The sequence below is a fragment of the Parabacteroides distasonis genome, from assembly GCF_004793765.1.
Taxonomy (GTDB): Bacteria; Bacteroidota; Bacteroidia; order Bacteroidales; family Tannerellaceae; genus Parabacteroides; species Parabacteroides distasonis_A.
This window is the reverse complement of the sequence record NZ_SRYM01000014.1, coordinates 1-82,975: the sequence shown is the minus strand read 5'-3', so window position 1 is coordinate 82,975 and position 82,975 is coordinate 1. Positions and strand designations below refer to the sequence as shown.

General features: G+C 44.0%; 84 protein-coding genes and 1 pseudogene. 72 read left to right on the top strand and 13 right to left on the bottom strand.

Translation table 11 applies throughout. From position 1 onward, the window contains the following. Positions 1 to 335, bottom strand: a 335-nt coding sequence (locus E5342_RS07175; RefSeq protein WP_210434964.1) for a DUF4372 domain-containing protein, incomplete at its 3' end; no start/stop codon positions are given. A gap of 349 nt (positions 336 to 684) precedes the next feature. On the opposite strand from E5342_RS07175, the gene E5342_RS07170 reads away from it, so the two are divergent. Further along, positions 685 to 2,235 (top strand): ATP-binding protein, encoded by a 1,551-nt coding sequence (locus tag E5342_RS07170; RefSeq protein ID WP_121735791.1) that lies wholly within the window; start codon positions 685 to 687, stop codon positions 2,233 to 2,235. 117 nt (positions 2,236 to 2,352) lie between these two features. Here E5342_RS07170 and E5342_RS07165 read toward each other — a convergent pair whose 3' ends face one another. Both E5342_RS07165 and E5342_RS07160 read right to left on the bottom strand, forming a co-directional pair. Beyond that, positions 2,353 to 3,849: an acetyl-CoA hydrolase/transferase family protein gene (locus tag E5342_RS07165; protein WP_135959108.1), complete on the bottom strand. Its 1,497-nt coding sequence runs from the start codon at positions 3,847 to 3,849 to the stop codon at positions 2,353 to 2,355. 101 nt (positions 3,850 to 3,950) lie between these two features. Further along, positions 3,951 to 4,406 carry a hypothetical protein gene (locus E5342_RS07160; RefSeq protein ID WP_121735793.1) on the bottom strand — a complete coding sequence of 152 codons (456 nt, stop codon included), beginning with the start codon at positions 4,404 to 4,406 and terminating at the stop codon, positions 3,951 to 3,953. Between the two features lie 260 nt (positions 4,407 to 4,666). Here E5342_RS07160 and miaB point away from each other — a divergent pair, with 260 nt between their 5' ends. Continuing rightward, a complete protein-coding gene (gene miaB, locus E5342_RS07155; RefSeq protein WP_121735794.1) occupies positions 4,667 to 6,040 on the top strand; it encodes a tRNA (N6-isopentenyl adenosine(37)-C2)-methylthiotransferase MiaB in 1,374 nt (457 codons plus the stop codon). A gap of 60 nt (positions 6,041 to 6,100) precedes the next feature. On the opposite strand, the gene E5342_RS07150 is transcribed toward miaB, so the two are convergent. Next, positions 6,101 to 7,744, bottom strand: a complete 1,644-nt coding sequence (locus tag E5342_RS07150) for a family 78 glycoside hydrolase catalytic domain (RefSeq protein WP_135959107.1) — start codon at positions 7,742 to 7,744, stop codon at positions 6,101 to 6,103. A 178-nt stretch (positions 7,745 to 7,922) separates the two neighbouring features. Here E5342_RS07150 and E5342_RS07145 point away from each other — a divergent pair, with 178 nt between their 5' ends. The 8 genes from E5342_RS07145 to metK all read left to right on the top strand — a co-directional run bounded on the left by E5342_RS07145 (position 7,923) and on the right by metK (position 13,862). Beyond that, positions 7,923 to 8,801: a cell division protein FtsX gene (locus E5342_RS07145; RefSeq protein WP_121735796.1), complete on the top strand. Its 879-nt coding sequence runs from the start codon at positions 7,923 to 7,925 to the stop codon at positions 8,799 to 8,801. A gap of 24 nt (positions 8,802 to 8,825) precedes the next feature. Then, a complete protein-coding gene (locus tag E5342_RS07140; RefSeq protein ID WP_121735797.1) occupies positions 8,826 to 9,065 on the top strand; it encodes a DUF3098 domain-containing protein in 240 nt (79 codons plus the stop codon). Then, a complete protein-coding gene (locus E5342_RS07135; protein WP_121735798.1) occupies positions 9,062 to 9,862 on the top strand; it encodes an undecaprenyl-diphosphate phosphatase in 801 nt (266 codons plus the stop codon). Before E5342_RS07140 ends, E5342_RS07135 begins: the two co-directional genes overlap by 4 nt. A 3-nt stretch (positions 9,863 to 9,865) precedes the next feature. Next, positions 9,866 to 10,573 carry a tRNA pseudouridine(55) synthase TruB gene (gene truB, locus E5342_RS07130; RefSeq protein WP_121735799.1) on the top strand — a complete coding sequence of 236 codons (708 nt, stop codon included), beginning with the start codon at positions 9,866 to 9,868 and terminating at the stop codon, positions 10,571 to 10,573. A gap of 12 nt (positions 10,574 to 10,585) precedes the next feature. Beyond that, the gene (queA, locus tag E5342_RS07125; protein ID WP_121735800.1) at positions 10,586 to 11,635 is read left to right on the top strand and encodes a tRNA preQ1(34) S-adenosylmethionine ribosyltransferase-isomerase QueA; all 1,050 of its coding nucleotides are present in this window, start codon (positions 10,586 to 10,588) and stop codon (positions 11,633 to 11,635) included. Between the two features lie 10 nt (positions 11,636 to 11,645). Further along, complete coding sequence (folK, locus tag E5342_RS07120; RefSeq protein WP_121735801.1) at positions 11,646 to 12,104, top strand: 2-amino-4-hydroxy-6-hydroxymethyldihydropteridine diphosphokinase; 459 nt, start codon at positions 11,646 to 11,648, stop codon at positions 12,102 to 12,104. A gap of 29 nt (positions 12,105 to 12,133) precedes the next feature. After that, entirely contained in the window at positions 12,134 to 12,328 is a 195-nt protein-coding gene (locus E5342_RS07115; protein ID WP_121735802.1) for a hypothetical protein, read from the top strand. Between the two features lie 247 nt (positions 12,329 to 12,575). Further along, the gene (metK, locus tag E5342_RS07110; protein WP_121735803.1) at positions 12,576 to 13,862 is read left to right on the top strand and encodes a methionine adenosyltransferase; all 1,287 of its coding nucleotides are present in this window, start codon (positions 12,576 to 12,578) and stop codon (positions 13,860 to 13,862) included. A gap of 107 nt (positions 13,863 to 13,969) precedes the next feature. Here the strand turns inward: metK and E5342_RS07105 are convergent, their stop codons facing one another. Both E5342_RS07105 and E5342_RS07100 read right to left on the bottom strand, forming a co-directional pair. Further along, the gene (locus E5342_RS07105; RefSeq protein WP_121735804.1) at positions 13,970 to 14,740 is read right to left on the bottom strand and encodes an ABC transporter ATP-binding protein; all 771 of its coding nucleotides are present in this window, start codon (positions 14,738 to 14,740) and stop codon (positions 13,970 to 13,972) included. Positions 14,741 to 14,743: 3 nt separating this feature from the next. Continuing rightward, on the bottom strand, positions 14,744 to 15,490 hold the full coding sequence (locus E5342_RS07100) for an MlaE family ABC transporter permease (protein WP_008773770.1): 747 nt from the start codon (positions 15,488 to 15,490) through the stop codon (positions 14,744 to 14,746). Between the two features lie 175 nt (positions 15,491 to 15,665). Between E5342_RS07100 and E5342_RS07095 the strand changes: the two genes are divergently transcribed. Both E5342_RS07095 and lptB read left to right on the top strand, forming a co-directional pair. Then, positions 15,666 to 16,781, top strand: a complete 1,116-nt coding sequence (locus E5342_RS07095) for a glycoside hydrolase family 43 protein (protein WP_121735805.1) — start codon at positions 15,666 to 15,668, stop codon at positions 16,779 to 16,781. A gap of 84 nt (positions 16,782 to 16,865) precedes the next feature. Beyond that, positions 16,866 to 17,618 carry an LPS export ABC transporter ATP-binding protein gene (gene lptB / locus E5342_RS07090; protein ID WP_005853924.1) on the top strand — a complete coding sequence of 251 codons (753 nt, stop codon included), beginning with the start codon at positions 16,866 to 16,868 and terminating at the stop codon, positions 17,616 to 17,618. Here the strand turns inward: lptB and E5342_RS07085 are convergent. Then, a complete protein-coding gene (locus tag E5342_RS07085; RefSeq protein WP_121735807.1) occupies positions 17,613 to 18,500 on the bottom strand; it encodes a CPBP family intramembrane glutamic endopeptidase in 888 nt (295 codons plus the stop codon). The two genes, lptB and E5342_RS07085, sit on opposite strands and share 6 nt — an antisense overlap. Before the next feature lie 143 nt (positions 18,501 to 18,643). Between E5342_RS07085 and tig the strand changes: the two genes are divergently transcribed. The 46 genes from tig (at position 18,644) to eno (ending at position 54,522) form a co-directional block, all read left to right on the top strand. Next, entirely contained in the window at positions 18,644 to 19,996 is a 1,353-nt protein-coding gene (gene tig / locus E5342_RS07080) for a trigger factor (RefSeq protein ID WP_135959106.1), read from the top strand. Positions 19,997 to 20,184: 188 nt separating this feature from the next. Then, positions 20,185 to 20,847, top strand: coding sequence for an ATP-dependent Clp endopeptidase proteolytic subunit ClpP (gene clpP, locus E5342_RS07075; RefSeq protein WP_121735809.1), 663 nt, complete (start codon positions 20,185 to 20,187; stop codon positions 20,845 to 20,847). 21 nt (positions 20,848 to 20,868) lie between these two features. Then, positions 20,869 to 22,101 (top strand): ATP-dependent Clp protease ATP-binding subunit ClpX, encoded by a 1,233-nt coding sequence (clpX, locus tag E5342_RS07070; RefSeq protein ID WP_121735810.1) that lies wholly within the window; start codon positions 20,869 to 20,871, stop codon positions 22,099 to 22,101. A 32-nt stretch (positions 22,102 to 22,133) separates the two neighbouring features. After that, the gene (recQ, locus tag E5342_RS07065) at positions 22,134 to 24,314 is read left to right on the top strand and encodes a DNA helicase RecQ (protein ID WP_121735811.1); all 2,181 of its coding nucleotides are present in this window, start codon (positions 22,134 to 22,136) and stop codon (positions 24,312 to 24,314) included. Positions 24,315 to 24,527: 213 nt separating this feature from the next. Continuing rightward, the gene (gene guaB / locus E5342_RS07060) at positions 24,528 to 26,003 is read left to right on the top strand and encodes an IMP dehydrogenase (protein WP_121735812.1); all 1,476 of its coding nucleotides are present in this window, start codon (positions 24,528 to 24,530) and stop codon (positions 26,001 to 26,003) included. 108 nt (positions 26,004 to 26,111) lie between these two features. Beyond that, entirely contained in the window at positions 26,112 to 27,698 is a 1,587-nt protein-coding gene (locus E5342_RS07055) for a peptidylprolyl isomerase (RefSeq protein WP_121735846.1), read from the top strand. Positions 27,699 to 27,713: 15 nt separating this feature from the next. Next, positions 27,714 to 28,568: a peptidyl-prolyl cis-trans isomerase gene (locus E5342_RS07050; RefSeq protein ID WP_121735813.1), complete on the top strand. Its 855-nt coding sequence runs from the start codon at positions 27,714 to 27,716 to the stop codon at positions 28,566 to 28,568. A gap of 25 nt (positions 28,569 to 28,593) precedes the next feature. Further along, positions 28,594 to 29,958 (top strand): peptidylprolyl isomerase, encoded by a 1,365-nt coding sequence (locus tag E5342_RS07045; RefSeq protein WP_121735814.1) that lies wholly within the window; start codon positions 28,594 to 28,596, stop codon positions 29,956 to 29,958. Then, positions 29,955 to 31,559, top strand: a complete 1,605-nt coding sequence (locus E5342_RS07040; RefSeq protein WP_135959105.1) for an OstA-like protein — start codon at positions 29,955 to 29,957, stop codon at positions 31,557 to 31,559. The genes E5342_RS07045 and E5342_RS07040 overlap by 4 nt, the downstream gene beginning before the upstream one ends. Positions 31,560 to 31,589: 30 nt before the next feature. Then, the gene (locus tag E5342_RS07035; RefSeq protein ID WP_005853948.1) at positions 31,590 to 31,892 is read left to right on the top strand and encodes a hypothetical protein; all 303 of its coding nucleotides are present in this window, start codon (positions 31,590 to 31,592) and stop codon (positions 31,890 to 31,892) included. Continuing rightward, positions 31,892 to 33,736 carry a DNA mismatch repair endonuclease MutL gene (gene mutL, locus E5342_RS07030; protein WP_135959104.1) on the top strand — a complete coding sequence of 615 codons (1,845 nt, stop codon included), beginning with the start codon at positions 31,892 to 31,894 and terminating at the stop codon, positions 33,734 to 33,736. The genes E5342_RS07035 and mutL overlap by 1 nt, the downstream gene beginning before the upstream one ends. A 217-nt stretch (positions 33,737 to 33,953) precedes the next feature. Then, positions 33,954 to 34,550, top strand: a complete 597-nt coding sequence (locus tag E5342_RS07025; protein WP_121735817.1) for an HU family DNA-binding protein — start codon at positions 33,954 to 33,956, stop codon at positions 34,548 to 34,550. Between the two features lie 218 nt (positions 34,551 to 34,768). Further along, positions 34,769 to 35,179: a 30S ribosomal protein S12 gene (gene rpsL, locus E5342_RS07020; protein ID WP_005853956.1), complete on the top strand. Its 411-nt coding sequence runs from the start codon at positions 34,769 to 34,771 to the stop codon at positions 35,177 to 35,179. 153 nt (positions 35,180 to 35,332) lie between these two features. Beyond that, the gene (gene rpsG / locus E5342_RS07015; protein WP_005853957.1) at positions 35,333 to 35,809 is read left to right on the top strand and encodes a 30S ribosomal protein S7; all 477 of its coding nucleotides are present in this window, start codon (positions 35,333 to 35,335) and stop codon (positions 35,807 to 35,809) included. Positions 35,810 to 35,832: 23 nt separating this feature from the next. Then, positions 35,833 to 37,959: an elongation factor G gene (gene fusA, locus E5342_RS07010; RefSeq protein ID WP_121735818.1), complete on the top strand. Its 2,127-nt coding sequence runs from the start codon at positions 35,833 to 35,835 to the stop codon at positions 37,957 to 37,959. Between the two features lie 22 nt (positions 37,960 to 37,981). Then, positions 37,982 to 38,287 (top strand): 30S ribosomal protein S10, encoded by a 306-nt coding sequence (gene rpsJ, locus E5342_RS07005; protein WP_005853961.1) that lies wholly within the window; start codon positions 37,982 to 37,984, stop codon positions 38,285 to 38,287. Positions 38,288 to 38,306: 19 nt separating this feature from the next. After that, complete coding sequence (rplC, locus tag E5342_RS07000) at positions 38,307 to 38,924, top strand: 50S ribosomal protein L3 (protein ID WP_005853963.1); 618 nt, start codon at positions 38,307 to 38,309, stop codon at positions 38,922 to 38,924. Then, complete coding sequence (rplD, locus tag E5342_RS06995) at positions 38,924 to 39,553, top strand: 50S ribosomal protein L4 (RefSeq protein WP_005853966.1); 630 nt, start codon at positions 38,924 to 38,926, stop codon at positions 39,551 to 39,553. The genes rplC and rplD overlap by 1 nt, the downstream gene beginning before the upstream one ends. 11 nt (positions 39,554 to 39,564) lie before the next feature. Then, positions 39,565 to 39,858: a 50S ribosomal protein L23 gene (gene rplW / locus E5342_RS06990; protein WP_005853968.1), complete on the top strand. Its 294-nt coding sequence runs from the start codon at positions 39,565 to 39,567 to the stop codon at positions 39,856 to 39,858. A gap of 8 nt (positions 39,859 to 39,866) precedes the next feature. Further along, positions 39,867 to 40,691 (top strand): 50S ribosomal protein L2, encoded by an 825-nt coding sequence (gene rplB, locus E5342_RS06985; RefSeq protein WP_121735819.1) that lies wholly within the window; start codon positions 39,867 to 39,869, stop codon positions 40,689 to 40,691. Positions 40,692 to 40,711: 20 nt separating this feature from the next. Then, entirely contained in the window at positions 40,712 to 40,981 is a 270-nt protein-coding gene (gene rpsS, locus E5342_RS06980; RefSeq protein WP_005634738.1) for a 30S ribosomal protein S19, read from the top strand. A gap of 52 nt (positions 40,982 to 41,033) precedes the next feature. Continuing rightward, the gene (gene rplV, locus E5342_RS06975) at positions 41,034 to 41,444 is read left to right on the top strand and encodes a 50S ribosomal protein L22 (RefSeq protein WP_005853972.1); all 411 of its coding nucleotides are present in this window, start codon (positions 41,034 to 41,036) and stop codon (positions 41,442 to 41,444) included. Between the two features lie 7 nt (positions 41,445 to 41,451). Continuing rightward, the gene (gene rpsC / locus E5342_RS06970) at positions 41,452 to 42,186 is read left to right on the top strand and encodes a 30S ribosomal protein S3 (protein ID WP_121735821.1); all 735 of its coding nucleotides are present in this window, start codon (positions 41,452 to 41,454) and stop codon (positions 42,184 to 42,186) included. A gap of 20 nt (positions 42,187 to 42,206) precedes the next feature. Continuing rightward, on the top strand, positions 42,207 to 42,641 hold the full coding sequence (gene rplP, locus E5342_RS06965; RefSeq protein ID WP_121735822.1) for a 50S ribosomal protein L16: 435 nt from the start codon (positions 42,207 to 42,209) through the stop codon (positions 42,639 to 42,641). A 5-nt stretch (positions 42,642 to 42,646) separates the two neighbouring features. After that, positions 42,647 to 42,844, top strand: coding sequence for a 50S ribosomal protein L29 (gene rpmC, locus E5342_RS06960; protein ID WP_005853979.1), 198 nt, complete (start codon positions 42,647 to 42,649; stop codon positions 42,842 to 42,844). 9 nt (positions 42,845 to 42,853) lie between these two features. Beyond that, positions 42,854 to 43,111 (top strand): 30S ribosomal protein S17, encoded by a 258-nt coding sequence (gene rpsQ, locus E5342_RS06955; RefSeq protein WP_008773759.1) that lies wholly within the window; start codon positions 42,854 to 42,856, stop codon positions 43,109 to 43,111. A 1-nt stretch (position 43,112) separates the two neighbouring features. After that, a complete protein-coding gene (gene rplN, locus E5342_RS06950) occupies positions 43,113 to 43,478 on the top strand; it encodes a 50S ribosomal protein L14 (protein WP_005853982.1) in 366 nt (121 codons plus the stop codon). Between the two features lie 19 nt (positions 43,479 to 43,497). Beyond that, the gene (gene rplX / locus E5342_RS06945; RefSeq protein ID WP_121735847.1) at positions 43,498 to 43,818 is read left to right on the top strand and encodes a 50S ribosomal protein L24; all 321 of its coding nucleotides are present in this window, start codon (positions 43,498 to 43,500) and stop codon (positions 43,816 to 43,818) included. Then, positions 43,818 to 44,375 (top strand): 50S ribosomal protein L5, encoded by a 558-nt coding sequence (gene rplE, locus E5342_RS06940; RefSeq protein ID WP_121735823.1) that lies wholly within the window; start codon positions 43,818 to 43,820, stop codon positions 44,373 to 44,375. The genes rplX and rplE overlap by 1 nt, the downstream gene beginning before the upstream one ends. A 6-nt stretch (positions 44,376 to 44,381) precedes the next feature. Further along, positions 44,382 to 44,651 carry a 30S ribosomal protein S14 gene (rpsN, locus tag E5342_RS06935; protein WP_005853988.1) on the top strand — a complete coding sequence of 90 codons (270 nt, stop codon included), beginning with the start codon at positions 44,382 to 44,384 and terminating at the stop codon, positions 44,649 to 44,651. Between the two features lie 58 nt (positions 44,652 to 44,709). Continuing rightward, positions 44,710 to 45,105 (top strand): 30S ribosomal protein S8, encoded by a 396-nt coding sequence (rpsH, locus tag E5342_RS06930; protein ID WP_005634758.1) that lies wholly within the window; start codon positions 44,710 to 44,712, stop codon positions 45,103 to 45,105. A gap of 16 nt (positions 45,106 to 45,121) precedes the next feature. Next, positions 45,122 to 45,673, top strand: coding sequence for a 50S ribosomal protein L6 (gene rplF, locus E5342_RS06925; RefSeq protein WP_121735824.1), 552 nt, complete (start codon positions 45,122 to 45,124; stop codon positions 45,671 to 45,673). A gap of 21 nt (positions 45,674 to 45,694) precedes the next feature. Further along, positions 45,695 to 46,039 carry a 50S ribosomal protein L18 gene (rplR, locus tag E5342_RS06920; RefSeq protein ID WP_121735825.1) on the top strand — a complete coding sequence of 115 codons (345 nt, stop codon included), beginning with the start codon at positions 45,695 to 45,697 and terminating at the stop codon, positions 46,037 to 46,039. Next, complete coding sequence (gene rpsE / locus E5342_RS06915; RefSeq protein ID WP_008773758.1) at positions 46,039 to 46,557, top strand: 30S ribosomal protein S5; 519 nt, start codon at positions 46,039 to 46,041, stop codon at positions 46,555 to 46,557. Before rplR ends, rpsE begins: the two co-directional genes overlap by 1 nt. A 16-nt stretch (positions 46,558 to 46,573) precedes the next feature. Beyond that, positions 46,574 to 46,750 (top strand): 50S ribosomal protein L30, encoded by a 177-nt coding sequence (gene rpmD / locus E5342_RS06910; RefSeq protein ID WP_121735826.1) that lies wholly within the window; start codon positions 46,574 to 46,576, stop codon positions 46,748 to 46,750. A gap of 29 nt (positions 46,751 to 46,779) precedes the next feature. Beyond that, positions 46,780 to 47,226, top strand: coding sequence for a 50S ribosomal protein L15 (gene rplO, locus E5342_RS06905; RefSeq protein ID WP_121735827.1), 447 nt, complete (start codon positions 46,780 to 46,782; stop codon positions 47,224 to 47,226). A 3-nt stretch (positions 47,227 to 47,229) separates the two neighbouring features. Next, a complete protein-coding gene (gene secY / locus E5342_RS06900; RefSeq protein ID WP_121735828.1) occupies positions 47,230 to 48,570 on the top strand; it encodes a preprotein translocase subunit SecY in 1,341 nt (446 codons plus the stop codon). Positions 48,571 to 48,574: 4 nt separating this feature from the next. Further along, the gene (gene map / locus E5342_RS06895; protein ID WP_121735829.1) at positions 48,575 to 49,360 is read left to right on the top strand and encodes a type I methionyl aminopeptidase; all 786 of its coding nucleotides are present in this window, start codon (positions 48,575 to 48,577) and stop codon (positions 49,358 to 49,360) included. Between the two features lie 10 nt (positions 49,361 to 49,370). Next, positions 49,371 to 49,589, top strand: coding sequence for a translation initiation factor IF-1 (infA, locus tag E5342_RS06890; protein ID WP_005854007.1), 219 nt, complete (start codon positions 49,371 to 49,373; stop codon positions 49,587 to 49,589). 13 nt (positions 49,590 to 49,602) lie between these two features. After that, a complete protein-coding gene (gene ykgO / locus E5342_RS06885) occupies positions 49,603 to 49,719 on the top strand; it encodes a type B 50S ribosomal protein L36 (RefSeq protein WP_005645768.1) in 117 nt (38 codons plus the stop codon). A 35-nt stretch (positions 49,720 to 49,754) separates the two neighbouring features. Then, positions 49,755 to 50,135 carry a 30S ribosomal protein S13 gene (gene rpsM, locus E5342_RS06880; protein WP_005854010.1) on the top strand — a complete coding sequence of 127 codons (381 nt, stop codon included), beginning with the start codon at positions 49,755 to 49,757 and terminating at the stop codon, positions 50,133 to 50,135. An 11-nt stretch (positions 50,136 to 50,146) separates the two neighbouring features. Continuing rightward, entirely contained in the window at positions 50,147 to 50,536 is a 390-nt protein-coding gene (rpsK, locus tag E5342_RS06875; RefSeq protein ID WP_005634781.1) for a 30S ribosomal protein S11, read from the top strand. 122 nt (positions 50,537 to 50,658) lie between these two features. Next, a complete protein-coding gene (gene rpsD / locus E5342_RS06870; RefSeq protein ID WP_121735830.1) occupies positions 50,659 to 51,264 on the top strand; it encodes a 30S ribosomal protein S4 in 606 nt (201 codons plus the stop codon). A 12-nt stretch (positions 51,265 to 51,276) separates the two neighbouring features. Continuing rightward, positions 51,277 to 52,269, top strand: coding sequence for a DNA-directed RNA polymerase subunit alpha (locus E5342_RS06865; protein WP_005854014.1), 993 nt, complete (start codon positions 51,277 to 51,279; stop codon positions 52,267 to 52,269). Between the two features lie 7 nt (positions 52,270 to 52,276). Further along, positions 52,277 to 52,762 carry a 50S ribosomal protein L17 gene (gene rplQ / locus E5342_RS06860; RefSeq protein WP_135959103.1) on the top strand — a complete coding sequence of 162 codons (486 nt, stop codon included), beginning with the start codon at positions 52,277 to 52,279 and terminating at the stop codon, positions 52,760 to 52,762. A gap of 476 nt (positions 52,763 to 53,238) precedes the next feature. Further along, complete coding sequence (eno, locus tag E5342_RS06855) at positions 53,239 to 54,522, top strand: phosphopyruvate hydratase (protein WP_121735832.1); 1,284 nt, start codon at positions 53,239 to 53,241, stop codon at positions 54,520 to 54,522. Positions 54,523 to 54,793: 271 nt separating this feature from the next. Here eno and E5342_RS19615 read toward each other — a convergent pair whose 3' ends face one another. Next, positions 54,794 to 55,090: a hypothetical protein gene (locus E5342_RS19615; RefSeq protein ID WP_202036763.1), complete on the bottom strand. Its 297-nt coding sequence runs from the start codon at positions 55,088 to 55,090 to the stop codon at positions 54,794 to 54,796. On the opposite strand from E5342_RS19615, the pseudogene E5342_RS20295 reads away from it, so the two are divergent. The 3 genes and pseudogenes from E5342_RS20295 to E5342_RS06835 all read left to right on the top strand — a co-directional run. Further along, a pseudogene (locus tag E5342_RS20295) lies at positions 54,971 to 55,296 on the top strand (DUF3990 domain-containing protein); the annotation flags it as partial. The gene E5342_RS19615 and the pseudogene E5342_RS20295 overlap by 120 nt on opposite strands. 817 nt (positions 55,297 to 56,113) lie before the next feature. Then, positions 56,114 to 59,926, top strand: coding sequence for a leucine-rich repeat protein (locus E5342_RS06840; protein WP_135959102.1), 3,813 nt, complete (start codon positions 56,114 to 56,116; stop codon positions 59,924 to 59,926). A gap of 5 nt (positions 59,927 to 59,931) precedes the next feature. Beyond that, entirely contained in the window at positions 59,932 to 61,536 is a 1,605-nt protein-coding gene (locus E5342_RS06835; protein ID WP_246867072.1) for an InlB B-repeat-containing protein, read from the top strand. Between the two features lie 185 nt (positions 61,537 to 61,721). Here E5342_RS06835 and rplS read toward each other — a convergent pair whose 3' ends face one another. Further along, complete coding sequence (gene rplS, locus E5342_RS06830; protein WP_121735835.1) at positions 61,722 to 62,069, bottom strand: 50S ribosomal protein L19; 348 nt, start codon at positions 62,067 to 62,069, stop codon at positions 61,722 to 61,724. Between the two features lie 220 nt (positions 62,070 to 62,289). On the opposite strand from rplS, the gene E5342_RS06825 reads away from it, so the two are divergent. Both E5342_RS06825 and E5342_RS06820 read left to right on the top strand, forming a co-directional pair. Further along, entirely contained in the window at positions 62,290 to 65,289 is a 3,000-nt protein-coding gene (locus tag E5342_RS06825) for a glycoside hydrolase family 3 N-terminal domain-containing protein (RefSeq protein WP_121735836.1), read from the top strand. Positions 65,290 to 65,336: 47 nt separating this feature from the next. Beyond that, entirely contained in the window at positions 65,337 to 66,365 is a 1,029-nt protein-coding gene (locus E5342_RS06820) for a pyridoxal phosphate-dependent aminotransferase (RefSeq protein WP_121735837.1), read from the top strand. Positions 66,366 to 66,399: 34 nt separating this feature from the next. On the opposite strand, the gene E5342_RS06815 is transcribed toward E5342_RS06820, so the two are convergent. Next, positions 66,400 to 66,984, bottom strand: a complete 585-nt coding sequence (locus tag E5342_RS06815) for an RNA polymerase sigma-70 factor (protein WP_008773734.1) — start codon at positions 66,982 to 66,984, stop codon at positions 66,400 to 66,402. Positions 66,985 to 67,091: 107 nt separating this feature from the next. Between E5342_RS06815 and E5342_RS06810 the strand changes: the two genes are divergently transcribed. From E5342_RS06810 to E5342_RS06795, 4 genes are all read left to right on the top strand, one after another. Then, a complete protein-coding gene (locus E5342_RS06810; RefSeq protein ID WP_121735838.1) occupies positions 67,092 to 68,036 on the top strand; it encodes a FecR family protein in 945 nt (314 codons plus the stop codon). A gap of 42 nt (positions 68,037 to 68,078) precedes the next feature. Next, complete coding sequence (locus tag E5342_RS06805) at positions 68,079 to 71,528, top strand: TonB-dependent receptor (RefSeq protein WP_135959100.1); 3,450 nt, start codon at positions 68,079 to 68,081, stop codon at positions 71,526 to 71,528. An 18-nt stretch (positions 71,529 to 71,546) separates the two neighbouring features. Continuing rightward, positions 71,547 to 73,181 carry a RagB/SusD family nutrient uptake outer membrane protein gene (locus E5342_RS06800; protein ID WP_121735840.1) on the top strand — a complete coding sequence of 545 codons (1,635 nt, stop codon included), beginning with the start codon at positions 71,547 to 71,549 and terminating at the stop codon, positions 73,179 to 73,181. Positions 73,182 to 73,252: 71 nt separating this feature from the next. Continuing rightward, positions 73,253 to 76,012 carry a GH92 family glycosyl hydrolase gene (locus tag E5342_RS06795; protein ID WP_135959099.1) on the top strand — a complete coding sequence of 920 codons (2,760 nt, stop codon included), beginning with the start codon at positions 73,253 to 73,255 and terminating at the stop codon, positions 76,010 to 76,012. A 105-nt stretch (positions 76,013 to 76,117) separates the two neighbouring features. Here the strand turns inward: E5342_RS06795 and E5342_RS19315 are convergent, their stop codons facing one another. Beyond that, positions 76,118 to 76,288 carry a hypothetical protein gene (locus E5342_RS19315; protein WP_168354462.1) on the bottom strand — a complete coding sequence of 57 codons (171 nt, stop codon included), beginning with the start codon at positions 76,286 to 76,288 and terminating at the stop codon, positions 76,118 to 76,120. Between the two features lie 137 nt (positions 76,289 to 76,425). Between E5342_RS19315 and E5342_RS06790 the strand changes: the two genes are divergently transcribed. Then, entirely contained in the window at positions 76,426 to 77,163 is a 738-nt protein-coding gene (locus E5342_RS06790; protein ID WP_135959098.1) for a lysophospholipid acyltransferase family protein, read from the top strand. Positions 77,164 to 77,172: 9 nt separating this feature from the next. Here E5342_RS06790 and E5342_RS06785 read toward each other — a convergent pair whose 3' ends face one another. Together E5342_RS06785 and E5342_RS06780 are read right to left on the bottom strand one after the other, a co-directional pair. Next, on the bottom strand, positions 77,173 to 78,660 hold the full coding sequence (locus tag E5342_RS06785; RefSeq protein WP_121735841.1) for a capsule assembly Wzi family protein: 1,488 nt from the start codon (positions 78,658 to 78,660) through the stop codon (positions 77,173 to 77,175). 59 nt (positions 78,661 to 78,719) lie between these two features. Then, positions 78,720 to 79,724: an alpha/beta hydrolase gene (locus E5342_RS06780; protein ID WP_135959097.1), complete on the bottom strand. Its 1,005-nt coding sequence runs from the start codon at positions 79,722 to 79,724 to the stop codon at positions 78,720 to 78,722. A gap of 176 nt (positions 79,725 to 79,900) precedes the next feature. On the opposite strand from E5342_RS06780, the gene E5342_RS06775 reads away from it, so the two are divergent. From E5342_RS06775 to E5342_RS06760, 4 genes are all read left to right on the top strand, one after another. Then, positions 79,901 to 80,545, top strand: a complete 645-nt coding sequence (locus E5342_RS06775; RefSeq protein WP_121735843.1) for an HD domain-containing protein — start codon at positions 79,901 to 79,903, stop codon at positions 80,543 to 80,545. Between the two features lie 9 nt (positions 80,546 to 80,554). Then, positions 80,555 to 81,148, top strand: a complete 594-nt coding sequence (locus tag E5342_RS06770) for an RNA polymerase sigma factor (RefSeq protein ID WP_121735844.1) — start codon at positions 80,555 to 80,557, stop codon at positions 81,146 to 81,148. A 35-nt stretch (positions 81,149 to 81,183) separates the two neighbouring features. Then, positions 81,184 to 82,173, top strand: coding sequence for a FecR family protein (locus E5342_RS06765; RefSeq protein ID WP_121735850.1), 990 nt, complete (start codon positions 81,184 to 81,186; stop codon positions 82,171 to 82,173). Positions 82,174 to 82,387: 214 nt separating this feature from the next. Beyond that, entirely contained in the window at positions 82,388 to 82,957 is a 570-nt protein-coding gene (locus tag E5342_RS06760) for an STN domain-containing protein (protein ID WP_246867071.1), read from the top strand. The last annotated feature ends 18 nt before the right edge of the window (positions 82,958 to 82,975 follow it).

Genomic DNA, 82,975 nt, shown 5'->3' with positions numbered 1-82,975 from the left:
TCGAACGCATAAACGTTTCCCTGTAGTTCAAAGATTTTCGTTTTTCGTTTATCCCGGGCTTCTGATACCATATAATATGCAAACTCCTCGAAGATTCGATAATCCCGATTCTGATTTGCATACGCAAGATTGGTCTTGGATACACTACGACCCAATCCCAGATGGTACCACTTGGAACTATGTGCATCAAGAATGGTGATGAGATCCCTCAGACTTGACCGGTTGCATAACTGACCATACATCATTGCCAAAAGTTGGTTCCAGCATGTGAAATCTTTCACATATCGGTTGCCATTATACTTTTCAACGATTCGGTTGAACTTGCTTCGGTTCATAAAGGCCACTAGTTGGGAGAAAACGTATTTGACATTGTACATGGTTCGTCAGATTGAAGAACCGTAATATACTAATCAAGTCCGTTCGCACCAAAATCTTTTCCAACAAACTAAATTTCAACAATTTCAAAGTACTCTTTCCGATTTTAATGGGACATCAATGTACTAAAGTAATAAATTAAAGTTCATCCGCCGTTACCTCCGTGAGGAAGGAGGGCGGAAAAGGAATAAGCCCCGGCCGGTTCGTCCAGTCGGGGCTTTACTGTTTACGTCACCGTATTTACCCGTGAAACGTTGCAGATCCTGTATAAAAGTGTATCTTTGTGCATAACAACAAACAGGCAAAGCTATGAGTGCGAGAATATTCCCTATCGGGGTGCAGGACTTCGAGAAGATCCGTAAGGACGGTTATCTTTATATTGACAAGACTGCCTTGGTTTATCAATTGGCCAAGACCGGCAGTTACTATTTCTTGAGCCGTCCTCGCCGTTTCGGCAAGAGCTTGTTGATCTCTACCTTGGAAACCTACTTCCGGGGGAAGAAGGAACTGTTCAAGGGCTTGGCGATCGAGAAGCTGGAGAAGGATTGGGAGGAATATCCCGTCTTGCATTTGGACTTGAATACGGGGTTGTATGATTCTGCGGAGCGCTTGCTTTTTGTCTTGGAAGATGCCTTGCATCGTTGGGAGAACTTGTATGGTACCTCAGTCTCCGAGAAAACACCGGAACTGCGTTTCATGGGTGTGATCCGCCGTGCGTATGAGCGAACGGGGCGTCGTGTGGTAATCTTGGTGGATGAGTACGACAAACCTTTGCTACAAGCGATTGGCAATCCGGAGTTGCAGGAGAAATACCGCTCGATCTTAAAGGCTTTCTACGGTGTCTTGAAGACGATGGATGGCAGTATCAAGTTCGCCCTCTTGACCGGTGTGACGAAGTTCGGCAAGGTGAGCGTCTTCAGCGACTTGAATAATCTGGACGATTTGACCATGCGTGCGCCTTATGCTTCCCTTTGCGGGATCACGGAGGAGGAGTTGCGTACCTGTTTTGATGAGGATATCCATACGCTCTCTTTGGCGCTTAAGCAGTCCTATGAGGAAACCTGCGCTACGTTGGCCCTGTATTACGATGGCTACCATTTTACGGAAGATAGCGTGGGGGTCTATAACCCTTTCAGCTTGTTGAATACCTTCAAGTATATGCGTCTGGGCGATTATTGGTTCGAGACAGGCACACCGAGCTACCTGGTGGAGTTGTTGAAACGTACGCATTACGATCTTTATGCGATGGCTCACACGGAGACGGATGCGGATGTGCTGAACAGTATCGATGCTGCCTCGTACAATCCGATCCCCGTAATCTACCAGAGCGGTTACTTGACGATCAAGGGGTATGACTCTCGTTTCGGTCTTTACCGTCTCGGTTTTCCTAATAAGGAGGTAGAGGAGGGGTTTATGAGGTACTTGCTTCCGTTTTATGCCAACGTGAGTGCCACTAGGAGCAGCTTTGAGGTTGTTCGGTTTGTCCGTGAGATAGAGGCGGGAGATCCGGACGCTTTCCTGGAGCGTTTGCGTGGTTTCTTTGCGGATACGCCCTATGAGTTGGTTCGCGATCAAGAGTTGCATTACCAAAACGTCCTATTCATCGTTTTCAAGTTGGTCGGCTTCTATGTGAGGGCGGAGTATCATACATCGAACGGTCGTGTGGATCTAGTGCTGCAAACGGATCGTTACATCTACGTGATGGAGTTCAAGCTGGACGGCACAGCAGAGGAGGCCTTGCGTCAGATCGAGGAGAAGGGCTATGCCCGTCCGTTCACCTTGGATAGCCGCAAGTTGTTCAAGATCGGCGTGAACTTCTCTTCTTTTACCCGTACGATCGATCGGTGGCTGGTGGAATGACCATTAGGATGTGTCATGTTGCGGTATTACTGCAAAAAATAAGAGACTGCGCCAAATTGAACTGACCCCAAAATTCCGCATTGGCACAGTCTCTTTCTATTTGTTTAGTATTCTTTTTTACTTATTATACTTGTTCCAATCCACATTGTGCATATCTCCGCTAGCTGCTAGTTCCTCATGGAAAGCGAAACAGCATTTCAAGTTTTGAGGCGTATGTCCCTTAATACCCATAGCGAGGTACTCTTCCAATAACGGTTTGTAATCCGGGTGAACGCAATTGTCGATGATGCAACGTGCACGTTCGATAGGAGATTTACCGCGTAAGTCCGCTACACCATATTCCGTGATAATGATCTTCACGGAGTGCTCGCTATGATCCAAGTGGGATACCATCGGTACGAATGCGCTGATCTTTCCATCCTTCGCCGTAGACGGAGTCGTGAAGATCGACAACATAGCCGAACGGGTAAAGTCGCCGGAACCACCGATACCATTCATCATACGAGTACCGGATACGTGCGTAGAGTTAATATTACCGAAGATATCAGCCTCCAAAGCCGTATTGATAGCGATCAAGCCTAAACGGCGGGCAACCTCCGGATTGTTAGAGATCTCTTGCGGACGAAGTAAAATCTTATCCTTGAAGAAATCAAGATTTGCGTAGATCTCACGGATTACCTCATTACTTACGGACAAAGAACAACCGCTGGCAAATTTAACACGACCTTGTTTCATCAACTCGATGACTGCGTCTTGAATAACCTCAGTATATACATTGAATGCGGGGATAGACTCATTAGCTCCCATGCAGCCCAAGACTGCGTTAGCCACGTTACCTACACCACTCTGCAATGGAACGAATTCTTTCGGAAGACGGTCTGCCTTGATCTCGTTAACCAAGAAGTCCGCAACGTTTTTACCAATCGCCATCGTAACATCATCCAGCGGAGAGAATTTTCCACCTTCATTCGGCTCATCGGTCCTTACCACACCAACAATTTTAGCTGGGTCTACTTTTACACAATCGTTACCGATCCGGTCAGAAGGAGTGTAGATAGGGATCTCACGGCGTAAAGGAGGATCAGCCGGCTCGTAGATATCGTGCATACCGCGTATTTCTTTCGGGTGACGGCAGTTCAACTCAACGATGATACGGTCTGCCATACGACAGATAGTAGGAAGGATACCAACACCTGAAGTCGGAACGATCTCACCGTCTTCGGTAACATCGGCAGCCTCTACGATCGCTACATCGATCTTACCCAAGAATCCGTAACGCAAGCTTTGTGCCAATTCAGACAAGTGCAAATCGAAATATTGTGCCTGATGAGCGTTTAATGCGGCACGTAAGTCTTTGTTAGATTGGTATGGTGTACGGAATTTGATAGCGTTAGCGCGAGCCAACTCTCCGTCTAGCTTATCACCGGTAGAAGCGCCGGTAAACATACCGATTTGGAAAGGGTTACCTTTAGCGTGTTCTTCCTCAGCTTTCCGGGCGATAGCTCCGGGAACAACCTTCGGGCATCCTGCGGGTGTAAAACCACTGAAACCTACATTATCATTATGATGTACATAAGATGCGGCTTCTTCAGCTGTAATGAATTTTAGTGCCATGATAATTAGTTTTTATGTTTTTAGGTAAATACTTACTGTTCAATATTTCGGGCGCAAACTTACATAAAATTACGCTGAATCGAATATAAGTGTGGCGTAAATTAATATTTCCGATTTAGAATCTCTGCGCAAATGATCGCTTTCTTCAAATCCTCGATATTCTTGAATGTATCTTCCGGCATAAGTCCCGGTTCTTCCTCGATAGCGCTTATCCTTGCGGATGGTTGGGACGCGATATGATTTGGGATATTCTTTTCTGCGGAAAGGAATGGAGAAGGGGCAGGCGATGAAGTTGCGACCTTGGGTTTCTCAACCTTTGGCTTTACCTGCTTTTGTCGGGGAGAGGGCTTAGGTTTTTGCGTTTCCTTTTGCATATCCTCTAGTATTTCCCAGAAGCCTTTTCCTTCCGTAGGCTGGTCATTAGGCACAATTTCCCTGTCGGGTTGCCCCAATATATCGGGGCGACTCTTCTTCTTTTTGTCTTTCGAACTGAATAAGCCACTGACGGCGGCGATAATCAGGAAAACAATATATAACCAATCTCCTACGTTATCCATAAACTTTGATTATTTTTGCACCTCCAAATGTAAGAAGAATAATTGAGAAGTGAAAAAGAGGGAGTATATAAAACATCAGATAGGTATAAAAGTAAATAAGGGTAACTTCACAGCCACCCTTATTCGATTTAACCAAAACCTTAACTATGAAAAAATTTACGTTTTTCGAATACAAAAATAACGGTGGGATTCGAACTATGCAAGCGTTTGCGTAATTCTTTTTAAGAATCTTGCTTATTTAAATTCTATTAACATACAGTATGGTAAATCAAGAAAACGGTGTGGACTTAAAATCCGCTACCCAAAGTGATGAACGAAAGTTGTTTATCGAGACCTACGGTTGTCAGATGAATGTGGCGGACAGCGAAGTTGTAGCTTCTATCATGAAGATGGATGGCTATAGTATGACGGAGAATATCGAGGAGGCTGATGCCATCTTCGTGAATACTTGCTCCGTACGCGACAACGCCGAACAGAAAATCTATGGGCGGCTACAGTATTTCCAGTCTTTAAAGCGGAAAAAGAAGTCATTAATTGTCGGCGTATTGGGATGTATGGCCGAGCGAGTGAAGGAAGACCTGATTCATGTGCATCATGCCGACTTGGTGGTAGGGCCGGATTCTTATCTGGACTTGCCGAACTTGGTGGGAGCGGTAGAGCATGGAGAGAAAGCGATCAACGTGGAGCTTTCTACTCAAGAGACCTATAAGGATGTTATTCCTTTGAAGTTACCGGGCGTGCATATCTCCGGTTTCGTGTCTATTATGCGCGGTTGTAATAATTTTTGTACGTATTGCATCGTACCTTATACAAGAGGACGCGAGCGTAGCCGGGATATCGAGAGTATCTTGAATGAGATACGGGATATGCACGAGAAAGGCTTTAAGGAAGTTACGTTGTTGGGACAAAATGTAAACTCCTATTCTTTCGAGAAAGAAGGTGAGGCCATAACCTTCCCAATCTTGTTGGATCGTGTGGCGAAAGAAGTTCCCGATATGCGGATTCGTTTTACTACCTCCCATCCGAAGGACATGAGTGATGATACTTTACGTGTGATTGCCGCAAACGACAATATTTGTAAGTTTATCCATCTGCCCGCTCAATCTGGAAGCAGTCGTATCTTGAAGGTCATGAATCGTAAATATACCCGTGAATGGTATTTGGATCGTATAGCGGCGATCCGTCGTATCGTACCAGACTGCGCTATCTCGACTGATTTATTCTGCGGTTTCCATTCCGAGACCGAGGAGGATTATCAAGAGACTTTATCCTTGATGCGTGAAGTGGGGTACGATAGCGCTTTCTTATTTAAATATTCCGAACGTCCGGGTACATATGCCGCTAGCCATTTGGAGGATAATGTGCCGGAAGAAGAGAAGGTTCGCCGTTTGCAAGGTATGATCGATTTGCAGAATAGGTTGTCCGAGGAAAGTAACTTGCGGGATATAGGCAAGACTTTCGAGGTTCTGATAGAAGGATTCTCGAAACGTTCCCGTGAGCAGTTATTCGGACGAACCAGCCAAAACAAGGTGGTTATCTTTGACAAGAAGAACTATCATGTAGGTCAATTCATAAAAGTCAAGATTCATAAGGCTTCCTCGGCAACCCTGTTCGGGGAACCTGTGGAAGAATAAGAAAAAGAAAACGCCAATACGTTCCATTTCGAGCGATATTGGCGTTTCTCTTATTATCTTCTATCTTTGGAATATCTCCGGGTATTTGTTGATGAAATAAACCGGCGTGCAACTCCATGCGTGGCAATAACTATTGATCGGGAAAAATCCGTAAGGTGATAATTCGTCATTGTTCGGATCATATACCTCCCAGAATGTATCGGCTCCTTTATTCACCATGCCGCCCCAATAACTGGTTAAGAGCGAACGGGCCTCTTGCCGCATTCCACATTTCAACAAGGCTTCCATTACATAATGATAAGCGTACGGACATCCCGGATAGCATGCGTCGGGCATCGATAGGACGGTGGCCATCGCTTTTGCTCCTTCCTTGGCGGTAAGCGTCTCCGATAGGATCATCCACACTTGTGATAGGTAAGACACCTGACGGTTAGGGCCGCTTACGATCACCCCGTTCTTTTGATCATAGAATGTTTTCAGGGCGGCTTTCTTTATCTGACCGGCGATACGAGGCCAATCTTTCGCCTCCTTCTCTTTTCCCAGCATTTTAGCCAACTCATAGCTTTTCTCTAATGAGAATGCCGTAAGTCCCTGCATGGATGCTTGGCGATCATAATTATCTTTCCAGTCGAATACCAACCAGTAAATCGGCTTCTTTTGCATATCGTAGATCCAATTGTCCGAGTATTGACGCAAGGCCATCTCTATTTGGCGGACTACTACCGGCCATAAGTCCAAGGCGACCTCCTTGTCTCCGGTCTCTTTCAGGTATTCCAGCAACGCTACGTTATACAGCAGGGAATAGTCCAAGCAATGCGTACCGTTTTGCGGATGAGGGGTCGGTGTCTCCAATACGGTGGCGTGCAGCAGTCCTTCATCATTGGCTAGAGCCGCTAATAAATAGAGACAACGTTTCGTCAAGTCGTGGTTTTTATACGACCATGCGTTCGCTAGTGCCTCCAGATACAAGTCTCCGATCCATAACCGGCGATCCCGTTTCGGGCCATCCTCATAGACGGTCTGCATACATTCTTTTAATGTAAGCAATCCTACCTCATTGATTTTACGGATCAAGGGATCGGTCGTGGAAGCCAGTGGCAATGGAGCCGTCTTAGCCGATGTCTGCGCACGAAACGTTAGCTTGTCGAAGGCGAAATCGAAACTGGAAGCGCCTAACAACTCTATCTTGAGATACCGGAAAGACACCCTTCTGGGAATGGAGGCCTCTATGGGCACGGTCATTAGCGTCATCACCTCATCTTGTAGCCAAGCCCTTGACAGACCGCCCGGATAAGGGTCGAAAGACGTGTTCAATTCCGAGGGAACTTCGGCGAACGTGAATTTGATACGTACCGGAGCGTCCGAAACTTGTTGACTAAGGAGCTTGAGCGAGAAATCCAAATAGCCCGTCAGATGCTCACCGAAGTCAACTATAACTGATGGATGTTTCTTCAGGGACTCATTGAATAACAGATCCGTGCTTCCTTCGTCCCGCATGCGCCAACCTTGATAGGCTGATGCGTCTTTCATGGAAGTGACCCGTTTGACCGGCTTATGTTCCGTATAGGTTAACACTGGCTTGCAGGCCTCGCTCTTTTGAAGCCATGAAGCGCTTTCTTTGAAATAACGGCTTTGTGCTGATAGGGTGAATGCACCGACACAGCATAATAAACTTAGTAGGATTCTCATACGTGTTCTTTTCATGATGCGAATGTAAGAATAACTTCGGTCGTACGAATAGCCTTTGTTCGAGTTGTAGAGGTTAAATATTCTAAAAACCTTTCGGCTTACTTATTTTATTCGTTCTTTTGCAAGAAAATTGGGAGGTGTGTTCTCTGTACGCATCTCCTTAATTTATTTAACGTTAATAAGTGAGAGTCTGATGGCTGAAAATAAAAAAGTTAGTTCTGTTTCTTTCTTTAACTCCCGGCTTACGTCTGTTATTAGTATCTCCTTGGTACTATTTTTGCTAGGACTCATTCTATTGATAGGGATGTTGGGTAATAGACTCTCCGTTTATGTGAAAGAGAACTTATCTTTCTCCATCGTACTGAAAGATAACCAAAAAGAAACTGAGATAAAGAAAATGCAGAAGAGCTTGGATGCTCTTCCTTTTATAAAATCAACCGAGTATATATCGAAAGAACAAGCTGCGAAAGAGTTGGAAGAAGAATTGGGCGAGAATCCGGAAACCTTCTTAGGCTTTAACCCTTTGCAGGCCTCGATCGAGGTGAAATTGCATTCGGAGTACGCCAACCCCGATAGCCTCCAAGTGATAGAGAAGAAGATTAGGAACTATACGTCCGTCTCGGAGCTGCTTTACCGAGAGGATATGATGGAGATGGTCCATAATAATATGAAGCGGCTGAGCTTGATCCTGTTTACCTTGGCGGCGGTACTGATGGTTATCTCGTTCGTGTTGATCAGTAATACGATTCGCCTGTTGATTTATTCCAAACGGTTCTTGATTCATACGATGAAGCTAGTGGGGGCTACTTCCGGCTTTATACGTCGGCCTTTTGTGAAATATAACATAGTAAGTGGTATTTTCGCCTCTATATTGGCAATATTGATGATAACCGGAGCGTTATATTATTTGCAAAATGAATTGAAAGGTTTTATCCAGATATTGGACATGCAAACATTACTATTGGTTTATGTGGGAGTGTTTGTTTTAGGTATTGTCTTGTCCGTGATTGCAACCATTTTTGCCGTGAATAAATATTTGCGGATGAAAGGCGATAAGTTGTATTATATTTAATCGAATAATAAAGAGTAGAGAAAGATGGCTAAAAGAGATTTTGCTTTCGGAAAAGAGAATTTTATACTGATCGCCGCTGCAGTTGCCTGTATCGTGCTTGGTTTCATATTGATGAGTGGTGGAGGTTCTGGGGATAACACGTTCAATCCTGATATATTCAGCACACGCCGTATCGTAGTGGCTCCAGTGGTTACGGTTATCGGTTTCGTGATGATGATTTTTGGAATCTTGAAGAATAGTAAAGATAAAGAAGTTACAGAATGAGTTGGTTTGAGGCCTTGATACTGGGTATCGTACAAGGATTGACCGAATATCTGCCGGTGAGCAGTAGCGGTCATTTAGCGATTGGTTCCGCTTTGTTTGGTATAGAGGGAGAGGAGAATCTCGCATTTACGATCGTCGTGCATGTGGCGACCGTATTCAGCACATTAGTGATTTTGTGGAAGGAAATCGATTGGATATTCCGCGGTTTGTTTAAATTTCAGATGAATGCGGAGACGAGGTATGTGATCAATATCTTGATTTCCATGATTCCGATCGGGATCGTTGGGGTATTCTTTAAAGATACGGTAGAACAAATCTTTGGATCGGGTTTATTGGTCGTTGGTTGTATGCTGCTATTGACGGCGGCTTTGCTGGCATTTTCGTATTATGCCAAACCACGCCAAAAAGAGTCGATCTCGATAAAAGACGCTTTTATTATCGGCTTGGCTCAGGCTTGCGCTGTGATGCCGGGTTTGTCACGTTCCGGATCAACGATCGCTACCGGTTTGTTATTGGGAAATAATAAGGCGAAACTGGCCCAGTTCTCTTTCTTGATGGTAATTCCTCCGATCTTAGGAGAGGCGTTGCTGGACGTAATGAAGATGGTGAAAGGGGAAGATGTGGCTGGGGACATTCCTGCGTTATCATTAGCGGTAGGTTTCGTGGCCGCTTTTGTTTCCGGCTGCGTGGCTTGTAAATGGATGATCAACATCGTGAAAAAGGGGAAACTGATTTATTTCGCTATCTATTGCGCGATCGCGGGATTGGTGACAATTGCTTGTACATTACTGAAATAAAGAATGGATTTTATAGCTGGAGAAATTTTATATTTTAATAAACCGCTAACGTGGACTTCTTTTGACCTAGTTAACAAATTTCGCTATAAGCTAAGTCGGAAACTGAAGGTAAAGAAGATTAAAGTTGGACATGCGGGGACACTGGATCCCTTAGCTACAGGTGTGATGATCGTTTGTACCGGGAGGGCTACGAAGCGGATCGATGAGTTTCAATATCAGACGAAGGAATATATCGCTACGTTAAAGTTGGGAGAGACTACCCCGTCTTTCGATTTGGAGAAAGAGATAGACGCCGTGTATCCCACGGAACATATAACCCGTGAGCTCGTGGAGGAGGTTTTAAAGACATTCGTAGGTACGATCCAACAGATTCCCCCGGTGTTCTCCGCTTGTAAGGTAGAAGGTAAACGTGCTTATGAGTTAGCCCGGAAAGGAGAGGAAGTTGAACTAAAATCCAAGACGTTGGTTATAGACGAGCTGGAGTTGCTGGAGTGCGATTTGCCTGTTATAAAGATACGGGTGGTATGTAGCAAAGGTACCTATATTCGTGCGTTGGCTCGTGATATCGGGAAGGCCTTGAATTCCGGCGCTCATTTGATTGGCTTGGAACGGACTCGTATCGGAGAGGTAACCTTGGATATGTGTATGTCTCCGGAGGAGATCGATGATTTCTTAGAGAAGAATGTGGTAAAAATAGAAGAAGAAAAATAAATAGAGTGCATTATGAAGCTTTCGAAATTCAAATTTAACTTATCGTCGGAATTAATCGCTTTACATCCGGCGAAGAACAGAGATGAGTCGAGGTTGATGGTCGTTCATCGTGATACGGGTGAGATCGAGCACCGCGAATTCAAGGATATTCTAGACTATTATGGAAAAGGTGACGTGTTTATCTTTAATAACACGAAAGTTTTCCCCGCTCGCTTGTACGGTAACAAGGAGAAAACAGGGGCGCGCATCGAGGTGTTCTTGTTACGTGAGCTGAACGAGGACTTACGTTTGTGGGACGTATTGGTAGATCCGGCCCGTAAGATCCGTATCGGTAATAAATTATACTTTGGCGAGGATGATTCCATGGTCGCAGAGGTAATCGATAATACGACTTCGCGGGGTCGTACGCTCCGTTTTTTATATGACGGGAACCACGACGAGTTTAAGAAGGCTTTGTATGCCTTGGGCGAAACTCCGCTGCCTAAGTATATCGAGCGTGAGGTAGAACCGGAAGACGAGGATCGTTATCAGAATATTTTCGCGGCGGAAGAAGGTGCGGTTGTGGCTCCTGCCGCGGGATTGCATTTTAGTCGTGAGCTAATGAAACGTTTGGAGATCAAGGATTGCCAGTTCGCTTTCTTGACATTGCATTCGGGCTTGGGTAATTTCCGTGAGATCGACGTGGAGGATTTGACAAAACATAAGATGGATTCCGAGCAAATGGTCGTAAATGCCGATGTCGTGGATATCGTGAACAAGGGAAAGGATGAGGGGCACAAGGTTTGTGCGGTCGGAACTTCCGTGATGCGTGCGATCGAGACGGCCGTAAGTACGGATGGTCATTTGAAAGAGTTCGAGGGCTGGACGAATAAGTTTATCTTCCCTCCGTATGATTTCAGCGTGGCTACCAGCATGGTGACAAATTTCCACATGCCGTTGTCTACTTTATTGATGATGACAGCTTCTTTCGGTGGTTATGAGTTGATCATGGACGCTTACGATATCGCTTTGAAAGAGAAATATCGTTTTGGCGCTTACGGCGACGCTATGTTAATCCTTTAATCCGGTTTCTATGGCGACTGCTTACCTTGGATTAGGTACGAATGTAGGTAATAAACGAGGAAATCTGGTGACAGCGGCGGCGCTGTTAGCTGAAAGGGTGGGAGATGTTCTCGCCCTTTCTGATATGTATGAGACGGAGCCTTGGGGGTTTGAATCGGACAACACGTTCTTGAACGCCGTGATCGTTATGACGACGGAACTTTCCCCTATGGATTTATTAGATGTTACCCGTTTGATCGAGATCGATATGGGGCGTATCGAGAAAAGTGACGGTGCGTATCATGACCGTATCATCGATATCGATCTGTTAATGGTGGATGAACAAATCCTGCATACGGAGCGGCTGACGCTACCGCACCCTCTGATGCACAAACGGTCGTTTGTTATGGAACCGTTGGCGGAAGTAGCTCCGTTGGTGAAACATCCTGTGTTTGGCAAGACGATGCGTGAACTTTTATCCGAATTATGAGTTTTAATTATGACTACGAGATTTGAGTTATGAATAAAGAAATTAATAAAGCGATGACGCAAGGGATCGTTTTCAAGAAAGCGAAAGGCGAGGCGACGGATCCGAGTGGTAGGAAAATCAAGTTCTCCGATTTCCTGAAAGGGACACATGGCTCTGATTCAGCGAAATGGAAGGCTGGCTTTAAATATAAAAAAGCCTTACGTAATACGAAAAAGAAGAAATAATCTTTAATTTGCTACTTCCGGTCTTCAATTATTGCGTATCTTTGCGGACGAATTGGCGTGGATAGATTTGTATTGCTTGCAACCACGGGAAAAAATGCTAAAAACATATCCTTTTCGTAGCCGTCCGGCAGGAAAAATCCTTCCAAGCTCAATTCAATAAACAGAGTTATTAACTGTCGGTTGATAACTGTCAATCAGTCGTAGAACTGTCAATTGTCAACTATCAACTGTCAACTTAAAAAGAACGATGAGTTATTTATTCACCTCCGAATCGGTGTCTGAAGGGCACCCCGATAAAGTAGCCGATCAAATATCGGATGCTTTGCTGGATGAGTTCTTGGCGTATGACAAGAATTCGAAAGTTGCTTGCGAAACCCTTGTTACAACCGGACAGGTTGTCTTGGCTGGAGAAGTTAAATCAAGTGCGTATGTGGATGTGCAGGAAGTGGCACGTGGCGTGATCGAGAAGATTGGTTACACGAAAAGCGAGTACCAGTTTGAAGCGAAATCGTGTGGTGTGTTCTCTTCTATCCATGAGCAGAGTGGCGATATCAACCGTGGCGTGGAGCGTGCGGATCCTTATGAGCAGGGTGCCGGCGACCAAGGTATGATGTTCGGTTATGCTACTAATGAGACTGAGAATTACATGCCTTTGGCGTTGGACTTATCTCATAGTTTATTATGGGAATTGGCGAAGATCCGTAAGGAAGAACCGGATTTGATGCCTTATTTGCGTCCGGACGCTAAGAGTCAGGTTACGATTGAATATGATGATAACGGTAAGCCGTTGCGTATCGATACGATTGTGGTATCTACGCAGCATGACGAGTTTATCGGTCCGAAAGGTATTTCACAGAAGGAAGCGGATGAGGCTATGCAAAAGAGGATCGCCTCAGACGTGAAGAAGATATTGATTCCTCGTGTGAAGGCTCAATATCCGGCTCATGTACAGGCTTTGTTTAATGATAACATCATTTATCACGTGAATCCGACCGGTAAGTTCGTGATCGGTGGTCCTCACGGTGATACCGGTTTGACCGGCCGTAAGATCATCGTGGATACATACGGTGGCAAAGGCGCTCATGGCGGTGGTGCTTTCTCTGGAAAGGACCCTTCTAAGGTAGACCGTTCGGCTGCTTATGCCGCTCGTCATATCGCCAAGAATATGGTTGCCGCCGGTGTGGCGGATGAGATGCTGGTACAGGTGTCTTATGCGATCGGTGTGGCTAAACCGATGAATATTTTCGTGAATACTTTTGGCCGTGCGAAGGTGAATATGACAGACGGAGAGATCGCCGCTAAGATCTGGGATATCTTCGATATGCGTCCGAAAGCGATCGAGGAGCGTTTGAAATTGCGTAACCCGATTTATTTCGAGACCGCTTCTTATGGTCATATGGGACGCAAACCCCAGACGGTGACGAAGACATTCGCTTCCCGTTATTCGCAGAAGCCGGTTACTTGTGATGTGGAGTTATTCACATGGGAGAAGCTTGACTATGTGGATAAGATCAAGGAAGTGCTTGGTTTGTGATTACCCTTTCAAAAATTACTGCAACTAGGGTTGCAGTACTACTGCACAGGCATTGCAGTAACACTGCAACCCGTATTGCAGTACTACTGCAACCCTAGTTGCGGCGATTACCCTTCTTCTTCTTGCATCTCCACTTCTTTCACCTTTCGGAACAGGTCGGACGCGAAGATGAAATCGTTCAACGCTTGGTTGTTGGAGGTGATTACCTGCTCTTTTGTTCCCTGCCATTCTTTTACGCCTTCCTTGATAAAGATGATATTATCACCGATGTTCATCACGGAGTTCATGTCGTGTGTATTGATGACGGTCGTCATATTGTACTCCACCGTAATGTCGTGAATCAAATCATCGATCAATAGAGAAGTTTTGGGGTCTAGTCCGGAGTTCGGCTCATCGCAGAACAGGTATTTAGGATTTAGGGAGATCGCCCTGGCGATGGCGGCACGTTTCATCATACCTCCACTGATCTCGGAAGGATATAGATGTCCGGCCTCGGACAGGTTTACACGTTCCAAACAAAATTCCGCACGTTTCCTGCGCTCTTTCGTTGAGTCTTTAGAGAACATATCTAAAGGAAACATTACGTTTTCCAATACCGTCATGCTATCGAATAAAGCGGAACCTTGGAACAACATACCCATTTCCCGGCGTAGCATATTTAACTCATGCTTGTTCATCGTGATCAAGTCTCTGCCGTCATATAATATCTGTCCGGTGTCAGGCTTCATTAACCCGATGATATTCTTGATCATTACCGTTTTACCCGAACCGCTTCGTCCGATGATTAGATTCGTCTTCCCGTCCTCGAACGTCGTACTTATATCTTTCAAGACGGCACGCCCATCGAAAGACTTCGTTATATTCTTAACTTCGATCATTTTTTAAGTAAGCATTAAATGGGTTAATATTACGTCGGCAAGCAAAATCATGATGCTGCTCATGACCACGGCATTCGTACTTGCCTTACCTACCTCTAGGGCGCCTCCCTTTACGTTATAGCCAAAATAGGCGGCGATGGATGAGATGATGAACGCATATACTACGGATTTGATAATAGAATACCAAATGTAAAACTCGTTGAAGTAGAATTGCAAACCGTACTCGAACGAGGAAGGAGTCATTCCCGTACTCGTTGAGTAACTGGCGAATATGCCGCCCATGATACCGGTGAACATACTGAAGATAACCAATACCGGGATAAAGATCATCAAACCGAGCATTTTCGGAAGGATCAGGAAATTGGCGGAATTAACACCCATGATTTCCATGGCGTCTATCTGCTCGGTGACTCGCATGGTTCCGATCTCGGAGGCGATATTACTGCCTACTTTACCCGCTAGGATGAGTGCCATGATAGAGGAAGAGAATTCCAGCAAGATAATCTCACGGGTGGTATAGCCGATCGTAAACTTAGGAATCAAGGGGGAACTGATATTCAAGGAGATCTGGATGGCGATAACCGTACCGATAAAGACCGAGATGATTATGACAATCCAAAGAGAATCCACGCCTAGCTTGTATATCTCTTTGATCAATTGCTTAAAGAACATACTCCACCGGTCTGGAAGTGTTATACTCTTCATCATCAGTAGGGTATACTCACCCATTCTGTGTAATGCTTTATTCATTTTTATCTTGATAAATTTCTGATTTCAATTTGCAAAGATAGCGTAAAATCCACTAATAACCATATAACATCTTAGAAACAAGATTGGTTTTATTTGTAAATCCTATGGTATTAAAGTTTGCCACATCCCTCTTTTTTAACTATATTTGCTTTCTTAAATACTAAAAAATACTTTTATGAAGCGAATTCTTTTAGGAGTGATCGGCTTGCTGTGTTTATGTGTGGCTTGCCAGCGGAAGGATCTTTCTTTTAAACCGGGGGAAGTTTGGCCAGATGATAAAGGGGTACATATAAACGCTCATGGTGGCGGTATTCTATGGGTCGGGGATACTTATTATTGGTTTGGTGAGCATAAAACGGAGGGCTCGGCTGGAAATCTGGCTCAAGTAGGCGTTCATTGCTATTCGTCGAAAGATTTATATAATTGGAAAGACGAGGGAATCGCCTTATCGGTCGTGCCGGATGATACGACGAGCCATATTGCTAAGGGATGCGTGTTGGAGCGTCCGAAAGTGATTTATAATAAAAAGAATGATCAATATGTAATGTGGTTTCATTTAGAGCCGAGAGGTGCTGGCTATTCGGGAGCATTGAGTGGAGTGGCTGTCAGTAAAAACGTGGCGGGGCCTTACTCGTTCGTAAACGCTTTCCGTCCGAATGCCGGTTTTTGGCCGGTTAATGTACAGGAACTACATAAGCAACCTTGTACGCTTTCCGCAGATCTACGTTTTAGCGGTGGAGAGTTACCAGCCCATCCGGATAGCTTGAATTTATTGGGGCGTGACCAGATCTCCGGACAAATGGCTAGGGATATGAATCTTTTCGTGGATGACGATGGCATCGCTTATCATATTTATTCCTCGGAAGAGAATAGTACCTTGCATATATCGCAGCTGACCGATGATTATACGAGTTATTCCGGTAAGTACGCCCGTTTCTTCCCGGGGCGTTTCATGGAAGCTCCAGCCTTGTTCAAACAGAAGGGGGAATATTATTTGATTATGTCCGGCTGTACGGGCTGGGCTCCGAATGCGGGACGATCGGCGGTCGCTTCCTCGATTTGGGGACCTTGGAAGGAATTGGAAAATCCGTTTAGGGGAGAGAACTCGGAGGTGTCGTTTTATTCTCAAAGCACGTACGTATTGCCTGTACCCGGCCATGCAGATCGCTTTATTTATATGGGAGATCGTTGGACTCCGGAGAACGCTATAGACGGACGTTATATCTGGCTTCCTATCCGATTCGAGGGGGAGCAACCCGTGATCGAGTGGCAATCTGAGTGGAGTTATTAAATTCTCTTATCGCTTTTTTGCGAATGTATGTGATGTAGATCTGCGGATTATCACGTACATTCGCGTTAAATTTTTAAGTAGCTTATGTCAGACGAACAACGAATGGTGCTCCGTACGGAGGACTTGGTAAAGAAATATAGGACTCGTACGGTCGTGAATCATGTATCGATTAACGTGAAACAGGGGGAGATCGTTGGTTTGCTTGGTCCGAACGGAGCGGGAAAGACGACCACCTTTTATATGACAGTAGGTTTGGTCACTCCTAACGAGGGTAAGATCTTCTTGAATGACATGGAGATTACGAAATTCCCGGTCTATAAGCGGGCTCGCAACGGCATTGGCTATCTGGCGCAAGAGGCTTCGATTTTTCGGAAAATGACGGTGGAAGATAATATCCGCTCGGTCTTGGAGATGACGGGACGTAGCGTTGAGTACCAAAAAGAGAAACTGGAAAGCTTGATTTCAGAGTTCGGTTTGAATAAGGTTCGTAAAAACTTGGGAGACCAGCTTTCGGGTGGAGAGCGGCGTCGTGCGGAGATTGCCCGCTGTCTGGCGATCGATCCGAAGTTCATTATGTTGGATGAGCCTTTCGCCGGTGTAGATCCGATCGCCGTACAAGATATCCAGACAATCGTGGCTCGCTTGAAACATAAGAATATCGGAATCTTGATTACCGACCACAATGTGTACGAGACATTGAGTATTTGTGACCGGGCCTATCTTCTGTTCGAGGGAAAAGTCCTTTTCCAAGGAACCGCCGAACAACTAGCCGAGAACGAGATCGTGCGCGAGAAATATTTGGGAAAAGACTTCGTGCTGCGTAAGAAAGACTTATAGCAGCCGTTTCAATCGCCTGTTTACCAGTATGAACAGCAGGAAAGATAAGGCGGCGATAAGACAAAAGTCCAAAAGATGCTCGGCGGGAATATCGCCTGTGATAAACTCGTTATCCTTGAGACGACTGTCCGACATCCCTATTACGGCGAAAGCATTATTGACAAAGTGGGCGAACACTGGTATCCAGATGCTTTTGCTCCAATAGAGTAGATAGCCGAAATAGGCTCCGAGTATCATCCGGGGCAAGAATCCGTAAAATTGTAAATGGAAGGCGCTAAATAGTATGGCGGCGACCCATATGATCGTATGAGGGTTGGAGGTCCATTTCCCGATCACTCGTTGCAAGGCTCCTCTGAACAGGAACTCCTCGGTTATCCCGGCCGTAACGGCGATAACGATAAGGTTGGCCAGGATTACCCAAACGCTATCGCTGGATAACAGGATCGTCGTCAGTTGTTCGGCGAGGGTTTCTTGCGCCCGCATCCATTCCTCGATAGGAGCCATAAACGCGGGTAACTCCATCTGCTTGTTGAGTAATCCTAGCAAATTGATAACCGGAGAAAATGAGAACATGCAAACTAAGGTGAGAATCCAGATCCTGCCGTCTGTGATTTTCTTGACTGATAGATAATGGCGGGGATTGTCACTACATATCCAAGCCATGGCGATAGATGGTAGCAAAAAGGTACAGATCGCCGAGATGAACTGAATGAGCCTCATTAAATTAGCGTCTTGGGTTATATCAGCCTGTAAACCGCGGGTCGCGAGTAATAAGCCCGTGGATATAATAGATGATAAAACGGCTCCAGCCAATAAGAATAGCAGGAGGATCAAAAGTTGGATTACCGCCGGACGGGTAGCATATATTCCTTTTATTCTCATAATGATTTATTCAAAGGGTAAATAATTGCCGCCAAATATAAACAAAAGAATAAAAACAGATCAAAATTTGCACGATTAAAAGAATAAGTCTAATTTTGCGACCTAAAATTCGATACGACTATTAATTAAATAAATCATTCAGAATGAACGTTTCGCTTAAAAACAATGATGCCGTAAGTGGTATCGTGAAATTAGAAATAGTGAAAGCTGACTATGCTGATCAGGTAGACAAGAGCCTGCGTAGCCTTCGTCAGAAAGCCAATGTGCCGGGATTCCGTAAGGGCATGGTTCCTATGGGCATGGTTAAGAAAATGTACGGAAAGCACGTGCTGGTAGAGGAGATAAACAAATTAGTTTCTGAGAATCTGTTCAAGTATATCCGTGAGAACGATTTGCATATCTTAGGCGAGCCGATGCCTAACGAGACAGAGCAAAAGCCGTTGGATTTCGATAAGGAAGAGGATTTCGAATTCTGTTTTGACGTGGCTTTGGCTCCGGAGATCAATATCGAGTTGAGCAAGAACGATAAACTTCCGTTCTATCAAGTCGCTATCGATGAGGAAATGCTAAATAACCAAGTAAACGCTTATCGCTCAAACTTCGGTTCTTACGACAAGGTAGACGAGGTTGAGGAAAAAGATATGGTAAAAGGTACGGTAGCCGAGCTTGAGAATGGTGCCCCGAAAGAAGGTGGTATCGTTGTGGAGGACGCTGTTTTGATGCCTATGTATATCAAGGATGAGGAAGAAAAAGCTAAGTTTATCGGTGCTAAGGTAAATGCCGTAGTGGTATTCAACCCGAATAAGGCTTATGAGGGTGCTGAGGCTGAGATCGCTTCTTTCTTGAAGATCGATAAGGAGAAAGTGGCTGAGACTACAGGCGACTTCAGCTTCGAGATCAAGGAGATCACCCGTCATAAAGACGCAGAGATGAACCAAGAGTTGTTCGACAAGGTATTTGGCGAGAACGTGGTTACCAGCGAAGAAGAATTCAAGAACAAGATCAAGGAAGCTTTGGCAGAGCAATTCGCTCCTCAGAGTGACTTCAAGTTTTTGACGGATACTCGTGATATGTTGGTTGAGAGAGCTGGCGAGTTGAATTTCGCTGACGATTTATTGAAACGCTGGTTGCTTGTCGCTAATGAGAAGAACACGAAAGAGAAGATCGACGAGGACTTCCCTCAGATCCTTCAGGATTTGAAATATCAGTTAATCAAGGAGAGTTTGGTTAAGAAGAACGGTTTGAAGGTTGAGGACGCTGATGTCGAGAACTTCGCTAAACGTGTGGCTAAGGCTCAGTTCGCTCAATACGGTATGTTGTCTGTACCCGAGGATGTACTTGACAACTACGCAAAAGACATGTTGAAAAATAAGCAAACACTTCAGAACATCATCGACCGTGCGGTTGAGGAGAAATTGGCTGCTTGGTTGAAAGAGCAAGTGGAGCTTGATGTTAAGGAGGTAACTGCTGACGAGTTCAACAAACTTTTTGAATAAAAAGATCTTTACTGGCCTCTGAAGAGGTCGTTTTATATCAAAAAAGGGATTTCTCTCTAAAAATATCTTAGCGGATCGCGAAATAAGTTGTTTCTTTCAGAAATTTATTTATAACTTTGTTTTTCCGTTAAGTCACAGAGGGAAATCCCTTTTTACGTCTTCTCGGTAAATAAAAGATAGGAGAAAATATGGAAGATTTTAGAAAGTATGCTACAAAGCATTTAGGTATGAGTGGTACGGCTCTGGATAGTTATATGAATATCTCCAGCAGTTATATCTCCCCGACAATTATAGAGGAACGACAGCTGAATGTCGCTCAAATGGATGTCTTCTCTCGGTTGATGATGGATCGTATTATTTTTTTGGGCACGCAAGTGGATGATTATACCGCTAACGTGATTCAAGCGCAGTTGTTGTATCTGGATTCCAGTGATCCTGGAAAGGACATCTCTATTTATATCAATTCGCCGGGTGGCTCTGTATATGCGGGTTACGGCATTTACGACACGATGCAGTTTATTTCCAGCGACGTATCTACGATTTGTACGGGTATGGCTGCCTCTATGGCATCTGTCTTATTGGTGGCGGGAGCCAAGGGAAAACGTTTCGGTTTGAAGCACTCCCGTGTAATGATCCACCAACCGCTTGGAGGCGTACAAGGACAGGCTTCGGACATCGAGATTACCGCTCGCGAGATCTTGAAGGTTAAGAAAGAACTGTACACCATTATCTCGGATCATTCAGGAAGACCTTACGAGGAGATCGAGCGTGATGGCGACCGTGATTTCTGGATGACTGCGGAGGAAGCGAAAAAGTATGGCATGATCGACGATGTTTTAACACGTAAATAACAAAAACAACAATAAGAAACTATGGCCAAAACAACAGGCGATACATGTACGTTTTGCGGCAGGGGTAGCCGTGATGTTAACTTGCTTATCAATGGAATCTCTGGTTGCATTTGCGATGATTGCGCTCGGCAGGCGTATGAGATCGTAAAGGAGCAGGCAGGGGGGAAGAAAACTTCTTTTGGCTTGAAGCAGAAAGATCTGCCGAAACCCGAAGATATCAAGACTTTCTTGGATCAGTACGTGATCGGACAAGATGACGCTAAACGTTATCTGGCGGTATCGGTATACAATCATTACAAGCGTTTACTTCAAAAGGTTACCGCCGACGATGTGGAGATAGAGAAATCTAATATTATCATGGTGGGTGCTACCGGTACGGGTAAGACTTTGTTAGCCCGTACGATCGCTAAGCTATTGCATGTCCCGTTCGCTATCGTGGACGCTACGGTACTTACCGAGGCCGGTTATGTGGGCGAGGATATCGAGAGTATCTTGACCCGATTATTGCAAGCTGCGGATTATGATGTGGAGGCGGCCCAGCGGGGTATTGTCTTCATCGATGAGATCGATAAGATCGCCCGTAAGAGCGATAATCCATCTATCACACGGGATGTTAGCGGTGAAGGTGTACAGCAAGGTTTGCTGAAGCTTTTGGAAGGATCGATCGTGAATGTGCCTCCTCAAGGGGGACGTAAGCATCCGGAGCAAAAGATGATCGCAGTGGATACGAAGAATATCCTGTTTGTTTGCGGTGGCGCTTTCGACGGAATCGAGAAGAAGATCGCCCAACGTTTAAATACCCGTGTGGTTGGTTATTCGGCTAGTTTGGAGACGGCTACCGTAGACCGGAATAATTTACTGAAGTACATCACCCCGACCGATTTGAAATCGTTTGGCTTGATTCCGGAGATTATCGGTCGTTTACCTATCCTCACGTATTTGAATCCGCTGGATCGTGATACGCTTCGTAACATTTTGACCGAGCCGAAGAACTCCATTATTAAGCAATACGTCAAATTGTTCGAGATGGATGGCATTAAGCTGACGTTCGATGAGGAAGTCTATGAGTTTATCGTGGATAAGGCGCTTGAGTTTAAGCTGGGTGCCCGCGGGTTACGTTCAATCGTAGAGGCCGTGATGATGGACGCTATGTACAGTATGCCATCTCAAAAAGTAAAGGAACTCCATGTAACGTTGGAGTATGCGAAAGAAAAATTTGAAAAATCGGACGTGAACCGTTTACAGGTCGCGTAAACGTAGGCGGTTTACTATAAATAATACGAAGTATGGCAAAGAAGGATCATTTAACAGAAGAGCTAAATCGGCACTTTGGCTTCGGTACCTTTAAAGGGAACCAGAAGGCTATTATTGAGAATGTGCTGGCCGGGAAGGATACTTTTGTATTAATGCCGACGGGGGGAGGTAAATCTCTTTGTTATCAATTACCATCCATACTAATGGAAGGAACCGCAATCGTGATATCTCCGTTGATCGCTTTGATGAAGAATCAGGTGGATGCGATGCGGAATTTCAGCGAGGAAGATGGGGTCGCCCATTTTATCAATTCCTCTTTGAATAAGTCGGCAATCGACCAGGTGAAATCGGATATACTATCAGGACGTACCAAGTTGCTGTATGTAGCACCGGAGTCTTTGACCAAGGAAGAGAACGTGGATTTTTTGCGTCAGGTAAAGATCTCTTTCTATGCGGTGGACGAGGCGCATTGTATCTCGGAATGGGGGCATGATTTCCGTCCTGAATACCGAAGAATCCGTCCGATTATCAATGAAATCGGTAAACGTCCGTTAATCGCTCTGACCGCTACCGCTACGCCTAAGGTACAGCACGATATCCAGAAGAATCTGGGTATGATAGACGCTACAGTCTTTAAATCATCCTTCAACCGCTCTAATTTGTATTATGAGGTTCGTCCGAAAGGAACGAATATAGACCGCGAGATCATTAAGTATATTAAAGCCAACGAGGGTAAATCGGGTATCGTATATTGTCTGAGCCGTAAAAAGGTGGAGGAATTTGCCGACATCTTGAAAGCTAACGGAATAAAGGCCTTACCTTACCATGCGGGAATGGATTCGCAAGTGCGTTCTGCCAATCAGGATGCCTTCCTGATGGAACAGGTGGATGTGATCGTGGCTACGATCGCTTTCGGTATGGGTATCGACAAGCCAGATGTCCGTTATGTGATTCATTATGATATCCCGAAGAGCCTAGAAGGTTATTACCAGGAAACCGGTCGTGCCGGTAGGGACGGTGGAGAAGGCCAATGTATCGCTTTCTATGCTTATAAGGACTTGCAAAAATTGGAGAAATTCATGCAAGGAAAGCCCGTGGCCGAACAGGAAATCGGCAAACAGTTGCTTTTAGAGACTGCGGCCTATGCTGAAACTTCCGTCTGCCGGAGAAAAGTGCTATTGCATTATTTCGGTGAGGAATACCTGGAAGATAATTGTGGTAATTGTGATAATTGTTTGAATCCAAAGAAACAGGTGGAAGCGAAGGAATTGTTAAGTGCGGTACTGGAGGTTATCAGTACGTTGAAAGAAAAGTTTAAGGCAGATTATATCGTAAATATTTTGGTAGGTAACGAAACCTCCGAAATCCAAAATTACAAGCACAATGAATTAGAGGTCTTTGGTTCCGGGCAGGACGAGGACGATAAAACTTGGAACGCCGTTATTCGTCAGGCTTTAATCGCCGGCTATTTAGCGAAGGATATTGAGAATTATGGTTTGCTGAAAATCACGGAAAAAGGTAAGGAGTTCATGAAGAAGCCGGTATCGTTCAGGATTACCGAGGACAATGAATTCGAGGAAGAGGAAGAGGAGGCTCCGGTTCGTGGGGGTGCCTCTTGTGCGGTAGACCCAGTTCTTTATTCCATGATGAAGGATTTGCGAAAGAAATTATCCAAGCGGTTGGAAGTTCCACCTTTCGTGATTTTCCAAGACCCCTCTTTGGAGGCTATGGCTACTACTTATCCGATCACGTTGGACGAGTTGCAGAATATCCCGGGAGTAGGCGCTGGCAAGGCGAGACGTTATGGCAAGGAGTTCATTGAGCTGATCAAGAAGCATGTAGAGGAGAACGAGATTGAGCGTCCTGAGGATTTACGTGTGCGTACGGTCGCTAATAAGTCTAAGTTGAAGGTCTCGATCATTCAGCGGATCGACCGTAAGGTGGCGCTGGACGAGATTGCGTTGACAAACGGACTTGAGTTCACCGAGCTTTTGGATGAGATCGAGGCGATCGTATATTCCGGTACACGTATCAATATCGATTATTTCTTGAACGATGTTATGGATGAGGATCATATCGAGGATATTTACGAGTATTTCAAGGACTCGGAGACCGACGGTTTGGAAGATGCCATCGAGGAATTAGGTGGTGACTATACGGAAGAGGAGATTCGCTTGGTCCGTATCAAGTTCTTATCTGAAATGGCAAACTAATGAAAGGGTGCCTGGTTCCACTCTAGAGAAAAAACAAATAAAGAAGCGTATTGTTCCTTCCGAAAGAGATTTATTTTTCCTTCGGAAGGAATTTTGTTTTCGTTCGGATGAAAGTTTATTTTTTCCCGAATCGAATTTTTAATTACTCCCATATCGATTTATTGCGTGGAAAGTCGTATATTTGCGCGCAATAATTTTTAAAGCATAAGTTCTATGTCATTTATTGCAGACAGGGTAGTTATGGATGGGTTAACGTTTGACGATGTATTGTTAATCCCAGCTTATTCGGAAGTTCTTCCTCGTAATGTCGATCTCACGACAAAGTTTTCACGTAATATCACATTGAACATACCGATGGTGTCGGCCGCTATGGATACGGTTACCGAGGCCAAGTTGGCGATCGCTATCGCCCGTGAGGGAGGTATTGGTGTGATTCATAAAAACATGACGATCGCCGAGCAGGCGAAGCAGGTCCAGACCGTTAAACGTGCGGAGAATGGAATGATCTATGATCCGGTGACTATCACGAAGGGCAAACGTGTGGCGGATGCCTTGGCAATGATGGCTGAATATAAGATCGGTGGTATTCCCGTGGTGGATGAGGGTGGATTTTTGGTAGGAATCGTGACGAACCGTGACTTGCGTTTCGAAAAGGATATGAACCGTTATGTCGATGAGGTAATGACGAAAGAGAATTTGGTCGTAACCGGACCGTCTACGGATATGGAGGCCGCCGCTCAGATCCTTCAGGAGCATAAGATCGAGAAGTTACCGGTGATCGATAGCCATAATAAGCTGATCGGCTTGATTACTTATAAAGATATAACGAAAGCGAAAGATAAACCGAAGGCTTGCAAGGATTTGAAAGGTCGTTTGCGTGTAGCCGCCGGCGTAGGCGTTACGTTCAATACTTTCGAGCGTGTAGCTGCTTTGGTGGACGCCGGGGTGGATGCTTTGGTGATCGACACGGCACATGGTCACTCCAAAGGTGTGGTGGATGTTTTGAAACAGATCAAGGCTCAATATCCGCACATCGATTGCGTGGTCGGTAATATCGCTACGGGCGAGGCTGCTAAGTATTTAGTAGAAGCTGGGGCGGACGCCGTGAAGGTAGGTATCGGTCCGGGTTCGATTTGTACGACTCGTGTGATCGCCGGTGTGGGTGTTCCTCAATTGTCGGCTATTTATGATGTAGCGAAGGCGTTGGAAGGAACCGGTGTGCCTTTGATCGCTGACGGTGGCTTACGCTATTCTGGTGATATTGTGAAGGCGATCGCCGCTGGTGGATCCTCCGTCATGATGGGATCTCTGTTGGCGGGTGTAGAAGAGTCGCCGGGCGATACGATTATCTTCAACGGCCGTAAGTTTAAGTCTTATCGTGGTATGGGTTCGTTGGAAGCCATGCAAAAGGGTTCTAAGGATCGGTATTTCCAAGATGTAGAGGATGACGTGAAGAAGTTGGTTCCGGAGGGAATCGCTGCCCGTGTTCCGTTTAAGGGGTCTTTGTATGAGGTCATTTACCAGATGGTAGGTGGTTTACGTGCGGGAATGGGTTATTGCGGCGCACATAATATCGAAGAGTTGCATAAAGCTCGTTTTACTCGAATCACCAACGCAGGTGTGCAAGAGAGCCATCCGCATGATGTAGCGATCACGCAAGAGGCTCCGAATTATAGCCGTGGTGAATAGTAATACAAGTTTTACGTTTTATAAAAAACACTAATTTAATGGGATAGCATACTTTTCTTATCGGCTCTCCGTTAGATTAGTGTTATTTTTGTAATGTATATTCGTGCTATGGTAAAAGAATTTTTGATGAAAAAGTTACTTATCTCACTAGGGGTATTCGCTTGTGTAACAGTTTGCGCTCAAACCGTATCTGATTCTGTCGTTATGACGGTCGCTGGAAAACAAGTGCCTTTATCTGAATTTATTTTTATCGCGGAGAAGAATGGAGAGGTGGATTTATCGAATACGAAGTCTGTCAAAAACTATGTCGAGCTATTTAAAAATTTTAAGCTAAAAGTAGCGGAGGCGGAATCTTTAGGGATCGACCAGACATCCTCATTCAAAAGCGAGCTGGATGGATACCGGGCTCAGTTGATCGATAGCTATATGTCGGATAAGGAGGGTGAGAAAGCGGCTGCCCGTGCGGTATATGATCGGGGAGATTACTCAGTAGAGTTGACCCACATCTTATTTCGTTTGCCGGAGAAGACGGTCTCCAAAGATACGGTAGCTGTATATCAAGAAGCTATGCGGGTATACGAACGTCTCCAGAAAGGAGAGGATATGGAAATGGTCGGGAAAACTTTGGCCGAGAAGGACAAGGAACATGTCGCTTGCGAATATGTACGTTGCCTGCTCCCGATGCAAACCTTGAAAGTGTTTGAGGATGCCGCCTATTCCTTGCCGATTGGCGTGGTGTCTGAACCTGTTCGCACGAAATTAGGATTTCATTTGATAAAAGTCCATAGCCGCAAACCTAATCCGGGACGGGTACGTGTCGCTCATATCTTGATTGCATTCCCTAAAGATTCCACTATTCAGGATTCGTCGGCTTTCTTATCGAAAGCGCAAGCTATTTATAAGCAAGTACAAGAGGGAGTTGATTTTGGCGAGTTAGCGAAAGAATATTCCGGGGATGCTGCTTCCGCTCAGAAAGAGGGAGTATTGCCTTGGTTTGGGGTAGGCGAGATGGTCCAGCCTTTTGAGCAAGCCGCTTTTGCCTTGAGCAAGCCGGGTGATTTATCCGGGGTGGTGGAAACTCGCTTTGGTTACCATATCATTAAGTTGATCGATAAGAAGGGACGCCCTTCGTTTGAGGAAGAGGAAAAAGCCTTGTCGAGACGTATGGGGCAGGGTGAACGTAACTTTGAGTTGTATAAAGTTTTCGACGATCGTATGAAAAAAGAATACGGATACGTTTTCTATCCGGAAGCCTATGCGGAGTTGCAAGCCTTATGTAATGATTGTTTCCCCACGGACGAGACGTTTTATGAGAAAGCGAAGGGTATGAACAAAACGCTTATGCATTTGGATGGAAAGGATTTCCCGCAAGCGGAGTTCGTTTATTATATCCAGCGTTGCCCGTTCTCTACAAAGACGTATGCGGGTGATTTTATGCAAGAGGTCTATGATTTGTTTATCCGCGATATCGTGACGACTGCCGAGCGTAAGAATTTGGAGACGAAACATCCGGAGATCCCTTATTTGATGCAGGAGTACCGGGATGGGATTCTGTTGTTTGAGGTCAGCAACCGGGAGATTTGGAGCAAACCCTTTGCCCAGCAGAAGGTATTGGAGGCAAAGTGGATTGCTGATTTGAATAAGAGATATCCGGTGACTGTAAACTGGAAATTATTGAAGAAACTAAAGAAATAAAACAAAAGTATAGATATGAGGATAGTCTTCATGTTCCTAGCGTTCGTTGTGTTGTTGGGTGCCTGTAAAGGTTCTCAGCCGGCTGATACTACGGACGTCTTGGTTAGCGTGAAAGGACGTACCCTGAATCGTTCGGAGGTGAATAAGCTAATACCCCGGGGGATTTCCTCCGCAGATAGTCTGTTGCTGACCGAGAACTTTATCAAGAAATGGGTAAAGGATGTATTGGTGTACGATGTGGCTTTGCGTAACTTGGGGGATGAGAAAGAGGAGGTCGATAAATTGGTAGAGGAATACAGGCGTTCCTTGGTTCGTTACCGTTATCAGGAACGATTGATAGAGGAGAAGCTGAAAGCCGATATCCGGGAAGGTGATAAGTTAAATTATTACGAGGAAAACCAGAAAAAGTTTATCTTGGATAAAGGCTTAATTAAGGGATTATTCTTAAAAATCCCGGTTGATGCTCCGGGACTTACCGACGTAAAAAAGTGGTACAAATCCACAGATGTGGCCTCTTTAGAAAAAATAGAGAAGTATAGTGTGCAAAATGCTACGATTTATGAGTACTTTTACGACAAATGGGTTGATTTCGATGAGGTGATGGATAATATACCGATCCATGTATCGAATCCGAATGCGTTTCTGAAGGCGAATAAGTTTGTTGAAGTTGCGGATAGTAATTATTGCTATCTGCTGAATATCAAGGAATATTTACCTTCTGGAAGTGTCGGGCCGTATGATTATGCCAGTTCGCACGTCATGGAAATGCTGGTCAACCAACGAAAAGTTGAATTCTTGAAAAAATTTGAAGACGAGTTATATAACGATGCGATCCGGAGCGGTGACGTGGATTTCCATTCCGAGCCGTGATCTCTAATTTTATAAATGGGTAGACATGATGAAAAAGATTTTAAGTGTATTCTTTCTTGCCTGTTGTTCTTGCCTTGTAATGGCGCAAGACAATGTGATCGATGAAATTGTGTGGGTGGTAGGAGATGATGCTATTTTACGTTCGGATATTGAGACGCAGCGTTTGTATAATCAAAACGAGGGAGTCCGTTTGGATGGCGACCCGTATTGCGTGATTCCGGAGCAGATGGCGATACAGAAACTATATCTGAATCAAGCAAAGATCGATAGTATCACCGTGAACGAGAACCAAGTGATCCAGAGCGTGGACCAGTGGATGAACATGGCTGTTAACCAAATCGGGTCTCGCGAGAAATTAGAGGAATATTTCGGTAAGAAATTTTCCCAGATCAAGGACGAGCGTAAGGAGATGGTACGAGAGCAGCAGGTCGTGCAACAGATGCAGCATCAATTGGTCGGTGAGATCAAGCTGACTCCTTCCGAAGTGCGTAAATATTTCAATCAGTTGCCTCAGGATAGCCTACCGAACATTCCTACGACGGTAGAGGTGCAAATCGTTACCTTGGAACCGAAGATTCCATTTGAGGAAACGGACGCTATCAAGGCCCGTTTGCGTGATTTCACGGAGCAGGTCAATTCCGGTAAGATGGAATTCTCTACGTTGGCTCGTTTGTACTCGGAAGATCCGGGGTCGGCGTCTCGAGGTGGTGAGTTAGGTTTCATGAGCAAGACACAGTTGTTGCCGGAGTTTGCGAACGTAGCGTTCAACTTGAAAGACCCGAAACGTGTCTCCCAGATCGTACAGACGGAGTATGGTTACCATATCATCCAATTGATCGAGAAGCGCGGAGACCGTATCAACTGCCGCCATATCTTATTGAAACCGAAGGTCTCCGATAAGGAATTGGTGGATGCTACCACGCGTTTGGATTCATTATACAATGATTTGCAAGCGAATAAATTCACGTTCGAGGAAGCCGCTACATTCGTCTCTTACGACAAGGATACGCGTAATAATAAAGGTTTGATGGTAAATCAAGATTACGAGAGTCGCAATATGGGAACCCCTAAGTTCGAGATGCAAGAACTTCCACAGGAAATAGGTAAGGTGGTATATGGTATGAAAGTCGGAGAGATCTCCAAGCCTTTTACCATGTTGACAAATAAACAGAAAGAGGTGGTGGCTATCGTTAAACTGAAAGCTCGGACGGAAGGACATAAGGCGAATTTGGCCGATGACTTCCAAGCTTTGAAAGCAATCATAGAGACTAAGAAACGTGAGGAGTTATTGAACGACTGGATCACGAAGAAACAAAAATCAACCTACGTGCGTATTAGCGACGGTTGGAGGAATTGTGATTTCAAATATCCGGGTTGGATTAAGGAATGAGACTAATTAACAGGTTATTTCTAGCGGTCTTATCGTGTGCTTTATCGGTTGGTGTGTTTGCGCAAATGCGAGATAGCACGGTGGTAGCCGCCAAAGATAGTAGTGTAGCTCCCAAGAAGACGAAGGTCTTTTTGGAGCATGCGAATACACTTTCGTTCGATAAGGAGAGGAACGCCGAGGCTCAGGTATTGAATGGTGATGTTTGTTTTCGCCATGATAGTTCGTATATGTATTGCGATAGCGCATATTTCTTCGAGCAGACCAATTCCTTGGAGGCGTTTAGTAATGTTCGGATGGAACAAGGGGATACTTTGTTCGTATATGGAAATTACCTGTTTTATGATGGAAATACCCAAATCGCTTACTTGCGGGAGAATGTCCGTATGGAGAATGGGCAAGTTACCCTATTTACGGATAGCTTGAACTATGAGAGAATCCCGAATATCGGATATTATTTCGACGGGGGGGTGATCGTCGATTCTTTGAATCAGCTCTCTTCTTTTTACGGGCAGTATTCGCCGAGTACGAAATTGGCTATCTTCAATGATAGCGTCCGTTTGGAAAATGAGCAATTTACGTTGTATTCCGATACCTTACATTATAATACAGGCTCGAAGATCGCCACGATCCTCGGACCGTCTATTATAATGTCGGATAGTGGCACGATCTATTCTTCCAAAGGTTGGTACGATACCGTGAATAACACCTCTTTGCTATTGGATCGTTCTCAGGTAGTTTCCGGCGACCGTATCTTGACGGGCGATTCTATCGCCTACAACCGCGAACTGGGCTTTGGGGAGGCATTCGGTAATATGAGTCTGCAAGACACGGCGCAGCATGTCATGCTGGAAGGCCAGTATGGTTTTTACAACGAGAAGACTGAGTATGCTTTCGCGACGGATAGCGCCCGTTTCTTGGAATTCAGCCAAGGGGATACACTGTTTCTGCATGGCGATACCTTGAAGATGATTACGGTGGATTCTCTTTACCGGGAAGTAAAAGCTTATTACGGCGTCCGTTTCTATCGGACGGATATGCAAGGTGTTTGCGATTCGATGCAGTTTAATACGAGAGACTCTGTATTATATATGTATACGGACCCTATCGTCTGGAACGAACAATATCAGATTTATGGGGATACGATCTTGATATTTATGAATGATAGCTCGATCGATTTCGCCCACGTGAAGCAATTCGCTTTCGCGATACAGCAAATCGATTCTACCGTGTTCAACCAATTAAAGGGAAATGACTTGAAGGCTTATTTCGAGGGGCGGGTCGTGAATCAGATCGATGTATCGGGTAATGCCGAATCTATATTTTTTCCATTGGAAAAGGATGGCTCGATGGTCGGTATGAACGAGACCAAGAGCGGTTTCCTTACGATTTGGCTAAAAGACAATAAGTTGGATAAACTAAAAATCTGGCCGACACCAACGGGTACGATGACCCCTATTCCCGATCTGAAGCCCGACCAGAAATACTTGAAAGACTTTTATTGGTTTGATTATATCCGTCCTAAAGACAAGGATGATATTTATCAGGTCGTGAAAAGAAAAGTTCAAGATGTTCCGAGGAGAAGCAATAAATTCGTACATTAGCGTCGTATTCATAATTAATTAGGTAAAGCTATGGCACTTTTCTCGTTTTATAACATGCGTAAGCCGCGTCAATTTGATCATAAGCCTATTTATTGGGACCCTCATAAGGAAGCCTTGGAGGAACGTATAAGCAAGGTCAAACGTGAAATGGGTGTAGAGGAACCGTTGGAGGAATATAAGCCGCATATCAAGGGAACTTTCATTGAAGGGACCTCGCATCTGAAGAAAAGCGTGGGGCGAGGCGAGGATTCCCGGGCTCGTAGGTATAAGAATGTGAAACTGGCGGTGGCCTTGGCGGTCTTGGCTGCTTTCTTTTGGTATTTGTTTTGGTAATGAGCGATATCATTCATTTACTTCCAGACCATATTGCCAACCAAATTGCGGCGGGAGAGGTGATCCAACGTCCGGCTTCTGTCGTTAAAGAGTTGGTCGAGAATGCGGTGGACGCTGGCGCTTCCAATATCCAGGTGAACATAAAGGATGCGGGCAAGACATTGGTACAGGTGATCGATGACGGGAAAGGTATGTCCGAGACGGATGCCCGCATGGCTTTTGAGCGCCACGCTACATCTAAGATCTCTACGGCCGAGGATTTATTCTCTTTGCATACGATGGGCTTCCGGGGTGAGGCATTGGCCTCTATCGCCGCTGTCGCCCATATCGAGTTGCGTACCCGGGCTAGGGGGGCAGAGCTTGGCACCTATCTATCCATTGCGGGTTCCAATTTGGAGAATATTGAGCCGGAGGCTTGTAACGAGGGAAGTATCTTCTCGGTGAAGAATCTTTTCTTCAATGTTCCCGCCCGCCGGAAATTCTTGAAGTCGAATGAGACGGAATTCCGGAATATCATCAATGAGTTCGAGCGAATCGCCTTGGTGAATCCACAGGTGGGGATGTCTCTTTATCATAATGACGCAGAGATATTCAATCTGCCCGAGTCGGGCTTGCGTCAGCGCATCATTAATATATACGGTAAGAATCTGAACCAAAAGTTGCTCTCTTTGGATGCGCAGAGTTCCATGGTGACTATTTCCGGCTTCGTGGGACGTCCGGACTCGGCGAAGAAGCGGGGGGCATTGCAGTTCTTTTTCGTGAATGGCCGTTATATGAAACATCCTTATTTCCATAAGGCGATCATGCAGGCTTATGAGCAATTGATCCCCGCCGGGGATATGCCGAATTATTTTGTTTATTTCACGTTGGATCCCTCTTCGATCGATGTCAATATCCATCCGACGAAGACCGAGATTAAGTTTGAGAACGAGCAACCGATTTGGCAGATCTTGATGGCCGCTACCCGGGAGGCATTGGCTAAATCGAGCGCTATTCCTACGATTGATTTCGACGTGGAGGACGCGATCGATATTCCTGTTTACAACCCGGTTAAGAAAAGTGAGCCTAGTACTTATAAGGCCCCGAAGGTGCAAGTGGATTCCAGTTATAATCCGTTTAACACTACCTCTTACAAGAAACCGGAATTCGATTGGTCTAAATTATATCAAGGGTTTGAGAACGACCGGGTGGCTGTCCAACTGGAGTCCGAGACTTTCGAGGATGCCCCTGTCGAGGAATTGCCGGCCGAGGCTTCTAATCCGGAAAACCTGTTCGCGGAGGTAAGTAATCCTTGTTATCAATATAAAGGGAGATATATCGTGACTTCCTTGAAATCGGGCTTGGCTATTATTGACCAGCATCGTGCGCATGTGCGCATCTTGTTTGACCAATATCTGTCAAATATCCGTCAGCAACAAGGTGTCTCCCAACAAGTCCTATTCCCGGAGATTGTAGAGTTTACCGCTGCCGAGGCGGCTGTACTGCCCTCCTTATTGGAAGATTTGCGCTTCGTCGGCTTTGATCTGAGCAATCTGGGAAATGACAATTATGCCATCAATGGCCTGCCTGCCGGTATAGAAAACCTTGATCCGGTGAACTTGGTAAAGGATATCGTGGGCCGGGCGATCGAGACCGGATGCGAAGTACATGAGAAGATCTGCGAAGCCATCGCCTTGTCTTTAGCGAAGGCTGCCGCTATCCGTCCCGGCAAATCCTTATCCCCGGAAGAGATGGATCATCTGATCGCCTCCCTGTTCTCTTGTCCGGACTCGAACTTGACCCCAGGCGGGAAGACGATCATTTCCATGCTGACGGACGAGGAGCTGGAGAAAAGATTCAAATAAAAGTAATCTGCCGCAAATATTTGGAAGAACTCTAGTTTTGTTGGTGTAGATGTAGTATCTTTGTCATGTATCTATAATCTTTTCACCTCTGTGAAAAGAACGTATCACAACCATGAAAAGATCGTTTCACCCTTGTGAAACGATCATATCACCCTTGTGAAATGACTAATGGCATACGATGTTTCTGTGAATAACCTTTTAATCTCATACTAAATATATGGCTGCAAAATATGACTTTTACAAGACCCCGGTATCCAAGGATAGTACGGTGCATCCTCGTTATCACGCACGTATTGTACCATCTGGTACAATCGATACTAACGATCTGGCTAAACGTATCCACAATCGATGTACTGTCACCCCGGCGGATGTGGCCGCCGTGCTTATTTCCTTAAGTGAGGTGACTATCGAATATCTGCGTGAGGGAAAGCGTGTGCATATCGAAGGGCTGGGCTATTTGCAAGTCACGCTGCAATGCCCGGCCGTACAATCCACGCATGAGGTACGTGCGGAGTCCATACGTTTCAAATCCGTCGCTTTCCGTCCCGAGGTGGAGTTGAAGGATAGCTTGAAGACGATGACATTGGAACGGGCCAAGTACAAATCTCATTCTCGGCAACTAGCGCCAGATCGTCTCGCCCACCTGCTCGAAGGTTATTTCGCCGAACATGAGTATATGACACGTGCCGCCTTCCAGCGGCTTTGCGGCCTGACGAGTAGTACTGCCAGCCGCCGTTTGCATCAACTTGTCGAAGAGGGTAAATTGCGAGATATTGGTACTCGCCACCAGTCGCTTTATGTGGTGGTGAGGTAAATAGGGAAAGTAAATGTTAAATATTAATAAATACGACTAGAGTCTGCCTTGCCAAACGGGAACAAATATGTACCTTTGCACCGTTTTAAGTGCGGAGTGTACGAGAAAAACAGGCGCAACTTATTGATTGTCCGAAAATAATGCGTAACTTTGCGGCTCGAAATAGGAAATGATTAGATAATAATAATAACACATTCAAAGTTTAAAAAAAGAAAGAAATGCCTACAATTCAGCAATTAGTTAGAAAAGGAAGGGAAACTTTGGTGGAGAAGGGTAAATCACCCGCATTGGACGCTTGTCCTCAAAGACGTGGCGTTTGCGTACGTGTTTACACTACGACTCCGAAGAAACCTAACTCTGCAATGCGTAAAGTAGCGAGAGTACGTTTGACAAATGGTAAGGAAGTTAACTCCTATATTCCGGGAGAAGGACATAACTTGCAAGAGCACTCTATCGTATTGGTACGTGGTGGTCGTGTAAAGGACCTTCCGGGTGTGCGTTATCACATCGTACGTGGTACGTTGGATACAGCGGGTGTTAACGGCCGTACGCAAAGACGTTCCAAATATGGAGCTAAGCGTCCGAAACCGGGTCAAGCAGCAGCTGCCGCAAAAGGTAAGAAGAAGTAATTAATTACATGCCTTCAAACTGAGATTTAAATTTAAGTATTAAAACAGGTTTGAGTTATTTGGATAGGCTATAAGGTTGAGTAAATGGTTCAGCGGAACCGTTGAAGACAAATTGAAGGCAACCAACAACAAGAACAAATTTTTGAAAACAAAATGAGAAAAGCAAAACCAAAGAAAAGACAGATCCTTCCGGATCCTGTTTTCGGTGATGTAAAGGTTACGAGATTCGTTAACCATTTGATGTATGATGGCAAGAAAAATACTGCCTTCGAAATTTTCTATTCCGCTTTGGAAACCGTTAAGGGCAAATTGCCTAACGAGGAAAAGTCCGCTCTCGAAATTTGGAAAGCTGCGCTTGATAACATTACTCCTCAAGTCGAAGTTAAGTCACGCCGTGTAGGTGGTGCTACATTCCAAGTCCCTACTGAAATCCGCCCGGATCGTAAAGAGTCAATTTCTATGAAGAACCTTATTATCTTCGCACGTAAACGTGGAGGTAAGACTATGGCTGACAAGTTGTCTGCAGAGATTGTAGACGCTTTCAATAACCAAGGTGGCGCATTCAAAAGAAAAGAAGATATGCACCGTATGGCTGAGGCTAACCGTGCGTTCGCTCACTTCAGATTTTAATTTTTTAAGGCAATAAAAAGAATATGGCAAACAACGATAAGCAATTGATGTTCACTAGGAACATTGGTATCATGGCTCACATTGACGCTGGTAAGACAACGACTTCCGAGCGTATCTTGTTTTACACAGGTTTGACACACAAGATCGGTGAGACTCATGATGGTACTGCTACAATGGACTGGATGGAGCAGGAGCAGGAGCGTGGTATCACGATTACTTCCGCTGCTACGACTACATTCTGGAACTATTTGGGCAACCGTTATAAAATCAACTTGATTGACACTCCGGGACACGTAGACTTCACGGTTGAGGTTGAACGTTCTCTTCGTGTATTGGATGGTGCTGTTGCTACATTCTGTGCTGTAGGTGGTGTTGAGCCCCAGTCTGAGACTGTATGGCGTCAGGCTGATAAATATAATGTACCTCGTATCGGTTACGTCAACAAGATGGACCGTTCGGGTGCCAACTACTATGAGGTAGTACGTCAGTTGAAGGACGTATTAGGAGCTAATCCTTGTCCGATCCAGATCCCTATCGGAGCTGAGGAGACTTTCAAGGGTGTTGTGGATTTGATCAAGATGAAGGCTATCTTCTGGCACGACGAGACGATGGGTGCCGAGTATAGCGTTGAGGAGATCCCGGCAGACTTGCAAGCTGAGGCTGAGGAATGGCGCGACAAGATGCTTGAGGCTTTGGCTGAGTGCGACGACGCTATCATGGAGAAATACTTCGATGATCCTTCTACGATCACGGAAGAGGAGATCATGGTTGCTATCCGCAAGGGTACGTTGGCTATGCAGATCAACCCGATGACTTGTGGTTCTTCTTTCAAGAACAAAGGTGTACAGACTTTATTGGATGCAGTTTGCGCGTTTTTGCCTTCTCCTGAAGATACTCCGGCTATCGAGGGTACGGATCCTTCAGATCCTGATAAAATAATCACTCGTAAACCTTTGTTCGAGGAGCCGTTGACGGCGTTGGCATTTAAGATCGCTACCGACCCGTATGTAGGTCGTTTGTGCTTCTTCCGCGTATACGCAGGTTCTATCAACGCTGGTTCTTACGTATTGAACACTCGTTCAGGAAAGAAAGAACGTATCTCGCGTTTGTTCCAGATGCACTCTAACAAGCAGAACCCGATGGAGGTGATAGGTTGTGGTGATATCGGTGCGGGTGTTGGTTTCAAGGATATCCGTACAGGCGATACGCTTTGCGACGAAAACCATCCGATCACATTGGAGTCTATGGAATTCCCGGAACCGGTTATCGGTATCGCAGTAGAGCCTAAGACTCAGAAAGACATGGATAAGCTGGGTATGGGCTTGGCTAAGTTGGCCGAGGAGGATCCTACTTTCCGCGTACAGACAAATGAAGAGACTGGTCAGACCGTTATTAGCGGTATGGGTGAGCTTCACTTGGATATCATCATCGACCGTTTGCGTCGTGAGTTCAAGGTTGAATGTAACCAAGGTCGTCCGCAGGTTACTTACAAGGAGGCTATTACGCAGTCGGTTGAGCTTCGTGAGGTTTATAAGAAGCAATCTGGTGGTCGTGGTAAGTTCGCTGATATCATCGTTCGTATGGAACCGGCAGATGAGAGCTTCGAGGGTACTTTGCAATTCATCGACGAGGTTAAGGGTGGTAACGTTCCTAAGGAATTCATCCCGTCCGTACAGAAGGGTTTCGAGAAAGCTATGAAGAATGGTGTGTTGGCTGGTTATCCGCTTGATAAGTTGAAAGTGACTTTGATCGATGGTTCTTTCCACCCGGTAGACTCCGACCAGTTGTCTTTCGAGATCGCCGCTATCCAAGCGTTCAAGAATGCTTCCGCTAAGGCAGGTCCTGTATTGATGGAGCCGATCATGCAGATGGAGGTTGTTACTCCGGAAGAGAGCATGGGTGATGTTATCGGTGACTTGAACAAGCGTCGTGGACAAGTTGAGGGTATGGAGACTAGCCGTACGGGCGCTCGTATCGTGAAGGCTAAGGTTCCATTGGCTGAGACATTCGGTTATGTGACAGCTTTGCGTACGATCACTTCAGGTCGCGCTACATCTTCAATGCAGTTCTCACACTACGCTCAGGTATCCTCTTCTATCGCTAAGCAAGTATTGACAGAGGTTCAAGGTCGCGTTGATTTGATCAAATAATATTTAGAAACATATAATAAATATGAGCCAAAAGATCAGAATTAAATTGAAGTCTTACGATTATTCTCTGGTAGACAAGTCTGCCGAGAAGATCGTAAAGACGGTAAAGGCTACAGGTGCTATCGTTAGCGGTCCTATACCTCTTCCTACGCACAAACGTATCTTTACAGTGAACCGCTCTACTTTCGTTAACAAGAAATCTCGTGAGCAGTTCGAACTCTCTTCTTATAAGAGATTAATCGATATCTATAGCTCAACTGCGAAGACAGTTGATGCTTTGATGAAGCTAGAATTACCTAGCGGTGTAGAAGTAGAAATTAAAGTGTAAGTTTTTAACAATTAGTGAAATGCCAGGATTATTAGGAAAAAAAATCGGAATGACATCCGTTTTCAGTGCCGAGGGAAAAAATCTTCCATGCACTGTTATCGAAGTGGGTCCTTGTGTGGTTACACAGATCAAGACTTTGGAGAAAGATGGCTATGAAGCTGTACAGTTGGGTTTCCAAGAGAAGAAAGAGAAGCACACGACACAGCCTGAGATGGGTCACTTCAAGAAAGCCGGTGTAGCACCTCAAAGACACTTGGCCGAGTTCAAGAATTTCGAAACTGAGTACAAGTTGGGTGACGTGATCACTGTAGACTTCTTGGAAGACGCAGGTTTCGTGGATGTAGTGGGTACATCAAAGGGTAAAGGTTTCCAAGGTGTAGTAAAACGTCATGGTTTTGGTGGTGTAGGTCAGACTACTCACGGTCAGCATAACCGTGCTCGTAAGCCGGGTTCTATCGGTGCTTGTTCTTACCCTGCGAAAGTATTCAAGGGTATGCGAATGGGCGGCCAGATGGGTAACGAACGTGTAACCGTTCAGAACCTTCAAGTGATCAAGGTAATGCCGGAACACAACCTTTTATTGGTAAAGGGATCTGTTCCAGGAGCAAAAGGTTCAATCTTATTAATTGAAAAGTAATGGAACTGAGCGTATTTAATATTAAAGGTGAAGATACCGGAAGAAAGGTAACTTTGAACGATGCGATCTTCGGCATTGAACCCAACGATCATGCTATTTACTTGGACGTAAAGCAGTATTTGGCAAATCAACGTCAGGGAACACATAAGTCGAAAGAGAGAAGCGAGGTATCTGGTAGTACACGTAAGCTGATCCGTCAGAAAGGTGGCGGTGGCGCACGTCGTGGTGATATCAACTCTCCGGTGTTGGTTGGTGGTGGCCGTGTATTCGGTCCGAAGCCTCGTGATTATGAGTTCAAGCTGAACAAGAAAGTAAAATCTTTGGCTCGTAAGTCAGCATTGAGCTACAAGGCAAAGAACAATGCGATTGTTGTCGTAGAGGATTTCACGATGGAAGCTCCTAAGACTAAAGAATTTATAACAATTGCTAAAAACCTGAAAGTGGCTGATAAAAAGTTACTTATGGTTTTACCGGAGAAGAATAATTTAGTATATTTGTCCGCTCGAAATTTAGAGAAGGCAAGTGTGATAACTGCTTCTGAACTAAATACATATGCTGTGTTAAACGCTGTTAATTTGGTTTTGACGGAAAGTTCAGTCGCTGTTGTTGAACAAAATTTTAAAGCATAAGGAGTAGAATAATGGGAATTATTATTAAGCCTATAGTAACTGAGAAACAAACAGCGATCACAGAGAAATTTCCGAATCGCTATGGTTTTCGTGTTTCTCCTGATGCCAACAAATTGGAGATTAAGAAAGCTGTAGAGGACATGTACAGTGTTACAGTAGTTGATGTTAACACCATCAACTACTCTGGAAAGCGTAAAAGCCGTTATACGAAATCTGGTATCATCAACGGCAAGCAAGCTGCTTTCAAGAAAGCGATCGTAACGTTGAAAGAAGGAGAAACAATTGATTTCTTTAGTAATATCTAAAAAGAGAAATGGGAATACGTAAATTAAAGCCCACGACACCGGGGCAGAGACACAAAGTTATTGGTGCATTTGATAAAATCACTGCAAGTACACCAGAGAAGTCTCTTGTAGTAGGTAAGAAGAGTACAGGTGGTCGTAACAACACTGGTAAGATGACAATGCGTTATATCGGTGGCGGTCACAAACAAAAGTACAGAATTATCGATTTCAAGAGAAACAAAGATGGCATTCCTGCGACAGTAAAGTCTATCGAGTATGATCCTAACCGTTCATCTCGTATCGCTTTGTTGTATTATGCGGACGGAGCAAAGAGCTATATCATCGCTCCGAACGGATTGGAAGTTGGCCAAACAGTGGTTTCAGGTAGTGATGCCGCTCCTGAGGTAGGTAATACTTTGCCTATGGCAAATATTCCCGTTGGTACTATTATTCACAATATTGAGCTTCGTCCTGGACAGGGTGCCAAAATGGTACGTTCCGCAGGTGCATTCGCTCAGCTGACTTCAAAGGAAGGCGCTTATGCGATTATTAAGATGCCTTCTGGTGAAACTAGAAAGATTCTTGCGGCTTGTAAGGCTACAATTGGCGCAGTTGGCAACTCAGACCATGCTCTTGAAAAATCAGGTAAGGCCGGTCGCTCTAGATGGTTAGGTCGTCGTCCTCATAACCGTGGTGTTGTTATGAACCCGGTTGATCACCCGATGGGTGGTGGTGAAGGTCGTTCTTCCGGAGGTCATCCTAGATCCCGTAATGGCTTATATGCTAAGGGCTTGAAGACTAGAGCTCCTAAGAAGCATTCTTCAAAGTATATTATTGAAAGAAGAAAGAAATAATCTGATTAATTAAGTAAACTATGAGTCGTTCGCTAAAAAAAGGCCCGTATATTAATGTAAAGCTTGAGAAGAAAGTTCTGGCTATGAATGAGTCAGGAAAGAAAGCCGTAGTTAAGACATGGGCAAGAGCTTCAATGATTTCGCCTGATTTCGTAGGCCATACTATTGCAGTTCATAATGGAAATAAATTTATTCCTGTTTTCGTAACCGAGAATATGGTAGGTCACAAGTTGGGAGAATTCTCTCCGACACGTACTTTCCGCGGTCACGCCGGTAACAAGAAGAAATAATATCGGTAGTAACAGGAATTCAGGAATCTGAAAATAAAAAGAATCGAATAAAATGGGTGCTAGAAAAAGAATATCAGCTGAAGCAAGAAAAGAAGCCCAAAAGACCATGTATTTCGCAAAGTTGAACAATGTTCCTACCTCTCCTCGTAAGATGCGTTTGGTAGCAGACATGATTCGCGGTATGGAAGTATTCCGTGCGCTTGGTGTTTTGAAGTTTTCTAATAAGGAAGCTGCAGCAAGAGTAGAAAAATTGCTTCGTTCAGCAATCGCAAACTGGGAACAGAAAAATGAACGTAAAGCAGAAGCAGGAGAGTTGTGCGTATCTTCAATCAGCGTTGATTGCGCTACTACGTTGAAGAGAATGCGTCCGGCTCCTCAAGGAAGAGGTTACAGAATTCGTAAACGCTCGAACCACGTAACTCTGTTTGTTGATACACTTAGTAAAAACGATAGTCAAAATTAATTTGTAGATGGGACAAAAGGTTAATCCGATTAGTAATCGTTTAGGAATTATCCGTGGTTGGGATTCCAATTGGTATGGCGGTAAGAATTACGGGGATACTTTGCTGGAAGATAGCAAAATCCGTAAATATTTGAATGCCCGTCTTGCAAAAGCTAGTGTATCTCGTATCGTTATTGAACGTACGCTTAAGTTGATCACGATCACTGTTTGTACGTCACGTCCGGGTATCATCATCGGTAAGGGTGGCCAGGAAGTTGATAAGTTGAAGGAAGAGTTGAAGAAGATCACAGATAAAGAGGTGCAAATCAACATCTTCGAGGTGAAGAGACCTGAACTGGACGCTGTTATCGTAGCAAACAACATCGCACGTCAGCTTGAAGGTAAAATCGCATATCGTCGTGCAGTGAAGATGGCTATCGCTTCTACCATGAGAATGGGTGCCGAGGGTATAAAGATTCAAATCTCTGGTCGTTTGAATGGTGCTGAAATGGCTCGTTCGGAAATGTATAAGGAAGGAAGAACTCCGTTGCATACTCTTAGAGCAGATATCGACTATGCTTTGGCTGAGGCCTTGACAAAAGTAGGTTTGCTGGGTGTGAAGGTTTGGATCTGCCGTGGTGAGGTTTATGGCAAGCGCGATCTTGCTCCTGCTTTCACTGCTACCAAGGAAACAGGCCGTAGAAACGACAATGCCGGTGGCAACAGAGACAAGAACTTCAAGAGAAAAAGAGCTAATCGTTAAACGTTAGAATTTAAGTAGAGATGTTACAACCAAAGAAAACCAAGTTCAGAAGACAGCAGAAAGGTCGCATGAAGGGCGAAGCTCAACGTGGCAACCAGCTGGCCTTCGGTTCTTTTGGAATAAAGTCATTAGAGAATAAATGGATTACCGGTCGTCAGATCGAGGCAGCCCGTATTGCTGTTACACGTTATATGCAACGTCAGGGTCAGGTTTGGGTTCGTATCTTCCCGGATAAGCCAATCACGAAGAAGCCAGCAGAGGTTCGTATGGGTAAAGGTAAAGGTAATCCCGAGGGATTTGTTGCGCCTGTTACTCCGGGTCGTTTGATTTTCGAGATCGAAGGTGTTTCCTTTGATATCGCTAAGGAAGCGTTGCGCCTTGCCGCACAAAAACTTCCGGTTACAACCAAGTTTGTTGTGAGACGTGATTATGACATGCAAAATCAAAATGCGTAATTGTTATGAAAATTGCAGAAATTAGAGAACTAAGCACGAAAGAGTTGCTAGAGAGAGTAGATGCAGAGGTTGCGGCCTATGATCAGAAGAAGATTAACCATAGCATCTCGCCTATGGATAATCCTTCTCAGATTAAACAGCAACGCAGATTGATTGCGCGCATGAAAACAGAATTGCGCCAGAGAGAACTTAACAACAAATAATTGAGCCTGATGGAAACTAGAAATTTAAGAAAAGAGAGAACGGGCGTGGTAACGAGCAATAAGATGGATAAAAGCATCACGGTTGCCATTAAATGGAAGGAAAAGCACCCCATTTATGGAAAGTTCGTTAGTAAGACGAAGAAATATCATGCTCACGACGAAAATAATGAATGCAACATTGGCGATACCGTAAAGATTATGGAGACTCGTCCTTTGAGCAAGACTAAAAGATGGAGATTAGTTCAAATAATCGAAAGGGCTAAGTAAGATGATACAACAAGAATCAAGACTAGTAGTAGCAGATAACAGTGGAGCTAAGGAAGCTTTGTGTATCCGTGTTTTGGGCGGTACGAGAAAGCGTTATGCCACTGTAGGAGATGTGATCGTAGTAGCAATCAAGAGTGTAATCCCGGCTAGTGACGTTAAGAAGGGGGCTGTTTCTAAGGCTATCATCGTTCGTACTAAGAAAGAGATCCGCCGTCCGGATGGTTCTTATATCCGTTTCGATGACAATGCTTGTGTATTATTGAATGCTGGTGGCGATATCCGTGGTAGCCGTATTTTCGGTCCGGTTGCCAGAGAGCTTCGTGCAACAAACATGAAAATTGTATCACTTGCACCTGAAGTGCTTTAATCTCGTAAAATTTAAAGTAATGAGTAAGTTACATATCAAAAAAGGCGATATAGTATTTGTTAATGCCGGCGAGGACAAGGGGAAGACAGGGCGTGTTTTACAGGTACTTGTAAAAGATAATCGTGCGATTGTCGAGGGTATTAATGTGGTATCAAAGCATACCAAGCCTAATGCGAAGAATCCTCAAGGAGGAATCGAAAAGAAGGAAGCTCCTATTCATCTTTCTAACCTTAACGTGGTTGACCCAAAATCTGGTAAAGCTACACGTATTGGCCGTAAGTTGAATGATAAGGGTGCTTTAGTGCGTTATTCTAAAAAATCAGGGGAGGAAATTAAGTGATGAGCAATACTGCCAGTCTTAAGAAAGAATACCAAGACAGAATTGTTCCTGCCTTAACGAAGGAGTTCGGTTACAAATCCGTGATGCAGGTACCTGTTTTGAAGAAAATCGTGATTAATCAGGGGTTAGGTATGGCTACGGCTGATAAGAAGATCATCGATATCGCTATCAGCGAGTTGTCTGCGATCACTGGTCAAAAAGCTGTTGCTACTGTATCTAAAAAGGATATTTCAAATTTCAAGTTGCGTAAGAAGATGCCGATCGGTGTGATGGTGACATTGCGTCGTGAGCAGATGTACGAGTTCTTAGAGAGACTTGTTCGTATCGCTCTTCCTCGTATCCGCGACTTCAAGGGAATTGAGAGTAAGTTAGACGGAAGAGGCAATTATACACTCGGTATTCAGGAACAAATCATTTTTCCTGAAATAAATATCGATAATATTACCAAAATATTGGGAATGAATATTACCTTTGTGACCTCTGCGAAAACAGATGAAGAAGGTTATGCTCTTTTGAGAGAATTTGGATTGCCTTTTAAAAACGGAAAAAAAGACTAAGTAGTTATGGCTAAGGAATCAATGAAGGCCCGTGAGGTTAAAAGAGCAAAGCTTGTTGCTAAGTATGCCGCTAAAAGAGCTCAGCTTAAGGCAGAAGGTAACTATGAGGCTTTGCAGGCTTTACCTAAAAATGCTTCTCCTGTACGTTTGCACAACCGTTGTAAGATTACAGGACGTCCGAAAGGGTATGTACGCCAGTTCGGTATTTCTCGTATCCAATTGCGTGAAATGGCATCTAATGGTTTAATCCCGGGTGTGAAGAAAGCAAGTTGGTAAGAGTTTTTTTAGTTTAAATATTGTCCGGGTGGCCGGATCAATTTAATTAATTATTTATATGACAGATCCTATTGCAGATTATTTGACAAGATTGCGTAATGCAATTAAAGCGAAGCACAGAGTTGTTGAGGTGCCGGCGTCAAATTTAAAGAAAGAGATCACTAAGATCCTTTTCGACAAGGGCTACATTCTTAATTTTAAGTTTGTAGAGGATGGTCCTCAAGGTACGATCAAGATTGCCTTGAAGTATGACCTGGTAAACAAAGTTAATGCGATTAAGAAACTAGAGAGAGTTTCTACGCCTGGTTTGCGTAAGTACACTGGTTACAAAGAAATGCCAAGAGTATTGAATGGTTTAGGTATTGCCGTTCTTTCTACTTCTAAAGGTGTGATGACTGACAAAGAGGCCCGCGATCTGAAGATCGGTGGCGAGGTATTATGTTACGTTTATTAATTAGGAGGGAAGAAGAATGTCAAGAATAGGAAAATTACCAATTCATGTACCGGCTGGTGTTACAGTTACAATTAAGGATAGTGTAGTAACAGTTAAAGGCCCTAAAGGTGAACTTGTACAGGAAGTGAATCCTGATATTAACGTTACTTTGGAAGACGGAGTTATCCATTTAACAAGACCGACTGATGATAAGAATCATCGTGCGTTACACGGTTTATATCGCTCTTTGATCAACAACATGGTTGTTGGTTGTTCAGAGGGATACAAGAAGGAGCTTGAGTTAGTAGGCGTTGGTTACCGTGTTTCAAATACAGGTCAGTTATTGGATCTTTCTTTAGGTTATACTCACAATATCTATATGCAGTTGCCGAAGGAAGTGAAAGTTGAGACGAAGTCTGAGAGAAATAAGAACCCTCTTATTATCCTTGAATCGGCTGACAAACAATTATTAGGTCAGATTTGCGCGAAGATCCGTTCATTCAGAATGCCGGAACCGTATAAAGGTAAGGGTATTAAGTTTGTGGGTGAAGAGATTCGTAGAAAGTCTGGTAAGTCAGCAGGTAAGTAATCTACGTAAACTGAAATTATCATGACAACGAAGCTAGAAAGAAGATTAAAAATAAAAGCAGGCGTACGCGGCAAAATCTCAGGGACTACTGAGCGTCCGCGCCTGACTGTGTTTAGAAGCAACAAGCAAATCTACGCACAGGTGATAGATGATACTACAGGCAAGACTTTAGCTGCTGCTTCATCTTTGAAATTAGATGTTAAGGCTCCAAAAAAGGAGATCGCTGCTAAGGTTGGTGAATTGATAGCTAAGAACGCTCAAGAAGCTGGCATTCAGACAGTGGTTTTTGACCGTAATGGTTACTTGTATCACGGGAGAATTAAAGAATTAGCAGATGCTGCACGTAACGGCGGCCTTAAATTTTAATGAAGATGGCAAATAATAGAGTTAAATCGACCAACGACTTAGAGTTGAAGGACAGACTGGTTGCAATCAACCGTGTAACTAAGGTTACAAAAGGTGGACGTACATTCAGTTTTGCTGCTATCGTTGTAGTAGGAAATGAGGATGGTATTGTTGGCTGGGGATTAGGTAAAGCCGGTGAGGTAACGACAGCTATCGCTAAAGGTGTAGAAGCTGCTAAGAAGAACTTGATCAAGGTACCGGTACACAAAGGTACGATCCCTCACGAACAGTTAGCTAAATTTGGTGGTGCTCAGGTGCTGATTAGACCAGCATCTCATGGTACCGGTGTTAAGGCTGGTGGTGCTATGCGTGCTGTATTGGAGAGCGTAGGTATTACAGACGTTTTGGCAAAATCTAAAGGTTCTTCTAACCCTCATAACTTGGTGAAGGCTACTATTGCTGCGCTAGGTGAGTTGCGAAGCCCGTTCGATGTTGCTCAGAACAGAGGTGTTGCTGTTGAAAAAGTATTTAGAGGTTAATTAGGGAGGATAAATTATGGCGACTATTAAAGTAAAGCAAGTTAAAAGTAGAATTAAATGCCCGAAAGACCAAAAGAGAACGCTTGACGCACTAGGGCTGAGAAAGATGAACCAGATTGTAGAGCATGAAGCTAATCCGGCGATCTTAGGTATGGTTGAGAAAGTGAAACATTTGGTTTCTGTAGTAAAGTAATAATTGGTTGAAAAAATAAATTATACGATATGAATTTATCAAATTTAAAACCGGCTGAAGGATCTACCAAGACCAGAAAAAGAATCGGACGTGGTCCGGGATCTGGATTAGGCGGAACTTCAACAAGAGGTCATAAAGGAGCCAAATCAAGATCTGGCTACAAGAACAAGATTGGTTTCGAAGGTGGTCAGATGCCTATTCAAAGACGTTTGCCTAAATTCGGTTTCAAGAATATTAACCGTGTGGAATATAAAGCTATTAATATCGATACCTTGCAACAAATGGCTGAGGCTAAGCAATTGATTAAGATTGGTATTAATGAATTGATGGAGGCTGGTTTCATCTCTTCTTCTCAAATGGTTAAAATTCTTGGTAACGGTAGCTTGACCGCTAAGTTAGAGGTCGAGGCTCACGCTTTTTCTAAGAGTGCGGAGGCAGCTATCCAAGCCGTAGGTGGAACAGTTGTTAAACTCTAAGTCATGAGAGCTGTTGAAACAATCAAGAATATCTGGAAGATTGAGGATCTGAGAAATCGGATCCTCACCACTCTTTTATTGGTGGCTATATACCGTTTTGGTACGTATGTAGTGCTTCCGGGTATCGATCCCAAAGCGTTGACCGCTTTACAGGAGCAGACAAGAGGCGGATTGCTTGCACTGTTGGATATGTTCTCAGGTGGAGCCTTTTCTAACGCATCTATTTTTGCGTTAGGAATTATGCCATATATCTCCGCTTCAATTGTTATGCAGTTGTTAGCCATTGCGGTTCCTTCTTTTCAAAAATTACAGAGAGAGGGTGAGAGTGGCCGTAGAAAAATCAATCAGTGGACTCGTTACTTGACGATAGCGATTTTATTATTCCAAGGTCCTACTTACTTGGTGAATTTGAGCGTTCAGCTTAAGTCTGCTGGTGCTGCTTTACCGGGTGGTATTTGGTTTACGATCTCATCTACGATCATCTTGGCTGCGGGAAGTATGTTTATCTTATGGCTAGGTGAAAGAATTACAGATAAAGGTGTTGGAAATGGTATTTCATTTATCATTTTAGTTGGTATTATAGCCCGTCTGCCGCATTCTTTGTTTCAGGAATTTGTTTCTAGAACAAGTGAGAAAACTGGTGGCTTGGTTATGTTTTTGTTTGAGATGTTGTTCCTTTTGCTTGTTATTGCGGGTGCTATCTTATTGGTACAAGGTACTCGTAAGGTGCCCGTGCAATATGCGAAAAGAATTATCGGAAATAAGCAATATGGTGGTGCACGTCAGTATATTCCGTTAAAGGTTAATGCTGCTAATGTAATGCCTATCATCTTCGCTCAGGCGATTATGTTTATTCCTATCTCTATTGTTGGTTTCTCTAGTACAGGCGAGCAGAGTGGTTTTTGGGCTGCTTTCATGGATAATACGGGATTCTGGTATAACTTCGTATTTGCGGTGTTGATTATCCTGTTTACGTATTTCTATACGGCTATCACGATCAATCCGACTCAGATGTCAGATGATTTGAAGAGAAACAATGGTTTTATTCCGGGTGTAAAGCCGGGTAAGAATACCAAAGACTATTTGGATACCATAATGGATCGTATTACTTTGCCGGGTGCTTTTTTCCTTGCGTTGGTTGCTATTATGCCTGCTTTCGCTAGAATTGCCGGTGTAAGTATGGAGTTCTCCCAATTCTTTGGTGGTACATCTTTGTTGATTTTGGTTGGTGTGGTGTTGGATACATTGCAACAAGTTGAAAGTCATTTGTTAATGCGTCATTATGACGGTTTGTTGAAGTCAGGAAGAATTAAAGGCCGTACAGGCTCTGTTGCCGCTTATTAATAGAATGATCTATTTAAAGACAGATGAAGAGATTGAGTTGATGCGTGAGGCTAATCAACTGGTGGGAAAGACACTTGGCGAGATTGCTAAATATATTGTTCCCGGAGTCTCCACACTTCAACTTGATAAGATTGCGGAAGAGTTCATTAGAGATAATGGTGCTGTTCCGGCTTTTTTGGGATATGGTGGTTTCCCAAATTCAATATGTGCTTCAGTGAATGAGCAGGTGGTGCATGGCATCCCTTCTTCTAAGATGATCTTGAAAGAAGGTGACGTGATCTCTGTGGATTGTGGGACAATATTGAATGGTTTTGTCGGTGATTCCGCTTATACTTTTTGTGTCGGTGAGGTTGCTCTGGAAGTGAAGAAATTGTTGAAAGCGACAAAGGATTCACTTTATTTAGGTATCCAATGTGCTGTTGAAGGTCATCGTTTAGGTGATATTAGTAGTGCGGTTCAGACTTATTGCGAGTCTCAGGGTTACTCTGTTGTAAGAGAGTTGGTGGGACATGGTATAGGTCGGAAGATGCATGAGGAACCGGAAGTACCTAATTATGGCAGACGTGGATGCGGACCGTTATTGCGTAGCGGAATGTGTATTTGCATTGAGCCTATGATCAATATGGGAAGTAAGAACGTTGTATTTGAGAAAGACGGATGGACGGTTCGTACAAAGGATAGAAAGCCTTCTGCTCATTTTGAGCATTGTATCGCTATACGTCCGGATGGCCCCCAGATCTTATCTTCATATAAGTTTTTAGAGGAAGTTCTAGGAGAAAACGCAATTTAATTGGATTTATATGGCTAAACAATCAGCAATAGAGAAAGATGGAGTAATTGTAGAAGCATTGTCAAACGCAATGTTTCGTGTAGAATTGGAGAATGGACATGAAATTACCGCTCATATCTCAGGAAAGATGCGTATGCATTACATTAAGATCCTTCCGGGGGATAAGGTGAGAGTAGAAATGTCTCCGTATGATCTATCGAAAGGTAGAATTGCTTTTAGATACAAATAAAATTAAACACGATATGAAAGTAAGAGCATCTTTAAAGAAGCGTACACCTGAGTGCAAGATAGTAAGAAGAAAGGGTCGCTTATACGTAATTAACAAGAAAAATCCTAAGTATAAACAACGTCAAGGATAATTTATTATTTTTGCAAAATAATCTAAGTAAGTAATATGGCTATAAGAATAGTTGGTGTAGACTTGCCACAAAATAAAAGAGGAGAAATCGCTTTGACTTATATCTATGGTATTGGTCGTAGCGCTGCAAAATCCGTATTAGATAAGGCTGGGGTTGATCGTGATATCAAGGTTAAGGATTGGACAGACGATCAGGCCGCAAAAGTTCGTGAAGTCATTGGCGCTGAGTACAAGGTTGAAGGTGACCTTCGTTCAGAAGTTCAGTTGAACATTAAGCGTCTGATGGATATTGGTTGCTACAGAGGAGTTCGTCATCGTCTTGGTTTGCCTTTGAGAGGTCAAAGCACAAAGAACAACGCTCGTACTCGTAAGGGTAAGAAGAAAACTGTTGCAAATAAGAAAAAAGCTACTAAATAATAAGAGTTAATATGGCAAAGAAAACAGTCGCAGCAAAGAAGAGAAACGTAAAAGTTGACGCTTACGGTCAAGCTCATATTCATTCTTCTTTTAACAACATTATTGTGTCTTTAGCGAATAGCGAAGGGCAAGTAATCAGCTGGTCTTCCGCTGGTAAGATGGGATTCAGAAGCTCTAAGAAGAATACTCCTTATGCAGCTCAGATGGCAGCACAGGATTGCGCTAAAGTAGCTTATGATCTTGGTTTAAGAAAGGTGAAAGTATTCGTTAAGGGTCCGGGTAACGGTCGTGAGTCCGCTATCAGAACGATCCATGGTGCAGGTATCGAGGTAACAGAGATCGTTGATGTTACTCCGCTTCCTCATAACGGATGTCGTCCTCCGAAAAAAAGAAGAGTATAATTAATTATAGTTTCTTAAACATTGAATCCGGAATTGTGAATAGATTGCATATTGACCTTATCCTCTCTGTAATCGCGGCTGCACGGTTCCAGATTCAAACAGAACATTAAAAAAATAGAAAAATGGCAAGATATACTGGACCAAGAACAAGAATTGCCCGTAAGTTTGGTGAGGCAATATTCGGTGCGGATAAAGTTCTTTCTAAGAAGAATTATCCTCCTGGACAACATGGTAACTCTAGAAAAAGGAAAACTTCAGAATACGGTATCCAGCTTCGTGAGAAGCAAAAAGCAAAATACACTTATGGCGTATTAGAGAAGCAATTTAGAAACTTATTCGAAAAAGCTTCACGCTCTAAAGGTATTACCGGTGAGGTTCTTCTTCAATTGTTAGAGGGCCGTCTTGACAATGTGGTTTATCGTTTGGGTATAGCTCCGACAAGAGCCGCAGCTCGTCAGTTGGTTTCTCATCGTCACATTACAGTAGACGGAAATGTTGTAAACATTCCTTCTTACTCTGTAAAACCCGGTCAAGTTATTGGTGTTAGAGAAAAATCTAAATCCATGGAGGTTGTTGCCGACGCATTGTCTGGTTTCAATCATAGCAAGTATCCTTGGATTGAGTGGGATCAGTCTTCGATGAGCGGAAAATTACTGCATCTGCCGGAAAGAGCTGACATTCCTGAAAACATTAAAGAGCAGTTGATCGTAGAATTGTATTCTAAATAATAATTGATTTCCATGGCGATATTAGCATTTCAAAAACCCGATAAAGTATTAATGTTGGAAGCGGACAATTTCTTCGGAAAGTTTGAATTTCGTCCGTTGGAACCCGGCTATGGTATTACAATAGGTAATGCTTTACGTCGTATTCTCCTGTCGTCACTTGAAGGTTTTGCTATTACATCCATTAAGATCGACGGGGTTGACCATGAATTTGGTACAATTCCGGGTGTTATCGAGGATGTGACAAACATTATCTTGAATCTGAAGCAAGTTCGTTTTAAGCATATCGTAGACGACATCGAGAATGAAAAAGTGAGTATTACTGTTTCGGGTTCGGAAGTGTTCAAAGCCGGTGATATTGGTAAGCAACTGACTGGATTTGAGATCTTGAATCCTGATTTGGTTATTTGCCGTTTGGATCCGACCGCAAGTTTCCAGATTGAATTGACTATTAATAAAGGACGCGGTTATGTACCAGCGGATGAGAATAGAGATCCGAACGCAGATATACATGTGATCGCTATCGACTCTATCTTTACTCCGATACGTAACGTAAAATATTCAATTGAGAACTTCCGTGTTGAACAGAAGACGGACTACGAGAAGTTGGTTCTTGAAATAGCCACAGATGGTTCTATTCATCCGAAGGAAGCGTTGAAGGAAGCGGCGAAGATTCTGATTCATCATTTCATGTTGTTCTCAGATGAAAAGATTGCGATCGAGACAGCGGATACTGAAGGCAATGAAGAGTTCGATGAAGAAGTACTTCATATGCGTCAGTTGCTTAAGAGCAAGCTGGCTGATATGGACCTTTCCGTTCGTGCATTGAATTGCTTAAAGGCCGCAGATGTTGAAACATTAGGTGAGTTGGTTAAGTTCAATAAGAATGATTTGTTGAAATTCCGTAACTTCGGTAAGAAGTCGCTCACTGAACTTGATGAACTGCTTGAGAGTTTGAACCTTTCATTCGGTATGGATATCACAAAATATAAATTAGATAAAGAGTAAGTAAACGATGAGACATAATAAGAAATTCAATCATTTAGGTCGTACAAATACTCACCGTGACGCAATGCTTTCGAATATGGCTTGTTCTTTGATCAAGCATAAGAGAATCTTTACTACGATAGCAAAGGCAAAAGCGTTACGTAAGTATGTAGAACCACTTATCACGAAGTCTAAGGAGGATACAACTCATTCTAGACGTGTGGTATTTAGCAATTTGCAAGACAAATATGCGGTAACAGAGTTGTTTAAGGAAATCGCTCAGAAGATCGGTGATCGTCCGGGTGGTTATACTAGAATCATCAAGACTGGTAACCGTTTAGGTGATAACGCAGCTATGTGCTTTATTGAGTTAGTAGACTACAACGAAAATATGTTGAAGGATACAGCTGCTAAGAAAGCTCCTAAAACAAGACGTTCTCGTAAAAAATCAACAGCAGCGGTTGCTGAAGCTCCGGCGGCTGATGCAGCTGGCGAGGAAAAGGCAGCTGAATAAGCAAGTTTTTTACAGTCATATAAGAAAAGCGGTCCGTATCACACGGACCGCTTTTTTTGTTGTTAGGGTATAGTGTAAATATAGCTGTGTAAAGAAATATGAAGTTTATAGAATAGACTATCGGCTTTCAGTAAGTAAGCATTGGAACGGGAAACATCGCTACTATCTGTGCTTGCCGCTGTATAATATATGCCTAATTGAAAATAGTCGGATGTCGGGACATTGTTTTTTTCCAAAGCTATGTATTTAGCATAGGATTCAGTTGCTTTAGCGTCATTACCGAGGCCGTTGTATACATTGGCGATATTTTGTAGATTTCATTGTGATTATCCGCTAGTACCACTGCTTTTGGCATATTCTTTAAAGATTGAAAAACTCGATAGACTTCCGCAAACATTCCTTGCATGGCTATTGTTATATTTGTGAAAAAGAAAAGTAAGACATCATTGCATGGCTAATAAAATAAATATAGTAATATGGAAATTGTAAAAGTAGTAGGTAGAGAGATCCTTGATTCACGTGGTAACCCGACAATAGAAGTAGACGTACATTTGGCTTCCGGCGCATTTGGCCGTGCGGCTGTACCTTCTGGTGCCTCTACCGGTGAGAACGAGGCTATCGAGTTACGCGATGGCGATAAGAATCGCTACGGTGGCAAAGGTGTTCTCCGTGCCGTGGATAATGTAAATAAGGTAATTGCTCCCGCTATTTTAGGTATGAGCGCCTTGAATCAAAGAGAGATAGACCATAAGTTGCTGGAATTGGATGGTACAAAGACAAAATCAAATCTAGGAGCTAACGCTATGTTAGGTGTATCGCTTGCCGTTGCGAAGGCAGCGGCTAATTATCTGGATCTGCCTTTATATCGTTATATCGGTGGAACAAATACTTACGTATTGCCGGTTCCTATGATGAACATTATCAATGGAGGTTCTCACTCCGACGCTCCGATCGCTTTTCAGGAATTCATGATTCGTCCGGTGGGTGCGAGGAGTTTCCGTGAGGGGCTTCGTATGGGTGCTGAGGTTTTCCATGCGTTGAAGAAAGTATTGCACGATCGTGGCCTGAGCACGGCTGTAGGTGACGAGGGTGGTTTCGCCCCGGCATTGGATGGTACGGAAGATGCCTTGAATTCTATCATGGCAGCTATCAAAGCCGCTGGATATGAGCCGGGCAAGGATGTGACGATCGCCATGGACTGCGCTTCTTCCGAGTTTTATCACGATGGTGTTTATGATTATACGAAATTCGAGGGAGGGAAAGGCGCTAAGCGTAACGCCCAGCAACAAGTCGCTTATCTGAGCGAGTTGGTGAACAAGTATCCGATCGATTCTATCGAGGATGGTATGGACGAAAACGACTGGGCCGGTTGGCAAATGCTTACCTCCACCCTGGGTGGAAAATGCCAGTTGGTAGGTGATGACCTATTCGTTACAAACGTAGAGTTCTTGAAGAAAGGTATCGAGAACGGTTGTGCGAACTCCATCTTGATCAAGGTAAACCAGATCGGTACGTTGAGCGAGACTTTAGACGCTATCGAGATGGCCCATCGTAATGGCTATACATCCGTGACTTCCCACCGTTCCGGTGAGACTGAGGACGCTACGATCGCCGATATCGCCGTAGCTACCAACAGCGGACAGATCAAGACCGGTTCGTTGAGCCGTTCCGATCGTATGGCGAAATACAACCAGTTGCTTCGTATCGAGGAGGAATTAGGTTCCTTGGCAGTTTATGGTTATAAGACTTATAAGAAGTGATTTTCGTTATTTGTTAGAGAGAAGTCGGGGAGTTCGCCTGTCTGGGCGGACTCCTTTTTGTATGTTTAAGTAAAAAAACGAAGCAAGCCTACTAATCGATAGCCGTCCTGCCCCCTAAATTTAATGATTATAAATCTATTGCCCTAAATAAGAGAGTGAATGTTGTATCTCTTCTCTAGAGACTGAGAAGTTCCTGTTCCCGGAATTTATTTAATATGAGTGTGCCTTTCCTGCGGAAAAGCTTGTCCCCAAGCTTGTACAGCCAGCTATTCTACATCTTATACTCGTACTCTCGTATAAACTCATCGGCGATGTAAAGGTTGCCGAAAAGGTAGAGCCCGGTCTTTTTGTTATGCGGATCGGCACAAGTCTGGCTCTCATAGAATAATCGCGGAACTCTTGCTGGTGCGATATCCAACCGTTTGGCAAGCTCTGCGGTAATTGCCGCATAGAGGAGCCTTTGGCTGGGGGGTGCCGACCTAATCTGGATTTTGGAATCGGGTTCTATGTTACGGGCTTGAAAGAACAGGCGGTTCGTTGGGCACTTCGTACAGCCGAGGTACGTCATAAGGATGAGGCTTGGCTGAATGTTTATTCTTTGTAGTGGCCTGTCGTCAAGGTCGAAATTTGTGGTCAGCTTATGCCATGATAGAAGGAGGTATAGCTGATGATCGTGTGATTCGTACGATTGATCTTTATATGCGTGGGGATTATACACGAGAGGAGGCCTTGGCTCGTCTAATCCATCAAGAGCCTAATAACCAGATTTGCATTTAAAAAGCGATCTCTACATTCTTGACGAAATCATACGAGAGTTGCAAGATAAACAGGGTTAATGTCTTGAATGTTCCAAAGGACGTGGAAAGCAGTTGGAAAACTACTTAGTAAGCAGACCTCCATCAGCTTAGTAAGTAGATACCCCCTCTGCTTAGGGAGATGATGTCGGCCTGCTTAGGGAGTTGTTGGCGATAAGTTTAAGGAGTTGCTTATATTCTTGCTTTATAACCGTTTTATTCTCTGAAAGATAAGCATACATTCTTCGTTCAGTGGCAGCGAACGATCATTCGCTGCCGCCGAATATGTATTCACTGCCGCCGAACGAACGTTCGCTGTCGCTGAATAAAGTATATATTAGGCAGTGAGGAAATTTATATAGGGTTCAAGAAATCTTTGTTTCGGTTTGTTTCGGCTTTTATTCGTATGGATTGGATGAGGAATCTTAAATATTCGCATGGATGTTTGCGGGATTCATGGGAAATTCCGTACTTTGTACCGAAACCGCCGGAGTGGAAGCTCGGCGGGTTCGTTTTCGTGGAAAAGGCGTTTGAAAGATATTGTTCCCTTCTTTGAAATCCCCAATTTCTAACTCCGGGAATGATAACTACAGACGCCCATGCTTGTTATAGTTTTACTTCGTAAGGAGCATCCTATAATGAAGCGTGGGGCAGCTGTTTGTTATCCGGGGTGAGGTATGGGGATACCTAAAGAAGGGTGACTTAGGCATAAGCCTCGCGCTTTTTCTTTGTGCGGGTGATCGGGTGGGGTTGATGATTGTAAGGATGTTCAATTATTAATTCAAATAGTGACAAGCATGAAAAAACTTTTCTTCTTTTTTACTTTTCTCGTAGGACTTGGGATAAGTAGTAGTGTGTATGCGCAATCGGTGGAGGAGGTAAAACTGACCTCGGCCAATACGCTGGCATCCAAGCTAGGAGCGGATGTGGGGAAGGTTAGGACCTTGAAAGTAAATGGCCCACTGGGAGCGGAGGACTTTAAGACGATGAAGGAGCAGATGGCGATGCTTCAAGTGTTGGATATGAGTGGGGTGACGGAACTGCCGAAAACTGCCTATTGGAATGAGAGTGTACGTGAAGAACTTCAAAGTATTCCGAGAGAGGCATTCCAAAATAAATTAACTCTTCAAAAAGTGGTATTTCCGTCAGTGCTCCAGAGGATCGATGATTATGCGTTTAATGGCTGTAGCAACCTGACGGAAGTGGATTTCTCGCAGGCTGCGCAATTGAAACAAATACGGAATTATGCTTTTGAGGAATGTTCCGGATTGAAGGAGCTGGACTTGTCGGCTTGTGCGGCTTTGGAGGAGATCTTATGGAACACATTTGGTAGTTGTAGTAATTTGCAATCTGTGAATATGTCAGGATGTGAAAAGTTGACGAGTATAGGTCAGTTGGGTTATGATGGTGTATTCGACAATTGTACCTCTTTAAAGACTGTGGACTTATCCGGATGTTCGGCTTTGAAAGAAATTTGTGGTTATGCTTTTTCTTTCTGTAGGAATTTGACTGCTGTCAATGTGGAAGGTTGTACTGGATTGGAGACGATTGAAAATAGAGCTTTTCAGTCTTGTAATCAATTATCCGATTTTGATTTCTCCCAATTGACAGCCTTAAAAGAAATAGGCGAAAGTGCTTTTAGTGGTTGTGCCTTGGCTGGTGATATCGTTTTTGCTTCTGGAATCAATCAGATCGGGGCAAATGCTTTCTCTGACAATGAGAATATAACCTCTTTTAATTTCAGTAAGAGCATGGATCTAACGGTTATCTCTTACGGGGTGTTTAGCAGTTGTGAAAACTTGAAGAAGGTAGATTTTACCAATTGTTCCTCTTTGAGTACATTGAATATCGGTGCTTTTTATAATTGCCCAGCTTTGGAAGAAGTCGTAATCGATAACGGCTTTTATACTTCTATCGATGGTGTATTGTTCGTGGTAGACAAGGCAAGTTTGTTGCTTTATCCGGCAGGGAAGAATAATTCCTCTTATGAGATTCCGGCCACTGTAAAGACTTTGGGCGAATCTTCGTTCCCTTCCAATGAATCGCTGATGGAATTGACGATTCCCGAATCTGTGCAGACGATTAAGGGAAAGGCTTTCTCTAATAATGACTATAATGGTAGTTTTTCCCGGAATGGGGCGAAAGTAATCATGCAGTCCGCTACTCCGATCGGCCTTTCTCAATCAATCGGTTTGGAAGATGCCTTTGTTCATGTCCCGAAAGGCTCTGTGGAAGCCTATCGGAAGGCTGATGTTTGGAGCGAGAGTAAGATCGTGGAGATTGATGCGGATTTGGTAGCCGTAACCTTAGAGGAGGCGGGTACGCTGAAAACTAAATTAGAGGCATTGAATATACCGGTTTACGGTGTACCTGAATTGAAGATCTCCGGCCCGATGAATACGGAGGATTTTAATGTGATACGGAAAATGTCGGTATTGAGAAAGATTGATTTGTCTCAAGTGATGTCGGACGGAAATCGTTTGCCTGATTATACGTTCTCCGGACATGGAAATTTGGAAGAAGTGATTCTTCCGGAAACGATTGAGACGATTGATTACCAAGCGTTCTCCGGATGTTCAAGTTTGAAAAGCATTGATTTCTCTTCATTGTCTCATTTGAGATCAATCGCTCATTATGCATTTGAGAATGCGGGTATTACTTCTGTTGACTTCTCGAAAACTTCGTTGACTTCTATTGGTGAAAGAGCTTTCAATGGTTGTCTTATAACCGGAGATTTGTCGTTCCCGGCTACTTTGAACAACATAGGTAGTAGAGCTTTTTCTTCGGCTGTGCTCTCTTCAATCAAACTAAAATCACCCGATAAGGTTTATTTGAATGGGAATGTTTTTGAATCTACAGATAAAACTACTTGTAAGGTCTACGTCCCGAAAGGAATGAAGGAGAGTTATCAAAAAGACGAAAACTGGTCTGCTTTCAAGAATATCGAGGAGTTTGGATTTTTGGTTACGGCTTCTTCCAAAGGCAATGGCTGGGTAGAAGGTGCCGGTGCTTACGAGACAGGCGAGATCGTGACGCTAAAGGCGATTGCCTATAGTGGTGATGTTTATGAGGCCAGCTCTTTCGATGGATGGTACGAAAACAATAAGAAGATCTCGACAGAACCCGAATTGACGTTTGAGATGAAAGATACTGATCGCTCGCTGGAAGCCCGTTTCTATAGTGAGATCATGACGTTCAATGGTGGGGATTATGTCATGAGCGATCAGAACAAGATAGACGGCCCCGCCGTCCTTTTGCGTAGCGGTAGCCTTACCGTCGAGGGCAACGAGGTCTGGAAACCGAAGAGTTTCGCTTACTATCAAGGGGCTTCCTTATTGGTGGATTCAGAGATAGAGACCGAGGCGATCTCTTTCAATTGGGACGCATGGAGTAACTATTGGCATTTCGTATCCTTCCCCTACGACTTGAAGATGTCCGAGATCAAGCTGACGAGCAGCGACGCTCGCTTTGTGGTACGGGAATACGACGGCAAATCTCGTGCCGATAAAGGAGTAGGCGAGTCATGGCGACAACTTTCGGACGAGGAGATCTTAAAGGCGAATACGGGATATATCATCCAGTTCAATAGCGGCGATGGAATGGCCGATGCCTTTACTACCAAGACCGGCGATATGAAAGCTCTCTTCAATCGGGCGAGCGTGACGATTCCGTTGAATACTTACGCCTCGGATAATGCCATGAATGCCAATTGGAACTTCGTGGGGAATCCGTATCCCGCCTATTATAGCGTGGAGCGATTGTTCGCTGATGGATTGGACGCTACGGTGACGGTTTGGTCTCCCGATTTGAATAATTACGAGTATTATACGCAGGAGGATAAGGATGTCTATCTGGCACCGCTTACGGCCTTCTTCGTACAAACGAAGACTTCCAACTTAGTATTCAATCCGGAGGGTCGTGTGGCTGCCCTGCCGGGGGAAACGCAAGCGGCTTCAGCGTTGCGTAGCGCGGATAACCGTCGAGTTGTCAACCTGCTGCTGGCAGGCGAGAAGGCAAGCGACCGTACCCGTGTGGTATTCAACGAGGAGGCTTCAATGGAGTATGAGATCGGCCTTGACGCCGCCAAGTTCAGTAGTCCGAATGCGGATGCCGCCTCTTTCTATAGCTTGGATAAAGAGGGGAATCGATTGGCTATCAACGAACGTCCGGTAGCGGATGGCGTGGTACGCCTTGGATGTGTCCTGCCTGCCAAGGGAAGCTATACGATCTCATTGAAAGAGAAGATTGGCGAGGGTATTCAGTTGGTAGATAAGCGGACGGGTGCCGTATGCGACCTGAACCAAGAGGCTTATACTTTCGAGGCCGAGGCCGGAACCCTCTCTGACCGCTTTGAGTTGAGGAGCGATGTGGTGACTTCTGTTGAGGCAATCGACGCGTCGGTTCGCTGGAACGTGCGAGAAGGCTTGTTGATCATATCCGGCTTGCGTGATGTGGAAACCTTGAGCGTATGCGATGCGGCGGGTCGTATCCACTTCGCCGGTAAGGCGACGGATGACGAGGTACGTATCGCCCTACCTCAGTCTGGTATTTATTATATGACATGGACGACAAAAGCGGGCGAGCGTCAGACTCGTTCCATTAAATGGTAATCGCTATGAGAAAACGATTGTTGCGATCTATTACGATGATCTTGTCTCTTTGGATCTTCCTCGGAGGATCCATCGGGCAAGTCTATGCGCAGGATGAGTTCAATCCGACTCCTCCGCCGGAGCCGGGTAAACTAACGCTCTTGCTCTCCGCGGATCCCCACGGATCCGCTTATTTGGAGCAAACGAATCCGTCCGGTATTTATGATACGGGTACGGAAGTGACGGTACGGGTCTATCCGCATACGGATTATGAGTTTGTGGCTTGGCAGTCCGCTGATGGAGAGGAATTGTCCGGTCTATCGGAATATACCTTCACCCTTACGGAGAAAAACGCTCGCTTGATTGCTAAATTGCGTTTCAACCCGAAGGAGAATCCATCGGAGCCTGGAGATGGTTATTATAATCTGATTACGACCGTCACTCCCTCCATGGCCGGATGGGTAGAACAGAGCGGCCAAGGTATTTATGAAAATGGCAAAGAGGTGACACTTATCGCCCATGCTTACCCCGATTATGTGTTCGACCATTGGGAGAGCGATGGGAAGAAAGTATCGGAAGAGGCAACCTATCGCTTCACCATGCCGGGCAAGCATGTGTACCTGCGGGCCGTGTACGACTGGAAGCCGCAAAGTCCTATCGAGCCGGAGATCGGGTATTGCCTTTACGTAAACACTTCCGATCCGGAGGCCGGCTACGTCTCGCAAAGCGGGAACGGTATCTATGGGTTAGGGGATGAGGTGACCTTGATCGCCTCGCCTACGAAAGACTACGACTTTATCGGCTGGTACGATGAGGCGGGTGTATGCCTGTCTACCGACATCTCTTATACGTTGACTATTAGTAAGCGAACCACTACGATCGAGGCTCGCTTCAAGAAGAGAGAGGTACCGGTGGATAAGGTGGATATCGTACCCGGGCCGAATCCGGATGATCCTTCATCTACGGAGAAAGGCGGTGAGGTGAAAGTGATAGGCGAACCCATTCCCGGCCAAACGGTCAAGATCATCGCGATGCCGGAACCGGGTTATGCTTTCGAAGGTTGGTATTTGGATGGCGTGTTTATCCCGGAGGCGGAGATGAGCCATGAGATCCTGATCGGTAAAGATATGGGTAAGTTAGAGGCTAAATTCCGGGAATTACCCGTTGACTTGGAAGTAGAGGGCGGCGAGAACGGTTGGGTGGAAGTGACCCGCTATCGAGGCGATGTCATTAACTTGAAGGCTGAGCCGATCGTAGACCATACCTTTATGGGATGGTACTTGCTGGATCAGTTATTGTCGAAAGCCTTGCATTATGATTTCGATGTCAATATCCTACGTGCGGCCTTGCCCGCTATTCGTGCGGTGTATACCAAAGGTGCGGTAGCCAATGAGACGATCGCTAGGGAGGAACCAGTCACGATCACTTTCTCCGGGAACCAACTTTGCGTGACGGCTCGCCAAGCGATCCGCAGATTGATGGTTTACTCATTCGAGGGGGACTTATTAGGCATTAACGGCCAAATGGAACAAGGTGATATCTATCGCTTATCCATACGTAGCCCCTTACTTCTCGTTATCGAAGCGACGGATGGCATTCGTATCATCCGTAAACTATCCATCGGACGGTAGTCTGTGGAGTAGCTTGGATATATGATTCTTTCAATGCCCGTTCTAAGGTTCTTATAATGCCCATCGTAAGCTCTTTTGAATGGGCATTGTTAGATGCTTACGATGGGCATTGTAAAAAACGATAAACAAAAAGCCATCCAGCGGAACGTTGGATGGCTTTTTGTATGGCAATAGAATCGGAGAGATTACACTCTCTTTTCTTTGATTCTTGCTTTCTTACCAGTAAGGGCACGCAAGTAGTACAATTTAGCACGACGTACTTTACCGATTTTGTTAACCGTGATGCTTTCGATAAACGGAGATTCGATCGGGAAAATTCTCTCAACACCTACGTTCTCAGACATCTTACGCACCGTGAAACGTTTCTTGTCGCCATGACCGGAGATACGGATAACAACACCGCGATACTGCTGGATACGCTCTTTGTTACCCTCTTTGATACGGTAAGCTATCGTTATCGTATCACCACTCTTGAATGAAGGATGCTCCTTCTTTGTAGCAAACGCTTCTTCTGCAATCTTAATTAAATCCATTGTTTATAGCTTTTTAATTGTAATTTATAATGAAACGCAATTTAACGGGCTACGTTTCCCGACAGAGATTACGTAAAGCGGGTGCAAAGTAACGAAATAAATATTTGATACGCAATAGGTAGATGTTTTTTGCCGGAGGTTTTTTATATTCGTGCATCCAATTTTACGTTACTATTGCGATATTTTCTTATTTTTGGAGAGTAATAATGATAATGTTGTGATGAGACAGATTGGTATCTTGCTTTTGTGTTGTATTTCCCTTTTATCGGGTGGAGCTCAAACCGTTCCGAATCTTTATCGTTCGGTGGATCAGGAAAAGATGAATCATTGGGTTGATTCCGTGTTTGACGCTATGAGTTATGATGAGCGGATCGGGCAGTTGTTTATGGTTATAGCGAACCCTAAATCCGATGATCGGAATATGCAACGGCTCATGCGTTACGTGAACGAGATCAAGATCGGGGGCATCTTGTTCCATAAAGGGGATCCGGTGACGCAGGCGGAGGTGACCAATCGTTTGCAAAAGGCTTCCCGGATCCCGATGTTGGTCTCTTTGGATGGGGAGTGGGGACTTTCTATGCGATTAAGCGGAACTACCCGTTTCCCGAAGAACATGATGCTAGGCGCTATCGAGGACAATGCCTTGATCGAGGAATATGGAAGAGAGGTGGGACGCCAGTGCAGGGAAATGGGAATTCATATAAATTTCGCCCCCGATGTGGACGTGAATAGCAACGTGGATAATCCTGTAATCGGCCTGCGCTCATTTGGCGAGAATCCGGATGCTGTGGCGGAGAAAGGTCTCGCTTATGCGAGAGGATTGGAAAGTACGGGTATCTTGTCTGTCTCCAAACATTTTCCCGGACATGGCGATACTTCCGAGGACTCGCACGAGACATTACCCGTCGTGCGCCATAACCGGGCTCGTTTGGATAGCGTGGAGCTTCTTCCTTTTAAACGTTATATATACGATGGGTTCGCCGGGATAATGACGGGACATCTTTACGTTCCTGCATTGGACAAAAGCCATAAGCCGGCTTCTTTCTCCAAGGCGGTAGTGACGGATCTATTACAGAAAGAGCTTGGTTTTCAGGGCTTGTGCTTTACAGATGCTTTAGCGATGAAAGGGGCTTCCACAAATAAAACGGATAATCCTTCGGTAAAGGCTTTGCTTGCAGGGAATGATATTTTGCTCGCTCCGGCCGCTCCAATCAATGATTTTACCGCAGTGAAAGAGGCTATCGAAGATGGTGTATTGGAGCTGGAAGCTATCGAGGCCAAGTGCTTGAAAATATTAAGGTATAAATATATCGCTGGATTGAATGCCTATAAACCTGTCGAAACAAAAGGATTATCGAAACGTTTGAATTCTCCGCATGCGGCATGGATGGCGGCGAAATTGAATTCGGAGGCTATTACCGTTTTGAAGAATGAGGATACGATCTTACCTCTTAAACAGTTGAACAAGAAAAAGATTGCGGCGCTCTCGATTGGAGACGGGGCTGGTAATGAGTTCCAGAAAATGCTGGGCGAATATGATTCGATCGCTTGCTTTAGTATCGGACGGCGTTCTACGGCTGTCCAAGTCCAGCAGGTTTATAGTAAATTACAAAAATACGACGTGATCATTTGTGGCGTGCATACGATTCGTATTCCCGAGAGTTTAGCGTTGAGGCAGTTAGCCGCTAAGAAAGAGTTGGTCTATGCTTTCTTTACCTTACCATATGCTTGTAAGGAATATAAGAAATCGATCGAGAAGGCGAAAGCGGTCGTGTTGGCTTACGAGGGCACTCCCTTAGCGCAGGAATATGCGGCTCAAGTGATATTCGGAGGCATTGCGGCGAAAGGGAAACTCCCGGTTTCGATTCCGGAATTGTATTATGCGGGTACCGGTATTTTTACGGAGAAGACTCGTTTGGGGTATCACCAGCCGGAAGAGGTGAGCGCGAATCCGGTCCGTTTGGATGTAATTGAGTCAATCGTTAAAGAGGGGTTGGATGAGAAGGCTTATCCCGGCTGCCAAGTGTTGGTTGCGAAGGACGGCATGATTATCTATAATAAATCGTTTGGTTATTTTGATTACGAAAGTAGGCAGCCGGTCACGGAGGCGTCAGTTTATGACTTGGCTTCGGCATCGAAGGCGGCGGGGACTTTATTGGCGGTCATGAAAGCGTATGATGAGAAGAAATTCACCTTGAACAATAAGATCTCCGATTTTATACCGGAGTTGAAAGAGTCTAATAAAAAGGATTTGTCGATAAAAGAGTTACTATACCATCAATCGGGAGTGACTCCAACTATTAATTTCTATCTGGATGCCATTGATAAGGATAGTTATAAAGGCAGTTTATATAGTTCGACGAAGAACGCCACGCACCCGGTTCGTTTTGACGCCAAAACGTATGTCCGGAATGATTTTAAATATCTTCCGGATATAGTATCAGATACACGCAAACCTGGGTTTACGACCGAGGTGGCCCGTAATTTCTATGTGAGCGATTCCTTCAAGGATACGATCTTGCAAGATATCAAGAAATCCCGTTTGGGTATGAGAGGAAAATATGTATATAGCTGCGTGAATTTCATTATGCTGAAGATGATGGTGGAAAATCTGATGAAATCTCCGATGGACCAGCTTCTTCGGGAAGATTTCTATAGTGGGTTAGGGGCTTGGCATACCACTTATAATCCGTTGAAGCGAATGGATACCTTGCAGATTGTACCTACGGAACAAGATGGATTTGTTCGCCGTCAATTGCTTCGCGGATATGTGCATGATGAGGCGGCCGCTTTTCAAGGGGGTGTTTCTGGAAACGCCGGATTATTTTCGAATGCGAATGATTTAGCGAAAGTGCTCCAATTGATGCTAAACCAAGGGATTTATGGCGGCGAGCGCTATCTTTCTTTGGAAACCAGCCGTTTGTTTACGCAAAGCAAGAGCCCGACTAGCCGTAGAGGGCTAGGGTTTGATAAGCCGGTGATCGGTAATCCGAAAGCTTCGCCTTGTGGGGCTTTGGCTCCCGCTTCGGTCTATGGACATACAGGATTTACGGGTACTTGTTTTTGGGTAGATCCGGATAACCAGCTTATTTATATATTTTTGAGTAACCGGGTGAATCCTAGCCGGGCAAATAATAAACTGGGATCGCTTGATATACGTACTCGCATACAGGATGCGATCTATAAGGCGATTGATAGGAAAAGCCAAAAAGATTCGTAATTTTGTGACAGGTTTAACAGATAAGGTATTAATTAAAAAGCAGGTATATGTTATACGGACACGGTGATGATTTTTATAACGCAAAGAACGAGGTAAAGATAAACTTTAGCTCGAATGTGTGGCACGGAGCTAATTTAGATAAGCTGAAGGAGCATTTGATTGAGCATTTTGATAAGTTGACTCGTTATCCGGAGCCGGATGCCGCAACTTTGAAAAGATTACTGGCCCGCCGGTATGAGATCAAGGAGGAGAATATCATAGTGACGAATGGCTCGATCACGGCTTTTTATTTGTTAGCACAAGCTTGGCGGGATGCGAAATCCATGATCGCTATTCCTTCTTTCTCTGAATATGAGGATGCTTGCCGTTTGCATGGGCATGAGATCTCTTTTTTCCCGATATCCGACGATTTATCGGAGTTATCCTTGGAGGGACAGGATTTCTGTTGGATTTGTAACCCGAATAACCCGGATGGAAAGTTGATCCACCGCACGGAGCTTCTCCGTTTGATCTCGGCGAATCCGCAGACTACCTTCGTTATTGATCAGGCATACGTGGCTTTCACGACGGAAGACATGTTAAAGCCGAGTGACGTGAAAACGTATAAGAACTTAATCCTTGTACAATCTATCTCTAAGGCTTATAATATCCCTGGTTTGCGTATCGGCTATCTGGTCGCTTCTCCGGAGATCACGGAGAAGGTGAACAAATATATCATACCTTGGTCGGTAAATGCTATTGCTATTGAGGCAAGTAAATATATCTTGATCCATCCGGCGCAATTTACGTTGCCGATCCGTAAATGGCAGCGCGAGACTGCGGATTTTATTTATCAATTAAGCAAATTGGATGGCTTGGAGGTAATCCCGACCTCTACGACTTTTTTCCTTGTCCGTTTGAAGAAGGGTAAGGCCGCTGATTTAAAGCAATTCCTTTTAGATAATTACGGAATCTTGATCCGTGACGCATCGAATTTCCGGGGCTTGGATGAGACTTATCTACGGCTCTCTACCCAGAAGGCTGATGAGAACCAGCTTTTACTTGAGGGGGTAAAGATTTGGTTGGACCAACGATAAACGACTATGAAGGGGAGGGGGGAACCCCTTCCTGTTAAAAAAGCCAGCCGATAAATAGAGGTAGGTAATCTTTTAGCTCTGTCTTTAGAAGTTCTGTTGCCTTGTTCTTGTATCTTTCCACGGTTCGTATGGATATTTGCATTTCCTCTGCGATTTCTCCATAGCTCTTATTCTCGAAACGATTCTTCTCGAATGCGAGCCGATAGTTCTCCGGTAGCTTGTCAAGGGCTTGTCTTAATAACGTTTGCAGTTCTTCCCATGTGTAGAGTTCCTCACTACTTTCCGCATAGATCGGGATTTGTTCTTGGATGAGCGATTCGTAATATCTTTCATGGTTGCGTTGCAGATAATTTAAGCAGTGATTTCTGGCGCAAGTGACGAGATAGCTACGTGCGGAGGTCTTTACTGAGATACGGCTGCGATTTTCCCAAATTGCGAAAAACACGTCCTGCACGATATCTTCTCTTGTTTCCTTATCTGTGATAAAGCGTTTGGCGTACATACAAAGTGCCGGATAATATAACTCGAATAAGCGGTGGAAGGCGAGCCTATTATCTTCAGTCGTAATTTGTTCTAAAAGTAAATCGACATTAATAGCCTTGGTATGATTTCTTTCCATGATGGGGCAAAGGTATATATTTTTGAAGAGAACAAAATTAAAAAAACTCATTTTCGCTGTCGTGTTTTTCTTTAGAGTGTGTCTCTATAAGTAAAGGAAGAAAATATATGGAAAGAAAGGTAGAACATAAAAGTGTGTCACGTCAGGTCGAGGAAATTAAAGCCTTGTCTGAGGACATATTAGAGTATCGGTCGATTGACGTGCAAAAGGCATGGCTACGAATGGAACGTCGGGTAGGGCGGCAAGCTGTCAGACGAACTTTGTCGCTGCTTTTTACTCGTGCGGCAGTTATATTGGTGCTTCCGTTGTTATTTTCTTCGTTACTTTTCTCCTATTTGTATTATGCCACAAGATATGACGAGAAGTCTCAGCCTGTCGTTTATGCAGAGGTTAACTCCCTGCCCGGAACGATTACTCGGTTTGTGTTGCCAGACCAGTCTGTCGTATGGTTGAACTCGGGTAGTAAATTGACCTATCCGTCGGTGTTCGAGGAGAAAGAGCGCAAGGTGTTACTTTCCGGCGAAGGATATTTCGAGGTGGAGGCCGATCCGGAACATCCCTTTTGTGTATCAACTTCCGAAGGTTTACGGGTGGTGGCCTATGGAACAAAATTTAATGTCAATGCCTATGCTGACGAACCTTTTATAGAGGCCGTGTTGGAAAAAGGAAAGATTGACGTGATCCGGAATGATGAACGTATCCGATTGGAGCCGAACAAACAGGCGGTATTGGATAAGGAGAGCGGTACTTTCAGTGTTTCTGCGGCCAACCTGGAGGAGAAAATGGATTGGAAAGGAGGACGGATAGTTTTCCGGAATACTTCTTTGGATAAGGTGTTGAAACGATTGGAGAAACGATATAACGTGGAGATCGTATTGCATAAGAGCGGGAATGCGGAGTATAAATATCGGGCGACCTTCACTACGGAGACTTTGGAACAGATCTTGGATTATTTGAAACAGACTGCTCCTCTCGAATGGACATCACGAGAACCCTCGCAACGTCTGGATTCCTCGTTTGTTCGCCAGAGGATCGATGTTTATCAAAGATAATAGGAAATCTATACTAATATATTGTGTAATCATTAAATCTGTATGCTCATGAGCACATTTCATTTACGTAAGAGAAATCTTGCGCGGTGTTTACCTAATTCGGGCCGTATACTGAAACTTAGTACGGCATTTACATTTTTGACAGCTTTCCAGCTATATGCGGGAACATCTTCTTCGCAAGGAATGACACTTTCCTTGTCGCTGAAGAACGCAACGGTAGAACAAGCGATTGATCGGATCGAACAGGAGACTGGTTATTCTTTCTTGTATTCCAATCATGTCCTAGACACGAACCGTCTTATCAGTTTGAATGCTAGCAATAAGGATATAAGTGTGGTCTTGTCACAGGTTTTCGACAATATGGGGGTCGAATACAAGATTGTGGATAGGCAAATCATTTTGTTGCGAAAGGTGGAGTCCGCTCCTGTCGTACAGCAACAAGGCCGTAAGGTACAGGGTGTCGTATTGGATTCGAGTCAAGAACCGATCATTGGTGCGAATGTCTTGGTGAAAGGAACCTCTATTGGTACAATCACGGATATTGATGGTCGTTTCACGTTGGAAGTACCTGATAATGCGGTACTGGTCGTTTCTTATATCGGTTATTTGTCTATGGAGCTGACTCCGGGCTCGAAGACGGATCTGACGATATCTTTGAAAGAGGATTCGCAAAACTTGGACGAGGTTGTAGTGGTAGGTTATGGCGTTTCTCGTAAAAAGGACTTGACGGGTGCGGTTTCGGTCTTGAAGATCGATGACTTGAAAGATACACCGGTATCCAGCGTAGACCAAATGATGCAAGGTAAATTATCTGGCGTGAACGTGATGCCGGATAATATGCCGGGTGGTGGTGTCGCTGTCCGTATCCGTGGTTATAGTACGATTCGTAACAATGACCCTCTTTATATCATTGATGGTATTCCCGTGGATGGGGGAATCAATTTCTTGAATCCGAATGATATAGAGTCCATGCAAGTATTGAAAGATGCTTCCTCTGCTTCTATTTATGGAGCGCGTGCCGCCAATGGTGTTGTTATCATTAATACGAAAAAGGGAAAAGAAGGACAATTCAATGTGAATTTAGATGCGTACTTTGGTGTACAAAAAGCGGCTAAACAATTGAAGATGTTGAATGCGCAGCAATTTGGCGATATGTTGTGGCAAGCGATGAAAAACGACGGAAAGACACCTTCACACGATGTTTATGGAAACGGTGATCAAGCGGTTGTGCCCGAATATCTGGATAAAGATCATAAGATTCCTTCTGATGACGTGGATTGGGTAGATGAGATTTTGCGTGCCGCTATCGTTCAATCCTATAACCTTTCCTTCACGAAAGCCGATAAGAAATCCAATCAATTGTTTTCTTTGGGGTATTATGATCAGCAGGGATTGGTGAAGTTAAGCGATTTCAAGCGTGTGAGCGGTCGCTTTAATTCCGAGTATAAATTGTTCGATGACCATCTTCGTATCGGGGAGAATATTTCTCTTTCTCATTCTTGGGGTACTAGTGTCTCCAATAATGCGGCGTTGGGAGGAACTTTGTATGAGGCCTATAAGTTCCAGTCGATCACACCGGTGAAGAACTTGGAGGATGAATATGCGGGAAATGTCTTTTCGGATATTCCTAACCCGATGGGAAAGTTGCATAGAAATAAGGATAACAAGGATAAGAAGAGCCGCTTGGTGGGTAATTTGTACGCAGAGCTGCACTTGTTTGACGGATTTATGTTCAAGACTTCTTTTGGTGCAGACTATAATAATCTATACAGACGTTCTTTTAGCCCTAAATATGATGAGATCAACGCTTCCGAGAAATTAAGTGGTTTGTCTAACCGGAATGCATGGAACTTCAACTGGGTGTTCACGAATACCTTGAACTATACCAAGACATTTGGCGATCATACGATCAATGCATTGTTGGGTATGGAGTCGTTGAGAAACCGGTATGAATATTTTACGGCTTCGAGAGATGGTTTCCCTTCGGATGATCCTAACTTCCATTTCTTGGATGCGGGCGATGTAGGAACCCAAAAGAACTCAGGGTTTGCCACGGAGTATAGCATGGTCTCTTATTTCGGCAAGATCGATTACAATTATCACGATCGTTATTTGGTCGCTTTCACTTTGCGTCGGGATGGATCTTCCCGTTTGGGGAATAATAAGTGGGGTAACTTCCCGGCCGCTTCGGTGGGATGGCGTATCAGTAATGAGCCATTCTTTGATGTGGAGGCTATCAATAACTTGAAGCTTCGTGTCGGTTGGGGACAAAATGGTAACTCTGATGTTCCTTCTTACGCAACGATCGATTCCTATAAGAGTAGTTCATCTACCTCGAATTATCCGATTGATGGAAGTCAAAGCTCTGTGGATTTAGGATTTGTGCAGACTCGTAATGGTAACGCTAATTTGAAGTGGGAGACGACCACTCAAACCAATGTTGGCTTGGACTTAGGTTTCTTAAGCGGTGACTTGAATTTGACATTGGACTTCTTTAATAAGGACACCAAGGATTTGTTGTGGCGTAGAGCCTTACCTGCTTCGATCGGAGGAACGAACATGACGGTTTGGGATAACGTCGGAAAGATGAATAACAAGGGTTTTGAGATGGAGGTGAATTATCAGAAACAGATCAATCAAGATTTTGGCTTCTCTGTAGCATATAATTTCTCTATCATCAAGAATAAGATGACAGAGCTGAATGGCGTGGATTATATTGGTCTTTCCAGCAGCGAACTTCATGGACGAAACTTTGACCAAGAGACCTCTCGTTCGGCGGTAGGACAACCGATCGGCTCTTTCTTCGTGTATGAGGCAGATGGCTTGTTTCAAAACGACGCAGAGATCCAAAACTATAAGAATGATAAGGGCGAGCTGTTGCAACCGAACGCTAAACCTGGCGATATTCGCTTTAAGGACTTGAACGGTGATGGAGTAATCAATAGCGAGGATCGTGATTTTGTAGGTAGCCCGCTGCCTGATTGCAGTATGGGTCTAACGCTTGGGTTCAATTATAAGAACTTTGATATAAGTGCGTTCTTCCAAGGGGTATTTGGTAACGAGGTTTATAATTTGACAAATTATTTGGGTGAGTTCTATAATCAAGCTCAGTATAATAAAAACTCTACGATTCTGGATGCTTGGAGACCGGATCATACGAATACGGATATACCACGTGTAACATTGGATGACCCGAATAATAATATCCGGCCTTCTACTTATTATATTCATAACGCTTCCTTCGTTCGTTTGAAGAATTTGAAGATTGGTTATACCTTGCCGGATCGGATCGCATCTAAATTGAAATTGAAACGTACCTATATTTATTTACAAGGACAGAACCTGTTTACGATAACGGGCTATAATGGTATTGATCCGGAGGTGGGTTTGCAGAGCTATTCTTCCGAGAACCGAAATTTGGATATGGGTGTTGATCGTGGCGTATATCCGTTGCCAAGGACATTCACCTTAGGAGTTAATGTTAATTTTTAATTGAAAATCTGATGTACGATGAAAAAGATAGTTAGTTTAGTTGTTGCGGCTTTAGTGATGTGCTCTTGTGCCGATTCTTTTCTTTCTGAGGAGCCTGTAGGAGAATTTATGCCCGAGCAGGTAGAAAGTGAGGAAAACATAGAGGGAATCGTGATAGGTGCTTATGCGGTATTGGATGGATATTATGCTTCGGATGCGATCAACTCCGGTTGTTCGAATTGGCAGTTTGGGGATGTCGTATCTGACGATGCCTATAAAGGGGGTGGAGGTACCGGTGACCAAAACCAGATTCACTTGATGGAAATCTTTAATGCCAATCCGACGGGTATCGATTTTGAGGCTCGTTGGGCTGCTCTTTATGAGGGTGTAAAGCGTTGTAATCAAGCGATTCGTTTGTTGAGCAATAGTACGGTAAAGAACAAAGAGCAACGTTTGGCGGAAATGCGTTTCTTGAGAGGACACTATTATTTCAACTTGAAAGTCATCTATAATTTGATCCCTTGGATTGATGAGACGGTGGTTGATCCGAATGAGTATCATACGAAATCGAATATGGAGTTTACGTCCGACCAGCTATGGGAAAAGATTTTTGGGGAATTCTCTGCCGCTTATCAAGTCTTGCCGGAAAGCCAATCAGATTATGGACGTCCTACCAAAATGGCGGCAAAAGCTTATATGGCTAAGGTGTATTTATATCAGTCGAAATGGAAAGAGTGCCTAAGTGCTTGTGATGAGGTGATCCAGTCCGGGAAATATACGCTGTATCCTGATTTCAGGGAAGTGTTCTTGCCGGAGAATGATAACAACTCAGAAATTATTTTTGCGGTTCAGTTATCTATTAACGATGGAGCGTCCAGTAATCAAAACGGAAGTTATGGCGATCGTTTGTTACCGCCGGGAGGTCCTTATCCAACTTATGGATTCTTGCGGCCGACCCAGAATTTGGTAAATGCTTATAAGACGAATGAAAACGGCTTGCCTTATAATGATGGTAAGGATGTGGCGGAAAGCGACTATGTGGATGTTCGTTTGGATCATACCTTGGCTCGGCCAAATATTCCGTTTATGGATGTACAGGTGTATGATTGGACTCCAAGAGAGGCTAGCGTATATGGCCCGTATAGCCCGAAGAAACGTTTGGTATCGTTGAACTCTACCCATTACTCTCCGATATGGCCATATGTGAATGCGTTGAATTTTTACGTGATTCGTTATGCGGATTTGCTGTTGTGGAGAGCTGAGGCCGCTATCGAGACCGGTGATTTGGAGACTGGACGTAAGTATATTAATAAAATTAGAGAGCGTGCAAAGAATACACAGCATGTCAAGCTGTGGGATGATCAGTCGCAAGATGCCGCTAATTATAAGGTGGAGATTTATACCGAGCCATTTAAGTCGAAAAATGAGGCTGTGCAAGCATTGCGTATGGAAAGACGTTTAGAGATGGCTCATGAGGGTATCCGCTTCTTTGATTTAGTGCGTTGGGGTATTGCGGATGAGGTTCTCAATGTGTATTTTGAGAAAGAAAAAACATTCCGTTCCCACTTGCAGAATGCCCGCTTTGTAAAAGGAAAGCATGAGTATTTTCCGATACCTCAATCTGTTATAGATATTTGTGGCGCTGAAGTAATGAAACAGAATCCGGGTTATTAAAGTTTTATGAATGGTTGAAAGAAAAGGCAGCGCCCTACTTGGGCTGCCTTTTTTATTATTTTTGTATGGAGATGAAACAATTGAGATTTCTTTTATATCTGTTGAGTTGGGTTATTTGCTGTGAGCTATCTGCGACTCCCCATAATATCGCTTCTTTGGCGAAAGTCTCTTGCTCTTCTGCGTTAACGCAGGAACAAGGTTGTGAGAATGTAGTGGATCAGGTGATTCGTATTGCAGGAAAAGGAGAGTGGGTCGCTAAAACAAAGTTGGACTTCCGGGGGCGGGTGTATCCCTATCCTTGGATTCAATTGGATTGGGAAGAGCCTATTTATACGAATCAAGTCATATTATATGATCGGGTAGATAAGGACAGCCATACGGCGGCCGGTACGTTGTTCTTTAGCGATGGAAGCTCAATCACGGTCAACCAGATTCCTAATGATGGAGCACCGAAAGTGGTGACGTTTGAGACTAAAAAAATAGAATGGCTTCGTTTTCAGGCGACAGATGGGGAAGGACGAGATTTAGGTTTGTCTGAGATAGAGGTTTATCCCGCACCGGAATCTTATACAGATTATGTCTCATGGGTTAATCCGTATATCGAGACGGCTAAGGGGCGGTATTTTTTCTTTGTTACAGGAAGCTTGCCTTTTGGAATGATCAGTTCCGCTCCGTTAACCCGTAATATCAATCAGGGAGGAGGAGGTTATAATTATAACTCTACAACGGTATTAGGTTTTCCGCAAATTCATAATTGGATGATTTCTGGCTTGTCTCTGATGCCAGTAAAAGACGAGGTAGATGTCTGTGGAGGGGATAAGGCTTGGCGTTCTTCTTTCTCCCATGAGGGTGAGATCGTTCAACCCGGCTATCATCGTTTATTTTTGGATTCCTACAAGATATGGGTGGAACAGACCGTTACGGACCGAGTGGGGCTTTATCGTCTTACGTATGCGGAAGATGGTTTGGCGAAGGTCTTGGTGAACTTGGGAGGTCATATCGCTACTTCTACTTTGTTGAATGCTCATGTGACTAAAGTGAGTGATACGGAGATCTCCGGATATTTTGATACAGCCGGTCGTGTATGGGGCGGTGTGGATGTTGCGAAAGTGTATTTTGTCATTCAATTCAATAAGCCAATGGAGATATTAAATGGTTGGGTAGGCGATAAGAAGGAAATGGGAGTCGGACATTTTGCGGGTTCTTCCGAACTGATTACCGTGCCCGGTTCTTCCTTTAAACAGTCTCCGTCTTCTGGTGTGGAGGTTTGTTTCAGTTCTTTTAAGGCGGGTGATGAGTTGTTGTTGAAGACCGCTATCTCTTATGTCAGCGAGAAGAACGCTCGCGAGAATATAGAACGGGAATGTACGCATTGGAACTTTGATCAGGTTCGGCTTGAATCTCGAGATATTTGGAACGAGTGGCTGGGAAAGATCGATGTGCAAGGAGGTTCTTCTCAACAAAAAATCAAGTTTTATACGGATTTATGGCATGTCTTGTTAGGACGGCATAAGATAGATGATAGTAATGGAGATTACCCGGATTATTTGTCTGGGGGAAAACGTATCGGAAAACAAACGAGAATACATACGATCGCTCCTAAATATCAGGTGCGTACTTTGCCTAAAGACGAAAAGGGTATGTCTCGATTCCATATGTATAATTCGGATGCGTTATGGTTGACACAGTGGAACTTGAATACCTTATGGGGATTGGCCTATCCTTCGGTGTTAGATGAGTTCTCGGCCTCTCTGATCGAATATGATAAGAATGGAGGTTTGTTGCCTCGTGGACCAGCGGCTGGTTCTTATACCTATATTATGACCGGTTGTCCGGCTACTTCCTTAATTACTTCGGCTTATCAACGAGGGATATTCCATAAATGGTCTCCCAGCGAGGGATACGCAGCCATGAAAAGGAATCATGGGAAAGGTGGAATGTTGGCTTTTGATATGGATAAGGAACTTGCGTTCTATATCAAGCATGGATATTGTCCGGAAGATGCAGGCTTGACCATTCAATGGGCGTTCGAGGATTGGGCCTTAAGTCAAATGGCGTGGGCCATGGGTAAACGGGGCGATTCCGATTATTATAAGAGACGATCGTTAGGCTGGTCGGCGTCTTTTCATCCAGAGTTGAAGTTGATGATGCCCAAGAAGGAAGATGGTGGATGGACACATCTGAATCCTTTGTCTGAACGGGGATTTGTACAGGCAAACGCTTGGCAAGCCACGTTTGGGCTATCTCATGACATAGAGCGGCTCGCACGTTTAATGGGAGGAAATGATAGTTTGGTAACCAAGTTGAATTATGCGTTTGAGATGTCTGTAAACGCAAAGTTTTTGTCTAGTTATGTGAGCTATGCCAATCAGCCCGGTTGCTCGAATGCTCACGTCTTTTCACATGCGGGAAAGCCTTGGTTAACTCAATATTGGGTAAGGCAGGTCGCTAAACGAACCTATGGAGATATTACGCCAGAGCGAGGTTATGGAGAGAATGATGAGGATCAGGGGCAGATGGCCGGTGTTAGCGCATTGATGGCTATAGGATTATTTAGTTTGGATGGAGGTTCTGCTTTTAATCCTATGTATGATATAACAAGCCCGGTCTTTGATGAGATTACGATTCGGCTGGATTCTCGTTATTATAAAGGCCATGAATTCAAGATCAAGGTACATGATAATACTCCAGAGAATTGTTACATTCAAAAATCCACTTTGAATGGTGAGGTGTATTCTAACTATCAATTGCCACACGGCGTATTCGAGCAAGGTGGTGTCTTAGAATTGTGGTTGGGGGATGAGCCTAATAAGGGATGGGGGACTCCATAATGATTCGGGTATATCCCTCAATTTGTGTGATGATTCAAAAAAAGGATGTGCCATGACAATGAGGCACATCCTTTTTCATTTCCTTTTGAATCTAAGTAACGTGTGTTATTCTACTCGTTTGTTAATTGCGATATGGCCCAAGTAGCCTAAGATAATCAAGCCTAGACCTGTCAGAAGAATACCATTGGTCATCCCTCCTGTTAAAAACGGTACAGCTAAAATTGCCACACCGATAATGAGTACGAGCACTCCTAGATTTTTTATTAACTCATTCATGGTTATAGATATTTTATAATTATTTTCTTTTCTACCGCAAATAAAGCAATAATAACCCGATCGTGAAAATATTTTCGGAGAAAAATAATGAAACGATTGAAATTAGCTTCTATATTTGTGTTATAATAGAGTTGCGTATGGGAAGAATACTTTACATAGTTTATTTGTGGCTGTTTTTTGTACCTGTATTTCTGGTACTGACTATACTTACGGCTGTGACGGTTATCATCGGTTGTCTATTGGGTGGAGAGAAAATCTTCGCTTATTATCCGGGTATGATCTGGTCTCGGTTGACTTGTTATTTGGCACTTTGTCCGGTGACGGTAAAAGGGCGTGAGCATATTAATCGGAAACAATCGTATGTTTTCGTCGCCAATCATCAAGGTGCGTTTGATATTTTCTTGATATATGGTTTCTTAGGTGTTCCCATTAAGTGGGTGATGAAAGCGGGTATCGCTAAGATTCCGTTTGTCGGGGCTGCTTGCCATGCCGCTGGTTTTATCTTTGTCGATAATTCTACGCCGAAAGCTGCCGCTCGTAGTGTGTTGGAGGCAGAGCGTTGTCTTCGAAATGGGGCTTCTGTGATTGTTTTCCCGGAAGGTTCTCGTACGTATGACGGGAAAATGATTCGTTTCAAGAAAGGGGCTTATCAAATGGCGCTAGATCAGCATTTGCCTATTATTCCGATCACTTTAAACGGGCCATTTGATGTCTTGCCGATCGGGTCGTTGAATGTCCATCGTCATCGGATGGAAATGGTGATCCATCCAGCGGTTTCTACTGAGAATATAGACACTTCCCACAAAGGAATGCAAGCGTTTGCTAATCAGACTCAAGAAATCATAGCATCTGCCTTGTGGGAAGAATATAAATAATTTAGGTTATTATTTCCAGCTTTTCAAGATACCACGTTTCGCTACTTTCAGGCTGAATCCGAAATTATCGCCGAACATGGAACCGGCATCAGCAGCCAAAGATCCGGTAAATTCCCATCCCGATAAACGGGGATGTTGATAAGAGATATCTAAAAGTCCGGAAGCTCCTCTTTTCTTGTTTAGGAAAGGGCGGGCATGTCTGCCCCAGCTATTCATCACGGTCACTAATATCCGGTAGGATACTTGGGAGGAGATAGTGCCTTCCGCACCGAAATGCCAGTCACGAACACGGTTGTTCTTGAATCCTAATGAACCGTCTTCGTTATACTCCGGACTTGGGATCAGAGGAGAACCTATCGCCCGGTTAAAATAAGAGGCTCCGGTAGTGTATTCTCCGTTGTTATAATAATTATCATCACCGCCACCTACGCCGGGATGCAAATCGTGATCAAAATCGATGAAGTGGAACTGTCCGCTTTGGTCTCTCGTAACCAAATACTCTACGACGACCTTACGCAACCATGGGAACTTCGGTAAATCCAGTTGTCCTCCCCATAATCCGTCGGTATTGTTTACGAATATCATACCGGATTTATCCTCGAAGAAATGTTGGTAATAGGCGGATACTTGCCAGTTAGGTTGTGTAAAAGCCAATTTGAAATCGTAAGAGCCATAATGATTACCCAGTACGTTGATTTGATCGGAGACTGTTGCGTCGCCACCACCTTCGCTGCCGCAAATAACCCGGATAAGGTCCTTGATGGATTGAGGTTGCTTTCCGATCTTAGGATTGGTTGAGGTTCCTCCCCATTGTGCCCAATGCTGTACTCCGATTACACCGGATAACGGGAAGTCATTGCGTGTATCCTTAATCTGTACGAATAATGATTTATGATGCCATAAAACGTTATCTACATAAGTCTGCTTATTGTTTGTGAAGTTAGCCAGATAATCCTTGTCGAAAGAACGACCGACGGCAAAGTCTCCTTTGACTTGCATCCAGCCTTTCGTTAAAGGAACGACGGTAAATTCAGGAATACTGATGTTCACTTCCGGAATCGGGCGGGCATTGGCGGATTGCACGATATCGCCCGAGCTAAGCCAACGATCCCAAAGAGAATTATAGCGTTCCTTGCTTCCTACACTCAATAGCAAGCATTTGTAACCTAACTCGGCATATATTTGTTGGATAAAGAAATTGCGATGACGAGGAACTGCGGCCACTACGTCTAATCCGGCTCTCCAGTGAAAACCTTTGCCAAAAGTTTGATTATGGAATACTCCCGCATTCAAATATCCGTTATTCGCTTCCAAAGGAACAATTCCGTATCGATTGCTAACCATCCAGAAAGGGGTATTGTCGCCACTGGCTACCGATCCGAATATCTCGGCCTTGTAGGTAGTCGTTTCCGGAGTTGTCTCTTCTTCTTGAGCGAAACTAGCCGTTGCCATCCCCAGACAAGTCAGACCTATAAAAATTGATCGCACTGATTTCATGTATATATAAATGTTTTGTCTGGGCGCAAAGGTAAGGATTTATATGTTTGGTGCAACCATTATTGTTTCTTTAACCACTCGAATATAGTTTGATAGGCATCGTTCCGATAGGGCTTTTGAGATAGGATCAGATCGTGGATGCCGTTTGGAATGGTATCTCTCGTGACTTTGTCTCCTAGTTTCTCCCCGTATTTTTGAATGTCTTGAACATCCAAGACGATGTCGGAGGTCATGTATTCCTCATGCCATGTCTCTGTCTCCGGGAAAGATTTATAGGAAGATATCACTAATATCGGACAATTCAGTTTTAACCCTTTTTGTACCGTTTGTTGCGCTTCTTGTATGGCTTTGATCCATCCGGCTTTTTTCGGATGCCCGAATATCATTTTCCAGTTCGTATTAAACTCCCATTCTCCTTTATACTGCTTAAGCAGGCTATAAGCGTAATTCGGGTTCCCCAGCCCTTGTACGGTAAGATTCGGGAATAGCCTCCCGACAAATGCGACGGTTGGCAGTATGACTTTCTCCATAAACCATCCGAAATTCCAATCTAGAAAAGGACTATTTAAGATAAGCCCGTCTACCGGTAAGTCCCCTTTTTTACTATTCAAATAATAAGATGTGATCAATCCGCCTGTAGAATGTGCCATTAATAATATCCGTTCATTACCTTCGGACCGGATAGTGGCTAAAGCGGTATCTATATCAGCGAAATACTCTTTTAGGCTCTTGCAAAAGAACGGGTTTTGATTGGGCAATATCGAACGCCCGTATTTCCGCAAGTCCATCGCATAGAAATTATACCCATGGGAGTTTACGCTATCCCCTAATTGTTTCTGAAAAAAATAGTCGTTATAGCCATGGATATACAGTATGGCCTGTTTTACGCTATCCAGTTGAGGCTTCTTGACCAGTGTGCAAACCACCTTCCCCTCATAATCATCCGGCATCTGGAAGGTACGGCGTAAATAACCATCTCCCAATACGTCGGGTACGTACTGAGCATATACGGTGCATACAAGAAGATATAGAAATACGATAAAACTTATTTTTCGTTGTAACATAATATATAATGTAACCGTGTTGTTTCCCATATAACTGAGAACGCTAAGATAAGGTTTATGAATTAGAATTCCCAATTTCTAAAAATGAAAAATGTAGGTAGAAGATTAGGATCTTGAATTAAAGTGATATATTTGTCCGATTGTTTGTAATTAAACTAATTATAATAACCGGAGAGATGGAGAAACAATCATTTATTACCACAGTAAAACGTTATTATCCTTGGATCAGCAGTATGGAAAAGGCTGCTTTTCATATACATGATGCTGTGAATCAGAAATATGACCATGTGTTGCCTTATGGATTTCATCTGAAAATGACAGCTTCGTATGTTTCCCGCTACGGATATTTGCTTGCAGAGAATGAGGTGGATATACTGATTTTGTATGCCTCTGCTTATCTGCATGATACGATAGAAGATGCACGGATGACCTATAATGATGTCGTGAAATTCTTGAAAGAATTCAAGGGGGGCGATTTTGTCTTGCCGGAAATCGTGAGACAGGAATTGGAAGGCCAAGTCCCAGAAATCGTATATGCCTTAACGAATGAAAAAGGACGAAACCGGGGAGAACGGGCGAATGACCTGTATTATCAAGGAATACGGGAGACCAAATTCGCTTCATTTATAAAAATGTGTGATCGGTTGGCGAATATACAATATACGATGATGTTTGTTTTCTCAAATCGTATGTTGGATGTTTACCGTAAAGAGTATCCGGAATTTATCCGATCGATCAGTGAAGGTGCGGTTACACAGGTACCGGTTGCCATGAAAGAGGAAGCGGAACGTTTGCTAAATAGCGAATCGTATATTATATAGTCTTCTCGAATGTCTTTTTTTCAGAAATCCATACGGAGCGATGAAGATCTGCTCGCCTCATTGAGGCAGGGGAGTGAGGATGCGTTTACTATTATTTATAAGCGGTATCATAAATTATTGTATGTGCTGGCCTATAAATATTTGAAAAGTACATATTCTTCGGAAGATGCCGTACAGCAAGTTTTTCTGAAATTGTGGGAAGCACGTTCTCTGCTCATGGTAAACGTGAATTTAAGAAACTACCTATATACGATGCTAAAGAATCACGTATTAAATGAGATCCGGAATAATAATAGTGCCGTAGAGAAAAATTATGAAATCGTACAATCAGTACCGGAATATGAGGATGAACTGCTTATAAAGATAGAGGAACAAGACATGATGTCCCATTTTTACCAAGCGATCGATCATTTACCGGAGCAGAAACGCCAAGTCTGTTTGTATAAACTGAAAGGTAATCTATCCAATCAAGAAATCGCCGATAAGATGAATATCTCAGTCCCCACGGTAAAAACACATTATGCGCAAGCGATAAAAATACTACGAGCACATTTCGAGAGATTATTTTTATTTCTTTTATATTTGTGGAACTCATCCTATTGATGGCTTTGCGTGTCAATTGATAAAAGTAAATGAACATGAAAATACCCGATCAATCGATCATAGAGAAAACGCTACATAATGAGGCTACTCCCGAGGAGTCTAGTGAGGTTGTTCATTGGTTTAAGACCCCGGAAGGACAGGTGTGGCTTGCTGAACGTATCGATCAGGATGAGAAGACGATTTATGTGGGGGAGGAAGAGGAATGGATCGACCATTCGATACCCTCAGCCATAATGTATCAGAATATTATGCGGCAACTCCGCCGACAAAGGATACGCCGTTTTATAGCGTATGCGGCTGCGGTCTTTATACCGGTAGCTCTAATTATCGGACTTTTCATACGTATAAACTCACAAGTGGATTTATTGGCAGATGATAGGTATGACGAGGTGTACGTTCCTAATGGGGAACGTATGCAGGTGCTTTTTCAGGATGGGAGTAAGGTCTATTTGAACTCAGGAAGCCGTATTCGTTATCCGAAAAAATTCGGTCTCTCCGAACGTAAGGTTTATTTGGAAGGAGAGGCTTGGTTCGAGGTCGCTAAGAATAAGAACTGGCCTTTTATCGTGGATCTTTCTTATATGGATATAAAAGTGTTGGGTACTACCTTCGATGTGAAAGCCTATCCGGAAGAAGAAGCTATATTCGTCGCTTTAGAGACAGGATCTATCGAATTGAAATCAAGATCCTTCAAATCTTATCAATTACACCCAGGAGAAAAAGCGGTTTATAATAAGGCCTCCGGACGCTGTGAGGTACTTCGTTCCCACGATGTCAAGATGTATTCGGCATGGAGACGTAATGTGCTCATATTTAAGGGTGCTCCTTTATCGGAAGTGATGAAAACATTGGCTCGGACTTATGGTATATCCTTTGACGTGAAGGATTCTGCCGCCTTACGATATACGTATACGATAACGACCGATAGTGTGAACCTGACCACGGTATTAAAGGAATTGGAAAAAATCACACCCGTATTATTCGAAGAAAAAGAAGGCAAGATAGAGGTCTGGATGAAAAAATAAAAAAATACCGACAACGGCTCATCCTTTTCATTTAGTCGTGTGTCTATTTTATAGGAGAACAGAAAAACGAGTGTTAACCTTAAAATAGATATGCGTATGGATTCCTCATAAATATATAAACATAGAAACAGCCGAAAAGCTCCTACCCTTTTCGGCTGCCGGTCGTATTAAAAATGAATTTCTAATACCAAATAATATAAATCATTACAAATATATGAAAGAAAAGCAAGAAAGCCCTCGGCGTAGGTGCCTTTTAATATTAATTGAGAAAATACCGAATGCCATGAAATTAACCTTTCTATTTTTAGTCATATCCTTGCTGTGTTTCACGGCTACCGCCTCGGCTCAGCGGGTGTCAATTGCATTAGAGAATGCGAAAGTAGAGAAAGTCTTGGCGGCTATTACAAATCAAACGGGTTTTAATGTCGCTTATAGTAAACAAGTTGTAGATGTAGATCGGAGGATAAGTCTGAATTTTACTAATGCGGAACTTTCTCAGGTCTTGGATAAATTAACGGAAGGAACGCTGTTGGGTTATGAGGTGAAGGGAGGAAAAATTTATTTGTTTAACCGTACAGAGAATAAGCCAATTAATCAGCAGTCCAAAAAAATAACAGGTCAAGTAACAGATCAGAATGGAGAACCTATTATTGGAGCTAATGTTATAGTAAAAGGTTCTACCACTGGTACCATTACGGATTTAGATGGAAACTATAGTATAGAAGCCTCTTCTTCAGATATACTTTTCACTACTGTCCCATTAAAATCTGAAAAAGTTCTTTGAAATTATTGAAATATAGTT

Bases quoted from the DNA above. Each gene is read 5' to 3' on its own strand.
- E5342_RS07170 (WP_121735791.1), top strand. From the start codon at position 685: ATGAGTGCGAGAATATTCCCTATCGGGGTGCAGGACTTCGAGAAGATC.
- E5342_RS07165 (WP_135959108.1), bottom strand. From the start codon at position 3,849: ATGGCACTAAAATTCATTACAGCTGAAGAAGCCGCATCTTATGTACAT.
- E5342_RS07160 (WP_121735793.1), bottom strand. From the start codon at position 4,406: ATGGATAACGTAGGAGATTGGTTATATATTGTTTTCCTGATTATCGCC.
- miaB (WP_121735794.1), top strand. From the start codon at position 4,667: ATGGTAAATCAAGAAAACGGTGTGGACTTAAAATCCGCTACCCAAAGT.
- E5342_RS07150 (WP_135959107.1), bottom strand. From the start codon at position 7,744: ATGAAAAGAACACGTATGAGAATCCTACTAAGTTTATTATGCTGTGTC.
- E5342_RS07145 (WP_121735796.1), top strand. From the start codon at position 7,923: ATGGCTGAAAATAAAAAAGTTAGTTCTGTTTCTTTCTTTAACTCCCGG.
- E5342_RS07140 (WP_121735797.1), top strand. From the start codon at position 8,826: ATGGCTAAAAGAGATTTTGCTTTCGGAAAAGAGAATTTTATACTGATC.
- E5342_RS07135 (WP_121735798.1), top strand. From the start codon at position 9,062: ATGAGTTGGTTTGAGGCCTTGATACTGGGTATCGTACAAGGATTGACC.
- truB (WP_121735799.1), top strand. From the start codon at position 9,866: ATGGATTTTATAGCTGGAGAAATTTTATATTTTAATAAACCGCTAACG.
- queA (WP_121735800.1), top strand. From the start codon at position 10,586: ATGAAGCTTTCGAAATTCAAATTTAACTTATCGTCGGAATTAATCGCT.
- folK (WP_121735801.1), top strand. From the start codon at position 11,646: ATGGCGACTGCTTACCTTGGATTAGGTACGAATGTAGGTAATAAACGA.
- E5342_RS07115 (WP_121735802.1), top strand. From the start codon at position 12,134: ATGAATAAAGAAATTAATAAAGCGATGACGCAAGGGATCGTTTTCAAG.
- metK (WP_121735803.1), top strand. From the start codon at position 12,576: ATGAGTTATTTATTCACCTCCGAATCGGTGTCTGAAGGGCACCCCGAT.
- E5342_RS07105 (WP_121735804.1), bottom strand. From the start codon at position 14,740: ATGATCGAAGTTAAGAATATAACGAAGTCTTTCGATGGGCGTGCCGTC.
- E5342_RS07100 (WP_008773770.1), bottom strand. From the start codon at position 15,490: ATGAATAAAGCATTACACAGAATGGGTGAGTATACCCTACTGATGATG.
- E5342_RS07095 (WP_121735805.1), top strand. From the start codon at position 15,666: ATGAAGCGAATTCTTTTAGGAGTGATCGGCTTGCTGTGTTTATGTGTG.
- lptB (WP_005853924.1), top strand. From the start codon at position 16,866: ATGTCAGACGAACAACGAATGGTGCTCCGTACGGAGGACTTGGTAAAG.
- E5342_RS07085 (WP_121735807.1), bottom strand. From the start codon at position 18,500: ATGAGAATAAAAGGAATATATGCTACCCGTCCGGCGGTAATCCAACTT.
- tig (WP_135959106.1), top strand. From the start codon at position 18,644: ATGAACGTTTCGCTTAAAAACAATGATGCCGTAAGTGGTATCGTGAAA.
- clpP (WP_121735809.1), top strand. From the start codon at position 20,185: ATGGAAGATTTTAGAAAGTATGCTACAAAGCATTTAGGTATGAGTGGT.
- clpX (WP_121735810.1), top strand. From the start codon at position 20,869: ATGGCCAAAACAACAGGCGATACATGTACGTTTTGCGGCAGGGGTAGC.
- recQ (WP_121735811.1), top strand. From the start codon at position 22,134: ATGGCAAAGAAGGATCATTTAACAGAAGAGCTAAATCGGCACTTTGGC.
- guaB (WP_121735812.1), top strand. From the start codon at position 24,528: ATGTCATTTATTGCAGACAGGGTAGTTATGGATGGGTTAACGTTTGAC.
- E5342_RS07055 (WP_121735846.1), top strand. From the start codon at position 26,112: ATGGTAAAAGAATTTTTGATGAAAAAGTTACTTATCTCACTAGGGGTA.
- E5342_RS07050 (WP_121735813.1), top strand. From the start codon at position 27,714: ATGAGGATAGTCTTCATGTTCCTAGCGTTCGTTGTGTTGTTGGGTGCC.
- E5342_RS07045 (WP_121735814.1), top strand. From the start codon at position 28,594: ATGATGAAAAAGATTTTAAGTGTATTCTTTCTTGCCTGTTGTTCTTGC.
- E5342_RS07040 (WP_135959105.1), top strand. From the start codon at position 29,955: ATGAGACTAATTAACAGGTTATTTCTAGCGGTCTTATCGTGTGCTTTA.
- E5342_RS07035 (WP_005853948.1), top strand. From the start codon at position 31,590: ATGGCACTTTTCTCGTTTTATAACATGCGTAAGCCGCGTCAATTTGAT.
- mutL (WP_135959104.1), top strand. From the start codon at position 31,892: ATGAGCGATATCATTCATTTACTTCCAGACCATATTGCCAACCAAATT.
- E5342_RS07025 (WP_121735817.1), top strand. From the start codon at position 33,954: ATGGCTGCAAAATATGACTTTTACAAGACCCCGGTATCCAAGGATAGT.
- rpsL (WP_005853956.1), top strand. From the start codon at position 34,769: ATGCCTACAATTCAGCAATTAGTTAGAAAAGGAAGGGAAACTTTGGTG.
- rpsG (WP_005853957.1), top strand. From the start codon at position 35,333: ATGAGAAAAGCAAAACCAAAGAAAAGACAGATCCTTCCGGATCCTGTT.
- fusA (WP_121735818.1), top strand. From the start codon at position 35,833: ATGGCAAACAACGATAAGCAATTGATGTTCACTAGGAACATTGGTATC.
- rpsJ (WP_005853961.1), top strand. From the start codon at position 37,982: ATGAGCCAAAAGATCAGAATTAAATTGAAGTCTTACGATTATTCTCTG.
- rplC (WP_005853963.1), top strand. From the start codon at position 38,307: ATGCCAGGATTATTAGGAAAAAAAATCGGAATGACATCCGTTTTCAGT.
- rplD (WP_005853966.1), top strand. From the start codon at position 38,924: ATGGAACTGAGCGTATTTAATATTAAAGGTGAAGATACCGGAAGAAAG.
- rplW (WP_005853968.1), top strand. From the start codon at position 39,565: ATGGGAATTATTATTAAGCCTATAGTAACTGAGAAACAAACAGCGATC.
- rplB (WP_121735819.1), top strand. From the start codon at position 39,867: ATGGGAATACGTAAATTAAAGCCCACGACACCGGGGCAGAGACACAAA.
- rpsS (WP_005634738.1), top strand. From the start codon at position 40,712: ATGAGTCGTTCGCTAAAAAAAGGCCCGTATATTAATGTAAAGCTTGAG.
- rplV (WP_005853972.1), top strand. From the start codon at position 41,034: ATGGGTGCTAGAAAAAGAATATCAGCTGAAGCAAGAAAAGAAGCCCAA.
- rpsC (WP_121735821.1), top strand. From the start codon at position 41,452: ATGGGACAAAAGGTTAATCCGATTAGTAATCGTTTAGGAATTATCCGT.
- rplP (WP_121735822.1), top strand. From the start codon at position 42,207: ATGTTACAACCAAAGAAAACCAAGTTCAGAAGACAGCAGAAAGGTCGC.
- rpmC (WP_005853979.1), top strand. From the start codon at position 42,647: ATGAAAATTGCAGAAATTAGAGAACTAAGCACGAAAGAGTTGCTAGAG.
- rpsQ (WP_008773759.1), top strand. From the start codon at position 42,854: ATGGAAACTAGAAATTTAAGAAAAGAGAGAACGGGCGTGGTAACGAGC.
- rplN (WP_005853982.1), top strand. From the start codon at position 43,113: ATGATACAACAAGAATCAAGACTAGTAGTAGCAGATAACAGTGGAGCT.
- rplX (WP_121735847.1), top strand. From the start codon at position 43,498: ATGAGTAAGTTACATATCAAAAAAGGCGATATAGTATTTGTTAATGCC.
- rplE (WP_121735823.1), top strand. From the start codon at position 43,818: ATGAGCAATACTGCCAGTCTTAAGAAAGAATACCAAGACAGAATTGTT.
- rpsN (WP_005853988.1), top strand. From the start codon at position 44,382: ATGGCTAAGGAATCAATGAAGGCCCGTGAGGTTAAAAGAGCAAAGCTT.
- rpsH (WP_005634758.1), top strand. From the start codon at position 44,710: ATGACAGATCCTATTGCAGATTATTTGACAAGATTGCGTAATGCAATT.
- rplF (WP_121735824.1), top strand. From the start codon at position 45,122: ATGTCAAGAATAGGAAAATTACCAATTCATGTACCGGCTGGTGTTACA.
- rplR (WP_121735825.1), top strand. From the start codon at position 45,695: ATGACAACGAAGCTAGAAAGAAGATTAAAAATAAAAGCAGGCGTACGC.
- rpsE (WP_008773758.1), top strand. From the start codon at position 46,039: ATGAAGATGGCAAATAATAGAGTTAAATCGACCAACGACTTAGAGTTG.
- rpmD (WP_121735826.1), top strand. From the start codon at position 46,574: ATGGCGACTATTAAAGTAAAGCAAGTTAAAAGTAGAATTAAATGCCCG.
- rplO (WP_121735827.1), top strand. From the start codon at position 46,780: ATGAATTTATCAAATTTAAAACCGGCTGAAGGATCTACCAAGACCAGA.
- secY (WP_121735828.1), top strand. From the start codon at position 47,230: ATGAGAGCTGTTGAAACAATCAAGAATATCTGGAAGATTGAGGATCTG.
- map (WP_121735829.1), top strand. From the start codon at position 48,575: ATGATCTATTTAAAGACAGATGAAGAGATTGAGTTGATGCGTGAGGCT.
- infA (WP_005854007.1), top strand. From the start codon at position 49,371: ATGGCTAAACAATCAGCAATAGAGAAAGATGGAGTAATTGTAGAAGCA.
- ykgO (WP_005645768.1), top strand. From the start codon at position 49,603: ATGAAAGTAAGAGCATCTTTAAAGAAGCGTACACCTGAGTGCAAGATA.
- rpsM (WP_005854010.1), top strand. From the start codon at position 49,755: ATGGCTATAAGAATAGTTGGTGTAGACTTGCCACAAAATAAAAGAGGA.
- rpsK (WP_005634781.1), top strand. From the start codon at position 50,147: ATGGCAAAGAAAACAGTCGCAGCAAAGAAGAGAAACGTAAAAGTTGAC.
- rpsD (WP_121735830.1), top strand. From the start codon at position 50,659: ATGGCAAGATATACTGGACCAAGAACAAGAATTGCCCGTAAGTTTGGT.
- E5342_RS06865 (WP_005854014.1), top strand. From the start codon at position 51,277: ATGGCGATATTAGCATTTCAAAAACCCGATAAAGTATTAATGTTGGAA.
- rplQ (WP_135959103.1), top strand. From the start codon at position 52,277: ATGAGACATAATAAGAAATTCAATCATTTAGGTCGTACAAATACTCAC.
- eno (WP_121735832.1), top strand. From the start codon at position 53,239: ATGGAAATTGTAAAAGTAGTAGGTAGAGAGATCCTTGATTCACGTGGT.
- E5342_RS19615 (WP_202036763.1), bottom strand. From the start codon at position 55,090: ATGACGTACCTCGGCTGTACGAAGTGCCCAACGAACCGCCTGTTCTTT.
- E5342_RS06840 (WP_135959102.1), top strand. From the start codon at position 56,114: ATGAAAAAACTTTTCTTCTTTTTTACTTTTCTCGTAGGACTTGGGATA.
- E5342_RS06835 (WP_246867072.1), top strand. From the start codon at position 59,932: ATGAGAAAACGATTGTTGCGATCTATTACGATGATCTTGTCTCTTTGG.
- rplS (WP_121735835.1), bottom strand. From the start codon at position 62,069: ATGGATTTAATTAAGATTGCAGAAGAAGCGTTTGCTACAAAGAAGGAG.
- E5342_RS06825 (WP_121735836.1), top strand. From the start codon at position 62,290: ATGAGACAGATTGGTATCTTGCTTTTGTGTTGTATTTCCCTTTTATCG.
- E5342_RS06820 (WP_121735837.1), top strand. From the start codon at position 65,337: ATGTTATACGGACACGGTGATGATTTTTATAACGCAAAGAACGAGGTA.
- E5342_RS06815 (WP_008773734.1), bottom strand. From the start codon at position 66,984: ATGGAAAGAAATCATACCAAGGCTATTAATGTCGATTTACTTTTAGAA.
- E5342_RS06810 (WP_121735838.1), top strand. From the start codon at position 67,092: ATGGAAAGAAAGGTAGAACATAAAAGTGTGTCACGTCAGGTCGAGGAA.
- E5342_RS06805 (WP_135959100.1), top strand. From the start codon at position 68,079: ATGCTCATGAGCACATTTCATTTACGTAAGAGAAATCTTGCGCGGTGT.
- E5342_RS06800 (WP_121735840.1), top strand. From the start codon at position 71,547: ATGAAAAAGATAGTTAGTTTAGTTGTTGCGGCTTTAGTGATGTGCTCT.
- E5342_RS06795 (WP_135959099.1), top strand. From the start codon at position 73,253: ATGAAACAATTGAGATTTCTTTTATATCTGTTGAGTTGGGTTATTTGC.
- E5342_RS19315 (WP_168354462.1), bottom strand. From the start codon at position 76,288: ATGAATGAGTTAATAAAAAATCTAGGAGTGCTCGTACTCATTATCGGT.
- E5342_RS06790 (WP_135959098.1), top strand. From the start codon at position 76,426: ATGGGAAGAATACTTTACATAGTTTATTTGTGGCTGTTTTTTGTACCT.
- E5342_RS06785 (WP_121735841.1), bottom strand. From the start codon at position 78,660: ATGAAATCAGTGCGATCAATTTTTATAGGTCTGACTTGTCTGGGGATG.
- E5342_RS06780 (WP_135959097.1), bottom strand. From the start codon at position 79,724: ATGTTACAACGAAAAATAAGTTTTATCGTATTTCTATATCTTCTTGTA.
- E5342_RS06775 (WP_121735843.1), top strand. From the start codon at position 79,901: ATGGAGAAACAATCATTTATTACCACAGTAAAACGTTATTATCCTTGG.
- E5342_RS06770 (WP_121735844.1), top strand. From the start codon at position 80,555: ATGTCTTTTTTTCAGAAATCCATACGGAGCGATGAAGATCTGCTCGCC.
- E5342_RS06765 (WP_121735850.1), top strand. From the start codon at position 81,184: ATGAAAATACCCGATCAATCGATCATAGAGAAAACGCTACATAATGAG.
- E5342_RS06760 (WP_246867071.1), top strand. From the start codon at position 82,388: ATGAAAGAAAAGCAAGAAAGCCCTCGGCGTAGGTGCCTTTTAATATTA.